94 protein-coding genes and 3 pseudogenes (1 of these 97 cut by a window edge) are annotated in these 114,118 nt (G+C 71.8%); 41 read left to right on the top strand and 56 right to left on the bottom strand.

The features are described 5' to 3' along the window. The 5 genes from ACZ5SK_RS25920 to ACZ5SK_RS25900 form a co-directional block, all read right to left on the bottom strand. Window positions 1-2,079, bottom strand: partial view of a hypothetical protein gene (locus ACZ5SK_RS25920; protein WP_468576626.1) — the 5' portion only. The gene continues 894 nt to the left of window position 1, outside the view; only the first 2,079 of its 2,973 coding nucleotides appear in the window; its start codon is at window positions 2,077-2,079; its stop codon lies beyond the left edge, outside the window. A 12-nt stretch (window positions 2,080-2,091) separates the two neighbouring features. After that, complete coding sequence (locus ACZ5SK_RS25915) at window positions 2,092-2,235, bottom strand: DUF6760 family protein (RefSeq protein WP_099935404.1); 144 nt, start codon at window positions 2,233-2,235, stop codon at window positions 2,092-2,094. Further along, complete coding sequence (locus ACZ5SK_RS25910) at window positions 2,232-2,717, bottom strand: hypothetical protein (RefSeq protein WP_334574936.1); 486 nt, start codon at window positions 2,715-2,717, stop codon at window positions 2,232-2,234. Before ACZ5SK_RS25910 ends, ACZ5SK_RS25915 begins: the two co-directional genes overlap by 4 nt. Further along, window positions 2,717-3,160 carry a phage tail protein gene (locus ACZ5SK_RS25905; protein WP_079658072.1) on the bottom strand — a complete coding sequence of 148 codons (444 nt, stop codon included), beginning with the start codon at window positions 3,158-3,160 and terminating at the stop codon, window positions 2,717-2,719. The genes ACZ5SK_RS25910 and ACZ5SK_RS25905 overlap by 1 nt, the downstream gene beginning before the upstream one ends. Before the next feature lie 107 nt (window positions 3,161-3,267). After that, a complete protein-coding gene (locus tag ACZ5SK_RS25900; protein WP_334574937.1) occupies window positions 3,268-4,842 on the bottom strand; it encodes a phage tail sheath family protein in 1,575 nt (524 codons plus the stop codon). Between the two features lie 179 nt (window positions 4,843-5,021). Between ACZ5SK_RS25900 and ACZ5SK_RS25895 the strand changes: the two genes are divergently transcribed. Both ACZ5SK_RS25895 and ACZ5SK_RS25890 read left to right on the top strand, forming a co-directional pair. Then, on the top strand, window positions 5,022-9,098 hold the full coding sequence (locus ACZ5SK_RS25895; protein ID WP_361703043.1) for a phage tail protein: 4,077 nt from the start codon (window positions 5,022-5,024) through the stop codon (window positions 9,096-9,098). 3 nt (window positions 9,099-9,101) lie between these two features. Then, window positions 9,102-9,770 carry a leucine-rich repeat domain-containing protein gene (locus tag ACZ5SK_RS25890; RefSeq protein ID WP_334574940.1) on the top strand — a complete coding sequence of 223 codons (669 nt, stop codon included), beginning with the start codon at window positions 9,102-9,104 and terminating at the stop codon, window positions 9,768-9,770. 1 nt (window position 9,771) lies between these two features. On the opposite strand, the gene ACZ5SK_RS25885 is transcribed toward ACZ5SK_RS25890, so the two are convergent. From ACZ5SK_RS25885 to ACZ5SK_RS25870, 4 genes are all read right to left on the bottom strand, one after another. Beyond that, window positions 9,772-11,832: an ATP-binding protein gene (locus ACZ5SK_RS25885; RefSeq protein WP_457494133.1), complete on the bottom strand. Its 2,061-nt coding sequence runs from the start codon at window positions 11,830-11,832 to the stop codon at window positions 9,772-9,774. A 312-nt stretch (window positions 11,833-12,144) separates the two neighbouring features. Next, window positions 12,145-12,834, bottom strand: a complete 690-nt coding sequence (locus tag ACZ5SK_RS25880) for a Pvc16 family protein (protein ID WP_361703046.1) — start codon at window positions 12,832-12,834, stop codon at window positions 12,145-12,147. A 19-nt stretch (window positions 12,835-12,853) separates the two neighbouring features. Next, a complete protein-coding gene (locus ACZ5SK_RS25875; protein WP_334574942.1) occupies window positions 12,854-16,045 on the bottom strand; it encodes an HYR domain-containing protein in 3,192 nt (1,063 codons plus the stop codon). Between the two features lie 146 nt (window positions 16,046-16,191). Next, entirely contained in the window at window positions 16,192-16,815 is a 624-nt protein-coding gene (locus ACZ5SK_RS25870; RefSeq protein WP_334574944.1) for a helix-turn-helix transcriptional regulator, read from the bottom strand. Between the two features lie 160 nt (window positions 16,816-16,975). Here ACZ5SK_RS25870 and ACZ5SK_RS25865 point away from each other — a divergent pair, with 160 nt between their 5' ends. Continuing rightward, window positions 16,976-18,385, top strand: coding sequence for a COG1470 family protein (locus tag ACZ5SK_RS25865; RefSeq protein ID WP_334574945.1), 1,410 nt, complete (start codon window positions 16,976-16,978; stop codon window positions 18,383-18,385). A 92-nt stretch (window positions 18,386-18,477) separates the two neighbouring features. Here ACZ5SK_RS25865 and ACZ5SK_RS25860 read toward each other — a convergent pair whose 3' ends face one another. Both ACZ5SK_RS25860 and ACZ5SK_RS25855 read right to left on the bottom strand, forming a co-directional pair. Further along, window positions 18,478-19,284: an eCIS core domain-containing protein gene (locus ACZ5SK_RS25860; RefSeq protein WP_334574946.1), complete on the bottom strand. Its 807-nt coding sequence runs from the start codon at window positions 19,282-19,284 to the stop codon at window positions 18,478-18,480. Between the two features lie 158 nt (window positions 19,285-19,442). After that, the gene (locus ACZ5SK_RS25855; RefSeq protein WP_457494068.1) at window positions 19,443-20,111 is read right to left on the bottom strand and encodes a GntR family transcriptional regulator; all 669 of its coding nucleotides are present in this window, start codon (window positions 20,109-20,111) and stop codon (window positions 19,443-19,445) included. A gap of 94 nt (window positions 20,112-20,205) precedes the next feature. Here ACZ5SK_RS25855 and glyA point away from each other — a divergent pair, with 94 nt between their 5' ends. From glyA to ACZ5SK_RS25830, 5 genes are read left to right on the top strand one after another with little or no spacing between them, the layout of a single operon-like run. Further along, the gene (glyA, locus tag ACZ5SK_RS25850; protein ID WP_334574949.1) at window positions 20,206-21,567 is read left to right on the top strand and encodes a serine hydroxymethyltransferase; all 1,362 of its coding nucleotides are present in this window, start codon (window positions 20,206-20,208) and stop codon (window positions 21,565-21,567) included. Further along, on the top strand, window positions 21,564-22,784 hold the full coding sequence (locus ACZ5SK_RS25845; protein WP_079658083.1) for a sarcosine oxidase subunit beta family protein: 1,221 nt from the start codon (window positions 21,564-21,566) through the stop codon (window positions 22,782-22,784). The genes glyA and ACZ5SK_RS25845 overlap by 4 nt, the downstream gene beginning before the upstream one ends. 23 nt (window positions 22,785-22,807) lie before the next feature. Continuing rightward, window positions 22,808-23,104: a sarcosine oxidase subunit delta gene (locus ACZ5SK_RS25840; protein WP_334574951.1), complete on the top strand. Its 297-nt coding sequence runs from the start codon at window positions 22,808-22,810 to the stop codon at window positions 23,102-23,104. Next, a complete protein-coding gene (locus ACZ5SK_RS25835) occupies window positions 23,101-25,953 on the top strand; it encodes a sarcosine oxidase subunit alpha family protein (RefSeq protein ID WP_468576625.1) in 2,853 nt (950 codons plus the stop codon). Before ACZ5SK_RS25840 ends, ACZ5SK_RS25835 begins: the two co-directional genes overlap by 4 nt. Continuing rightward, window positions 25,946-26,587, top strand: a complete 642-nt coding sequence (locus tag ACZ5SK_RS25830) for a sarcosine oxidase subunit gamma (protein ID WP_334574953.1) — start codon at window positions 25,946-25,948, stop codon at window positions 26,585-26,587. Before ACZ5SK_RS25835 ends, ACZ5SK_RS25830 begins: the two co-directional genes overlap by 8 nt. A 312-nt stretch (window positions 26,588-26,899) precedes the next feature. Here ACZ5SK_RS25830 and ACZ5SK_RS25825 read toward each other — a convergent pair. The 3 pseudogenes from ACZ5SK_RS25825 to ACZ5SK_RS25815 all read right to left on the bottom strand — a co-directional run. After that, window positions 26,900-27,694, bottom strand: a pseudogene (locus ACZ5SK_RS25825) (MMPL family transporter); the annotation flags it as partial. Between the two features lie 159 nt (window positions 27,695-27,853). Further along, window positions 27,854-28,211, bottom strand: a pseudogene (locus ACZ5SK_RS25820) (amidohydrolase family protein); the annotation flags it as partial. 64 nt (window positions 28,212-28,275) lie between these two features. Beyond that, window positions 28,276-28,626 (bottom strand): annotated as a pseudogene (locus ACZ5SK_RS25815) (glycoside hydrolase family 78 protein); the annotation flags it as partial. Here ACZ5SK_RS25815 and ACZ5SK_RS25810 point away from each other — a divergent pair. Continuing rightward, a complete protein-coding gene (locus tag ACZ5SK_RS25810; RefSeq protein WP_457494066.1) occupies window positions 28,518-29,126 on the top strand; it encodes a TetR/AcrR family transcriptional regulator in 609 nt (202 codons plus the stop codon). The pseudogene ACZ5SK_RS25815 and the gene ACZ5SK_RS25810 sit on opposite strands and share 109 nt — an antisense overlap. Window positions 29,127-29,184: 58 nt before the next feature. Here ACZ5SK_RS25810 and ACZ5SK_RS25805 read toward each other — a convergent pair whose 3' ends face one another. From ACZ5SK_RS25805 to ACZ5SK_RS25765, 9 genes are all read right to left on the bottom strand, one after another. Continuing rightward, window positions 29,185-29,805, bottom strand: a complete 621-nt coding sequence (locus ACZ5SK_RS25805) for a sarcosine oxidase subunit gamma (protein ID WP_457494065.1) — start codon at window positions 29,803-29,805, stop codon at window positions 29,185-29,187. After that, a complete protein-coding gene (locus ACZ5SK_RS25800) occupies window positions 29,798-33,049 on the bottom strand; it encodes a sarcosine oxidase subunit delta family protein (RefSeq protein ID WP_457494064.1) in 3,252 nt (1,083 codons plus the stop codon). The genes ACZ5SK_RS25805 and ACZ5SK_RS25800 overlap by 8 nt, the downstream gene beginning before the upstream one ends. Before the next feature lie 23 nt (window positions 33,050-33,072). After that, window positions 33,073-34,305 carry a sarcosine oxidase subunit beta family protein gene (locus ACZ5SK_RS25795; protein ID WP_319671649.1) on the bottom strand — a complete coding sequence of 411 codons (1,233 nt, stop codon included), beginning with the start codon at window positions 34,303-34,305 and terminating at the stop codon, window positions 33,073-33,075. A gap of 31 nt (window positions 34,306-34,336) precedes the next feature. Continuing rightward, window positions 34,337-35,197 (bottom strand): bifunctional methylenetetrahydrofolate dehydrogenase/methenyltetrahydrofolate cyclohydrolase, encoded by an 861-nt coding sequence (locus ACZ5SK_RS25790; protein ID WP_334574959.1) that lies wholly within the window; start codon window positions 35,195-35,197, stop codon window positions 34,337-34,339. 22 nt (window positions 35,198-35,219) lie between these two features. Continuing rightward, the gene (locus ACZ5SK_RS25785) at window positions 35,220-37,658 is read right to left on the bottom strand and encodes a GcvT family protein (protein ID WP_334574961.1); all 2,439 of its coding nucleotides are present in this window, start codon (window positions 37,656-37,658) and stop codon (window positions 35,220-35,222) included. 216 nt (window positions 37,659-37,874) lie between these two features. Continuing rightward, window positions 37,875-38,837, bottom strand: a complete 963-nt coding sequence (locus ACZ5SK_RS25780) for an ABC transporter substrate-binding protein (protein ID WP_334574962.1) — start codon at window positions 38,835-38,837, stop codon at window positions 37,875-37,877. Between the two features lie 15 nt (window positions 38,838-38,852). Continuing rightward, complete coding sequence (locus ACZ5SK_RS25775; protein WP_334574963.1) at window positions 38,853-40,853, bottom strand: ABC transporter permease; 2,001 nt, start codon at window positions 40,851-40,853, stop codon at window positions 38,853-38,855. Further along, window positions 40,853-41,941 carry a quaternary amine ABC transporter ATP-binding protein gene (locus ACZ5SK_RS25770; RefSeq protein WP_334574965.1) on the bottom strand — a complete coding sequence of 363 codons (1,089 nt, stop codon included), beginning with the start codon at window positions 41,939-41,941 and terminating at the stop codon, window positions 40,853-40,855. Before ACZ5SK_RS25770 ends, ACZ5SK_RS25775 begins: the two co-directional genes overlap by 1 nt. Before the next feature lie 20 nt (window positions 41,942-41,961). After that, window positions 41,962-43,431, bottom strand: coding sequence for an aldehyde dehydrogenase family protein (locus ACZ5SK_RS25765; protein ID WP_334574966.1), 1,470 nt, complete (start codon window positions 43,429-43,431; stop codon window positions 41,962-41,964). Between the two features lie 218 nt (window positions 43,432-43,649). On the opposite strand from ACZ5SK_RS25765, the gene purU reads away from it, so the two are divergent. Next, window positions 43,650-44,531 (top strand): formyltetrahydrofolate deformylase, encoded by an 882-nt coding sequence (gene purU / locus ACZ5SK_RS25760; protein ID WP_334574967.1) that lies wholly within the window; start codon window positions 43,650-43,652, stop codon window positions 44,529-44,531. 123 nt (window positions 44,532-44,654) lie between these two features. Here the strand turns inward: purU and ACZ5SK_RS25755 are convergent, their stop codons facing one another. Genes ACZ5SK_RS25755 through betA form a run of 3 tightly spaced genes read right to left on the bottom strand, consistent with a single transcriptional unit; the run spans window position 44,655 to window position 47,626 of the window. Next, the gene (locus ACZ5SK_RS25755; protein WP_457494061.1) at window positions 44,655-45,080 is read right to left on the bottom strand and encodes a hypothetical protein; all 426 of its coding nucleotides are present in this window, start codon (window positions 45,078-45,080) and stop codon (window positions 44,655-44,657) included. 29 nt (window positions 45,081-45,109) lie between these two features. Beyond that, window positions 45,110-45,952 carry a methylenetetrahydrofolate reductase gene (locus ACZ5SK_RS25750; protein WP_334574970.1) on the bottom strand — a complete coding sequence of 281 codons (843 nt, stop codon included), beginning with the start codon at window positions 45,950-45,952 and terminating at the stop codon, window positions 45,110-45,112. A 3-nt stretch (window positions 45,953-45,955) separates the two neighbouring features. Then, entirely contained in the window at window positions 45,956-47,626 is a 1,671-nt protein-coding gene (betA, locus tag ACZ5SK_RS25745; RefSeq protein ID WP_334574971.1) for a choline dehydrogenase, read from the bottom strand. Window positions 47,627-47,828: 202 nt separating this feature from the next. On the opposite strand from betA, the gene ACZ5SK_RS25740 reads away from it, so the two are divergent. Beyond that, window positions 47,829-48,575: an IclR family transcriptional regulator gene (locus ACZ5SK_RS25740; RefSeq protein WP_334581069.1), complete on the top strand. Its 747-nt coding sequence runs from the start codon at window positions 47,829-47,831 to the stop codon at window positions 48,573-48,575. 15 nt (window positions 48,576-48,590) lie between these two features. Here the strand turns inward: ACZ5SK_RS25740 and ACZ5SK_RS25735 are convergent, their stop codons facing one another. The 5 genes from ACZ5SK_RS25735 to ACZ5SK_RS25715 all read right to left on the bottom strand — a co-directional run bounded on the left by ACZ5SK_RS25735 (window position 48,591) and on the right by ACZ5SK_RS25715 (window position 53,326). Further along, on the bottom strand, window positions 48,591-49,721 hold the full coding sequence (locus tag ACZ5SK_RS25735) for an aromatic ring-hydroxylating oxygenase subunit alpha (protein WP_334574972.1): 1,131 nt from the start codon (window positions 49,719-49,721) through the stop codon (window positions 48,591-48,593). A gap of 175 nt (window positions 49,722-49,896) precedes the next feature. Then, window positions 49,897-51,057 (bottom strand): NAD(P)/FAD-dependent oxidoreductase, encoded by a 1,161-nt coding sequence (locus ACZ5SK_RS25730; RefSeq protein ID WP_334574974.1) that lies wholly within the window; start codon window positions 51,055-51,057, stop codon window positions 49,897-49,899. After that, window positions 51,054-51,416 carry a bifunctional 3-phenylpropionate/cinnamic acid dioxygenase ferredoxin subunit gene (locus ACZ5SK_RS25725; RefSeq protein WP_079658103.1) on the bottom strand — a complete coding sequence of 121 codons (363 nt, stop codon included), beginning with the start codon at window positions 51,414-51,416 and terminating at the stop codon, window positions 51,054-51,056. Before ACZ5SK_RS25725 ends, ACZ5SK_RS25730 begins: the two co-directional genes overlap by 4 nt. A gap of 195 nt (window positions 51,417-51,611) precedes the next feature. Continuing rightward, a complete protein-coding gene (locus ACZ5SK_RS25720; RefSeq protein WP_468417361.1) occupies window positions 51,612-52,244 on the bottom strand; it encodes an MBL fold metallo-hydrolase in 633 nt (210 codons plus the stop codon). Further along, window positions 52,241-53,326 (bottom strand): S-(hydroxymethyl)mycothiol dehydrogenase, encoded by a 1,086-nt coding sequence (locus ACZ5SK_RS25715; RefSeq protein WP_334574977.1) that lies wholly within the window; start codon window positions 53,324-53,326, stop codon window positions 52,241-52,243. Before ACZ5SK_RS25715 ends, ACZ5SK_RS25720 begins: the two co-directional genes overlap by 4 nt. 338 nt (window positions 53,327-53,664) lie before the next feature. Here ACZ5SK_RS25715 and ACZ5SK_RS25710 point away from each other — a divergent pair, with 338 nt between their 5' ends. From ACZ5SK_RS25710 to ACZ5SK_RS25685, 6 genes are all read left to right on the top strand, one after another. Continuing rightward, window positions 53,665-55,203 (top strand): glycoside hydrolase family 43 protein, encoded by a 1,539-nt coding sequence (locus ACZ5SK_RS25710; protein WP_468417363.1) that lies wholly within the window; start codon window positions 53,665-53,667, stop codon window positions 55,201-55,203. Between the two features lie 101 nt (window positions 55,204-55,304). Then, window positions 55,305-56,132 (top strand): X2-like carbohydrate binding domain-containing protein, encoded by an 828-nt coding sequence (locus ACZ5SK_RS25705; protein ID WP_334574980.1) that lies wholly within the window; start codon window positions 55,305-55,307, stop codon window positions 56,130-56,132. Between the two features lie 100 nt (window positions 56,133-56,232). Beyond that, window positions 56,233-56,727, top strand: coding sequence for a MarR family winged helix-turn-helix transcriptional regulator (locus ACZ5SK_RS25700; protein WP_334574981.1), 495 nt, complete (start codon window positions 56,233-56,235; stop codon window positions 56,725-56,727). A gap of 149 nt (window positions 56,728-56,876) precedes the next feature. Continuing rightward, window positions 56,877-57,512 carry a DsbA family protein gene (locus ACZ5SK_RS25695; protein WP_334574982.1) on the top strand — a complete coding sequence of 212 codons (636 nt, stop codon included), beginning with the start codon at window positions 56,877-56,879 and terminating at the stop codon, window positions 57,510-57,512. A gap of 31 nt (window positions 57,513-57,543) precedes the next feature. Continuing rightward, entirely contained in the window at window positions 57,544-58,350 is an 807-nt protein-coding gene (locus ACZ5SK_RS25690; protein ID WP_334574984.1) for an MBL fold metallo-hydrolase, read from the top strand. A 5-nt stretch (window positions 58,351-58,355) separates the two neighbouring features. Next, complete coding sequence (locus ACZ5SK_RS25685; protein ID WP_334574985.1) at window positions 58,356-58,778, top strand: nuclear transport factor 2 family protein; 423 nt, start codon at window positions 58,356-58,358, stop codon at window positions 58,776-58,778. A 132-nt stretch (window positions 58,779-58,910) separates the two neighbouring features. Here ACZ5SK_RS25685 and ACZ5SK_RS25680 read toward each other — a convergent pair whose 3' ends face one another. Next, window positions 58,911-59,891, bottom strand: a complete 981-nt coding sequence (locus ACZ5SK_RS25680) for an NADPH:quinone reductase (RefSeq protein ID WP_334574986.1) — start codon at window positions 59,889-59,891, stop codon at window positions 58,911-58,913. Between the two features lie 2 nt (window positions 59,892-59,893). Then, window positions 59,894-60,469: a PadR family transcriptional regulator gene (locus tag ACZ5SK_RS25675; RefSeq protein WP_468417366.1), complete on the bottom strand. Its 576-nt coding sequence runs from the start codon at window positions 60,467-60,469 to the stop codon at window positions 59,894-59,896. A 108-nt stretch (window positions 60,470-60,577) separates the two neighbouring features. On the opposite strand from ACZ5SK_RS25675, the gene ACZ5SK_RS25670 reads away from it, so the two are divergent. Next, complete coding sequence (locus ACZ5SK_RS25670) at window positions 60,578-61,384, top strand: alpha/beta fold hydrolase (RefSeq protein ID WP_468417368.1); 807 nt, start codon at window positions 60,578-60,580, stop codon at window positions 61,382-61,384. A 68-nt stretch (window positions 61,385-61,452) separates the two neighbouring features. Here ACZ5SK_RS25670 and ACZ5SK_RS25665 read toward each other — a convergent pair whose 3' ends face one another. Further along, a complete protein-coding gene (locus tag ACZ5SK_RS25665; RefSeq protein WP_334581070.1) occupies window positions 61,453-63,333 on the bottom strand; it encodes an ABC transporter ATP-binding protein in 1,881 nt (626 codons plus the stop codon). A gap of 156 nt (window positions 63,334-63,489) precedes the next feature. Here ACZ5SK_RS25665 and ACZ5SK_RS25660 point away from each other — a divergent pair, with 156 nt between their 5' ends. Next, window positions 63,490-64,455 carry a lysylphosphatidylglycerol synthase transmembrane domain-containing protein gene (locus ACZ5SK_RS25660; RefSeq protein ID WP_334574990.1) on the top strand — a complete coding sequence of 322 codons (966 nt, stop codon included), beginning with the start codon at window positions 63,490-63,492 and terminating at the stop codon, window positions 64,453-64,455. A 308-nt stretch (window positions 64,456-64,763) separates the two neighbouring features. After that, window positions 64,764-65,861 (top strand): mechanosensitive ion channel family protein, encoded by a 1,098-nt coding sequence (locus ACZ5SK_RS25655; RefSeq protein WP_334574991.1) that lies wholly within the window; start codon window positions 64,764-64,766, stop codon window positions 65,859-65,861. 14 nt (window positions 65,862-65,875) lie between these two features. On the opposite strand, the gene ACZ5SK_RS25650 is transcribed toward ACZ5SK_RS25655, so the two are convergent. Next, entirely contained in the window at window positions 65,876-67,444 is a 1,569-nt protein-coding gene (locus ACZ5SK_RS25650; RefSeq protein ID WP_443041192.1) for a M1 family metallopeptidase, read from the bottom strand. Between the two features lie 229 nt (window positions 67,445-67,673). Here ACZ5SK_RS25650 and ACZ5SK_RS25645 point away from each other — a divergent pair, with 229 nt between their 5' ends. Together ACZ5SK_RS25645 and ACZ5SK_RS25640 are read left to right on the top strand one after the other, a co-directional pair. Next, entirely contained in the window at window positions 67,674-69,896 is a 2,223-nt protein-coding gene (locus tag ACZ5SK_RS25645; protein ID WP_334574994.1) for an NADP-dependent isocitrate dehydrogenase, read from the top strand. Window positions 69,897-69,995: 99 nt separating this feature from the next. Next, complete coding sequence (locus ACZ5SK_RS25640; RefSeq protein ID WP_361703110.1) at window positions 69,996-70,808, top strand: N-formylglutamate amidohydrolase; 813 nt, start codon at window positions 69,996-69,998, stop codon at window positions 70,806-70,808. Between the two features lie 102 nt (window positions 70,809-70,910). On the opposite strand, the gene ACZ5SK_RS25635 is transcribed toward ACZ5SK_RS25640, so the two are convergent. The 3 genes from ACZ5SK_RS25635 to ACZ5SK_RS25625 are packed head-to-tail and all read right to left on the bottom strand — an operon-like array spanning window position 70,911 to window position 73,526. Continuing rightward, complete coding sequence (locus ACZ5SK_RS25635) at window positions 70,911-71,399, bottom strand: hypothetical protein (RefSeq protein WP_334581072.1); 489 nt, start codon at window positions 71,397-71,399, stop codon at window positions 70,911-70,913. A gap of 50 nt (window positions 71,400-71,449) precedes the next feature. Then, window positions 71,450-72,088 carry an RNA polymerase sigma factor gene (locus ACZ5SK_RS25630; RefSeq protein ID WP_173877641.1) on the bottom strand — a complete coding sequence of 213 codons (639 nt, stop codon included), beginning with the start codon at window positions 72,086-72,088 and terminating at the stop codon, window positions 71,450-71,452. 7 nt (window positions 72,089-72,095) lie between these two features. Next, window positions 72,096-73,526 carry a S8/S53 family peptidase gene (locus ACZ5SK_RS25625; RefSeq protein ID WP_334574997.1) on the bottom strand — a complete coding sequence of 477 codons (1,431 nt, stop codon included), beginning with the start codon at window positions 73,524-73,526 and terminating at the stop codon, window positions 72,096-72,098. A 294-nt stretch (window positions 73,527-73,820) separates the two neighbouring features. Here ACZ5SK_RS25625 and ACZ5SK_RS25620 point away from each other — a divergent pair, with 294 nt between their 5' ends. After that, window positions 73,821-76,400: a CHAT domain-containing protein gene (locus ACZ5SK_RS25620; protein ID WP_361703176.1), complete on the top strand. Its 2,580-nt coding sequence runs from the start codon at window positions 73,821-73,823 to the stop codon at window positions 76,398-76,400. Window positions 76,401-76,716: 316 nt separating this feature from the next. Here the strand turns inward: ACZ5SK_RS25620 and ACZ5SK_RS25615 are convergent, their stop codons facing one another. Beyond that, window positions 76,717-78,870: a LuxR C-terminal-related transcriptional regulator gene (locus ACZ5SK_RS25615; protein ID WP_468576624.1), complete on the bottom strand. Its 2,154-nt coding sequence runs from the start codon at window positions 78,868-78,870 to the stop codon at window positions 76,717-76,719. Window positions 78,871-78,948: 78 nt separating this feature from the next. On the opposite strand from ACZ5SK_RS25615, the gene absR1 reads away from it, so the two are divergent. After that, window positions 78,949-80,034: a beta-glucuronidase AbsR1 gene (absR1, locus tag ACZ5SK_RS25610; RefSeq protein WP_334575001.1), complete on the top strand. Its 1,086-nt coding sequence runs from the start codon at window positions 78,949-78,951 to the stop codon at window positions 80,032-80,034. Between the two features lie 109 nt (window positions 80,035-80,143). Here absR1 and ACZ5SK_RS25605 read toward each other — a convergent pair whose 3' ends face one another. The 14 genes from ACZ5SK_RS25605 to ACZ5SK_RS25540 form a co-directional block, all read right to left on the bottom strand. Next, window positions 80,144-81,520, bottom strand: a complete 1,377-nt coding sequence (locus ACZ5SK_RS25605) for an NtaA/DmoA family FMN-dependent monooxygenase (protein ID WP_334575002.1) — start codon at window positions 81,518-81,520, stop codon at window positions 80,144-80,146. A gap of 19 nt (window positions 81,521-81,539) precedes the next feature. After that, the gene (locus tag ACZ5SK_RS25600; protein ID WP_334575003.1) at window positions 81,540-82,763 is read right to left on the bottom strand and encodes an LLM class flavin-dependent oxidoreductase; all 1,224 of its coding nucleotides are present in this window, start codon (window positions 82,761-82,763) and stop codon (window positions 81,540-81,542) included. A gap of 113 nt (window positions 82,764-82,876) precedes the next feature. Further along, window positions 82,877-83,008: a putative leader peptide gene (locus ACZ5SK_RS25595; protein WP_443041193.1), complete on the bottom strand. Its 132-nt coding sequence runs from the start codon at window positions 83,006-83,008 to the stop codon at window positions 82,877-82,879. Between the two features lie 11 nt (window positions 83,009-83,019). Beyond that, window positions 83,020-83,730: a GNAT family N-acetyltransferase gene (locus ACZ5SK_RS25590; protein WP_334575005.1), complete on the bottom strand. Its 711-nt coding sequence runs from the start codon at window positions 83,728-83,730 to the stop codon at window positions 83,020-83,022. Then, window positions 83,730-84,755: an ABC transporter substrate-binding protein gene (locus ACZ5SK_RS25585; protein WP_334575006.1), complete on the bottom strand. Its 1,026-nt coding sequence runs from the start codon at window positions 84,753-84,755 to the stop codon at window positions 83,730-83,732. Before ACZ5SK_RS25585 ends, ACZ5SK_RS25590 begins: the two co-directional genes overlap by 1 nt. 95 nt (window positions 84,756-84,850) lie before the next feature. Then, window positions 84,851-85,663 (bottom strand): amino acid ABC transporter ATP-binding protein, encoded by an 813-nt coding sequence (locus ACZ5SK_RS25580; RefSeq protein ID WP_334575007.1) that lies wholly within the window; start codon window positions 85,661-85,663, stop codon window positions 84,851-84,853. Further along, window positions 85,660-86,640 (bottom strand): amino acid ABC transporter permease, encoded by a 981-nt coding sequence (locus ACZ5SK_RS25575; protein WP_334575009.1) that lies wholly within the window; start codon window positions 86,638-86,640, stop codon window positions 85,660-85,662. Before ACZ5SK_RS25575 ends, ACZ5SK_RS25580 begins: the two co-directional genes overlap by 4 nt. 491 nt (window positions 86,641-87,131) lie before the next feature. Beyond that, window positions 87,132-88,031 carry a glutathione S-transferase C-terminal domain-containing protein gene (locus tag ACZ5SK_RS25570; protein WP_334575010.1) on the bottom strand — a complete coding sequence of 300 codons (900 nt, stop codon included), beginning with the start codon at window positions 88,029-88,031 and terminating at the stop codon, window positions 87,132-87,134. Window positions 88,032-88,180: 149 nt separating this feature from the next. Then, entirely contained in the window at window positions 88,181-88,303 is a 123-nt protein-coding gene (locus ACZ5SK_RS25565; RefSeq protein ID WP_334575011.1) for a putative leader peptide, read from the bottom strand. A gap of 7 nt (window positions 88,304-88,310) precedes the next feature. Next, the gene (locus tag ACZ5SK_RS25560; protein ID WP_468576623.1) at window positions 88,311-88,574 is read right to left on the bottom strand and encodes an NAD(P)-binding domain-containing protein; all 264 of its coding nucleotides are present in this window, start codon (window positions 88,572-88,574) and stop codon (window positions 88,311-88,313) included. 36 nt (window positions 88,575-88,610) lie between these two features. Continuing rightward, window positions 88,611-89,111 (bottom strand): DoxX family protein, encoded by a 501-nt coding sequence (locus tag ACZ5SK_RS25555; protein WP_334575014.1) that lies wholly within the window; start codon window positions 89,109-89,111, stop codon window positions 88,611-88,613. Further along, window positions 89,108-89,539, bottom strand: coding sequence for a hypothetical protein (locus tag ACZ5SK_RS25550; protein WP_334575015.1), 432 nt, complete (start codon window positions 89,537-89,539; stop codon window positions 89,108-89,110). The genes ACZ5SK_RS25555 and ACZ5SK_RS25550 overlap by 4 nt, the downstream gene beginning before the upstream one ends. A 127-nt stretch (window positions 89,540-89,666) precedes the next feature. Then, window positions 89,667-91,214 carry a phenylacetic acid degradation bifunctional protein PaaZ gene (gene paaZ / locus ACZ5SK_RS25545; RefSeq protein ID WP_334575016.1) on the bottom strand — a complete coding sequence of 516 codons (1,548 nt, stop codon included), beginning with the start codon at window positions 91,212-91,214 and terminating at the stop codon, window positions 89,667-89,669. A gap of 139 nt (window positions 91,215-91,353) precedes the next feature. Then, a complete protein-coding gene (locus tag ACZ5SK_RS25540) occupies window positions 91,354-92,250 on the bottom strand; it encodes a VOC family protein (RefSeq protein ID WP_334575018.1) in 897 nt (298 codons plus the stop codon). An 81-nt stretch (window positions 92,251-92,331) separates the two neighbouring features. On the opposite strand from ACZ5SK_RS25540, the gene ACZ5SK_RS25535 reads away from it, so the two are divergent. The 11 genes from ACZ5SK_RS25535 (at window position 92,332) to ACZ5SK_RS25485 (ending at window position 102,636) form a co-directional block, all read left to right on the top strand. After that, complete coding sequence (locus tag ACZ5SK_RS25535; protein ID WP_334575019.1) at window positions 92,332-92,922, top strand: carboxymuconolactone decarboxylase family protein; 591 nt, start codon at window positions 92,332-92,334, stop codon at window positions 92,920-92,922. After that, window positions 92,919-93,767, top strand: a complete 849-nt coding sequence (locus ACZ5SK_RS25530) for a fumarylacetoacetate hydrolase family protein (RefSeq protein WP_334575020.1) — start codon at window positions 92,919-92,921, stop codon at window positions 93,765-93,767. Before ACZ5SK_RS25535 ends, ACZ5SK_RS25530 begins: the two co-directional genes overlap by 4 nt. A gap of 34 nt (window positions 93,768-93,801) precedes the next feature. Continuing rightward, window positions 93,802-94,344 carry a MarR family winged helix-turn-helix transcriptional regulator gene (locus tag ACZ5SK_RS25525; RefSeq protein WP_334575022.1) on the top strand — a complete coding sequence of 181 codons (543 nt, stop codon included), beginning with the start codon at window positions 93,802-93,804 and terminating at the stop codon, window positions 94,342-94,344. A 149-nt stretch (window positions 94,345-94,493) separates the two neighbouring features. After that, window positions 94,494-95,024, top strand: coding sequence for a cupin domain-containing protein (locus tag ACZ5SK_RS25520; protein WP_334575023.1), 531 nt, complete (start codon window positions 94,494-94,496; stop codon window positions 95,022-95,024). Further along, entirely contained in the window at window positions 95,021-96,238 is a 1,218-nt protein-coding gene (locus ACZ5SK_RS25515; RefSeq protein ID WP_334575024.1) for a cytochrome P450, read from the top strand. Before ACZ5SK_RS25520 ends, ACZ5SK_RS25515 begins: the two co-directional genes overlap by 4 nt. 23 nt (window positions 96,239-96,261) lie before the next feature. Then, complete coding sequence (locus tag ACZ5SK_RS25510; RefSeq protein ID WP_334575026.1) at window positions 96,262-96,585, top strand: 2Fe-2S iron-sulfur cluster-binding protein; 324 nt, start codon at window positions 96,262-96,264, stop codon at window positions 96,583-96,585. Further along, entirely contained in the window at window positions 96,582-97,835 is a 1,254-nt protein-coding gene (locus tag ACZ5SK_RS25505) for an NAD(P)/FAD-dependent oxidoreductase (protein WP_334575027.1), read from the top strand. Before ACZ5SK_RS25510 ends, ACZ5SK_RS25505 begins: the two co-directional genes overlap by 4 nt. Continuing rightward, window positions 97,832-99,313 carry a class I adenylate-forming enzyme family protein gene (locus ACZ5SK_RS25500; RefSeq protein WP_334575028.1) on the top strand — a complete coding sequence of 494 codons (1,482 nt, stop codon included), beginning with the start codon at window positions 97,832-97,834 and terminating at the stop codon, window positions 99,311-99,313. The genes ACZ5SK_RS25505 and ACZ5SK_RS25500 overlap by 4 nt, the downstream gene beginning before the upstream one ends. Window positions 99,314-99,421: 108 nt before the next feature. Beyond that, window positions 99,422-100,534 (top strand): alcohol dehydrogenase catalytic domain-containing protein, encoded by a 1,113-nt coding sequence (locus tag ACZ5SK_RS25495; protein WP_334575030.1) that lies wholly within the window; start codon window positions 99,422-99,424, stop codon window positions 100,532-100,534. Window positions 100,535-100,561: 27 nt separating this feature from the next. Further along, window positions 100,562-101,752, top strand: coding sequence for an acyl-CoA dehydrogenase family protein (locus ACZ5SK_RS25490; protein WP_334575031.1), 1,191 nt, complete (start codon window positions 100,562-100,564; stop codon window positions 101,750-101,752). Continuing rightward, window positions 101,749-102,636 carry a 3-hydroxybutyryl-CoA dehydrogenase gene (locus ACZ5SK_RS25485; RefSeq protein ID WP_334575032.1) on the top strand — a complete coding sequence of 296 codons (888 nt, stop codon included), beginning with the start codon at window positions 101,749-101,751 and terminating at the stop codon, window positions 102,634-102,636. Before ACZ5SK_RS25490 ends, ACZ5SK_RS25485 begins: the two co-directional genes overlap by 4 nt. A 45-nt stretch (window positions 102,637-102,681) precedes the next feature. On the opposite strand, the gene ACZ5SK_RS25480 is transcribed toward ACZ5SK_RS25485, so the two are convergent. Further along, window positions 102,682-103,611 carry a carbohydrate kinase family protein gene (locus ACZ5SK_RS25480; RefSeq protein WP_334575033.1) on the bottom strand — a complete coding sequence of 310 codons (930 nt, stop codon included), beginning with the start codon at window positions 103,609-103,611 and terminating at the stop codon, window positions 102,682-102,684. Beyond that, window positions 103,608-104,312, bottom strand: a complete 705-nt coding sequence (locus tag ACZ5SK_RS25475; RefSeq protein ID WP_334575035.1) for a class II aldolase/adducin family protein — start codon at window positions 104,310-104,312, stop codon at window positions 103,608-103,610. The genes ACZ5SK_RS25480 and ACZ5SK_RS25475 overlap by 4 nt, the downstream gene beginning before the upstream one ends. A gap of 58 nt (window positions 104,313-104,370) precedes the next feature. Here ACZ5SK_RS25475 and ACZ5SK_RS25470 point away from each other — a divergent pair, with 58 nt between their 5' ends. The 4 genes from ACZ5SK_RS25470 (at window position 104,371) to ACZ5SK_RS25455 (ending at window position 107,343) form a co-directional block, all read left to right on the top strand. Further along, complete coding sequence (locus ACZ5SK_RS25470; RefSeq protein ID WP_079658151.1) at window positions 104,371-105,027, top strand: TetR/AcrR family transcriptional regulator; 657 nt, start codon at window positions 104,371-104,373, stop codon at window positions 105,025-105,027. A gap of 100 nt (window positions 105,028-105,127) precedes the next feature. Further along, on the top strand, window positions 105,128-105,484 hold the full coding sequence (locus ACZ5SK_RS25465) for a hypothetical protein (RefSeq protein WP_334575036.1): 357 nt from the start codon (window positions 105,128-105,130) through the stop codon (window positions 105,482-105,484). Between the two features lie 132 nt (window positions 105,485-105,616). Then, on the top strand, window positions 105,617-106,840 hold the full coding sequence (locus tag ACZ5SK_RS25460; RefSeq protein WP_334575037.1) for a hypothetical protein: 1,224 nt from the start codon (window positions 105,617-105,619) through the stop codon (window positions 106,838-106,840). Continuing rightward, window positions 106,840-107,343 carry a hypothetical protein gene (locus tag ACZ5SK_RS25455; protein ID WP_361703142.1) on the top strand — a complete coding sequence of 168 codons (504 nt, stop codon included), beginning with the start codon at window positions 106,840-106,842 and terminating at the stop codon, window positions 107,341-107,343. The genes ACZ5SK_RS25460 and ACZ5SK_RS25455 overlap by 1 nt, the downstream gene beginning before the upstream one ends. Before the next feature lie 135 nt (window positions 107,344-107,478). On the opposite strand, the gene ACZ5SK_RS25450 is transcribed toward ACZ5SK_RS25455, so the two are convergent. Continuing rightward, window positions 107,479-109,602: a tetratricopeptide repeat protein gene (locus tag ACZ5SK_RS25450; RefSeq protein WP_468576622.1), complete on the bottom strand. Its 2,124-nt coding sequence runs from the start codon at window positions 109,600-109,602 to the stop codon at window positions 107,479-107,481. 233 nt (window positions 109,603-109,835) lie between these two features. Here ACZ5SK_RS25450 and ACZ5SK_RS25445 point away from each other — a divergent pair, with 233 nt between their 5' ends. Next, the gene (locus tag ACZ5SK_RS25445; protein ID WP_468576621.1) at window positions 109,836-113,030 is read left to right on the top strand and encodes an AfsR/SARP family transcriptional regulator; all 3,195 of its coding nucleotides are present in this window, start codon (window positions 109,836-109,838) and stop codon (window positions 113,028-113,030) included. A 253-nt stretch (window positions 113,031-113,283) separates the two neighbouring features. Beyond that, the gene (locus tag ACZ5SK_RS25440; RefSeq protein ID WP_457494050.1) at window positions 113,284-114,051 is read left to right on the top strand and encodes a tetratricopeptide repeat protein; all 768 of its coding nucleotides are present in this window, start codon (window positions 113,284-113,286) and stop codon (window positions 114,049-114,051) included. Window positions 114,052-114,118 lie beyond the last annotated feature (67 nt).

Here is a 114,118-nt window from a genome sequence, read left to right as displayed (position 1 = left end):
CGCTTCCGGCACGGTGTAGAGAGGCAGTGACCGCTGCGCCACCAGTGGGAAAACGGGGCCGCCGCCTTGGGCCACCGGCCCGGCATCCGACCCCGCCCCCGTCTCGGGCGGCGTACCGGGAAGCGTGGCGGCGTCCGCTGCGTTCACGGCGTCCAGCCGCCGCATCGGCATGGGTGTCGCGGCCGTCACCATCTCCCCCGGTCCGGTCGCCTCGACCGCCACCGTGTCACTCACCGCGAGCGGTGCGGCGTCACCGAGCAGCGGCGCCGGATCGGCCTCCGCGCGCACCGGCGTCACAGCGGTCGCCGGGGGTACGGGGGGTGCGGGGGGCGATCCGCCGGGTACGTCGAGCACGTCGAGTCGCTGCACCGCCACCGGTCCCTGCGGCGCGGCACCGCCGGAAGCGACGGCGGGCCCGGGGGCGGGCGCCGGGCCTGGAACCAGTCCCACCCCCGGCGCGGTCCCCGCGCCAGAGCCGACACCCGACCCCGGGACCGAGCCCAACCCAAAACCGGCACCCGATCCCGAGCCGGAGCCCAACCCGAAGCCGGTACCGGACCCCGGGCCGGAGCCGGTCCCCAACCCGGGACCGGTGTCCATTCCGGGACCGGTGTCCGGAGCGGGCAGCTGACCGAGTTTTACGGGTTCGGCGCCGGCGTCTGTCACCGTCTCGGGCGAGAGCACTGTGCCGAGGTCCACCGGGTCCGTGGTCAAGGGCGGCGTGTCGCCGAGCAGTGGCGCGGTGGCCTCCCCATCGGACGACGGCACCGCGGGCTCGGCCGGACCTGCCCCGACGTCCGGCACCGCCGACTCCACCGGCACCGCCGACTCCTCTGGGGCTGTCGGTATTTCCGGGGCCGCCGGTGTCTCCGGGACCTCCACCGTTCGGGAGACGTACGTGTCGGAGGCGACGGAAGGGGGCGCGGCGGCGGACTCTGCCGGTGTCGCCGTCGAGCCCGGACGGGGCAGGGCGGTGGGCGGCAGCGCGGTGAGGGGCTCGCCGAGACCCCGATGCCGCGGACGCGGCGGGACCGCGACGTCACGCTGCACAACGGACTGCACGGCAGGGCCGGCGCCGTCCACGCCGCCGATGAGCGGGGCGGTGAGGGCGGTGTCCGGTCCCTGGCCGGCGGTCGTGCCGGTGCGTGGCGCGGCGAGCGAGAGCGGGGGCGCGGGCGTGTCCCGTACTGGCGTCGGCCGGGCAGTGGCCGACGCTTCGGTTCGCTGGACGACGCCGCCCCTCACCTCGTCCGGCCCCGCAGGCGTGTCGGGTGCGGCGAGCAGTCCGGCGACGGGCTCGTCCGGGGTGTCCGGTGTCAGGGGGCCGGGGTCCGGGTCCGGCCCGGACGCGGGGACCGGCGTGAGTTCCCGCGCCGGTTCGTCCGGTGGCTCCGCGACGACCAGGGGCCGGGTGGGTGCGGGGCCTGCCGGAACGGCGGGTACCCGCATGACCATCGCCGGAGCGGGCGGTGCCGTGTCCCGCGCCGGCGCGGTCGGCAGCACGGCCGTCCGCTGGAGTGAGGCCAGGGGAAGCGCCACCGGTGCGCCCGCCCGTACGCCCTCGGGCACCGACAGTCCCGGCCCCGGGGACGACACCGTCCCCTGGGCGGTCGGGCCAACCGTGCCATGGGAGTCGTCCGGCCGGTCACCCGACCGGTCTGCCCACCCAGCGTCCTCGCCCCGCACGGGATTCTGCGCCTCCCGCGATCCGCCGAAGGCCTGTGCCTGAGGCCGTACGCTCATCCGCTGCACCGGCATCATGGGTTCCGCCAGGCCGTGGCCCACGCCGGACGGCGCCCGGGCGCTGACGAGATGGCCGAGCGGGCCGGTGACGGTCGGGTCCTGCCAGGTACCCAGCCGCCCACCGAACCCGCGAGGGTCGGTGACCAGCCCCATGGGGGCGCTCAGGGTCCGTTGCACGGGTGGCGTCGACCGCCACCCGCCCGTGACCTGTGCGTCCGGCGTCGCGTCCGGTCCGGGTGGCGTCGTCCCGGCGTCGGCGCGCGCTCGCGTCCCGGGCTCCGTGACGCCGCCCCGCGAGCCTTCACCGTTCCTCGTCAGCCAGGACAGCAGTCCCATCTCGGTGTCCTCTCACCGCCCGTTGAGACGGGCGATCTGCTCGACGTACCGCTGCCGTTCGGGGTGTTCCAGATCGAGCAGCTCTTCGAGTGGCCAGTGGAAGTGATAGGCCAGGTACGCGATCTCCTCGTAAAGGCGCTCGACCGCGTACGTCACGATTCCCCCAGGCGGCCCCCGGCGAGGTCCACCGCGAAGTGTTCCTGGCAGGAAGGGCAGGTGACCGCGGCCCGGGTGTGGCCCTCCGCGTTGATCCGCCGGTAGAAGTCCTGGAGGAAGGCGAGGTCCGAGGCGAACAGGTCTTCCACGAGGCCCGCGTGGACGTCCTCGATGGTGCCGATCCGGGTGATCACCCGGGCGATCAGGACCACCGACAGGTACGCGGAGTTCTCCCGCACCCGGTCGTCCCTCAGCGGGATGAGTTCGTCCCGGGCGGTGGCCAGCCGCATCACACCGTGCCGGTGGACGGTGCCGGAATCGTCGACGTACCCCCGCGGCAGTTCGAAGGCGAACTCGGTGCGGAGCGTGTCACGCCCCGCACCGCTCGCGCTGTCGCCCGGCCCGCCGGTGCGGTCGTGCTCCGGTGTGCCCGGCGACGACTGTGCCGCCGGCCGCGCCGGAGCGGGCGTCCCTCTGCGCATCACTCAACTTCCATGCTCTCGTACGTGATCGAGAGCTTCTCGGTGAGGACCGAGGTGTCGCCCGCCTTGAGGGTGCCGATCTCCAGCGCCTTCGGCCAGGCGTTGATCAACTGATAGCGCTTGATCGCGCTGCCCTCGTAGTCGTAGACGATGATCGCGCCGTTCTTGCGGGCGTCGCCCATCTTCCCGAAGCGGGACGACTTGATCCACGCCTCGAAGCTGTTGTCCTCGGTCAGACCGCGGGTGACGGTGACCTCGCCGGCCTTGGGGCGGCCCGGCAGCTTCTTGACGGCATACTTTCCGTCGGTGGTGTTCTGCTTGAGCTCGATGACGTCCTGTTCCATCTTCAAGCCGCTGACCTCGGTGATCTGTTTGATCACCACGCCGTCGAACTCCAGCCCGAAGGAGTGGCCGACAGAGCTGTCAAGTTCGGGGAGTGCCATCCCAGCCTCCATAGCTCATCTCGTGTGTGGAGCGGCGGTCTTCCACCGCCCCGGGACCGATCCGCGGGCGGCCCACCGTCGTGGGGCCGTGACCCGCATGCGTGCTGTTACTCGTCGACCGATCCCGTGCCGCCCGACAGCTGTGCCAGCCGGAACACCACGAACTCCGCGGGCTTGACCGGAGCGACCCCGACCTCGCAGATGACCTGGCCGGCATCGATGCTCTCGGCGGGGTTGGTCTCCCGGTCGCACTTGACGTAGAAGGCCTCGTCCGGGGTCAGCCCGAACAACGCGCCCTTGCGCCACTCGTTGACCAGGAACGCCGAGATGGTGCGCCTGATACGCGCCCACAGGGCGTCGTCGTTCGGTTCGAAGACGACCCATTGCGTGCCCGTCAGGATCGACTCCTCGAGGTAGTTGAAGAGGCGGCGGACGTTCAGGTAGCGCCAGGCGGGGTCGGAGGACAGGGTGCGCGCGCCCCACACCCGGATCCCGCGGCCCGGGAAGGAGCGGACGCAGTTGACGCCGATCGGGTTCAACAGGTCGTGCTCGCCCTTGGTGATCTGCGTCTGGAGACCGACCGCGCCCCGCAGGACCTCGTTCGCCGGCGCCTTGTGCACACCGCGCGACTCGTCGTTGCGCGCCCATACCCCGGCTATGTGCCCGCTCGGCGGGACGAAGGTGTTACGGCCGACCGACGGGTCGAAAACCTTGATCCATGGGTAGTAGAGCGTCGCGAACTTCGAATCGAAGCCGGCCGTGTCCATCCGCCAGTTCTTGATCTGCTGCGGCGACAGCCCGGGGGGAGCGTCCAGGATGGCGACCCGGTCGCCCATCAACTCGCAGTGGGCGATCAGCGCCTGCTGCACCGCGATGACGGTCTCGTCGTCGACGATGCCGCGCTGGTGGGCGCTCATCAGGTCGGGCACGGCCACCGTGGTGATCTCGTCGATGGCCTCCAGCCCGCCGAAGCCCGTCCGCTCGTCCGCGTCGCCGATGTAGTCGTCGGCCGACAGCGCGACCGTGCCGGAGCCGGCAGGAGCGGGCGCCGTGCCGGACCCGGCCGCGAGGACGACCGTGCCGGTGTCGGGCTTCGTCGACGCGGCGGCCCTGCTCACCTCCTCCAGGGCGATGATCTGCGACTTCTCCTTGACCTTGGTGACGACGTTGTCCTTGCCGCGGCGCGCGGACACCGACGGGTAGCTCTCCTTCTCCTCCCCGTCCACCTTGACGACCAGCTTGAACGCCTCGCTCGGCGGCGCCTCGCCGTCCGCCGCGCCGACCTCGACCGTGATCTCACCGGTGACGGCCGGCAGTGCCCGGACCCGGAATCCGCCGAGCAGCGCCTCGGCTGCGGACTCGCCGCCCGCCGTCCCGCCGGCGGACCCGCTCGGCAGTTCGCCCGCGACGCCGCTCCCGCCGTCGCCGATCCGCACGACGTAACAGTTCCCGCCGCCGTTGGCGAAGTAGCCGTACACGGCGGACGCCAGATAGGAACCCTCGACGAAGTCGCCGAATGCGCCCACGTACTGGCTCCAGTTGGTGACCAGTGTCGGTTCGTTCAGGGGCCCTTGTGGGGCGAAGCCGAGAAACGCGGCGACCGAGGTGCCCACTCCCTCGATCGGTCGTGCCCCGGCCTCCACTTCTTCGACGTAGATGCCTGGGGACAGATACGACGGCATACCCACTCCTCCTTGACCTGCGGCCGAAGCAGATTCTGGCTCCGGCCGCGATCACCCGGAACGCGTCGTCGTCCGCGGCGCGGTGCACAGCCCACTGCCCGATGAGGCAGGCCGCCCTTCCCCCGGCCGTACCCGCCCTTCTCGTGTACGAGTAGCCACGAAAGCGAACACTTGCGGCCATGAAGGCGGCGCCGGACAAAGGACCCAGCGCAAGGACCAGCGCGGCGCCGGCACGCCCGGCAGCCCCCGCCCAGGCACAGGCACAGGCCCGGCCGACGGCTGAGGGAACCACCTCACCCACCACCGCGGCCGGGCCGGAGGCCGCCCCGCCGGCGGAACTCACCCCGCAGCAGTTGCGGCTGCTGCAGACAGGGGCGGGGAACGCGGCGGTGGCGCGGCTCGTCGTGCAGCGTCAGGCCGCGGCTGCGCCCTCGACGGCCGCCCCGGCTCCGCCGGTCAAACAGCCGCCGTCCGCGTCGCCCGCCTTCCAGGGCCTGAAGTCCGAGGTGCGGGCGAAGAAGACCGCGGCCTCCCGGCACGCTCCCGCCGCCGCGGAGTCGGAGGCCGCGCAGAAGGCCGCCGTCGCCCCGCCGGACGACAGGCAGGCCCAGGGCAAGGCCGCGCAGGCCGAGAAGATGAACGCCGCCAAGCCCGGCACCTTCGACAAGGCCGGGTTCATCGCAGCCGTCAACCAGGCCATCGCCGCGCAGGCCCCGAAGAACCTCGACGAGGCCGACCACTTCTCCGGGTCCGGCAAGGCGGAGGCCGTCAAGGGCCGGGTCAGCGGTCAGGTCGGCCAGAGCAAGGCCACCTCCGCCAAGGAGATCGACACCGCCACCAAGGCGGCGCCCGACCTGTCCAAGGCCAAGGACAAGCCCGTCACCCCGCTCACTCCCGACGCTCCCCCGCCCGTCCCCGGCGCCCCGAACCCGGCGGGCGCCGTCCCGGCCCGGCAGCCGGACGCGGTCACCGACTTCTCCGGCGGCCCGCAGCAGATCAACCAGCAGCTGGCCGACGCCGAGGTGACGGAGGACCAGCTCGCCAAGAGCAACGAGCCTCAGTTCACCGACGCCCTCGGCGCCAAGAAGGAGGGTGAGAAGCACTCCGCGACGGCGCCGGGGCAGGCCCGCGGCGCCGAGGCCAGGCAACTGGCCGCCGCCAAGCAGGGCGCGGCGGCCATCGGCGCCCAGGCCATGACCGGTCTCGCCGCCGCCCGCACCTCCACCGGCAAGCAGGTCGACGGCGGCAAGGGCGCCACCAAGTCCGCCGACGAACGCAGACGCGCCGAGGTCACCGCGCGCCTGCAGAAGGTCTTCGACGGCACGAAGACGGACGTGGAGAGGACCCTCTCCGGCCTGGACAAGCTCGTCGACGAGAGGTTCACGGCCGGTGAGAAGGCCGCGCGGGACGCCTTCATGGCGGACCAGAAACGCCGGATGAACGCCTACAAGGACAAGCGGTACTCCGGCTGGACCGGCAAACTCAAGTGGGTCAAGGACAAGTTCGCGGGTCTGCCCGAGGAGGCCAACCAGCTCTTCCAGGAGTCCCGCAAGCTCTACGTCGCCCAGATGCAGAACGTCATCTCCTCCATCGCCGACGTCATCGGCACCGAACTGGGCAAGGCCAAGGACCGCATCGCGCGCGGACGCGCCGAACTCAAGGCAGAGGTCGACAAACTCCCCGCCGACCTGAAGAAGTTCGGCCAGCAGGCCGCCAAGGACTTCACGGAGAAGTTCGACGGTCTGCAAGCGGACGTCGACGCGAAGTCGGACCAGCTCGTCCAGGACCTCGCCCAGAAGTACACCCAGGCGCTGAACGCGGTCGACGACGAGATCAAGAAACTCCAGGAGGAGAACAAGGGCCTGATCGCCAAGGCCAGGGACGCCGTCGTCGGGGTCATCCAGACCATCATCGAACTGAAGAACATGCTGCTGGGCGTCCTGGCGAAGGCCGCCACGGCGGTCATGAACATCATCAAGGACCCGATCGGGTTCCTCGGCAACCTGGTGACCGCGGTCGGCGCCGGGTTGAAAGCGTTCATGGCCAACATCGACACCCACCTGAAGAAGGGCCTGATCGGCTGGCTCCTGGGCACCATGTCGGGCGCGGGCCTGCAGATTCCCGCGAAGTTCGACCTGCGGGGCATCCTCGGCATGATCTCTTCGTTGCTGGGCCTGACCTGGGGGGCGATACGCGCTCGGATCGTCCGGAAGGGCATCCCCGAACAGGCAATGTCCGCGGTCGAATCGGGCGTACCGCTGGTCGCGAAGCTGCAGGGCGAGGGTGTCGCCGGGGTGACGGAGGAGATCAAGGAGCAGGTCGGAGATCTGAAGGGGAACCTGTTCGGCAAGATCTCGCAATACCTGATCCCGACCGTCCTGGTCGCCGGGATCACCTGGATCGTCAGCCTGTTGAACCCGGCCAGCGCGTTCATCAAGGCCTGCAAGATGATCGTCGACATCGTCACGTTCATCGTCGAACGCGGCGCCCAGATCGTCGAGTTCGTCAACGCCGTACTCGATGCGGTGATCGCCATCGCCGGCGGAGGAGCGGGCGGCGTACCGGGGTTGATCGAGACGGCCCTCGCGAAGTCGATCCCCGTACTCATCGGAGCCCTGGCCGCGATCCTCGGCATCAGCGGAATCGCCGACAAGGTCAAGAAATTCTTCACCGCGCTGTCCAAGCCGGTCATGAAGGCCGTCGACTGGATCGTCGGGAAGATCGTCGTTCTCGGCAAGAAGATCTGGAACAAACTCAAGAGCAAAGTCCGTGGGGGCGACGACAGTCCCGAGGGCAAGCGGCAGCGCCTCGCCAAGGGCCTCGCCGCCGCCCGGTCCGCCGCCCAGCGCCTGAACGGCAGCGGCCGGTTCAGCCGGGCCGCCCTGCGCGCGGCCTTCGCGGCGATCCGGGTCCGCTACGGCATGTCCTCACTGGAACCGGTCGTCCGGGGCGGCAGCTGGTCGGCACGTGGCACGGTGAACCCGACCGACGAGATCAGCCTCGGCGTCGAGGCCCGCGGCACCGAGGAGAACCCGCAGGAGACGCAGGACCCGTCGGACGCCCGCTACCTCGAGATGATCCGCCAAGCGCTGCCGGCGCACGCCGCGACCTTCTCCAAGGAGGCGCAGCAGGCGTGGAACACCACGCTGAAGGTGACCGAGGTCGACGAGAAGCCGGTGTGGGACGACCCTCCAGTCCAACTCGCCGGTCTCCCCGCCGAGGCCGCGGGGCTGCTCACCGATCAGGCCGTCCTGAAGCAACTGCTCGGCTACTTCAAGGAGAAGCCCCGCCGGAGAAGCGGCAAGGGAGACGACCCTGGCACCGCCGCTGACACCGCCAACTTCTACAACCACGCCTTCAGGGCCGGCGGGCCACTGCGCGAGAGGATGTTGCATACCCTCGGCAAGGCCGCGCTGCAGGAACTCAAGAAGCCCCGGGACGGCCGCTCGACGGACGCCACGAACCAGGTCAACAGCATGGAGTACGGAGTGACGTCGGGCTCCTACGGCAAGTTCGCCCCGCTGCCCGGCTCCGGATCAGAGGTGAACAAGGATCTCGAAGCCACCGTCAACGCCAAGGGCGGCATCATCGGCTTCCTGCGTTTCGTCGCCACCGAGAGTTCGGAGTGGAACACCAGGGTTCTCGACCTGTGGGCGAAACACAAGCCGTCCAAGGACTACCTGATGGACCTCTTCCGGAGGGCCGACTCCGGCAAACACGAGTGGATTCCAACCGACTACATCCCGGCCGTTCTCATCCGCGCGATGGGCCACCTCTCGCGGGGCGACAAGCTCGAAGCGGCCCGCTGGGTGGCACTGCACCACGCGCTGCGGTCGAAGACCGAGCACGTCATCTGGGCCATCCAGGGCGTGTCACCCAACGGCCATTCCGGCGCCCTCTGGCAGCAGTACGTCGAGCACGGCAAGACCAAGTACAAGTTCACTCTGACCAACGGCCAGGACGCTTTCCACAACAGACTGCGCGAGATCTTCAACCAGCACCAGGGCAGCGCGCTGCAGTACGTGAGTGCCCTGCGAGCCCAGCTGCGGGACCCGAACAACCCCCTGATCTGGAACGGAAACCTCGACAATCATGATCCGCAATTCCTCGGCAAGCCGGTCGCGGCCCTCGTGAAGACGGCCGCGGGTATAGTCCCCATGACCGTCGAGCAGCTCGGTGAAGAGCAGGCAGCCAACTTCGACGCCATCATGGTCAACCTCGACGAAGCCGAAGACGCCGTGGAAGAGGTGAGCTGATCGATGCCGCTCCTCGAGCCTCAGGTGGAAGAGGCTGTGCAGCGCCGGTTGCAGAGAAATCCGCCCTACAGCGACGACGACCTCGCCCAGCTCGACACCCTGGCCGTCCTCTTCCCCCGCGACCTGGGCGACCTCGCCCGTTTCCCCATGCTGAAGACGCTGCGTGTGGTCGGCTACCCGGGACGCGACCTCGCGGCGCTGGCGGGCCATCCGCAGCTGGCGTCGCTTTCCGTACGATTCAGTGCGCTCGCCGACGTGAGCGCGGTGCAGACGCTGCCCATGATCCGACGCCTCAAACTGCCCCTCAACGCCATCGAGGACATCTCCGCCCTGCGATCCGGGCTGCCGAAGCTGCGTGAGGTCGACCTCACCGGCAACCCGCTCTCCGAGGAGAGTTATCGGGAGCTGGTGCCCGAGTTGCGGCAGCGGGTCAGGGAAACCGTGACCGTCTCCGAGGAACGGGAGTGGCAGATCACCCGCAAGCTCTACGCCGCCGGGGTGCCGTTCGACTACTTCCGGCAGGGCAACACCTATCTCCTGTGCCGGCCTGGCCTGGAGTTCACCGACAAGCCGAACGCGAGTCACGCCGAAATCGGCCCCGACGAGCTGGAGGCGGTCCTGCAGCGGGGCCCGGAGGAAGTCCACAAGCTGTTCGCCCGGGAAGCAGGCTAGGTCACCGGGCGAGCAGATCGACGTAAGGGCCGAATTCGCTCGCCAGGGTCAGGCGCCCCAGTTTCTGGTACTCCCGTTGGACCGCGTGGATCAGCTGGCGCATGGTCAGCGGGGAGCCCGCGTCGGCGGTGAGGTAGGCGGCGGTGACGGCGATGGAGCGGATGTTGCCGCCGGCGAGTTCGAAGGAGTCGGCGCAGAAGGGGAGATCGAGGTCACCGGCCCCGGGCAGGAGGGGGGCCAGACAGCGGTGCCAGAGGGCGAGGCGCTGGGTGGGGTCGGGGACGGGGAAGTCGACGACGAGGTCGAGGCGGCGGGTGAAGGCGTCGTCGAGATTGGCGCGGAGGTTGGTGGCGAGGACGGCGAGGCCGTCGAAGGACTCCATGCGCTGGAGGAGGTAGGCGCTCTCGACGTTGGCGTAGCGGTCGTGGGCGTCCTTGACCTCGGAGCGCTTGCCGAAGATCGCGTCGGCCTCGTCGAAGAGGAGGACGCCGTTCACCCCGGCCGCTTCGGAGAAGATGCGCTCCAGGTTCTTCTCGGTCTCGCCGACGTATTTGTCGATGACCGTGGACAGGTCGACGGTGTAGAGGTCCAGGCCCAGATCGGCGGCGATGACCTCGGCGGACATGGTCTTGCCGGTGCCGGAGTCGCCCGCGAACAGGGCGACGACGCCCCGGCCGCGGGCGCCGCCGGGACGCATCCCCCATTCACCGAGGACGCGGTCGCGGTGGCGGGCGCGAGCGGTGAGTTCCCGCAGCTGGGAGAGGGTGTCGGCAGGCAGGACGAGGTCGTCCCAGCCGACGGCGGGTTCGATGCGGCGGGCGAGCACGTCGAGTCCGGCGGAGTTCTGGGCCCGGGCGCCGCGGCGTATGTGCTCGGGGCGCAGCTCGCCACCGTCCAGGAGCGCGTTCTGGGCGGCGCTTCGGGCCGCCCGGGTGATCTGCTCCGGGGTGAGGAGGAAGGGCGCCAGCAGGTTCGGGACGTTGAGGCCGGCGGGCACGGAGGGCCCGTACGCGGCCTGCCACAGCGCGGCTCGCGCGGTCGGCTCGACGCGCGGGGCGCGCAGCAGCAGCGGGGGCCGCGTCGACCAGGCGGCGTCCCACGGGGGGTGACCCACAAGGACGACGGGGACCGGCGTGTCTGTCAACTGCCTCAGCACGGCGGCCCGTTCGCGGTCCCGGTCCAGGGCGTCGACGGGGGCGCAGACCAGACCCGCGCCGGTCAGCCTGGCCTCGCGCACGGCGGTGCGCACGGCGTCCGCGGGGGCCGGGTCGCGGGCGAGGCGCGCCAGGTCCAGGGCAAAGGCGGGACGCCCCGCCCCGGCGAGAGCGGTCGCGGCGAGGGCCGGGCCGGCGCCGCCCTGATCCTCGCGCAGATAGGCCAGGGGTACATCCGCTGCGAGGGCCCGGGCCAGCGGGGCGGCGTCGCCCACCCCGGGCACGGGCGGTGCGGGGGTCAGCAGGTCGGCGACCCGGGGGTCGGGGGTGTCGTCGCCGAGCAGGTGCGCGGCGACCCGGTCCGGGACGCGCAGGGCGCGCCCGAGGAACGGACGGTCCTGGTCCTCGACGATCAGCAGGCCGCCGGAGAGCAGGGGCGCGGTGGCGCCGAGGCGGGCGCGGGCGGCGGCGTCCGCCGGGGACAGTCCGCACAGCGTCAGAGCCAGGCCGATGGAGGGGCGGCGCCGGGTGACGTCGTCGTTGAGATAGCCGTAGAACGATTCGAAGCGGGCGTCCAGATCGGGCAGGAGGGCGATGAGCAGGATCTCGACGTCGAGGTCGGTCAGGCCGAGACCGGCCGTGAGGCGGCGCAGGCTGGTGGGCGGGTCGGCGGTGTCGGCTCGCGTCTCGGCCTCGGCGTGCCGGGCGGCGTCCGTGCGGTCGGGGGCGGCGGGACGGGGTGGCGCGTCGAGGAGGCGGTCGACCGACTCCTCGGTGAGGTAGAGGCCCCGGAAGGCGTCGTCGGGGTTGGGGTCGGTCTGTCTGCGGGCGGTGACGGCGCGGCGTACGCGTTCCTCGACGAGGACCACCCGGTCCAGCAGGTGGCGAAGGCTGGGGTTCTCGGCGATGGGATGCTCCTCGCTCCGCTCGGTGTCGGTGTCGGTGTGTGCGCCGGGTGGGATACCGCGGATCGTGCGTGGCCGGCCGTGCGATCCCGCGCGCCCCTCACGGGGCGCACTGCCACGGCGGGCCGGCCCGACCGCGAGTGCGGCACTCGCGAGTCCGCGCCGGGCCCGGTGCCGGGCCGGCGCCCGGCCGCGGGCGAACACGCCGGCTCGTCCATCGCCTGCCCACGCCGGGCTTCGGCGGGGGCTCTGGCCGCCGGGGCCGTCCGCAGCCCGAGTGCAACCGGGGCAGCCGGGGCAGCCGGCAGGCCTCGCTCATTCGCGGACGCGCCGGGACCGTGCCGGCCGCGGGCGGCGCGCCGCCGGCTCGTCCGCCGCGTCGGCTCCTTGCGCTCCGGTGGCGCCCTGGTCGGTGTGGCCGGTGTGGCCGGTGTTCTCCAGCCCGAGTCGAAGGCCGCCCTCCTCGGTGACCGGCGGCGCGGCCGCGACGGTGCCCGTGCCGACGAGGGGGAGGCTGACCACGAGGTCGAGGGAGGGTTTCAGCTCACCGCCGAGTGCGCTCCACACATCCGCGAACGCCCGGTCCTCGGGGGGCGGCAGCGCGATCGTCATCGGCACCGACAGGGGAAGCTCGGCCAGTGAGCCGGTCATGTGCCGGGTGGGCATGGCGTCGCTGCTGAGCAGGCACAGCAGCAGGGACGACAACAGGCGGTGTTCGTCCTCGGGGCGCCGGGTCCAGGCGGTGATCAGGTAGGACAGCTTGAAGTACCGGGGCGGGCGGTGCCGGGCGATGACGGTGCCCCGGTCGTCGTACTCGTTGGACAGGCCGCGGGAGCGGCGGCGCATGTCCTCCCGGATGTCGTAGAGGTACAGATTGACGGTGGGAGCGTTGACCTTGGCCGCCCACTCGCGGGTGGGCGCGTCGAACATGACGCTGACCTGTGTGCCGCTCAGGGCGTCGTTGCGTACGAGAGCGCGCAGTGCGTCGTCCACCTCGTGGATCACGGTTCCCCCTTCGCCTTGCTCATCCGCGGCCGATGAAGTCGGGTGGCTGGAGGCTGCGGGGCACGACGAGGACCTGCGCGGTGAGCGGGTCGTATCCGGGTCCTGTGGCGCGCAGCAGCCGGGGTCCGGTCCGGTCCTTGCGCAGGACGAGGACCTGGGTGCGGAACGTTCCGTCCACGCCCACCCGCACCGGAACGGTCGCCGCGGTGATGCCCTGACTCCACTTCAGTTGTACGACGGTTCCGGCGGGGAAGTCGCGGCCCTCGGCGAGGACGACGTCGCCGAGCCGGGCGACGGCGGGCCCGGCGGTCAGCACGGGCTGGAGGACCCGGAGCCGGACCGTGTCGGTGTTGTTCGCGGTACGCGGGTCGGTCGGCGTGCCGGCGACCCGCGCCGTCAGGGTGCCGCTGGTGGCCTTGTCGTACGACAGCCGGGTGGTGACCTGGATGCGGCCGCCGGCCGGCAGGGTGCAGGGGTGGGCGGCGGTGCAGCGGTCCTGGGGGCTCAGCACGGTGGCGGAAGCGGGTGTCCCGCTGGTCAGGACGACGTTCGTCGCGTTGTCCGGTCCCGCGTTGGTGAGGGTGAACGTCGCTGTGACGGTGCCGCCGGTGAAGGCGGGCTGCGGTCCGGCGGCGGCGGTCACCGCGAGGTCGGCTGCGGGTGCGACCGGCACGGGCGGGATCAGGATGACGGTCACGACGGCGGTGTCGCTGCCGGTGTTGCCCGCCTTGTCGGTGGCCGTGCAGGTGACGGTCGTCTTCCCGAGCGGGAAGTTCGACCCGGAGGGCGGGGTGCAGGTGGTGGGCAGGGCGCCGTCGACGAGGTCCTGGGCGGTGGCGGTGTAGGTGACGGGTGCGCCGGCCCGGCTGAGGGTCCGTACGGTCCGGTCGTCGACCTGGACGACGGGCTTGCCGTCGTCGACGACGGTGAAGACGGCGGTGTCGGTGCCGGTGTTGCCGGCGGCGTCGGTCGCGGTGCAGGTCACGGTGGTCGTGCCGACCGGGAAGGTGGAACCGGACAGGGGCGTGCAGGTGACGGCCACGGGTCCGTCGACGAGGTCCTGGGCCGTGGCGGTGTACTCGATCACGGCGCCGGCGGGACCGGTGGCCGGCACGGCGCGGTCGTCCACGGTGACGACGGGCGCGGTCGTGTCGACCACCGTGATCACGGCGGTGTCCGTACCGGTGTTCTCGTGCGCGTCCGTCGACGTGCAGGTCACGGTGGTCGTCCCGACCGGGAAGGTGGCGCCGGGGGGCGGTGTGCAGATGACCTTCGTCGGTCCGTCCACGGTGTCGACGGCGGTGGCGCTGTACTCCACGACCGCGCCGTCGGGACCGGTGGCCTCCACCGTCCTGTCGTCGACGGTCACGACGGGCGGGGTGGTGTCGACGACGGTGACGACGGCGGTGTCCTTACCGGTGTTCTCGCGGGAGTCCGTCGCCGTGCAGGTCACCGTCGTCGCCCCGATCGGGAACAGCGAACCCGACGGCGGTTCGCAGGTGACCGGTACCTGCCCGTCGACCGTGTCCTGCGCCGACGCGGGGTACTCCACCACCGCGCCGCCGGGACCGGTCGCCTCCGCGGTGCGGTCCTCGACGGTGACGAGGGGGCCGGTCGAGTCGGTCACCGTGAACTCGGCTGTGTCGGTGCCGGTGTTGCCGGCGGCGTCGGTCGCGGTGCAGGTGACGGTGGTCTTCCCGATCGGGAACGTCGAGCCGGAGGACGGCTCGCACACCACCGCGACGTCGCCGTCGACGAGGTCCGTGGCCGTGGCCGGATAGGTGATCACGGCGCCGTCGGGGCCGGTCGCCTCGACGGTGCGGTCGTCGACGCTCACCGCCGGTGCGGTGGTGTCGACGACGGTGAACACGGCCGTGTCGCGGCCGGTGTTGCCCGCCTTGTCGGTCGCCGTGCAGGTGACCGTCGTCCGCCCGATCGGGAAGCGCGTCCCGGAGGGCGGCTCGCACGACACCGGGACGTCGCCGTCGACGTTGTCGTGCGCGAAGGCCGGGTAGTCGACGACCGCGCCGCCCGGGCCGGTGGCTTCCACCGTACGGTCGTCGACGGTCACCGCCGGCGCGGTGACGTCGTTGACGGTGATGCGGATCTGCTCCCGGTAGGCCGGGTCCGCCGCCGGGCCGAGGGTGAACTGGACCGTGCAGGACAGTGTGGAGCCCTGCGGTGCGTCCGGGGACACCGTGATCTGTTCGCTGAAGGAGGCGGTCTGGCCGCTGGTCAGCTGGACGCTCGGCGGAGAGAGCGAGACGCTGAGCGAGCGGTCGCATTCGACGAGCCGGTGGCCGACCGTGACCGGCAGGTTCGTCAGACCCTGGACGATGGCGTTCGACACGTCGTTCGCGTTGATGCCCCGGAGGTACGTACCGCCCGTGGCCTCGGTGATCTGTGTGGCTTGGCCGTATTCGTCGAGCCCGTCTCCGCCTACGCCGACGGCGAGGACCTTGACGCCGTGGTCCTTGAGCGTCTGTTCGACCTCCGCCAGGTAGTGGTGGTTGCTCGGTTCGTGGGTGGGTGCGTCACCGACGAGGACGACGACGGGTGTGGCCCCGTCCCTGAAGGTGTTGCGGCCGCCCGCCCCCGTCGCCACCTCGAACAGCCCGTTGCCCCAGTCCTCCGGCACGTCGTCGCCGTAATTGGCGTCCAGTTGATCGACGCCGCGCTGGATGGCGGCGCGGTCGTCGGTGAACGGCTGGTGGAGGAGGAAGAGTCGGTCGGCGCCGACCTCCGGGTCGTCCTGGTCGCCGAAGCTGGCGACGGCGAACCGGGAGTCGGGCTGCACGCCGAAGACCTGGTCGACGATCGTGGGCAGGTTGTTCTTCACGTTGGCGATGACGCTGCCCATGCTCCCCGTGTTGTCCACCAGCAGCACCACGTCCGGCTTCGGCGGCACCGCCGGGGTCCGCACCCGCTTGGCGACGGTGATCGAGGCGCCGGGGTTCAACGACTGCTCCACCAGCGACGGCGAGACCGGCGACGCCGGGACCGACGCCTTCACAGAAGACGAAGACGGGGAAGAAGCAGAGGGTGAAGAGGAGAGCGAAGAGGAGAGCGAAGAGGACGGCGGGAGGGGGGACGACAGGGAGGACGAAGCCGTGGTCAGGGCCGCCGGCACCGTCTCTCCGATGCCGGCCCCTACCGCGCCGAGCGCGAGGACCGAGGCCATCAGGCCCGCCCGCAGCCGGAACAACCGCACGACATCCCCTCCCAGATCGGCGTCTGCCCCACCGTCCCCGGCGCCGCTCTTCGACGGAGCGGCGCATGGGACACCCCTGTGGGAAGTGCGGTCTGCCCCTCTGGGCAATCGGTCTCTCCCTCACCCGCCGGGGCGGGCCGGCCTCTTCAGATCAGCCCCTGCCGGAGCGCGTAGGCGACGACGTGAGAGCGGTTGCGCAGGTGCAGGCGGGTGACGAGGTCGTGCAGGATGTTCTTGATGGTGCGATCGGAGTACGCGAGCTTGGTGGCGATGTCCCCGGTGTCGTACCCCTCGGCGACCAGTCGGACGACCTCGATCTCCCGGTCGGTGAGCCCGTGGAAGTTCAGGCCGCGCGGCGCCAGGACCTGGCTCTGCAACTGGCCGACCTGCTCCAGCAGGCGGCCCAGCAGGTCCGCGGGAACACTTCCCTCTCCCCTGGCCACCGCGTTGATCACCTGCACCAGCCGCTCCGGCGTCGCCTCGGACCTGCGCAGGACGCCCGCCACTCCGCACTCGGCGGCGCCGACCAGTTGCTGGTCGTCGATGCGGGTGGCGACCAGCGCCACCCGGGCCGCCGTCGTCCGCCGGATGTGGCGAAGGGTCCGCAGCGACTCCTCGTCTATGGTGTCCACGACGACCACCACCACGGCGGCGGCCGGTTCCTCCCCCTCCTCCTGCAGCCGGATCTCCGGCCGGGGCCGCAGTTGCGTGGCGACCCCCGCTCTGGAGATCGGGTCATCGGCGCGCAGGCACACAACTATCCGGTCCACACCAGTCTCCCCCCTGGTCGAGCGCATCGCGGCGCGTCGAGCAGTATGCGGCAGGCGACTCCACGCAAAGTCAACAAGGCGTCAATGGGCACCTCAGCTTCCCGAAAGTCTTCCTGCGAGGCCCCTGTCGGCCGCCGCCACCGGCTTTACGGTGCCGATCATGACAACTGCGGCGAGCCTGGACACGACCGCTGTGACCGCCGAGCCTGGTGGGCGGATCGAAGTCCCCCTTCAGGTACGCAACTCCGGCAGCACGGTGGAGGAGTATCGCTTCGAGGTCGTGGGTCCGGCAGCGGCCTGGGCGACCGTCGAGCCAACGAGCCTTTCGCTGTATCCGGACAGTACGGGCACCGCGGTTCTCGCGCTGAGTCCGCCCCGAAGCTCGGAGGTGCCGGCCGGGGACGTCCCGTTCGGGGTGCGGGTGGTGCCCACCAGCGCCCCCGACACGGCGGTGGTCCCCGAGGGCGTCGTCACGGTCCTGCCGTTCGCCGAGGTCACCGGGGAGCTGGTGCCCCGCGGGTTCGAGGGGGCTTGGCGCGGCCGTACGGACGTGGCCGTCGACAACCGCGGCAACATCCCGATGACGGTGCGGCTGGCGGCTCAGGGCGACAGCTCCCGGGTGCGGTTGCGCTTCGCCCGGGAGAGCGTCGAACTGCCGCCGGGCGCCGCCGAGTTGTCGCGGCTCACCGCGCGTCCGGCGCGGCGGCTGTGGCGCGGCGCTCCCGTGGTGCATCCCTTCCAGGTGGTGGCGACGCCCACGGGCGGGGCGCCGCACGAGCCGGTCCCCCTGGACGGCACCTACCAGCAGAACGCGATACTGCCGCGCTGGCTGCCGCGCGCCCTGGCGGCGGCGGTGGCCGCCGTGGTGGCCCTGGCCGTCGTGTGGTTCGCCCTGCTGCGTCCGGTGGTGCGGTCGGCGGCGCGGGAGGAGTCCAAGAAGCAGGTGGCCGCCGTGCTGTCGCCCAGCGCCCGCGCGTCCGGCGCCGCGAGCGGCGGCGGCTCCTCGGGCGCGTCGGGGGGCGCCGCCGGAACGGGACAGGATGCGGCGGGTGGCGGCTCACCGGGCTCCGGCGGCGGGGCGGGACCGGCGGCCGGAAGCACCGGCGGGGGCACGGGCGGAACAGGCGGCGGAGGCACGGGGGGAAGCGGGGGCGGGGGCGGGGGCGGCGGTGCGGGGGATCCGCGCAGCGCTCAGGCCGGGGTCAAGGACGCGGTGGGCGGCGACCCGACGTCCGACACGGTGTACAGCGTCCCGGCGGGTCAGGCGTTCGACCTGACGGACCTCGTGGTGCAGAACCCGCAGGGCGACTCCGGCACCGTCGTCATCTCCTCCGAGAGCCGGACCCTGCTGACCCTGGCGCTGCAGAACTTCCGTGACCAGGACTACCACTTCGTCACGCCGATCGTGGTGCCCGCCGAGGGGCGGATCACCATGACGGTGACCTGCAGCCAGGTGGGTAAGCCGGTGGGTGGTCCGACGCCGGGCCAGTGCGACGAGTCGGTGCTGGTCGGCGGGACGCTGCGGGAGGCGGCCGCACCCAGCCCGAGCGCCTCCCCCTCCGCGGCCTGAGCCTGCGCGGCCCGAGCCGCCCGGCACGGCGCAACGGCGAGAAGGCGAGACGGTACGGCCCCCCGGGCACGATCCCGGGGGGCCGTACCTGCTCAGGCGTCGCCCGGCTCCTCCTGCTGCTCCTCCTCGGCCCGTTGCACGAACAGCCCCTGGACGTCGGCGGGTTCCTCGTCGGCTTCCTCGGACTGCCGCTGGATCGCCGCGGACGGCTCGGGAGCGGCCGCCGCCCGCTCCGCGCCCTGGGTGGCCGGGGCCGGGGCGGACAGGACGCGTTCGGCGTTCGCACTGGCCTCCCGCTCGAACCGGTCCGAGGGGTCGCTGACCCGGATCCCGCCGGGTGCCGCGGCCCCGTCGACCGGGCCGCTGCGCTGCTGGATCACATGGGTCAGCTCATGGGCGAGCGTCGTGCGGCCGGCATGGGAGGACGGGTCGTAGGCGTCCCGCTGGAAGACGACGTTGCTGCCGACGGTGTAGGCGTGTGCGCCGACGGACCTCGCCGACTCGTGCGCCGCGTCGCCCGTGTGCACCCGCACGTCGGAGAAGTCCGCGCCGAGCCTTGCCTCCATGTCGGAGCGGACATCGGCGCCGAGGCTCTGCCCGGAGCCGGACCCGATGACGTCGTGCACGGGCGAGCGCCGAGGTGAGGAAGCCGACGGGGCCGAGGCGGTCGACGGGGTCGACGGGGTTTCCTCGTCCTGTTCGCGCTGCAGCATGGCGCCCACCGCACTGTTGCCGACGGCACGCTGCAGCGTGCCCATGCCCGACGGGCCCAGAACATCGGGGCGACCCGCGGCTGCCGCCTTGAACAGCCGCGAGTCGTCGGCCTGGGACCGCCCGTGGCCGGCTTGTTGATGGTCGTGTTCGTGGTCATGGTCGTGGTCGTGTGCGTGGTCAGGCATTCTCGCTCCCTGGGACGTCCAGCGGCAGACCTCTCTGACCCTGACACTGCCTCAGGGTGTGCACCAGGTACAGGCGTGCGACCGCTTACGCGAGTGCAGCCACCGCTGCCCGATGGGGCAGACCCCGGGGGCGGTGCCCCGGGCCTCCCGGCGTCGTGTCAGATGGCTGCGCGAATGGCCTGTTCGAATCCCTCGACGTGACTGCGGGCGAGCTGTGCCGCCTTGTCGGGGTCCCCGGCGACGATCGCCTCGATCAACGGGCCGTGCTCTTCGACATGGCCCGCCATGTCGGTCAGCCGGTCGACGAACAGGCACCAGATGCGGGTGGCCAGGTTGTCGTGGCGGACGAGGGTGTCCTCCAGGTAGGGATTGTGCGTGGCGGCGTAGATGGCGCGGTGCACCTGAAGGTCGAGGTGCATGAGCTCGGCGGCGTCCTGCGGCCGGGAGTCCGGGCTCTGCAACTCCCGGAGGAGGTCGGTCAGCGTCGCCCGGTCCGCGGCCGTGGCGCGGCGCGCCGCCTGGGCGGCGGCCAGGGGCTCCAGTTCCTGGCGCACCTCGGAGATATGGGCCAGGTCGGTGATGTTGACGTCGGTGGCGAAGGTGCCGCGTCGGGGGTAGGTCGCGATGAGGCGTTCGTACTGGAGTCGTTTGAGGGCCTCGCGCACCGGCGTCCGTCCGACGCCGAGGGACTGCGCCAGCTGGTCCTCGTTGATCGGCGCGCCCGGGCGGATCTCCAGCATGACGAGCCGATCGCGGACGACGCGGTAGGCGCGTTCGGCGAGGGACAGCTCCTCGCCCCCTGGCTGCTCGGTCGCCGCCTGTTGCATGAAGCCCCCTTGACCTGTCCGGCGAGCTCCCATACCTTACCTCACAGTCTGATATATCAAGTGCTCTTCAGTTGACTCCCAGGATGGTGTGCAGATGGCAACGGACCCGTCGATCACCACGGCCAGCCCCTCCCTCTCCCTCCCGCTCAGCGAGCTCGACCCGGATGTCGCCACCGCGGTGGCCGCCGAGCTGCACCGCCAGCAGTCCACCCTCGAGATGATCGCCTCGGAGAACTTCGCCCCGGCCGCCGTCATGGAGGCCCAGGGCTCGGTCCTGACCAACAAGTACGCCGAGGGCTACCCGGGCCGCCGCTACTACGGCGGCTGCGAACACGTCGACGTCATCGAGCAGTTGGCCATCGCCCGGGTGAAGGAACTGTTCGGCGCCGAGGCCGCGAACGTGCAGCCGCACTCGGGCGCCCAGGCCAACGCGGCCGCGATGTTCGCGCTGCTCCAGCCCGGCGACACGATCCTCGGCCTCGACCTCGCGCACGGTGGGCACCTGACCCACGGCATGCGCATCAATTTCTCCGGCAAGCTGTACAACGTCGTGCCGTACCACGTGCGCGAGTCCGACATGCGCATCGACATGGACGAGGTCGAGCAGCTCGCTCTCGCCCACCGGCCCAAGCTGATCGTCGCGGGCTGGTCGGCGTACCCCCGGCAGCTTGACTTCGCCGCGTTCCGGCGGATCGCCGACGCGGTGGGCGCGTACCTGATGGTGGACATGGCGCACTTTGCCGGTCTGGTGGCCGCGGGGCTCCACCCGAGCCCGGTGCCGTACGCCGATGTCGTCACGACCACCACGCACAAGACCCTCGGCGGCCCGCGCGGCGGGGTGATCCTCAGCCGCGCCGACCTGGCCAAGAAGATCAACTCCGCGGTCTTCCCGGGCCAGCAGGGCGGCCCGCTGGAGCATGTCGTCGCGGCGAAGGCGGTGGCCTTCAAGGTGGCGGCGAGCGAGGAGTTCAAGGAGCGGCAGCAGCGCACTCTGGACGGCGCCCGTATCCTCGCCGGACGGCTGCTGGCCGACGACGTGGCCGAGGCCGGCATCACCGTGCTGACCGGTGGCACCGAGGTCCACCTGGTCCTCGTCGACCTGCGGAACTCCGCGCTCGACGGACAGCAGGCCGAGGACCGGCTGCACAGCATCGGCATCACCGTCAACCGCAACGCCGTGCCGTTCGACCCGCGCCCGCCGATGGTCTCCTCGGGGCTGCGGATCGGCACCCCCGCGCTGGCCACCCGGGGCTTCGGCGAGGCGGAGTTCCGGGAGGTCGCCGACATCATCGCCCAGGCCCTGAAGGAGGAGCGGCTCGACGGCGAGCGCGCGGGCCTGCTGCGCGACCGGGTCGGGAAGCTCGCCGACGCGTTCCCCCTCTATCCCCACCTGCCTCACCCGACCCACCTGTCCCAGCCGTCCCACCCGTCCCACCTGAACGGAGACGCGGCATGACGACCAAGCCGCTGCCGGAGCATCCGGACTGGCTCTGGCGCAACCCCGAGCCGCGCTCCTCGTACGACGTCGTCATCGTCGGCGCGGGCGGCCACGGCCTGGCCACCGCCTACTACCTCGCCAAGAACCACGGCATCACCAACGTGGCCGTCCTGGAGAAGGGCTGGCTGGCCGGCGGCAACATGGCCCGCAACACCACGATCATCCGCTCCAACTACCTGTGGGACGAGAGCGCGGCGATCTACGAGCACGCGCTCAAGCTGTGGGAGCGGCTCCCCGAGGAGCTGGACTACGACTTCCTGTTCAGTCAGCGCGGTGTCCTCAACCTCGCGCACACCCTGCAGGACGTCCGCGAGGGCATGCGCCGCGTGGGCGCCAACCGCCTCAACGGGGTCGACGCCGAGTGGCTCGAACCGGACGAGGTCGCCAAGGTCTGCCCCATCCTCAACGTCTCCTCCCGCACCCGGTATCCGGTGCTCGGCGGCACCTTCCAGCCGCGGGCCGGCATCGCCAAGCACGACCACGTCGCCTGGGCGCTGGCCCGCCGGGCCGACGAGATGGGCGTGGACCTGATCCAGGGCTGCGAGGTCACCGGCTTCCTCAAGGACGGCGACCGCGTCGTGGGCGTCGAGACCAACCGAGGCCGCATTCACGCCGGCCGGGTCGGCCTGGCGGCCGCCGGACACAGCAGTGTGCTGGCCGCGCGGGCGGGCGTCCGGCTGCCGGTGCAGTCGCACCCGCTCCAGGCGTTGGTTTCCGAGCTGCACGAACCGGTGCATCCGACGGTCGTGATGTCGAACCATGTGCACGTCTACGTCTCCCAGGCCCACAAGGGCGAGCTGGTGATGGGCGCGGGCGTCGACTCGTACAACGGCTACGGTCAGCGCGGCTCGTTCCATGTGATCGAGCAGCAGATGGCGGCCGCCGTCGAGCTGTTCCCCGTCTTCGCCCGCGCGCACGTGCTGCGGACCTGGGGTGGCATCGTCGACGTCACCCCCGACGCCTCCCCCGTCATCGGCACGACCCCTGTAGAGAACCTCTACGTCAACTGCGGCTGGGGCACCGGCGGGTTCAAGGCCACCCCGGCCGCCGGGTGGACCTTCGCCCACACCATCGCCACGGGCGAGCCGCATCCGCTGAACGCCCCCTTCGCCCTGGAACGTTTCGCGACGGGCGCACTGATCGACGAGCACGGCGCCGCAGCCGTGGCCCACTGAAAGCCTGTGGAGAGAAGGACACCGTGCTGCTGATCACCTGCCCATGGTGCGGGCCGCGGAACGAGACCGAGTACCACTACGGCGGACAGGCCCACGTCCCCTACCCCGAGTCCCCCGCCGACCTCACGGACGAGCAGTGGGCCGAGTACGTCTTCTACCGCGACAACCCCAAGGGCCCCTTCGCCGAGCGGTGGATGCACGCCATCGGCTGCCGCCGCTGGTTCAACGTCCTGCGCGACACCGCCACCCACGAGGTGCTGAGCTCCTACCGGCTCGACGAGCCGCGCCCCGCACTGCCCCAGGCCGGAGGGAACCGATGACCGACCAGCCCTTCCGGCTCCCGCGAGGCGGCCGCGTCGATCGCGCCACCGTGCTGCGGTTCACCGTCGACGGACGGGAGCTGACCGGCCATCCCGGCGACACCCTCGCCTCGGCGATGCTGGCGAACGGGGTCGTCGAGGTCGCCCCGTCGCTCTACCGCGGCCGCCCGCGCGGCATCGTCACCGCGGGCGTCGAGGAACCCAACGCCCTGGTGCAGCTCGACGGTTCGTGCTCGGAGGGCATGCTCCCGGCGACGACCGTGGAGCTGTACGACGGGCTGTCCGCCACCACCCTGTCCGGGATGGGCCGGCTCGATCCCACGCCCGACCCCGCCGTCTACGACAAGAAGTACGTCCACACCGACGTCCTGGTCGTGGGCGCCGGACCGGCCGGGCTGGCGGCCGCCGCCGCTGCCGCCGGTTCCGGCGCCCGCGTGATCCTCGTCGACGAACAGCCGGAGCCCGGCGGTTCACTGCACTCCGACACCGAGTGGATCGCACACGTCCGCGCGGCCCTCGACGCCGCCCCCGAGGTCGTCGTACTGCCCCGCACCACGGCTTTCGGGTCGTACGACGACAACTATGTGCTGGCCCTCCAGCGGCGCACCGACCATCTCGGAGCCGCAGCTCCGGAGGGTGTCTCGCGGCAGCGGCTGTGGCACATCCGGGCCCGGCAGGTCGTCCTGGCGACGGGTGCGCACGAGCGCCCGCTGGTCTTCGCCGGCAACGACCGGCCCGGGGTGATGCTCGCCGCGGCCGTGCGCACCTACCTCAACCGGTACGCCGTGGCGCCGGGTTCGCGGGCCGTGGTGAGCACGACCAACGACAGCGCCTACGACACGGTCGCCGACCTGCATGCCGCCGGGATCGACATCGCCGCCGTGGTGGACGCGCGCCCTCAGGTGTCCGACCGGGCCGCCGAGGTCGCCGCGGCGACCGGGGTCGGCGTGCTGACGGGCAGCGCGGTCGTCGACACCGCGGGCGGTCACCGGCTCACCGGCGTCACCGTCCAGGCTCTCGACGACAGTGGTCGACTCACCGGTGAGTCACGGTCGTTCGACTGCGACCTGCTCGCCGTGTCGGGCGGCTGGAGCCCGGTGGTGCATCTGCACAGCCAGCGCCAGGGCCGGCTGCGCTGGGACGAGGACCTGGTCGCCTTCGTCCCCGACGGGACCGTACGCGACCAGCAGGTCGTCGGTGCGGCCCGCGGGACGTACGACCTCGACGGCTGTCTGGCCGAGGGAGCACGGGCCGGTGCGCGCGCCGCGACGGACGCCGGGTTCCCCGCGCCGGTGCCCACGGCCTCGTCCAGGAAGGCACGCCCCGAGATGCGCGCCCTGTGGCTGGTGCCCGCCCCCGACGGCGAACCCGGCGGCTGGGACGCCCACTTCGTCGACCTGCAACGCGACGTCACCGTCGCCGACGTCTGGCGCTCCACCGGCGCGGGCATGCGGGGCGTCGAGCACGTCAAGCGCTACACCTCGCTCGGCACGGCGGGCGACCAGGGCAAGACGTCCGGCGTCAACGCGATCGGGGTGATCGCCGAGGCCCTCGGCGCGGGCGCCTCGCCCGGCGAGATCGGCACGACGGCCTACCGGGCGCCCTACACGCCGGTGGCTTTCGCGGCCCTGGCCGGGCGTGAGCGCGGCGAGCTGTTCGATCCCGAACGCACCACCTCCCTCCACAGCTGGCATGTTGCCCACGGCGCGGAGTTCGAGGACGTCGGGCAGTGGAAGCGCCCCCGGTACTACCCGGGGCCCGGCGAGGACATGGACGCGGCCGTGGCCCGCGAGTGCCGGGCGGCCCGTGAGGGGGTGGCGTTCATGGACGCCTCCACCCTCGGCAAGATCGAGATCCGGGGCACGGACGCGGGCGAGTTCCTCAACCGGGTCTACACCAACGCCTTCAAGAAGCTCAAGCCCGGCACGGCCCGCTACGGCGTCATGTGCAAGCCCGACGGCATGATCTTCGACGACGGTGTGACGCTGCGCCTCGACGACGACCGCTATTTCATGACCACGACGACCGGCGGCGCCGCAAACGTCCTGGACTGGCTGGAGGAGTGGCTGCAGACCGAGTGGCCCGACCTCGACGTGCACTGCACCTCGGTCACCGAGCAGTGGTCGACGATCGCCGTGGTCGGGCCCCGCTCGCGCGAGGTGGTCGCCCACCTCGCGCCCGACGTCGACCTGTCCGCCGAGGCCTTCCCGTTCATGGCCTTCCGCGAGACCACCCTGGCCTCCGGCGTCCCGGCCCGCATCTGCCGGATCTCCTTCTCCGGGGAACTCGCCTACGAGATCAACGTCTGCGCCTGGTACGGCCTGGCGGTCTGGGAGGAGGTGTACGCGATCGGCCGACCCTACGACATCACCCCGTACGGCACCGAGACCATGCACGTCCTGCGGGCCGAGAAGGGCTACATCATCGTCGGCCAGGACACCGACGGCACCGTCACCCCGCAGGACGCGGGCATGTCCTGGGTGGTCTCCAAGCAGAAGGACTTCATCGGCAAGCGGTCCCACGCCCGCGCCGACACCTCCCGTACCGACCGCAAGCAACTGGTCGGCCTGCTGCCGGCCGACCGCACGACCCGGCTGCCCGAGGGCACCCAGCTCGTCGCTCCGGACGTGCCCCTCACTCCCGAGGCCGGGCCGGTGCCGATGCTCGGCCACGTCACCTCCAGCTACCACAGCCCGGCCCTCGGCCGGCCCTTCGCCCTCGCTCTCGTGGCCGACGGACGGGCAAGGATCGGCGAGACCCTGCTCGCCCCCGTGGGCGAGGATCTGGTGCCCGTCGAGGTGGCCGACTTCGTCCTCTACGACCCCGAAGGGACCAGGCGAGATGGCTGAGCCGACGATCGACGCGGGGATGGGCGCGGGCGCGGGCCCGGTGGCCCTGCGCACCAGCCCCGTCGCCCATCTTCAGGAGCGGATGCGGGCCGCCACGGTCACCGGAGCCCGGGGCGTCGCGCTGACCGAGTGGTCGTTCGTCTCCATGGTGAACGTGCGCGTCGACCCCGCGTCCGAGGGGGCCGACCGCATCCAGAAGACCCTCGGGACGCCGCTCCCCCGCCAGTGCGGCCACACCACCGCGTTCGGCCCCCACACGGTGGTCTGGCTCGGTCCCGACGAGTGGCTTGTGCTGTCGCAGGCCGAAGAGGCCTCTGTGGCCGCCGAGTTGCGAGAGGCGCTCGGAGCGGACCCGGGGTCGGTCGTGGACGTCTCGGCGAACCGCACCACACTGGAGCTGAGCGGCCCGGCCGCCCGGCAACTGCTGGAGAAGGGCTGCCCGCTGGACCTCCACCCCCGGGCCTTCGGACCCGGTCGGGCGGTGTCGACCACGGTGGGGCCTGTCGCGGTACTGCTCTGGCAGGTCGACGACACGCCGACGTATCGGCTCCTGCCGCGGTCCTCGTTCGCCGACTACCTGACGCGCTGGCTGATCGACGCGATGAACGAGTACCGCGGTCCCGAGGTGCCCTGATACCGAGGTGCCCTGATACCGACCGGGCGACCCGGCGCGCCGCGCCAGGCGGGCAGGAGCACCGGGTCCGTCGGCGCCGGCGGGGCGTCAGACGATGCGGATCTCGGCGAGTTGCAGACGGTACTTGGCGGCCTCGTCCGAGGCGGGCCGGCCGAGCCGGGTGGCCCTCAGACGCACATGGCGGCCCGCGGCGGAGGTGAGAGTGTAGGTCTGGGCGGCTCCGGCGGGGTTCGGTTCGGCGGTGACGATGCGGGCGTTCGTGTAGAACGACCGCTTCCTGGCCGTTGGCGGCCTCGCCGACCGCCTGCACCTCCTGGGGGCGTGCCCCTTGGCGCGCTCCTCGCGGTAGCGGGAGACCACGAACAGCGCGTAGTCGATGCCGACCGCCAGACCGAGCATCATCGCCAGGGTGCCGGTGCTCGTGGACAGACCGAGGGCGTTCGCCAGGATCGCGATCGTGAACATGCTCACGCCGACGCCGAGTATCGCCGTCAGCAGCGGCAGCCCGGCGGCGGCCAGCGAGCCGAAGGTGATCAGCAGGACGACGGCCGCCACCGAGATGCCGATGATCTCGGCGACGCCACCGGGTCCGCCGCCGCTGTCCAGCGCGGAGCCGCCGGTCTCCACGGTCAGGCCGGCCTCCCGGGCCTGGTCGACGGCCTTTTCGAGCGCCGTCCGGCTGGTATCGCTGACCTCGGAGGACTTCACCTTGTAGGTGACGGTGGCGTACGCGGTCGTGCCGTCCTCGCTGACCGCCTGCGCCGTGAAGGGATTGGTGACGCCGGCCACCTGCAAGCCGTCGTCCAGGGCGCCCACCGTCTCCTCGATCGCCTTCTTCCGGGCGATCGCGGTGACCTTCTGCCCGTCGGGGGCGACGAACACCACCTGGGCGGTGGCACCGTCGGCGGCAGCGCCCGGGAAGCGCTCCTGCATCAGGTCGTACGCCTTCTGGGACTCGATGCCCGGCATCGAGAACTCCTCGTCGGGCGCTCCCGGCGCCTGAAGGGCGCCCAGTCCGACGGCCGTCAGCACGGCCAGCCACATCAGGGCGACATAACCTCGCCGCCGGAAGGCCAGCCGGCCCAGTCGATACAGAAAATCAGCCACGTCAGGGGACTCCACATCTGCTCTCGCTTACCCTGAACAGGCTGTCCTTGAGTGGGCCCTCCCGTCGTCATCCGGCTAAGGGCACTGTCGCCTCCCGTATCGGGGGGAGCGACTACTGAAACCGCAGTACACATCCGGCCGCCCGCTCCCTCGCCGGCACTACGCCCCGCCCTCGCCCAGTCCGAAGAGCTCTGTGGCGTTGTCGTGGCACACCGCCCGCAGCCACTCCTCCCCGAGATCCAGCCGTTCCAGGGCATGGAGCTGGTGCAGGTACGGATAGGGGATGTTGGGGAAGTCTGCGGCGGGGGAACGGCATGAGCCGCTCGGTGAAGTCGGTGAACGCCATCGTCGTGTCCAGCCGCACCTGCGCGTACCGCTCGGCGAGGCCGAGGAACTCCTCGTACTCGCCCATCCCCGGGTGCGCGACGATCAGCCGCCACCGGGGGTGCCTCGCCAGCACCCGCGCGATCGGCTCGGGGCCGGTGTGCTGGCCGGGCGCGGGCCCGGAGCCGCAGTGCCTGCGTCTCGCGGCCGCCGATCCACCGCGCGCCCGACCAGTCCTTCTCGCCCTTCAGCAGGCCGGTCTCCCACAGCGCCGGTTCGCTCCAGGGGCCGGGCGCGACCTGGTCGTCCCAGGTCCGCACCCGCCAGAAGTACGCCCGCTCCGAACGCAGCGCGCCGCCCCCGTAGGCGACCTCGGTGCTGTTCGCACTCGCCACCTTGCCGCTGCGCCGGACGTCGGCCCGGCCGGCCTTCGTGACGCCTCGAATCCCTACCGCTGGTACGTTTTGATGGGGGCTTCGTCGAGGAAAGGGAGCGCACCGTGGGTCGGGCACAGGCACGGGGGCCGTACGCCGGAACACCCGCCCGCAAGGCGGAGATCGTGCGGGCGGCACGCGACAGCTTCGCTGAGAACGGCTACGCCAGAGCATCCCTGCGCGACATCGCCGAACGGGCCGGCATCACCCACGCAGGCCTCCTGCACCACTTCCGCAACAAGGACGAGCTCCTCGCCGAAGTACTCGCCGACCGCGACGCGCAGGAGTGGCAGCAGGGCCTGGAAGAGGTGGACAGCCTGGACCGGCTCGCCCCCTACCTGGGCGACCTCATCCGCCACCACCAGAGGGCGCCGGAGCTGATGCGCCTGTGGATCGAGCTCGCCGCCGCGGCTTCACGGCCCGACCATCCCGCCCACACCTACTTCGCCGAACGCTACGCACGCGGGCGCGCCGAGTTCGCCGGGGGGTTCCACGACGAGGCCTCGCGCGGCCGGTTGCGCGAGGGCGTCAGCCCCGAGAGCGCGGCGGTCCTCTTCCACGCCGTGCTCAACGGGCTCCAGTTGCAGTGGGTGCTCGACCAGGACCTCGACATCGTCGGGCCCGTCACCGACTTCGTGCGCCTGCTGATCGACCAGGGCCGCGATTCCCGGTGATCACCCGGGGGCGGGTGCGGCGCGGTGCGTGAGCATCTGCTCGGCCTGCGCGGGCGGGTCAGCGGGGGCGCTCCGCGGTGAAGGAGGCGGGGCCGTACTCCGTCGCCGCGTCCAGCAGCCAGTCCGCCAGGTAGTCGGCGAAGGACGAGCGGACCAGTACCCAGAAACCGGCCCCGGGTTCGTCACGGGAGACCAGCACGATCTGGGTGCGGCCCAGGGTCGTCTGGGCGCAGCGTCCGGGGCCGAAGGCGCGCGGGTGCAGATCCAAGGCGCAGCCATGGGCCAGGAGGTCGCGGGCGCGGGGGCCCGACACGAGGAGCGTCGTGCGCTGGGCGGAGACGTCGGTGACGGAGACCGGTTCGTCTCCGGCGGCCTCCCGGACACGGCTCTCCAGGTCGTGCTGTGCCCCCGGCGGGCCGACCAGCAGCCACTCGTCGGGTCCCAGCCACAGCGCCGTCGACTCCTCCGTGCGGACCACCGTGTTGGGCTCCAGAGGCAGTTGGACGCCCAGTGCCCGCCCTACGGCGTCCCCCGCGGCCCCCTTGGCGTCCAGACGGACGTTCAGCTGGGCCAGGAAGGGGAGTTCGGCCAGCCGGACCGCGCCGCCGGAGCCGCGGGTGGCGGCCGCGAGGCGGTCGGCGGCGTGCGACAGGGGGCTGCTGAGTGCGGTGTCAGCCATCGCGACGGGCTCCCTCGGGGTCGAAGAGGACGGGGCTTGCGACGGTGACCGGGACCAGCCGGTCGCCGACGGGTGCGTAGAGCCGTTCGCCGATGCGGTCCCGGCCGCCCTTGATCAGGGCCAGGGCGAAGGTGCGGCCGAGGGCGGCGCTGCGGTAGCTGGAGGTGACATGGCCGAGCATCGGGACGGGCGGGGCGGGCAGCACGCTGTCGGCGACCAGGTGGGCGCCCTCGGGGAGGAAGGCGCCGGGGTCCTCCGGGAGGAGGCCGACCAGGTGCTTGCGGTCGCCGCGCGAGGTGTCGGCGCGGGCGTAGGAGCGCTTGCCGATGAAGTCGGGCTTCTTCTTCGACACCACCCAGCTCATGCCGAGGTCCTGCGGGGTGACGGTGCCGTCGGTGTCCTGGCCGATGATCGGATAGCCCTTCTCGGCGCGCAGGACGTGCATGGTCTCGGTGCCGTACGGGGTGATGCCGTACGGGGCGCCGGCCTCGTACAGCGCCTCCCAGAGGGTGCGGGCCTCCCACGGTGACACGTTGATCTCGTAGGCGAGTTCACCGGAGAAGCTGATCCGGCAGACGCGCGCCAAGATGTCGGCGACGGTGGTCTCGCGCCAGGCCATGAACGGGAAGTCGTCGTTGGAGACGGCCAGTCGGGGTGCGAGCGCGCCGAGTACCTCGCGGGAGCGGGGGCCGACCAGGGCGACCGTGGCCCACTGTTCGGTGACCGAGGTGCAGTGGACCTTCAGGTCCGGCCACTCGGTCTGGTGCCACTCCTCCATCCAGTCCAGTACGGCCGCCGCGTTGCCGGTCGTGGTGGTGACCAGGAAGCGGTCCTGGGCGAGGCGGATGACCGTGCCGTCGTCAAAGACCATGCCGTCCGGGCGGCACATCACGCCGTAGCGGATCATGCCGACCTTCAGGGTGCTCATCATGTTGGTGTACAGCAGGTCGAGGAAGGCACCCGCGTCCGGGCCCTGTACGTCGATCTTGCCGAGGGTGGAGGCGTCCATGAAGGCGACGCCGTCGCGGGCGGCGGCGCACTCGCGCAGGACGGCCGTCTCCATGTCCTCGCCGTCCTGCGGGTAGTACCAGGGGCGCTTCCACTGGCCGACGTTCTCGAACCGGGCGCCCCGCTCGACATGCCAGGCGTGCAGCGGCGTCACCCGGACCGGGTCGTGCAGCGCGCCACGGTGGCGGCCGGCGAGCGCGGCGAAGGAGACGGGGGTGTAGGGGGGACGGAACGTGGTCGTGCCGAGCGCGGAGATGTCCACGCCGAGGAGTTCCCCCACCACGCCGCTGGTCAGGACGCCGGACGTCTTGCCCTGGTCAAGGGCGGTGCCCGCCGTGGTGTAGCGCTTGGTGTGCTCGACGGAGAGCATGCCGGCGCCGGTGGCCCGGGACAGGTCGTCGACGGTGACGTCGCGTTGGAGGTCGACGAAGCGGGGAGCGCCTTCGCGGCCCGGGACGGTGAACACCTGCATCGGCGGCGTGAGCCGGGGCTGCGCGGGCACCTGCGGCAGGCGCGGCGCCTCGCAGGAGTAGCCCTCGGCCTCGATCGCGCGGGCGCCGGCCGCCGCGCCCTGCGCGAGGGCACCGGCCAGGTCGAACACCCCGCTCGCGCTGCCCGCGACCTCGACGGCCTGACGGCCGACGTCGGGCACGAAGGTGCCGAGCGTCTCGTCGTAGCGGAGCTTTCCGCCGGACTGGCTGAACAGATGCGCCACCGGGTTCCAGCCGCCGGCGACCAGGAGCAGGTCGGCCGCGAACTCCCGCTGTCCCGTGGTCTCGCCGTACGGGGCGACGGTCGCCGCCGTCAGGCGTGCCTCGCCCTGCGTCCCGATGACGGCATGGCCGGGCAGCACCTCGATGCCGGCCGCGCGGGCGCGGTCCGCCCAGGCGCCGGGCGCGGGGCGGGTGTCGACGATCGCCGAGATCCCCACCCCGGAGGCCGCCAGGTCCAACGCCGCCGCGTACGCGCTGTCGTTGGTGGTGAACACGACCGCGTGACGGCCGGGGAGGACGCCGTGGCGGTGCAGGTAGGTGCGGGCGGAGGCGGCCAGCATCACGCCGGGGCGGTCGTTGTCCGCGAAGGCGAGGGAGCGCTCGTGGGCGCCGGTGGCCAGGACGACCCGGCGGGCGCGGATGCGGTGGACGCGTTCGCGGGAGACGTGGGCCGGGGCTTCGGCGCCGAAGTGGTTGGTGCGGCGCTCGACGGCCAGGAGGTGGTTGTCGTCGTAGTAGCCGAAGACGGTGGTGCGGCGCAGTATGCGCACCTCGGGGGCGGATTCGAGCTGGGCGCTCAACTCGGCTGTCCAGTCGGCGAGTTCGCCGGTGCCGAGGAGGCTGCCGCCGAGGTCGGGCTCGGCGTCGGCGAGGATGACGCGGGCGCCGCTCCTCGCCGCCGCCGCTGCCGCCGCGAGGCCGGCCGGGCCCGCGCCGACGATCAGCAGATCGCAGTGGGCGTGTACGGCGTCGTAGCGGGCCGGGTCGGGTTGCGTGGCGAGGCGGCCCTGGCCGGGGAGGCTGGTGGCGACCAGCCCGTCGTAGAGCTCGACCGTGGTCGCGGGGAGCATGGGCTCGGGGAAGGGTTCCTCGATCTGGACGACGGCGTTGGGTTCTTCCGCGCCGGCGGAGAAGATGCCTCGGGGGCGGCCGAGTTTGATGCTGGTCGCTGCCGCGATGATGCCGTTGGCCAGCAGGGCCGAAGCAAGGGTGTCGCCGCGGAAGCCCTGGTACTGGGTGCCGTCGAAGGTGAAGGTGAGGGGTGCGGTGCGGTCGACTCGGCCACCGGTGGGGAGTCGGAACGGCTGGTCCTCCCCCGCCCCGCCCCTTCCCGGAGCCAAGGGCCCGCCCCTGGTCCCCGCCGGCGGCTCTGCCCGCAGACCCCCGGTCGGCCCTGAAGGGGCCTCGTCCTCGAACTCCCGCAGAGGGGGGACCCCCGGGCGGGCTGAAAGATGTGGCCTCGGCTCGATGCCGGTCGGGCGTTCCTCTCCCGTCCGGTACACCGCCAGGATCTCGTTCGTCGCTGTGTCGCGTACCGCGTTGAACCAACGTCGGCAGCCCGCCGAGTGGCTCCAGCGTTCGGCGAAGGGGCCCTTGGTGTTCTCGCGGAAGAACAGGTACTTGGCCCACTCCTGGTCGGTCAGGGCCGACGGGTCCGCCGGGTAGGCGACATGGGCCTGGCCGCCGTAGTGGAACTCGGCCTCGTCTCGGGGCCCGCACCACGGGCAGGGGATGAGCAGCATGGTTCTGGCTCCCTTGAGGGTCCCTAGTGGGCCACCGCGGCCGCGCCGTGCTCGTCGACGAGCGCGCCGGTGGTGAAACGGTCGAGCGAGAAGGGGGCGTTGAGGGCGTGCGGGGTGTCGTGGGCGATGGTGTGGGCGTAGACCCAGCCGACGCCCGGGGTGGCCTTGAAGCCGCCGGTTCCCCAGCCGCAGTTGAGGTAGAGGTTGTCGACCGGGGTGAGGCCGATGATCGGCGAGGCGTCGGGGCTGACGTCCACGATGCCGCCCCAGGTGCGCAGTACATGGGCGCGGGCGAAGACCGGGAAGAGTTCCAGGGCCGCCGACATCTGCTCCTCGATGATGTGGAACGCGCCGCGCTGCGTGTACGAGTTGTACGCGTCGATGCCCGCGCCCATCACCAGCTCGCCCTTGTGCGCCTGGCTGACGTACACATGGACCGCGTTGGACATGACGACGGTGGGGTGCACCGGCTCCAGCAGTTCCGAGACCAGCGCCTGCAACGGGTGGCTCTGCAGCGGGAGTTCGATGCCTGCCATGGCGGCGAGGACGGAGGTGTGGCCCGCCGAGCACAGGGCGACCTTGCCCGCGGCGATCGGGCCCAGCGTGGTCTGGACGCCGACCACCCGGCCGCCGACCACGTCCAGCCCGGTGACCTCGCAGTTCTGGATGATGTCGATGCCGGCGGCGTCGGCGGAGCGGGCCAGGCCCCAGGCGACGTGGTCGTGCTTGGCGATGCCGGCCCGTGGCTGGTAGGTGGCGCCCAGGACCGGATAGCGCACGTCCGGCGAGATGTTGACGATCGGGCAGACCTCTTTGACGCGCTCCGCGTCGAGCCATTCCGCGTCCACCCCGTTGAGGCGGTTGGCCTCCACGCGGCGCACGCTGTCGCGGACGTCCTGGAGGCTGTGGGCCAGGTTCAGCACACCACGCTGGGAGAAGAGGATCGGGTAGTCGAGTTCCTCCGCCAGTCCCTCCCACAGCTTGAGCGCGTGCTCGTAGATGCCGGCGCTCTCGTCCCACAGGTAGTTGGAGCGGATGATCGTGGTGTTGCGGGCCATGTTGCCGCCGGCCAGCCAGCCCTTCTCCAGCACGGCCACGTTGGTGATGCCGTGGTTCTTCGCCAGGTAGTGGGCGGTGGCGAGGCCGTGTCCGCCGCCGCCGACGATCACCACGTCGTACGACCGCTTGGGCTCCGGCGTGCGCCACAACCAGTCGGGGTGCTCCGGGAGTTCGGCTCCGGGGGTGCGGGGGCTCATCGGACGGCTCCGTCCTCTGGGAGGGACAGGTTCATACGGCGTTCGCGTTCCTCTCGGCGGCCTCGACGACGTTGGCGAGCAGCATCGCCCTCGTCATGGGGCCCACGCCTCCGGGCATCGGCGCGAGCCACCCGGCGACCTGCATCGCGCTGGGGTGTATGTCGCCGACGAGCCCGCTGTCGGTGCGGGTGATGCCGACGTCCAGGACGGCCGCGCCCGGGCGGAGCATGTCGCCGGTGATCAGTCCGGGTGAGCCGGCGGCCGCGACGACGATGTCCGCCTCGCGCACATGCCAGGCCAGGCCCTTGGTGCCGGTGTGACACAGGGTGACGGTGGCGTTCTCCGAGCGGCGGGTCAGCAGCAGGCCGATGGGACGGCCGACCGTGATGCCCCGGCCGACCACGCACACCCGCGCGCCGGCGATCGGCACGTCGTAGCGGCGCAGGAGTTCGACGATGCCCCGCGGGGTGCAGGGCAGCGGGGCCTCCTCGCCGAGGACGAGGCGGCCGAGGTTGACGGGGTGCAGGCCGTCGGCGTCCTTGGCCGGGTCCATGCGTTCCAGTACGGCGTTCGCGTCCAGGTGGCGCGGCAGCGGGAGTTGCACGATGTAGCCGGTGCAGGCGGGGTCGGCGTTGAGTTCGTCGATGACGTCCTCGACCTGCTGCTGCGTGGCGTCGACGGGCAGGTCGCGGCGCAGCGAGGCGATGCCGACCTGCGCACAGTCGCGGTGCTTGCCGCCGACGTAGGCGTGGCTGCCGGGGTCGTCTCCGACCAGGACGGTGCCGAGCCCCGGCGGCCGGCCGCCGGTGGCGGTCAGCTTGGCGACCCGCTCGGCGAGTTCGCGACGGATGTCGGCGGCGGTCGCCTTGCCGTCGAGGAGTTGCGCGGTCACCGGCGGTACCTCTCCCTCGCGGTCAGCCACGGAGGCGGGACATGGACGGGTCGAACAGGGGCTCCTCGGCGACGACCGCCTCGACGCGCCGGTCGAAGTAGCCGATGTGCAGGGTGCTGCCGGGGGTGGCGAGTTCCGCCGGGAGCCACGCGTACGCGATGCCCTTGCCGATCGTGTAGCCGTAGGCGGCGCTGGTGACGTACCCGACCGCGCGGTCGCCGTCGTAGACGGGCTCCTTGCCCATGACCACCGACTGCGGGTCCTCGATGGTGAGGCAGGTGAGCCTGCGCCGTACCTCGGCCTTGCGGCGCTCCAGCGCCGGCTTGCCGATGAAGTCGCCCTTGTCGAGTTTGACGGCGAAGCCGACGCCGGCCTCGTAGGGGTCGTGCTCGTAGGTCATGTCGGTGCCGAAGGAGCGGTAGCCCTTCTCCAGGCGGAGGCTGTTGAAGGCGCCGCGGCCCGCGATGACGCCGCCCAGCGGCTGGGCCGCCTGCCACAGGGTGTCCCACAGTTTCCGGCCGAGGTCGGAGGTGGTGTACAGCTCCCAGCCGAGTTCGCCGACGTAGGACAGGCGCATCGCCGTCACCGGGACACTGCCGATGTGGGCGCGCTTGGCGCGGAAGTACTTCAGGCCGTCGCCCGAGAAGTCCTCGTCCGTGAGGGGCTGCAGGACCTTGCGGGCGAGCGGGCCCCACAGGCCGATGCAGCAGGTGCCGGGCGTGATGTCGCGGACCTGGACGGTGCCGTCGGCGGGGAGGTGGCGGGTGAACCAGTCGAGGTCCAGGTTGCCGTTGGCGCCGACCTGGAAGAGGTCCGGGGCGAGGCGGGCGACGGTGACGTCGCTGCGGATGCCGCCGTCGTGGTCGAGGAGCAGGGTGTACGTCACCGAGCCGACGGACTTGGCGACCTTGCTGGTGGTGAGGCCCTCCAGGAAGGCGGCGGCGCCGGGGCCGGCCACCTCCAGCCGCTTGAGGGCCGTCATGTCGTACATCGCGACGGTCTCGCGGGTGGCCTGCGCTTCGGCGCCGACGATGGGCGACCAGTACTGCGCGGCCCAGTCGTTGGGCGTGGGGATGTTGCGGCCCTCGACGAGGGACGCGTTGGCCTCGTACCACTGCGGGCGCTCCCAGCCGTTCGCCTCCAGGAAGAACGCGCCGTGCTCCTGCTGGCGGTCGTGGAAGGGGCTGGTGCGGATCGGGCGCGGCTTCCCGGACGGCTGGAGCGGGTGGAGGATGTCGTAGACCTCGACGAAGTTCTGGCAGTCGCGGGCCAGCACGTACTCCGGGGAGAGCTGGTGCTGCTCGAAGCGGTTGACGTCGCACTCGTGCAGGTCGAAGGACGAGCAGTGGCCGTCGACCAGCCATTCGGCCATGGCCCGGCCGACGCCCGCGGAGTGGGTGACCCACACGGCCTCGGCGACCCAGAAGCCCTTCACGTCCCCCGACTCGCCGAGCAGCGGGAAGTTGTCGGTGGTGAAGGAGAACAGGCCGTTGATGCCTTCCTCGACCTTCGCCTCCTGCGTGGCGGGCAGGAGGGACTGCGTCTCGGTCCAGGCGGGTTCGAAGTCCTCCTCGGTGAACTTCAGGACCGACGGCATGTCGGCGGCCTCGTCGACGGAGAGGATCTCGTCGGCGGTGATGGGCATGGGGCGGTGGCCGTAGTAGCCGATGCCGATGCCGTCGAAGCGGTCGCGGTAGTAGAGGTCGGCGTCCTGGTGGCGCAGGATCGGGCGCACCGCCTCCTCGGTCTGGCCCGCGAGGGCCGGTACCGGGCCGGTCCAGGCGAGCTGGTGGGCGAGCGGCGTGAGCGGCAGGTTCATGCCGACCATGCGGGCGATCTTCGGTCCCCAGATGCCGGCGCAGCACACGACGATGTCGGCCGTGAGCTCGCCCTGGTCGGTGAGGACGCCGGTGACGCGGCCGTCGGCCTGCTGGACGTCGAGGACCTCGTGGCGGGCCAGGAACGTCACGCCGCGCTCGGTGGCCCGGCGGATCTGCGCCTCGACGGCGAGGACGGCCTTGGCGAGGCCGTCGGTGGGGATCAGGAGGCCGCCGAGGACCTTGTCGCGGTTGACCAGCGGGTGCTGCTCGACGCATTCGTCGGCGCTCAGGAGGCGGGCCTCGATGCCCCAGGCGGTGATCCAGCCGTGGCGGCGGTGCAGTTCCTTGAGCCGTTCGGGGGTGGTCGCCACTTCGAGGCCGCCGACCTGCAGGAAGCAGGGCTTGCCGTCGACGTCGAGGGAGCAGAACTTCTCGACGGTGTAGCGGGCCAGCTCGGTCATGGTCTTGGAGGAGTTCGTCTGGAAGACCAGGCCCGGGGCGTGTGACGACGAGCCCCCGGTGGCGGGCAGCGGGCCCTGGTCGACCACGGTCACTTCGGTCCAGCCGCGTGCGGAGATCTCGTCCGCGAGCGCCGCTCCCACGACACCCGCTCCGATGATCACCACTCGGGGTCCCGCCATCGCCGCACCTCCGGAATCAAACCGATCGAGTTGCTTTCTGCGCAACATGGTTCAGGCTGCGCAACTCAATGTGCCTGCCCCGAGGAGGGGGTGTCAAGAGGTCCGTGATGTCGGGCGACAGCCCGGAAGAGGGGCCGGAACACGGCAATGCCCGGTGGGCGGGGCGCATGGCGCGCACCGCCCACCGGGCGTGTTCGACCGGTGATCGACTCCGGGCTACTTGATCCAGGCGTCGACCTTGTCCTGGTGGGCCTCGACCCACTTCTTGGCCGCCGCGTCGTCCGTCATCTTGTCCTGGGCGATGTACTTGGCGACCTCGTTCTGGTCGTCGTTCGTCCAGGTGAAGTTCTTCACCAGGTTGTAGGCGGGGCTGCCCGACTTGGCGAACTTCGCGCTGACGATCTTGTTGAGGTCGTAGACGGGATAGTCGCAGGCGACCTTCGCCGCATCCGCGTCACAGCCGGTCTTGTACGGGGGCAGGCCGACCTTCTTCAGCGGGACCTCGGACATGAACCACTGCGGCTCGTAGAAGTAGCCGATCACCCACTGCTTGTTCTTCTCCGCGGTGCGGAAGGCCTGGATCAGCGCCGTCTCACTGCCCGCGTACACCACCTTGAAGTCCAGCTTCAGGTTCTTCACCAGCGCCTCGTCGTTGGTGACGTACGACGGGTCGCCGTCGAGGAGCTGGCCCTTGCCGCCCGACTCGGAGGTCTTGAACTTCGAGGCGTACTTGTTGAGGTTCTTCCAGTCGAGGATGTCGGGGTGCGCCTTGGCCAGCCACGGCGGCACGTACCAGCCGATGACGCCTTTGTTGCCCGTCGGGCCGGCGTCCACGGCCGTCTTCTGCTGGTCGATGTACTTCTTCGTCAGATCTGCGTGGCCCCAGTTCTCCAGGACCGCGTCGACCTCGCCCGTGCCGAAGCCCTGCCAGGCGATCTCCTCTTTGAGGTTCTTCTTGTTGACCGTGCAGCCGAGATTGTGCTGGGCGACGTACGCGACGACCGCCGCGTCCGCCTCGTAGCCCACCCACGGGTTGACGGCCAGGTTGAAGGTGCCGCACTTGCCCGAGCTTCCCGAGCCCGCGGAGGAGCTGTCGCCGACCTTCGCCCCACCGCACGCGGTGAGGGTGAGGCCGAGGACGGCCAGGCCGGCCGCGCCGGCTCGCCAGTGTCTTGCCATGGTGTCCTGCTCCTTCTAAGCGCTCGCGCGTCGCGCCGCTGCCTGAGTGATCCGGTCGAACATGACTCCGAGAAGGACGATGGCCAGACCCGCGGCAAGCCCCTTCCCGTACAGCTGCCCCTGTGAGAAACCGGCCACGACGTCGTAGCCGAGAGCGCCTGCTCCTACCAGGCCGCCCACGACAACCATCGACAGCACGTAGATCAGGCCCTGGTTGGTGGCGAGCGTCAGGGCACTGCGTGACATCGGCAGTTGAACCTTGGTGATGATCTGCCAGGTGTTGCACCCGGCGGAGGTGGCCGCCTCGACGGTGGTCTCGGGCACGGCCCGGATCCCGTCCGCGATGATCTTCATGGCGACGGGCGCCCCGTAGACGATCGCGGCGACGATGGCCGTGAAGCGCGTGGGGCCGAACAGCGCGAGGAACGGCACGAGGTAGACGAAGGGCGGCATGACCTGGGCCGCGTCCAGGGTGGGCCGGATCAGCCGGTCCACGAGCGGGCTGCGCCCCATCCACACGCCGAAGACGATGCCGAGCACCATCACCAGCACCGTCGCGACGAGCGTCGAGGCCAGCGTGGTCATGGCGTCCGACCACAGACCGGTGCCGATCAGCAGGCCCACGCACACGGCCGTGGTGAGCCCGGAGCGCCAGCCGCCGAGCACCACGCCCAGCGCGACCAGGACCGCGCCGACGAGCCACCACGGGGAGTCGGTGACCAGCGTCTGGAACGGATTGAGCAAGCCGTTGGTGATGACGTCACGGATGCCGTTGGTCACGCCCGACAGACTGTCCTGAGCCCAGTTGGTCGCGCTGTCCGCCGCGCTGGCGATACGGCTGCCGACGGTGCCGTCGCCGGGGAAGTCGGCCGCCCACAGGTAGGTGTGCGACAGGTAGACCAGGACCGCGGTGACTACGGCGCCGGCGCCGAGCAGCGGCCGCCGCCACTTCTCGAAGCGGTTCTTGGAACGCCGCGCGGCTTCCTCCCGTGCGGCGGCCGCGGTGGTGACCCGGTCCAGGACGATCGCCATGACCACGATGGCGAGACCCGCGTTGAAGGCCGTGCCGACGTCGAGCGACTGCAGCGCCTGCAGGACGATCACGCCGAGGCCCGGGGCGTTGATCAGGGCCGCGATGGTCACCATGGCCAGGGCGGCCATGATGGTCTGGTTGACGCCCATCACCACGGTCCGCTTGGACATCGGCAGCAGGACCTTCAGCAGCGACTGGCGGCGGGTGGCGCCCAGGGAGTCGGCCGCCTCGACCGTCGTCTTCGGCACGTTCCGGATGGCGTGCGCGGTGATCCGGATCGCCGGCGGAGCGGCGTAGATGACGGTGGCGATGGTGGCGGAGGCGCCGCCGATGAGGAAGAACAGGGTGAGCGGGGCCAGGTAGACGAAGGTCGGCATCGTCTGCATGAAGTCCAGGAACGGCGTCATGATCCGGTTGAACCGGTCGGACAGCCCCGCCCACACACCCAGCGGGATCGCGAACAGCAGCGCCACGAAGACCGCGGAGAGGGTGAGCGCCAGGGTGTCCATGCTCGGCTGCCACAGGCCCTGTAGCCCCATGAAGGTGAACCCGGCGACGGCCAGCAGCGCGACCCGCCAGTTGCCCACGGCCCAGGAGACGTAGCCGGCGATGCCCACGACGCCCAGCCAGCCGATCTGCGGCAGGGGGCGGGCGCCGGACGGCTGGGAGATCAGGTGCTGGATGAAGGTCACCAGGTTGTCGATGACCAGCCGGATCTCGTTGAAGAAGTACAGGAAGAGCGGGTTGGAGTTGCGGTTGGCGCCGATGGAGTCGTTGAGGTCGTTGATCCACCGGTGCAGATCGGTGAGGTCGGCCGCCGCCAGCGACAGGGTCTGCCTGCCCTTCAGCAGGGCGAACAACACCAGCCAGACGACCAGAATGGCACCGACCACCATGGGCCTGCTGAGCTTGCGCGCCCGTTTGACGCGGACGGCCGGCTCGGCTGTCTCCGTCTGCTGGGGTTTCTCGACGGCGACGGTCATCACACGCCGCCTTCCTGTCCGGCGACCACCGCGAGGATCTCCTCGTCGCCGACGATGCCGAGCAGCTTGCCGTTCTCGACGACCTTGACCGGCTTGTCGGCCGCCAGTACCGCCCGGGTGGCCTCCTTCACCACGACGTCCGGGCCCAGCTCGGGACCGTCCAGGGCGTCGCCTTCCTCCGGCGCGCGCATGATCCACCGCAGGGTGAGCACGTCGCCGCGCGGCACGTCCTTGACGAATTCGCGTACGTAGTCGTCGGCGGGGGCGCCGACCAGTTCGTCGCCGGTGCCGCACTGGACCATCTTGCCGTCCCGCATGATCAGGATGCGGTCGCCCAGCTTGAGGGCCTCGGAGAGGTCGTGGGTGATGAACACCATCGTCTTGCCGACCTCGTGGTGCAGCCGGATGACCTCGTGCTGCATGTCACGGCGGATCAGCGGGTCGAGGGCGGAGAACGGCTCGTCGAAGAAGAGGACGTCGGGGTCGCCGGCCAGCGCCCGGGCGAGTCCGACGCGCTGCTGCATACCGCCGGAGAGCTGGTCGGGGTAGGAGTTCTCGTAACCGGAGAGGCCGACCAGTTCGACGACCTCCAGGGCGCGCTTGGCGCGTTCGGCCCTGCTCATGCCGCGGATCTCCAGCCCGAAGGACACGTTGTCGACGACCCGGCGGTGCGGCAGCAGCCCGAAGTGCTGGAAGACCATGGAGAACTTGTGGCGCCTGAGGTCGCGCAGGCGTTTGGCGTCCGCGTCGCGGATGTCCTCTCCCTCGAAGACGATCTCGCCGGCGGTGGGTTCGATCAGCCGGGTCAGACATCGCACCAGCGTGGACTTGCCGGAGCCGGACAGACCCATGACGACGAAGACCTCGCCCTTGCGGACGTCGAAGTTCACGTCGCGTACGGCGGCGGTGCATCCGGTGCGGTCCATGAGCTCGCGGCGGGTGAGGCCGCACAGCTCCTCGGAGTCCGGGACCTGGTCGGCCTTCGGCCCGAACACCTTCCACAGCCGGCGCACGGATATCACCGGAGTACCGTCCGAATCCTGAGGAATGCCGCTGCGCGGCGACACCTCGGTCTGCGTGGGGGTCACGATCGACCTCTTTTCGGCGTTCAGCCGCGGAACCAGTGTTGCGGCCGGGGTTGGATGTTCTGCCAGATGTGCTTGGGCTCTCGGTACTCGTCCAGGCCGGTCGGTCCCAACTCCCGGCCCACGCCCGAGTGCCCGAAGCCACCCCATTCCGCTTGCGGCACATAGGGGTGGTAGTCGTTGATCCACACCGTGCCGTGACGCAGCCGCCGGGCGACCCGCTGGGCCCTGCCCGCGTCCTGGGTCCAGACGGCGCCGGCGAGACCGTACTCGGTGTCGTTCGCGATGCGGACGGCGTCGTCCTCGTCGGTGAAGCGCTCCACGGTGAGCACGGGGCCGAAGGACTCCTCGTGCACCACGCGCATGTCCTGCCGGCACTCGTCGAGGACGGTCGGCGGGTAGTAGTGGCCGTCCGCGAGGGCCGGGTCGTCGGGTCGTGCGCCGCCGCAGCGCAGTACGGCGCCCTCGGCGAGGCCGGCCGCGACGTATGCCTCGACCTTCGCCAGGTGCTGCGCGGAGATCAGCGCTCCGGTCTCCGCCTCGGGGTCGAAGGGGCCGCCGAGGCGGATCTGCCGGGCGCGGCGGACGACCTCGTCGACGAGGCGGTCGTGCAGCGAGTCCTCGACGATCAGCCGCGCCCCGGCCGAGCAGACCTGGCCGGAATGCAGGAAGACGGCCGTGAGGGCGAAGTCCACGGCCGTCTCGAAGTCGGCGTCGGCGAAGATCACGTTGGGGTTCTTGCCGCCGAGCTCCAGCGCGACCTTCTTCACGGTCGCGGCGGCCGTGGCCATGATCCGTTTGCCGGTCTCCAGGCCGCCCGTGAAGGAGACCATGTCGACGGCCGGGTGCTCGGAGAGCGGGGCGCCCACCTCGGGTCCTGCGCCCAGGACGAGGTTGGCGGCGCCGGCCGGGAGCCCGGCCTCCGCCAGCGCCCGCATCAGCAGGATCGAGGTGGAGGGGGTGAGCTCACTGGGCTTGAGAACGATCGTGTTGCCCGCCAGGAGCGCCGGAGCGACCTTCCAACTGGCTTGCAGCAGTGGGTAGTTCCACGGCGTGATCAGCGCGCACACGCCGATCGGCTCGTACACGACGCGGCTGACGGCGTCGTCCCGGCCGGTGTCGATCACGCGGCCGGCGTCGGTGCCGCCGAGCCCGCCGTAGTATCGGAAGCAGGAGACGACGTCGGCGATGTCGTACTCGCTCTCCACCAGCCGTTTGCCGGTGTCCAGCGACTCGGCGCGGGCGAACTCCTTGGCGTCGCGCTCGATGATGTCGGCGGTCCGCAGCAGCAGCGTGCCGCGCTCCCGCTCGGGGGTGCGCGGCCACGATCCCTCGTCGAAGGCGCGGCGGGCCGCGGCGATCGCCGCCTCGGTGTCGGAACGGGTCCCTTCGGAGACGGTCGCGGTGAGCGTGCCGTCGGCGGGACAGCGGATGTCACGGCGCCCTCCGGCGACCGCGTCCCGCCACTGCCCACCCACATACAGGTCTGCCACGCGCCAAGCCCTTCAGCTGAAATGCGTTGCGCATCATGCATTCAATTGCTTGTGGTGGAACACCATGACGAATGCCGTAGAGCTACGTCAAGAGGTTGGCGGATGACGTTTCAGTCAGGCCGGCACTTGCGCCACCACCCTTGACCGCGGACGGCCCCGAGCCGACCATGTTGCGTATCGCTCACCATGTTGTGCATTACGCATCAACGGAGGCCGCTGTGTCCACTACGCCCCCTCGCCCGCACCCCGGCCGCGAGTTCGTCCTCACCCTTTCGTGCCCCGACAGCGCAGGACTGGTCCATGCGGTGAGCGGCTTCATCGTCAGGAACTCCGGCAACATCCTGGAGAGCCAGCAGTTCGATGATCGACTCGAGGGCCGTTTCTTCATGAGGGTCCACTTCGACGTCTCCGATCCGGACGCCGACATGAAAACTCTGCGTTACCGATTCGGTCCGGTGGCCGAGGCGTACCGCATCGCCTGGACCCTCAGCGAGGCGTCGACCCCCACCCGGACGCTGATCATGGTGTCCAAATTCGGCCACTGCCTGAACGATCTGCTCTTCCGCCGGCGCACCGGCGCCCTGAACATCGACATCCCGGCGATCGTCTCCAACCACCGGGACTTCGAGGGACTCGCGGAGACCTACGGCGTGCCCTTCCACCACATCCCGGTCACGAAGGACACCAAGGCCGAGGCCGAGGCGCGCCTGATGGAGCTGGTCGGCGAGCTGAACATCGACCTGGTGGTGCTGGCCCGCTACATGCAGATCCTCTCCGACGACCTGTGCAAGCAGCTCGAGGGCCGCGCCATCAACATCCACCACTCCTTCCTCCCCAGCTTCAAGGGCGCGCGCCCCTACGAGCAGGCCTACGCCCGCGGTGTGAAGCTCGTCGGCGCGACGGCGCACTACGTGACGCCCGACCTGGACGAGGGGCAGATCATCGAGCAGGACGTGGTCAGGGTGGACCACTCGCTCGACTCCGGCGACCTGGTCACGGTCGGCCGGGACGTGGAGGCCCAGGTGCTCGCCCACGCGGTGAAGTGGCACAGCGAGAGCCGGGTGATGGTGGACGGCAACCGCACGGTGGTCTTCCGCTGAGCACAGCACATACCGAGGAGCGGACCGACCTCCGGTCCGCTCCTCTTCGTATACGGCTTTGTATACGGCTTCGGATGGGGCTTTGTATACGGCTTCGTGCGCGGCCCTCGCGCGCGGCCCGGCTCAGCGTCGCCCGTGCCCGGAGCGCCGAGCCCAGCGCCGCAGCCGTGCCACGCACGGCGCCTTCGCCTCACTCAGCGAAGCGAACTCGTCGGAGCCGCTCATGAAGGCCGTGACCGGCGTCCAGCGGCCGCGCCCCGCCGCCGTTTCCCAGCGGACCGCGGGAAAGTCCGTGACCGCCCGAATCCGTTGCCGCGGTATCGCCCGCGTCCACAGCGGCCCTCGCACCACCAGCCGGTCGGCCTCGCACCTGACGCCGATCCGGTAGCCGCGCACGGTGAGCGTCGCGCTGAGAGCGAGGACGACCGCGGCGGCACCCCATGACAGCGCGCCCGGGCTCTCGGCGCCGTACGCCACGGCCCCCACCGCCGACACGACCCAGGGCGCCGCGTACGCCACTCGTACCGGCCTCGGCGGCAGTATCTCCACGGCCTTCTCCTTCGGCAGCGCCGTGGGCGTCAGGCTGCGAGGCGGTCCATGAGCGTGCGACGCCAGCGTTCCGTCTCGGCGATCTGGTTGAAGGTGAACAGGTGCAGGCCGGGCACGTCTGCTGCGGGAGCGGTGAGGGCCGGCTCGGCGCGTTCCAGCAGCCTCTCCGGGGAGTAGCCGCCGGGCGTCGCGAACCGCAGGAACCATGAGGCGTGCTTCGTCAGGAAGCGCGTCGACTCGCCCACGCCGATCTTCGTCGCCATCGCGAGCAGCTTGGCCCGCTGCACGGGCCCGGCGACGCCCACGTACACGGGCAGAGTGACGCCCCGCCGCCGTATCCGCGCGACCCACTCGCCCAGCACGCGCGGGTCGAAGCAGAGATTGCTCACGATGTACGTGGCGTGCTCGCGTTTGTCCCACATGGCCTGGACGGTGACGTCGTCGTGGATGAGCGGATGGCTCTCCGGGTAGCCGGTGACGCCGACGCGGGGGAAGGGGCTGCCCAGCTCGCTCAGCCTGCGCAGCACCGGGAGCGCGCCGTCGTAGGCGCCGGCCGGCGGGTCCGCGTCGCCCGCGGGGACGAAGACGTCGTCCACGCCCGCCTCGCGGAGCCGGTCGACGACCTCCTTCAGGTGCCGGTCGTCCCGCAGCAGCCGGGCGGGCACGTGCGGGACGACCCGGTAGCCGTGCGCGGCGAGCCGCCCGGCGAGGTCGAGGGTCGGCTCCAGGCCCTTGACCGGCGACGCCGTCACGGTGACGACGACGTCGCGCGGGACATGGGCGAGGACCTTGTCCTCGGTCGCCTTCGCGGGCAGGACCTCGTAGCGGACGTTGTCGTTGTGCAGCAGCCTGCTCAGCCCGTCGCCGCCCAAGGTCTACCTGGCCTGCTGCTGGGCGTCACGGTGGCGGTAGTACGCGGCCGCGGAGGCGGGCAGCGGCTCCTTGCCGAGGATCAGGTCGGCGGCCTTCTCGGCGATCATCATCACCGGCGCGTAGATGTTGCCGTTGGTGACGTACGGCATCACCGACGCGTCCACCACGCGCAGCCCCTCCACGCCGTGCACCCGCATGCTGGCCGGGTCGACGACGGCCATCTCGTCGGTGCCCATCCTGCACGTGCAGGACGGGTGCAGAGCGGTCTCGCCCTCCTTGGCGACCCAGGCGAGGATCTCCTCGTCCGTCTCCACCTTCGGGCCGGGCGAGATCTCTCCGTCGTTGTACGGGGCCAGCGCCGGCTGGTTGAGGAGCTTGCGGGCCACCCGGATCGCCTCGACCCATTCGCGGCGGTCCTGCTCGGTGGAGAGGTAGTTGAAGCGCAGGGCCGGGTGCTCGCGCGGGTCCTTGCTCTTGATCTTCACCGAGCCGATGGCGTCGGAGTACATGGGGCCCACGTGCACCTGGTAGCCGTGGCCGCCGGCCGGCGAGGAGCCGTCGTAGCGGACGGCGATCGGCAGGAAGTGGAACATGAGGTTGGGGTAGTCCACGTCGTCGTTGCTGCGGGCGAAGCCGCCCGCCTCGAAGTGGTTGGTCGCGGCGGGGCCCTTGCGGAAGAGCCACTGCAGCCCGATGAAGGGGGCGCGCCACTTCGCCATGTACGGCTGCATGGAGACGGGCTGCTTGCAGGCGTACTGGATGTAGACCTCGAGGTGGTCTTGCATGTTCTCGCCGACGCCCGGCAGGTCGTGGACGACGTCGATGCCGAGGGCGCGCAGTTCCTCGGCGTTGCCGACGCCGGAGAGCTGGAGGAGCTGCGGGGAGTTGATGGCGCCGCCGCAGAGGATGACCTCCTTGGCGCGGACCTGCGTCGGGGCGCCCTTGCCGCGCCGGTACTCGACGCCGACGGCCCTCTTGCCCTCGAACAGGACGCGGGTGACGAGGGCGCGGGTCGTGACGGTGAGGTTCGGCCGCTTCTTCGCGGGCTTGAGGTACGCCTTCGAGGCCGACAGCCGGCGTCCGCGGTGGACGTTGCGGTCGAACTTGGCGAAGCCCTCCTGCCGGTAGCCGTTGACGTCGTCGGTGGGCGCGTAGCCCGCCTCCTGGGTGGCCTTGAGGAAGGCGCCGAAGAGCGGGTTGGTGGCCGGGCCGCGTTCGAGGACGAGGGGGCCGTCATGGCCGCGGAACTCGTCGTCGGGGTCGGCCGCGAGACAGTTCTCCATGCGTCGGAAGTAGGGCAGACAGTGTGCGTAGTCCCAGCTCTGCATGCCGGGGTCGGCGGCCCAGCGCTCGTAGTCCATGGGGTTGCCGCGCTGGAAGATCATGCCGTTGATGCTGCTGGAGCCGCCGAGCACCTTGCCGCGCGCGTGGTAGACGCGCCGGCCGCCCATGTGGGGCTCGGGCTCGGACTCGTACTTCCAGTCGTAGAAGCGGCTGCCGATCGGATAGGTCAGCGCCGCGGGCATGTGGATGAAGACGTCCCACGGGTAGTCGGACCGGCCGGCCTCCAGGACCAGGACCCGGTTGGCCGGATCCGCGGAGAGTCTGTTCGCCAGTGCACTGCCGGCCGAACCGCCGCCGACGATGACGAAGTCGTAGTGCAGGGGAGCCATGGTGCCTCGTCTCGCTCGCGCCGTAGATACGCGAGGCATGGTAGTACCGGTATCGCCATACGCACTAGGTTGCGAACGACGCAACTTGCAAGGTCTTGGTTTCGGTGCCGTTACTTGCAGTGGCGTTGTTTACTACGCGTATAGTTTTGCTGTGAGCAACCAAAGCCAAGACACCGAAACGTCCAATTCCCAGGCCGGCGGAGTGCAGTCGGTCGACCGCGCCATCAGCGTCCTGGAGATCCTGGCCCAACGCGGCGAGGCGGGCGTCAGCGAGGTGGCCGCCGAGATCGATGTTCACAAGTCCACCGCGTTCCGGCTGCTCGGAGCCCTGGAGTCGCGCGGGCTGGTGGAGCAGGCGGGCGAGCGCGGCAAGTACCGCCTGGGCTTCGGCATCGTACGCCTGGCCGGCGCGGTCACGGGGCGCATCGACATCACCCAGCAGGGCCGCCCGGTCTGCGAGCGGCTCGCCGAGGAGATCGGCGAGACGGTCAACATCGCCGTCATGCAGGAGCAGTACGCGATCAACCTCTACCAGGTGCGCGGCCCCGGCGCCGTCACCGCGCACAACTGGGTCGGCCAGCTGACCCCGCTGCACGCCACCTCCAGCGGCAAGATCCTGCTGGCCCACCTGCCCGCGAAGGAGCGCGCCGCGCTGCTGGCCGAGGCCGGGCTGAAGAAGGTCACCCCGCACACCATCACCGCGAGGACGAAGCTCGAGAGGAACCTCGCCGAGGCCCGCGAGCGCGGCTACGCGTGGACCCTGGAGGAGTTGGAGATCGGCCTGCACGCCATGGCCGCCCCGATTCGCAACCGCGACGGAGAGGTCATCGCGGCACTCAGCGCCTCCGGGCCCGCCTACCGCTTCACCGAGGAGCGTCTGCACGAGCTCTCCCCGGTGCTGCTCAAGGGCGCCGAGGAGATCAGCCACCGGATGGGCTACCTGGGCTGAGCAGGCCAGGACCGGCTACTGCGGGCGGCTGCCCAGGCGCTCGCTCACCCAGTCGTGGAAGGCGCCGATGTGGTGCTCGCTGGGCACCAGCACCCCGCCCTTGGCGTACATGCGGGAGCTCATGCCGGGCTGCGTGCGCTCGCACGCGTCGAAGTCCTGGCGGTTGACCCGGTCGAAGAGTTCCACCGACCGGCTGACGTCCTTCCCGCTCTCGACGACATGCGGAAGGTACAGCCAGTCGCATTCGACGATCGTGCGGTCGACGGCCACCGGGTACATCCGGTGGAAGATCACATGGTCGGGGACGAGGTTGATGAACACCTGCGGCTTGACGGTGATCGCGTAGTAGCGGCGGTCCTGGTCCTCCGCCACCCCGGGGATGCGGTCCAGCCCCTCGGAGCCGTCGACGGTGAAGCCCTGCACCTCCTCGCCGAACTCGGCGCCGTGGCCGACGTAGTACTGGGCGGCGTAGCCGTCGGCGAACTCGGGGAGCACCTCGGTGAGTTCGGGGTGGATGGTGGCGCAGTGGTAGCACTCCATGAAGTTCTCGATGATGAGCTTCCAGTTCGCCTTGACGTCGTAGACGATCCGCCTGCCGACCGACAGGTTGTCGATGTCGTAGCGCTCGATCGACTCCACATCGCCCAGCCGTGCGACGACCTCGCCGATGACGTCCTCCTCGAAGGAGGGCGGGTTCTCCGCGAGACACACCCAGACGTAGCCGAGCCATTCCCGCACGGCGACGCTCACCAGGCCGTACTCGGTACGGCCGACGTCGGGCATCTTGGTGAGGTTGGGCGCCGCGACGAGCTTGCCGTTCAGGTCGTACGTCCAGGCGTGGTACGGGCATTGGAAGGCCCGCTTGACCTCGCCGGTCTCCTCCGTGCACAGCTTGGCGCCGCGGTGCCGGCACACATTGAAGTACGCGCGGATGCTGTTGTCCCGTGCGCGGGTGACGAGGATGCTCTCGCGGCCCACGTCGACGGTGCGGAAGGCGCCGGGCTTCGCCAGTTCGGAGGCGCGCGCGACGCAGAACCACATGGATTCGAATATGCGCTCCTGCTCCTGGGCGAAGATCGCCGGATCCGTGTAGGAGGAGCCGGGGAGGGTGGCGATCAGGCTGTCCGGCAGGCCGGTCGAGGTCACGATGCACTCCTCGGAGGACGTCGGGGAGGGGATTGGGGAGCGCCCTGAAGGGGCGCGGGACTGTATCGATACGCGGCTCCGCCGCGATGGGGGTCCCCCCGCTCGAGCGAAGTCGAGAGTGGGGGAGCGACCAGCCACAACGGCGCCGCGGAGGGAGAACAACCCGTCTCGGCGCTCACAGCGGAGCGGCAAGCTGCTTGCGCCAGCGGGTGAACAGCCGGGGCTGGTTCATCCCGAGCACGGCGACCGGATGTCCGGCGCGCCGGTAGACCGCCAGGACGTTGCGGTCGTCCGCGGCGCCCTCCTCGACCGTCACGCTGTCCGCGCCGGCCGCGTGGCCGGCGAACTGGATCTTGACGCCGTACTGGTCGGACCAGAAGTACGGCGGCCGGGGCACGCCGGGTTCCACCGCGCCGCCCGCGAGCAGTACGGCGACGGCGGCGTCGGGGCGCTCGCGCGCTCCGGTCCAGTGCTCGACGCGGCGGTGGGCGCCCGCACGAGGGTCGTACCAGTTGGCGCAGTCGCCGACCGCGACCACGCCGGCGAGGCTGGTGCGGCCGTCGGCGCCGCACTTCACGCCGTTGTCCAGGGTGACGCCGGAGCCTTCCAGCCACTCGACGCACGGGCGTGCACCCACGCCGACGACGACGATGTCGGCGGGGACGCCGCGGCCGTCCTCCAGCAGGACGGCGTCCACCTGCCGCTCCCCGCTGAGGCCCTTGACGCCCACGCCGCACAACAGCCGTACGCCGTGGTCGGCATGGAGGCCGGAAACCACGGCGCCCATGGTCTCGCCGAGCGGGCCCGCAAGCGGCGTCGGGGCCGCCTCGATCACCGTCACGTCGAGCCCGAGAGCGTAGGCGGTGGAGGCGACCTCGGCGCCGATGAAACCGCCGCCGATCACCACCAGCCGTCCACCGCGGGCCAGTTCGTCCCGCAGGGCGCGGGCGTCGTCCAGGGTGCGCAGGGTGTGCACTCCGGCCAGGCCCTCGGCGCCCGGCAGGGTGCGCGCGGCGGCGCCGGTGGCGATCACGATGCCGTCGGCGCGGAGCTCACTGCCGTCGGCGAGCCGGAGGGCGCGCTGGGTCCGGTCGAGTCCGGTGGCACGGGCGCCGAGCAGCCACTCGACCCGCAGATCCTCGTCGTCCGTCTCCAGCACGAGGTCCGCTTCGCCGATCGTGCCGGCCAGGAACTCCTTGGACAGCGGGGGCCTGTCGTACGGACGGTGCGTCTCGTCGCCGATGACGACCAGCCGCCCGTCGTAGCCCTGCTTGCGCAGTGAGCGTGCCGCCGACAGTCCGGCCAGCGAGGCGCCCACCACGGCCACGGTTCTCACGCGGGACCTCCGGCGAGCCGGGAGGCGATGCAGGGCGGCAGGTTCGGGGCGTCCGTGGACACCCGGACATGGATCATGCCGTCCTCGACGACCACCTCGTGCGTCCGGACCGGGAGCTTGGCCGGCGGGGCGTCGACGGCACCGGTTCGCAGGTCGAACTTCGAGGCATGCAGCGGGCATTCCACCTCGCAGCCCTCCAGCCAGCCGTCGGCGAGCGAGGCGTCCTGGTGGGTGCAGGTGTCGTCGATGGCGAAGAGCTCGCCGTCGTCGGTGTGGAACACCGAGACCGGCGGGTCGATGTCGAGCCGGAAGGCCTCACCTCGCGGGAGATCCGCGAGACGGCACGCGGGAATCATCATGACACCTCGGTGCGTATAGCGAAACGGATTGCGGTTAGCGCAACGCCAGTCTGCGGGCCGCTCCGAACCGTTGTCAAGGCGTCCAAAGGCCTCGTTCCAAGGGCTCGGGCGACCGGCCTCCGGGCAGCTCGAAGCGCCCGAACCACCTGCGCAAACAGGCGGAACGGGCGCCGCACGAGGAACACCGGCAGGCGGTCAGAATCCGCGGTCGATCCACTCCTGAAGGTGCGGAGCCTCGGCTCCGACGGTGGTCGTCTCCCCGTGCCCGGTGTATACGACGGTGTCGCCCGGCAGCGTGAGCAGCCGGCCCCGGATCGAGTCGACGATGGTGGGGAAGTCGCTGTACGAGCGCCCGGGGGCGCCGGGCCCGCCCGCGAACAGCGTGTCGCCGCTGAACAGCGCCGACAGGGCGGGCGCGTACAGACAGACGGCGCCCGGGGCGTGCCCCGGGGTGTGCAGCACGGTCAGCTCGACGCCGGCCACCGCGAGCAGCCCGCCGTCGGCGAGTTCGCCGTCGGGCATCCGGTCCGGGTGGGTCTGCTTCCACAGCGGGAGATCGTCCGGGTGGAGGAGGATCGGCGCTCCGGTGCGCGACGCCAGTTCGGGTGCGGCGTCGATGTGGTCGTTGTGGGCGTGGGTGCACACGACGGCGCGCAGCGTGCGCCCGCCGACGGCTTCGGCGATGGCCCCGGCGTCGTGGGCGGCGTCGACGACGATCACCTCGTGGTCGTCGCCGATGATCCACACGTTGTTGTCGACGTCCCAGGTGCCGCCGTCCAGCGAGAACGTCCCCGAGGTCACCACGTGCTCGATGCGGGCGGCCGTCACAGGACCACGACCGAGCGCAGGACGTCGCCGCCGTGCATCCGCTCGAAGGCCTTCTCCACCTCGTCCAGCTGGATGGTCTCCGTGACGAAGGCGTCCAGGTCGAGCCGGCCCTGGAGATAGAGGTCGATGAGCATCGGGAAGTCCCGGGAGGGCAGGCAGTCGCCGTACCAGGAGGACTTCAGCGCGCCGCCCCGCCCGAACACGTCGAGCAGGGGCAGCTCGAGCTTCATCTCGGGGGTGGGCACGCCGACCAGGACGACCGTGCCGGCGAGGTCGCGGGCGTAGAAGGCCTGCTGGTAGGTCTCCGGGCGGCCGACCGCCTCGATGACGACATCGGCGCCGAAGCCGCCGGTCAGCTCGCGGATCGCCTCGACCGCGTCGTTCTCCTTGGAGTTGACGGTGTGGGTCGCGCCGAGCTTCTTGGCCGTGGCCAGTTTCCGGTCGTCGATGTCCACCGCGATGATCTTCGCCGCGCCGGCCAGGTGCGCACCGACGACCGCCGCGTCCCCCACTCCGCCGCAGCCGATGACGGCCACACTGTCGCCGCGTCCGACGTTGCCGGTGTTGATGGCGGCGCCGAGGCCGGCCATCACCCCGCATCCCAGCAGTCCGGCGGCCGCCGACGACGCCGCCGGGTCGACCTTCGTGCACTGACCGGCGGCCACCAGCGTCTTCTCCGCGAACGCGCCGATGCCCAGCGCCGGGGACAGCTCGGTGCCGTCGAGCAGGGTCATCTTCTGCTTGGCGTTGTGCGTGTTGAAGCAGTACCAGGGGCGGCCGCGCAGACAGGCCCGGCACTGGCCGCACACCGCACGCCAGTTGAGGATGACGAAGTCGCCGGGGGCGACATCGGTGACCCCCTCCCCCACCGACTCCACGACGCCTGCGGCCTCATGCCCCAGCAGGAAGGGGAAGTCGTCGTTGATGCCGCCCTGCCGGTAGTGCAGATCGGTGTGGCAGACCCCGCAGGTCTCGATCTTCACCAGCGCCTCACCCGGGCCGGGATCGGGCACGATGATCGTTTCCAGGCTGACGGGGGCGCCCTTCCCGCGCGCGACGACAGCACGGACCTGATGCGTCATGGCCACTCCTCGGCTGGTACGAGACCTGAGTCGATGTTGCTCATTGCGGCACGTTTTTCATGTGCCGCAACAAAGCATCGTGGAGCGCCGACCGGGGGTCAAGACACGTCCCGGCGCGAGCGTCCTCGACGAGATGCGTCGAAGCGCTTCGACAACTGCACCGGTCGGAGGACGCTCTCCAGCACAGTTTCGGCGATAGGCAACGTTGCCCACGCACCCGTTGACAGGGCACAACCGCACGTGCGACTTTCGAAGCGCTTCAACATATCGACTCTCACGGCGAGCCTTCCTCGACCGCACACCCGCACACCCGCACACCCGCACCCCTCTGGACGGACATGGCGTTCTTCGACAATCCCGTGATCCCCGGCTTCAGCCCGGACCCGAGCGTCTGCCGGGCCGGCGACGACTACTACGTGGCGACGTCCAGCTTCGAGTACGTACCGGGTGTGCCGCTCTGGCACAGCCGTGACCTGGTGCACTGGCGGCTGATCGGGCACGCGCTGGACCGGCCCTCGCAGCTGGAGCTGCCCGACACGGCCCCCTCCTCCACGGGGGTGTACGCGCCCACGCTGCGCTACCACGACGGCCGGTTCTGGCTGATCACCACCGTGGTCGCCGGGGCGGGCAACGTCCTGGTGACCGCCGAGGACCCCGCCGGACCCTGGTCGGATCCGGTGCCGATCGGCGTGCCGGGCATCGACCCCGACCTGGCCTGGGAGGAGGACGGCACCTGCTGGTGCGTGTTCTCCGCGGGCGGGATCCGCGGGGTCCGCATCGATCCGAAGTCCGGAGAGCTGCTGGGCGAGCCGACGGCGATGTGGTCGGGCAGCGGGCTGCAGTATCCCGAGGGCCCGCACCTGTACCGGATCGGCGACTGGTGGTACCTGCTGCTGTCGGAGGGCGGCACCGAGCGCGGGCACGCCCTCTCGGTGGCCAGGGCCCGCACCCTGCCCGGCCCGTTCGAACCGCACCCGGCCAACCCCGTGCTGTCCCACCGCAGTACCGGCCATCCGGTGCAGAACACCGGCCACGGCGACCTGGTGCAGGCGCATGACGGCACGTGGTGGATGGTGCTGCTGGGCACCAGGCCCCGCGGCGACACCCCGATGTACCACGGCATGGGCCGGGAGACGTTTCTGGCACCGGTGCGGTGGGAGGACGAGTGGCCGCTGCCCGGCCCCCTGGAGCTGCGGGCGCAGGCCCCGGCGCTGCCCCCGCACCCCTGGCCGCAGGAGCCGGACCGGGACGACTTCGACTCCCCCGCGCTCGCCCCGTGCTGGGTGTCGCTGCGACGGCACGACCCGCAGGCCGCCCGACTCGACGAGCGGCCGGGCCACTTGGTGCTGCACGCCCGCGCGGACAGCCTGGACACGCCCGGCGCGCTCTTCGTCGGACGACGTCAGCGCCACCCCGACTGCACCGCGCGCACGCTGGTCGACGTCCAGGAAGGCGGTCGCGGCGGGCTCGCGGTCCGGCTGGACGAGGCACACCACTACGAAGTGGAGGCGGGCGGCGGAGTGATCCGCGCGATCGCCAGGATCGGCCCGCTGCGCCACGCCGTCGCCGAACGAGCCGTACCGTCCGGCCCGGTGACCCTGCGGATCGACGTCACGACCTCCGACATCCTGCCGCCCACGGTCACCACCCGGGACACGGGGCCCGACGCGGCGCCCCCGCCCGGCCTCAGGGTCGGCGGCCCCGACACCCTCCGCCTGGGCTATGAGACGGACGGCGGGGCGTTCGAGGTCCTCGCCGAACTCGACGGCCGCTACCTCACCACCGAGGTCGCCGGCGGCTTCACCGGCCGGGTCTTCGGCATGTACGCCACGCAGGGCAGCGCGGCCTTCGACTGGTTCGAGTTGCGAGCCGACTGACCGACGGCCGGACAACGACCGCCTCCTTGTCGGATGCTCCGGCGTCAACTCGGTATCTCCCGCGAGCCCTTCGCCGTCCCCCACCGTGAAAGGCGCGCGTGATGACGAGACTCGCAAGACTCCTGGCCCGGCGGCGCGGAACCGCGCGGCCCCTACGGCAGCTGGCGGCCCTCGCTCTGGCGATCGTCCTGCTCCCCCTGGCGCCGGTCGCCGCCCACGCCGGTACGCCGTCGTCGGCGGCCGCGTCCACGTCCACGTCCGCGTCGGCCGGTTCTCCCGCGGCGCGCAGCGCGGTGGCCGCCATGCAGCCCGGCTGGAACATGGGCAACACCTACGACGCCTCCAGCGACCAGGTGTTCCTGCCGAAGTCGAGCGCCATCACCGACCGGACCCTCACCCTCGACTCCAACGGAACCGACTTCCAGGGACTTCGGCACGCGGGCCGCGAACTGGTCCGAGGCGCCGACTACACGGTCACCGGCGACCGGCTCACCCTGACGGCCGCCGCCCTCACCCGGCTGGCGGGCGACCGGGCGTACGGGGTCGACGCCACGCTGGAGGCCCTGTTCTCCCGGGGCGTCCCCTGGCGGATCGACGTGATCACGTACGACACCCCGGTCCTGTCGGACACCGCCGGAACCACCAGCGCCTTCAGCGTTCCCACCCAGTTCCGCGGGGACTCCCTGGCGACGATGGAAGCCGGGTACGACCACGGAAGCAACGCGGGCCCGGCCGACTGGACCCCCTTCCAGCAGTACGACACCTCTTTCTCGGCGTACACCGCAGACGCGATCAAGCTGACCCCCGAGTTCTTCAACGCCGTCAGGGACGGCTCGCGGATCACGCTCACGTTCCACTTCTGGAGCGGCGCCACGGTGACGTACCACGTCACCAGGGCCGGAACCGCGGTGACCGGCACGAACGCCTGACCGCCCGGTGCGGGGGCCGCCCGGTCCGGCGGGCGGCCCTGCCTCCCTCGCGCATGATCGGTACGGTGATACCCGGGACGGCGAGAGGGGCGGCGAGGTCGTGAGCGAGCAGGCGGGGATCAGGACGGCGAAGGAGGCCGCGGACCACGAGCTGATCCTGGCGTTCGGGCGGCTGCAGGGGGCGGCCAACCGCCTGGAGTACATCCTGGGGCGGGCGCTCGAGGAGGAGTGCGGGGTCAGTCACCTGATGTTCGAGGTGTTGCTGATCCTCGGGCGGGCGGGGGCGCCGGGTCTGTCGATGCGGGCCATCGCCCAGGAACAGGTGCTGACCACAGGCGGCGCGACCCGGCTGGTGGACCGCATGGAGGCGGCCGGGCTCGTGGCGCGCGCGGACTCCCCCGACGACCGGCGCGCGAAGCTGGTGCGGCTCACGCCGCTGGGCGAGGAGACGGCCGTACGCGCGTCCCAGGTGCACCTGGAGAACATCGAGCGGTACTTCGTCGCTCCCCTCCCCGCCGAGGACCTCGACCGGTTCACCCAGGATCTGCGCATCCTCAGCCACTCCGCCCGGGACGTCCTGCCCCGCCTTCCCTGACCTGCGCCGAGGCGCCGGCGCTGTTCTACTGACATCAGCCGTGTGTGGCGCAGCCCACAGGCCTATGGAAATACCTGACGAGTCAGCTACTGTTCTGTCAGGTGAATCGTCCGCACCGGGTGGGCGTCACTTCCTTGTCGAGGTCCTCGATGAAGCTGGTCTACGTTTTCGACGCCTACTGCGGCTGGTCGCACGGCTTCTCCGGCACGTTGCGCGAGGTCGTCTCCCGCCACCCCGGGCTCCCGGTGGACGTGGTCTCCGGCGGGCTCTTCACCGGTGAACGCCGGGTGCCGATGCGCAGGTTCGGCCACATCGAGAAGGCCAACGACGAAATCGCCCGACTGACCGGCGCCCGGTTCGGAGAGGCCTACCGGCGGCTCGCGGCCGAGGGCTCGTTCGTGATGGACTCCGAGGCCGCCGCCCGCGGCGTCGCCGCCCTGCGTCAGGCCGCCCCCGACCGCGCGGTGGAGCTGGCCGTGGCGCTGCAGAACGCCTTCTACATCGACGGCCACAGCCTGTCCGATCCCGCCGCCTACCGGCGGATCGCCGAGACCGCGGGACTGGACGCCGGCGCCGTCGACGCCGTCCTCGCCGCGCTCGACTCGCCCGAGGCGCAGGGCGCGGCCGAGGCCGACTTCCGCCGCAGCGCCGCGCTGGGCGTCACCGGCTTCCCCACGCTGCTCGCCGCCGACGGCTCGCACACCGTTCCCCTGGCCCGTGGCCACGCGACCGCCGACGAGGTGGACCGCCGCCTCGCTCCGCTCGGCATCGCCCCCACGTCCTGATCCCCCGTCACCCCGCACCGAAGGAACTTCCATGAGCACGCTCTCCTTCAAGGTCCTCGACCTCGACTTCCCCGTCGGCGTCAAGAACAAGACCGCCACCCTCGTCACCGGTGAGACCGAGGCCCTGCTCGTCGACGCCGGCTTCACCCGGGCCGACGGCCACCGGCTGGCCGCCGAGGTGCTCGACTCCGGCAAGAAGCTCACCACCGTCTTCATCAGCCACGGCGACCCCGACTTCTACTTCGGCGCCGAGGTGATCGCCGACGCCTTCCCCGACACCAGGTTCGTCGCCACCGACCACGTCATCGAGCACATCCAGCACTCCTACGAGGGCAAGCTCAAGGCCTGGGAGGCGCTCGGCGCGAACCTGCCCACCCGCCTGGTCGCCATCGAGCCGCTGACCGACGACCTCACCCTCGAAGGCCACCGCTTCGCGCTCAAGGGCGGCGGCGCGGAGCTGCCCGACCGCCACTACCTGTGGCAGGCCGAGCACCGCGCCCTCCTCGGCGGCGTCCTGCTGTTCCAGCAGGAGCACGTCTGGGTCGCCGACACCGCCAGGCCCGAGCAGCGCGCGGCCTGGATCGACCTGTTGGACGAGATGGCCGCGCTCGACCCGCAGCTGGTCGTCCCCGGTCACCGGCTGCCCGACACCGCGGCCGACGCCTCCGCCATCACGGCCACGCGTGACTACCTGACCGCCTTCGAGGAGGAGCTCGGCAAGGCCTCCGACGGCGCCGCGCTCACCGACGCCCTCGTGCGGCGCTACCCCGACAACGGCATGCTGATCGCCGCACAGATCGGGGCGAAGGTCGCCAAGGGCGAGATGACCTGGGGTTGACGGACATGACCGCACCGAGCACCGGCTTCGTGACCTCCGACGCTCCCGCCGACGTCGTCCGCCGGCAGTACCTCGCCTCGGCGGCGGGCGACCTGGAGGCCCTGCGCGCCACCCTCGCCCCCGACGTCGAGTGGACCGAGATGGCGGGCTTCCCCCTGGCGGGCACCTACCGCACCCCCGAGGGCGTCACCTCCCATGTGATGGCGAAACTCGCCCAGGACTGGGACGGCTGGACCGCCCACGACGACAGCTACGTCGTCGACGGCGAGAACGTCGTCGTCCTCGCCCGCTACACCGCCGTCAACAAGGCGACCGGGAAACGACTCGCCGTCCGCGTCGCCCACCACTTCGTCGTCCGCGGCGGCAGGATCGTCCGCTTCGAACAGTTCGTGGACACCGCACTCGTACGCGATGCCATGGAGGGCTGACGGGGCCCCGCGCCCACCGCCTGACCCGGATGCGTGCCGGGCTCAGCGAAACGCGGCCCGCGCCGACTTCCACCCCGCCCGCCGCACCCTCATGCTCAACTGTGGGGATGAGGAGCTCCCGCCAGAGTTTCTCTACTGGGGGATGTCGATCAGGATGCGCCCTCGGCCGCCGGCGTCGATGCGGTCGTGGGCCTCGGCGATGCCGGCGAGCGGGAAACGGTCGCCGACGTCGACGGTGAGGGCGCCGACGGCGGCCGCGGCGGTGAGGTCGCGGGCGGCCTGGCGTCTGGCCTGGTCGGGGAAGTCGTCGCTGCCGAGCAGGCGCAGGGTGACGTTGTTGAACAGCAACGTCCAGAACGGGATCTCGGTGCGGTCGTCGCGGGTGGCGTACGCGGCGATGACGGCGCCGTTGGCGGCGACGGCGTCATCCAGGTCGGCGTTGTCGGACAGGGCGACCTCGATGATCCGGTCCACGCCGTCGGGTGCGTGGGCGCGGATCGCGGCCGCCGGGTCTCCCGAGTCGAGGGCGACGGCGTGGGAGACGACCGCGGGATCGATCCGGTCCAGGTCGGCGCCGCGTCGGACGGTGCCGATGACCGTGGCCCCGCCCCAGCGGGCGAGCTGGGCGGCCAGTGAGCCGACCCCGCCGAGGACGCCGTTGACCAGCACGAGTCTGCCGTCGACGGGGCCGTCGGCGAAGACGGTGCGGTGCGCGGTGATGCCGGGGATGCCCAGGCTCGCGCCGAGGTCGTCGGGCAGGTGGTCGGGCAGCGGGACGGCGAGGTCGCCGGGGACGACGGTGTACTGGGCGGCGGTGCCGAAGGGACGGTAGGACTGGGCGCCGTACACCCACACGCGCTGCCCGACGCGGCGCGCGTCGACGCCGTCGCCCACGGAGTCGACGATGCCGGCGGCGTCGCTGTGCGGGATCACCCGCGGACAGGGCATGGCCGAGCCGGTCCAGCCGCGCCGCTTCTTGGTGTCGCCGGGGTTGGCGCCGGAGACGGTGACACGGACACGGACCTCACCGGGGCCGGGGACGGGGTCGGGCAGCTCACCGAGCTGGAGCACCTCGGCGGCCGGGCCCTGCCGGTCGTACCAGGACGCAAGCATGTTCAGTCCTTCCGATCACGGGTGTGGGGCTGGGGGCCGGGCTGCTTGTCCGCCCCTCGGATGTCGTCGCCGTCCAGGACCTCGTGGAGCCAGGCGCGCTCGGCGCGGCTGATGGCGCGGGCGGTGAGCAGCATGCCGCGCCGGTAGGGATCACTGACCTGCTCGGCGCGCAGCGGCGTGTCGCCGTCGTAGAAGAAGCTGGCGGGGGCCTCCAGGAAATCCAGGCGGCGGCGCAGCACGGCGTGCTGCTCGGCGCTGTCGGGCAGCAGCGAGAGGAACGCCAGGAGCGTGAACCAGCGGGAGAAGTCGGTGATCTCGTGCTCGGCCGGTTCCCGCAGCCGCCGCAGCATGTCCTCGCGTCCTGCCGCGGTCAGGTTCAGCACGTACCGGCCGCCGCCCGCCTCGCGTGCAGGGCGCCGTTCGATCAGCCCGGCCTTCGTCAGCCGGTTGATCGCCGGGTAGAGGGTGCCGTCGCTGACCGGGCGGCTGTAGCCGGTCAGGTGCGTGATGCGGCGGCGCAGCTCGTGACCGGGCACGGGGCCTTCGGCGAGGAAACCAAGGATCGCGAGTTCCAGCATGACCCCAGGATCTCACATCGAAACGATGTGCACATCGATTCGATGTCACGGTGGATGGGCGCCCGCGCCGCACCCCTCTCCGAGAGCACGACCCAAGGAAGAAGAACCATGACGGCCCATGCTCCCCGCCAGGCCCACGTCACCTCCACCGACGGCACAAAGATCGCCGTCACGATCACCGGCCAGGGTCGCCCCCTGGTCGTCTCCCCGGGCGCCCTCAACGCCGCCCAGGACTGGCAGGTGCTCGCCGATCTGCTGGCCTCGCGCTTCGCCACCTACGCGATCGACCGCCGCGGCCGGGGCGCCAGCGGCGACACCGGCGAGCACACCATCCAGCGGGAGGCCGACGACATCGCCGCCGTCCTCGACCTCGCCGGGCCCGACGCGATCCTGCTCGGCCACTCCTACGGCGGACTGGTCACCCTCGCCCACGCCCTGCACCGGCCCCCGGCGGCGTTCATCCTCTACGAGCCCCCGATCCCGCTGGCCGGCCCCGTCGGCGGCGACGCCCTCGCCCCCTTCGAGGAGGCCGTCCAGGCCGGCGACCTCGATCAGGCCCTCACCCTCGGGCTGCGGAACTTCCTGAAGTTTCCCGAGGAAGCCATCGAGGAGTTCCGCCGGACCCCCTTCTGGGCCATCCGCGCGTCCATGACCCCGACCTGGGCCCGCGAGATGCGCGCGATGGACAGCTTCGGCGACGACCTCGCCCGCTTCGCGGCCCTCGACATCCCGACGCTCCTCGTGATCGGCGAACTCAGCCCCCGCTGGCTGACCGACGTCTCCCGCCGCCTGCACCAGGCCCTGCCCGACGCCCGACTCGTCGAGATCCCCGGTGAAGCCCACGACGCCTTCCTCGCCGGCCCCCACGCCCTCGCCGACGCCATCACCGCCTTCGCCCACGGCCTGCCTGCTTAGGGCCTGCCCGGCTCTCACAAACGGTCCTTTGCAGAGCAAGATCAAGAACTGTCAGGGCGTGGTGGTCTTCACAGCGCGGCGGCCTCCGTGATCCCCGGCTCCTGGAACTGCGTGCGGTACAGCTCCGCGTACCGTCCGCCCGCCGTCAGCAGTTCCTCGTGCGTGCCGCGTTCCACGATCCGGCCGGACTCGACGACGAGGATCAGGTCGGCGGCGCGCACCGTGGACAGGCGGTGGGCGATGACGACCGCGGTGCGGTCCGCGAGCGCCTCGGCGAGGGCCTCCTGGACGGCCGCCTCGGAGGTGTTGTCGAGGTGGGCGGTGGCCTCGTCGAGGATGACGACGCGCTGACGGGCCAACAGCAGCCGGGCGATGGTCATGCGCTGGCGTTCGCCGCCGGAGAGTCGGTAGCCGCGTTCGCCGACGACGGTGTCGAGGCCGTCGGGCAGGGAGCGGACGAGGTCGTCGAGGCGGGAGCGGCGCAGGGCGTCCCAGAGGTCGTCCTCGGTGGCCGTGGGACGGGCGAGCAGGAGGTTCGCGCGGACGGTGTCGTGGAAGAGGTGGCCGTCCTGGGTGACCATGCCGAGGGTGGCCCGCAGGGAGCCCGCGCTCACGTCGCGGACGTCGATCCCGCCGATGCGGACGGCGCCGGCGTCGACGTCGTAGAGGCGCGGCAGGAGCTGCGCGATGGTGGACTTGCCGGCGCCGGAGGAGCCGACGAGGGCGACGGTCTGCCCGGGGTCGGCGCGGAAGGAGACGCCGTGCAGGACCTCGGCGCCGTCGCGGGTGTCGAGGGCGGCGACCTCCTCCAGGGAGGCGAGGGAGACCTTGTCGGCGGACGGGTAGCCGAAGCGGACGTCGTCGAACTCCACGGAGACGGGGCCATCGGGGACCTCGCGGGCGTCTGGTTTGTCCTCGATGAGCGGCTTCAGGTCGAGCACCTCGAAGACCCGCTCGAAGCTGACCAGCGCGCTCATCACCTCCACGCGGGCTCCGGCGAGGGAGGTGAGCGGGGCGTAGAGGCGGGTCAGGAGCAGGGCGAGGGCGACGACGTCACCCGGTTCGAGGGTGCCCTTCAGGGCGAGGTGGCCGCCGAGTCCGTAGACGAGGGCGAGGGCCAGGGCCGAGACGAGGGTCAGGGCGGTGATGAAGACCGACTGCGCGGTGGCCGTGCGGACGCCGATGTCCCGGACCCGGGCGGCCCGCGCCGCGAACTCCGCCGACTCCTGCTCCGGGCGGCCGAACAGCTTGATCAGGGTGGCGCCGGGCGCCGAGAAGCGCTCGGTCATCCGGGTGCCCATCGCCGCGTTGAGCGCGGCCGCCTCCCGCTGCATGCCGGCCATCCGGCTGCCCATGCGGCGCGCCGGGATCACGAACACCGGCAGCAGGGCGAGCGCGAGCAGTGTGACCTGCCAGGACAGGGTGAGCATGACGGCGAGGGTGAGGACCAGGGTGACCAGGTTGGAGACCACTCCGGAGAGCGTGTTGCTGAAGGCCCGCTGGGCGCCGATCACGTCGTTGTTGAGTCGGGAGACGAGCGCTCCCGTACGGGTACGTGTGAAGAACGCGACCGGCATCCGCTGCACATGATCGAACACGGCCGTGCGCAGATCGAGGATGAGCCCCTCCCCGAGCGTCGACGAGAGCCTCCTGCCCAGGATGCCGAGCGCCGCCTCCAGCACCGCGATGCCCGCGATGAGCAGGGCAAGCCGGACGACCCTGTCGGCGTCGCCGTGCGACACGATCGCGTCGACGACCCACCCGGCGAGGACGGGGGTGGCCACGGCGAGCAGTGCGGTCATCACCCCCAGCACGACGAACAGCGCGATGCGGCGGCGGTGCGGGCGGGCGAACTCGCCGATGCGGCGCAGCGCCGCACGGTCGAAGGGGCGGCGCTCCTGCTGGGCGTTCATGACGCTGTGCAGCTGCATCCACGCCGTGGTTTCCATGCTCATAGGACTGACCGTAGAACCTCAAGCAACCTTGAGGTCAACGTTCTCCCCATATGGACAAAGGATCAGAGGACGGACCCGATGACCGTACGCAATGTTCCGTCCCCGCTTCCGCAACCCGCCGTTGGCGCCGTGCGGAGAACCTCTCCCAGTGTGACAGCGGTTCCCGTTCCCCCAGGCAGGCCGGCCCGGCGTGTGCCGGTGCGCCAGGTCCTGTGTCTGTTTCCGCTCCTGCTGGTCACCGTGGTCGCGGTGCGGCACCGGTCCGTCCTCGCCGAGGGTTTCGCGCAGTTGCGCAGAGCCGAGTGGCCCTGGCTGCTGGCCGCGGTCGGGGCGACGTGTCTGACGTGGGTCGCGGCGGCCTTCACCCGGCAGGGCGCGGTCGTGGAGCGGCTGCCCGGGCGGCGGCTGCTGGCCACGCAGTTCGCGGCGGGCGCGGCCAACCACCTGCTGCCGACGGGCCTCGGCGCGGGCGCGGTCAACCTGCGGTTCATGACGGTGTGCGGGGTGCCGCTGGCCCGCTCCTCGGCGGCCCTCGCGCTGTATCTGCTGGCGGAGGGCGTGGCGAGGGTGGGTCTGCTGACCGTCCTGTTGCTCGTCTTCCCCGACGCGCTGCGGCTCGGTTCCCTGCTGCCCGACGGGGCGCTCGGCCCGTTGCTGGGCGCGCTCGCGGTGGTGGCGCTCGTGACGGCGGCCGTACTCGCCTTTGTACGGCGGCTGCGGTCGGCGGTGTGCTCGTTCCTGCGCACCGCGCTCGGCGAGGCGCGCTCGGTGCACTCCCGGCCGGCCCGGGCGCTGGCCCTGTGGGGCGGCTCCCTGGCGTTCCCGGTGCTCCAGGCGGCCGGCCTCGCCGCGGTGGGTCAGGCGTTGGGGCTGCCGGTGCCGGTGGCGCACATGGCGGTCGCGTATCTGGCGGCGACGGTGGCGGTCGCGCTGGTGCCGACGCCGGGCGGGATCGGCTCGGTGGAGGCGGCGCTGGTCGTGGCCCTGGTGGCGGCGGGCGGCCCGGTGGCTCTCGCCACGGCCGTGGTCCTCGGCTACCGGATCATCACGGTGTGGCTGCCGCTGCTGCCGGGGGCGTTGACGCTCGGTGCGCTGGTGCGGATGAAGGTGATCTGACCCGACGCGGAAGCTCACGCCCGCGTACGCCGTCCCGGGTGCTCTCGCGTCCGTACGCGGGGACCGTTTTCGGCCGGGTTCGCGGAAACTGGACCGGTGGGGCCCCCTGAGCTGCGGGATCCCTCCGCCGCGGCCGGTTCCTCGGGTACGAACTCCCGTGTCGGATACGGCAGGATGAGCGGTTGCGTCTTCTCTGCGGAGGGGCGCGACCGCACTTCCCGGAACCGAGCAGGTGACATCGTGACGAGACTTCGCATCCGGCCGTCGGCGGCCCCGTGTGCCGCGGATCGACTTCCCGGAGGTGACCGGTGAACCGCACAGTGACTCTGGACGACGGCGTCATCGCCGGAATCGCCCTGGCCACGGGTCTGTTGGCGGCCTTCCTGTCGCGCACGCTGCTGCGCTGGCTGGCGAAGCACGCCAAGCGCACCAAGTGGAGCGGCGACGACGTCGTCGTGGACGCGCTGCGCACCGTGGTGCCGTGGGCGGCGATCGCCGGCGGTGCGGCGGCCGCGGGCGCGGTGCTGCCGCTGACGAAGGCCGTCCAGCACACCGTCAACCAGTGTCTGACGGTGCTGCTGATCTTCGTGGTGACGGTGTCGGCGGCGCGGGTCGTCGCCGGGCTGGTGCAGTCGGTGACGTCCTCGCGTTCCGGTGTCGCCGGGTCGGCCACGATCTTCGTGAACATCACCCGGATCCTGGTCCTCGCGATCGGCTTCCTGGTGGTGCTGCAGACGCTGGGCATCTCGATCGCGCCGCTGCTGACCGCCCTGGGCGTCGGCGGTCTCGCCGTCGCGCTCGCCCTCCAGGACACCCTCGCGAACCTCTTCGCGGGCATCCACATCCTCGCCTCCAAGACCGTGCAGCCCGGCGACTACATCAAGCTGAGCAGCGGCGAGGAGGGCTACGTCGAGGACATCAACTGGCGGCAGACGACCGTGCGCGCGCTCTCCAACAACCTCGTCGTCATCCCCAACGGGCAGCTCGCCAAGACGAACATGACCAACTACATGCGTCCCGAGCAGGAGTTGACGATCCTGGTGCAGGTCGGCGTGGCCTACGACAGCGATCTGGAGCATGTGGAACGCGTGACCACGGAGGTCATCGAGCAGGTCATGACGGGGGTGGAGGGCGCTCTTCCGCACCACGAACCCGCCATCCGCTTCCACACCTTCGGCGACTCGCGGATCGGCTTCACGGTGATCCTGGGCGTCGGCGAGTTCAGCGACCAGTACCGGATCAAGCACGAGTTCATCAAGCGGCTGCACCGCCGCTACCGCGAGGAGGGCATCCGGATCCCGGCGCCGGCCCGGACGGTGGCGTTGCAGCAGGGCGCGGTGGTCATCCCGCAGCAGCGCACGCCCGACGACCTCGTGCAGGGCGAGGTGTCCGCCCTGCACGACTGACGGCGGCCGTCGCCTCAGAGGGTCGCGGAGTTCTCGTGCCAGTGCCCGCCCCTGCGACTGTGCGGGGCGGCCAGGGAGGTTTTCGCGGGCGTCACGGTCCAGTCCGGGTGGCCGGGCATGCGTGGCGTCCTCGTGCCGTACAGCCAGTCCCGCAGGAACCCGGACAGGTCCTGTCCGTACACCTTCGAGGCGACGGCGATGTAGTCCTCCGTCGTCGCCGAGGAGTTGCGGTACCGGTCCAGGAAGCAGCGCTCGATCGCGTGGAAGACGTCCTCGCCGACGACCTGACGCAGCGCGTACAGCACCAGGACGCCGCCCGTGTAGCGCTGGCTGTCGAAGAGGTTGACGGCGTTGGGGGCGGCGACCGGGCCCGAGTCGTGCCGCCACTGGTCGCCGAGGCCGTATGTGTACTTCATCCGGTCCTCGAACGTGCTGTAGCCGAGTGAGTCGGTCCAGCCGCGCTCGTAGCGGTAGAGCAGTCCGTAGAAGTCGGCGTGGCCCTCGTTGAGCCACAGGTCGGCCCAGGTGGCGGGGCTGACGCTGTTGCCGAACCAGGAGTGGACCAGCTCGTGCATCATGTGCGAGCCGATCTTCGGCTCCGCCTGGAGCAGGAAGTTCGGCTTGTACAGGGTGAGGGTCTGGGTCTCCAGACCGGTGAAGTCGAAGGCGTTCGGGTCGTCGGAGTTGCAGGGCAACAGGCCGTACGTCTCGAAGGGGTAGGCGCCGAGCCGCGCCTCGATCCACTCGACCAGGCCCGGGGTGAGGGCGAGCGCGGGCTCCAGCGCCTCGGCCCGCGCGGTCGGGACGACGTCCCGCAGGGGAAGTCCGTGCGGTCCCCGGCGCTCCTTGACGACGTAGTCGCCGACCGTGATCTGCACCAGTTCGGTGGCGATCGGCGAGCGCGAGCGGTAGGTGTACGCGGTGCGGTCGCCGGCCAGGCGCTCGGTGCACACGAGCGTGCCGCTCGCGACGGCGCGCAGCGCGGCCGGGACGGTGATCCGGCAGGTGAGGTCCGCCTTGTCCGACGGATGGTCGTTGCAGGGGAAGACGGTGTGCGCCGAGTCCGGCTGCGGGCAGACGGCGAACCCGTCCGGGGTGGGAACCCACGCGGTGTGCGGGAGCGTACGGCGCGGGTCCACCGTGTACGTCACGCACACGCTGACCCGGGCCCGGGCGTGCAGGGGCCGGGCGGGAGTGATCCGCAGCTTCTCGTCCACCTGCTCGAAGGCGGCCGTGCGGCCGTCGACGCGGACCGTGTGTATGTCCAGGCCGAGGGAGTCGAGCGAGAAGCGGCTGAGGGCCTGGGCGGTGCGCAGCTCCAGGGTCGCCGTGGCGTCGACGAGGGTGGTCGTGGGGTCGTAGGAGAAGTCGAGGTGGTAGGCGGTGACGCGGTAGCCGTCGTTGCCGAGGGCCGGGAAGACGGGGTCGCCGAGGGTCTCGGGCGCCGGGCCGGCCCCGGTCTTCGCGCCCGTGTCCTGCGCGCCCGCGTCCTGCGCGCCCGCGTCCTGCGCGCCCGCGTACGCCGTGTTTCCCCCGGTCAGCGCGGCTGTCGTGCCGATCAGGACGGCCGCCGGAGCCGTCACTCTGCTGCGATATCTCATGGTCCGCTTTCGGTCGGGCGGCCGGGTGGTCCGTCCGGCCGCCGGGTGAGGTTCGACGCTCTCTCCTTGCCATGACCTCGAAAACAGACGATTCGGTTGCACCGGGACGACACCCGGACATCCAGGCCGTGGGGAGACCCCTGTCGAGCCGGACCCCGGCACGAGATATCTTGATGTCGAGCAATGTTGCAGACGTGGAGCGGAGCACCCGGTGACTGACTCGACCATCATCTATACGCACACTGACGAGGCCCCGGCCCTGGCGACGTATTCCTTCCTGCCGGTGGTCCAGGCGTACGCCTCGCAGGCCGGTGTCTCCGTGGAGACGCGGGACATCTCGCTGGCCGGGCGCATCATCGCCGTGTTCCCGGAGTACCTGACCGAGGACCAGCGCATCCCGGACGCCCTGCACGAGCTGGGCGAGCTGGCCAAGACGCCCGAGGCCAACATCATCAAGCTGCCGAACGTGTCGGCGTCGATCCCGCAGCTCAAGGCGGCGGTCGCCGAGCTGCAGGCGCAGGGCTACGCGCTGCCGAACTACCCGGACGACCCGAAGACCGACGAGGAGCGGGACATCCAGGCCCGCTACGACAAGATCAAGGGCTCCGCCGTGAACCCGGTCCTGCGCGAGGGCAACTCCGACCGCCGCGCCCCCGCGTCGGTCAAGAACTACGCCAAGACCCACCCGCACCGCATGGGCGCCTGGTCGTCGGAGTCGAAGACCGACGTCGCCACCATGGGCGAGCACGACTTCCGCTCCACCGAGAAGTCCGCGGTGATCTCCGAGGCCGGCTCGCTCAGGATCGAGCTGGTCGCCGCGGACGGTTCCACGACCGTCCTGCGCGAGTCCGTACCCGTCCTGAAGGACGAGGTCGTCGACGCCTCCGTGCTGCACGTGGCCGAGCTGCGTGAGTTCCTCACCGCGCAGATCGCCCGCGCCAAGGCCGAGGACGTCCTGTTCTCGGTGCACCTCAAGGCCACCATGATGAAGGTCTCCGACCCGATCATCTTCGGTCACGTGGTCCGCGCGTTCTTCCCGAAGACGTTCGCGAAGTACGGCGAGGTCCTCGCCGGCGCCGGTCTGTCGCCGAACGACGGTCTGGGCGGCATCTTCAAGGGCCTTCAGAGCCTTCCCCACCTCGGTGAGGAGATCAAGGCCTCCTTCGACGCCGAGCTCGCCGAGGGCCCGGCCCTGGCGATGGTCGACTCCGACAAGGGCATCACCAACCTGCATGTGCCGTCCGACGTCATCGTCGACGCCTCGATGCCGGCCATGATCCGCACCTCCGGCCACATGTGGGGTCCGGACGGCCAGGAGGCCGACACCCTCGCGGTCCTGCCCGACTCCTCCTACTCCGGCGTCTACCAGGCCGTGATCGAGGACTGCCGCGCCCACGGCGCCTACGACCCGTCCACCATGGGCTCGGTCCCGAACGTCGGTCTGATGGCGCAGAAGGCCGAGGAGTACGGCTCCCACGACAAGACCTTCGAGATCAAGGCGGCCGGCACGGTCCGCCTGGTCGACCAGGCCGGCAACGTGGTCATCGAGCAGGCGGTCGCCGAGGGCGACATCTTCCGCGCCTGCCAGACCAAGGACGCGCCGATCCGCGACTGGGTCAAGCTCGCCGTCACCCGCGCCCGCGCCACCGGCGACCCGGCCGTGTTCTGGCTGGACGAGACCCGCGCGCACGACGCCAACCTGATCGCCAAGGTCAACGCCTACCTGCCGGAGCACGACACCGAGGGCCTGGACATCCGTGTCCTCGCCCCGGTCGAGGCGACCAAGCTGTCGGTGGAGCGCATCCGCCGCGGCGAGAACACCATCTCCGTCACGGGCAACGTCCTGCGTGACTACCTGACCGACCTGTTCCCGATCCTGGAGCTGGGCACCAGCGCCAAGATGCTGTCGGTCGTCCCGCTGATGGCGGGCGGCGGCCTGTTCGAGACGGGCGCCGGCGGCTCCGCGCCGAAGCACGTCCAGCAGCTGGTCAAGGAGAACTACCTGCGCTGGGACTCCCTCGGCGAGTTCTTCGCCCTGGTCCCCTCCCTGGAGCAGTACGCGACGTTCACCGGCAACGCCCGCGCCCAGGTCCTCGCCGACACCCTCGACCGCGCCACGGCGACCTTCCTCAACGAGGACAAGTCCCCGACCCGTCGCGTCGGCGGCATCGACAACCGCGGCAGCCACTTCTACCTGTCGCTGTACTGGGCGCAGGAGCTGGCGACGCAGACCGACGACGCGGACCTGGCGAAGGCCTTCGCCCCGCTCGCCGAGACCCTCGCGGCGAACGAGCAGAAGATCGTCGACGAACTGCTCGCCGTCCAGGGCAAGCCGGTCGACATCGGCGGCTACTACCAGCCCGACCCGGCCAAGGCGGCGAAGGTCATGCGCCCGTCGCCCACCTGGACCGAGGCCCTGGCGACCCTGAACTGACCGGTCACCCCGCACCACACCTCCGCCCCGCCCGGCACCACCCGGCCGGGGCGGAGGCGCGTTCCCGGCCTTTCGGCCCACAGCCCCCGGAGCAGCCTCATGCCCCCCGCCGCCCCCTCCTTCGTGTTCCTGCCCGGCGCCGCCGCCTCCCCGGTGATCCTGCATGTGCCGCACTCGGCGCGAGAGATACCGGCCGAGGTACGCGCGGGCATCGTGCTGGACGACGCGGCACTGGAGCAGGAGCTGAACCACATCACCGACTCGCACACCGCTGAGCTCGCCCAGGAGGCGGCCCGGCTGGCGGCCGTCACGCCCTGGCGGTTCGTCAACTGCCTGTCGCGACTGGTCGTCGACCCGGAGCGGTTCCCGGACGAACGGGAGGAGATGCGGGCCGTCGGCATGGGCGCCGTGTACACGCGGACCACGCACCGCGAGGTGCTGCGGCCCACGGACACCGACGCCGACGCCGACGCCGAGCGGCTGATCGCCCGCTACTTCCGGCCGTACGCACAGGCGATGACCGATGCCGTCGCCGAGCGGCTGGCGGCCGTCGGGCGGGCCGTCGTCGTCGATGTGCACTCCTACCCCGGCGAGCCGCTGCCCTACGAGCTGCACGGCGAGGGACCGCGGCCGCCGGTGTGTCTGGGCACCGACGCCTTCCACACCCCGGCCGACCTGCTCGCCGCCGCCCAGGAGGCGTTCGGGGCGGCGGTCGGGGAGACCGGGCTGGACAGCCCGTTCTCCGGGGCGTACGTACCCCTGGAGTACTACGGGAAGGACCCCCGGGTGAGCGCGCTGATGGTGGAGATCCGCCGGGACACGTACATGACCGAGCCGGGCGGTCCGGCCAATCCGGGACTCACCCGGCTCGCCTCGGCGCTGGCGTCCCTCGTGACCGCCGTCACCGGCTGACGTCCGTCACGGACCGGCCTCCGTCACCGGCTGACGTCCGGCTGGAGCACTTGCGCGCGACAGGCGGCCGGAATCCGCGCCGCGGGGGCGCGGTGTCGGGCCTCAGGCGCGCAGCCACTCCGTGACGACCACCTCCCCGCCGGTCCGCAGCCGCAGGGCGAACGGCCCGGTGGGCGGTGCGGCGCAGGCGAAGCGGCCCATGTCGTCGGCGGTGAGGGCGGCGCCCGCCCGGGGACCGTGCAGGACCTCGATCGAGGCGGGCTGGGGCGGCATCAGCTGGCCCATGAGCCCCTCGCCGCTCACTTCGACGTCGACCGTCAGCCCACCCGTGTGGAAGGTCAGCATCCGCGGCACGTCCTCCGCTCCCCGCACCGGGATGGCGTCGACCAGCGAGTCGAACGTCAGCTCGGCGATCCGCGCGTCCAGATCGTGCAGCGCGTAGGCCTCGATGGCGGCCCGGCGCAGTTCGGCCGGGACCGGGTCCAGGACTGCGGCGGCCCGGCGGAGTTCCTCCTCCAGGCGGTCGTGGTCGAACTCCTCGTCGACGAAGGGGACTTCGCCGAAGATGTCGTCCCGCTCGTCGTCGTTCATGCCGTTCATGTCGCCCATGCCGTTCATGTCGCCCATGCCGTTCATGTCGCTCACCGTGCTCCCCGTGCGTCGAGTCGGGCGCGCAGCCGGCGCAGACATCGCTGGCGCATCGGTCCGATGCTGCCGACGGCGATGCCGAGCGCGGCCGACACCTCCTGATAGCTGGGCGGCGGTGAGGCGATCAGCACCCCCAGCAGTTGCCTGCAGCGCTCGCCGAGCGCCTCGAACTCCTGCCACAGGAAGCGGACGCGCTCGCTCTGCGCGGCCGCCTCCTCCGAGTCCAGGACCGACTGCTCCGGTGTGAGGTCCTCGCTGGCCCGGTCGAGCAGCTGAGGATCGTCGGTCGGCGTCAGCCGCCTCAGGCCCTTGATCACCTTCAGGCACTCGTTGCGCGCGGTGCTGGCGAGCCAGGAACCCGCCTTGTGCGGCTCGCGGATCCGGCCGAGATGCTGGGCGAAGCGGAACCAGACGGTCTGGTACACCTCGTGGCCGTCGGCGTCGGAGAGCCGGTGTGCGCGCACGACCGACCAGACCAACGGGCTCAACCCGTCCACCAGCGCTTTCCAGGCCGCCGTGTCACCGTCGACGGCGGACTGGACGAGCGCGCCGACATCAGTACGGTCCACGGTCCCACCCCTCGTGTACGGCCTGTCATCGTACGCCGTGGCGGGGCTTGTCCCGGACGTCATGGGGCCCTCACGCCGGGCCCACCGGGACCGGGCGCCAGGTGGCCGGCAGGAGGGCCGGGACGTGCGCCCCGCGCACCTCGGCGAACTCGGTGGTCGCGGCGAGCAGTCGGCGGGCGGCGGCACGGGGATCGCTCTCCTGGTGTTCGGTCATGAAGGCGGCGACGAGCCCTGCCACCACGGGAGTCGCGAAGGACGTCCCGCTCCAGGCGGCCAGCCCCTCGAACATCACCTGGTCCGGCTTGCCGGGGGTGAGCTGCTGCGCCTCGCTCAGCACACCGGTGTGGCGCGGGGAGCAGCAGGTGCAGGAGTAGGTGAAGCCGTAGCGGCAGGCCTCGTAGGTGGAGTGCTGGTAGACGTACGGGACGGGGGTGTCGAAGCCGGTGAGGGCGCTGGTGAGGCGCTCGCCGGGGGCGTATGCCATGACCCACGGACCGTGGTTGCTGAAGCAGGCGCCGAACTCGCCGTCGCCGCGCAGCGCGCCCACCGACAGCACCGCGTCGGCGTAGTCGGGCAGGTCGGCGTAGGCGGCCGGCCAGAAGGGTGCGGCGCTGGCGTTGTTGCCGGCGGCGGCGACCAACAGGGTGTTGTGCGCGCGGAGTTCCTCCATGAACGCGGCCACGCCGAGCAGGCCGTCCACGCGGCCGTTGGAGGTGCCGGCGGAGAGGCTGATGATGTCGGGCCAGCCGTCCTCGACGGCGTCGAAGAGCCTCTCGCCGAACTCCGACTCCAGGATCGCGCCGGCGTCGTTGAGGGTGTTCCGCACGGTGACGTCGGTGTCGGGGGCGACGGCCGCGATCAGTCCGGCGATGAACGTGCCGTGGCCCACGTACTGCTGGAGGATTCCGTCGTCGTCGGTCTCCCTGATCTGGGCGTCGCCCTCGGTGCGGGCCAGCAGCGGGTAGGAGCGGTAGTCGTGCGTCAGGCCGGTGTCGACGACGAGCACGCCGACGGCGTCGGCCGGGCCGTCCGCCCCGTGCGCCGACCGGGCCGCGGACGGGTTGGGCGGCTCGGTGCGCGGGACGGGCACCGGCTCGTCGCCGGGACAGGCGTTGACCGCGATGGACACCACGTGGTTGCGGCTGACCAGGCGTCGGCCCGTGCGTCCCTCCGCCTCCCGCAGCGCGCGCAGGGCCCCCGCCACGGTGTGGTCGGCGCCGCGGCCCCCCTGCCCGGGGTCGCCGACCCGGATGCGGGTGATTCCGGATCGGTTGGACCGCGGGCCCGCCCTGCGCACCTGCTCCGGGACCAGGCCCTCGGTCGCGGTGAAGTGCGAGCGGACGGCGTCCTCGACGATCTGGGCCTCCTCGCCGTCGCGGGCGAGGACGACTCCCTTCTCGTAGATGAACTCGGCGGAGTCGTCCGGGCCCATCGCCAACGGGACGTCGGGCAGGGCGCGTTGGATCTGGTCGAACTGCTCGTGGAATCGCCGTGGTGCCATGGCATGTCCTCCCCTACAGCCGGTGGTCGTCAGCAAGACCCGCGAGGCGGTCGTCTGATACAGGTGATGCGACGACCGGTTCGGGTGGTGCGGTTGCGCGGTCAGGTGGTGTGGTCGCGTTCGCGCGCCCCCTCGTTGCGCCCCCTGACCATGCCTCCACTCGCGCCGAGTCCGTTGACACGACGTCCAATTGTTACTGGTGGATACGCCGCCGAACGGGTGTGGCGTGCAGGCCGGAGCACTACCATCCGTGGAGTGACAGCGGGAAACGACTCGGTTCTCGAACTGCTGCCGATGGTGTTCGCTGCCCCGGGCGAAGCGTTGTCGCGGGCGGAAGGACTGCTCGACACCGATCCGACGCCGTTGCACGCCTCGGTCGCCCACCAGGTGATCGGCATCTGGCAGCGGGACTGGGGCGACATGCGGCTCGCCCTGGACCATCTGCGGCGCGCCCGGGATCTCGCGGCGCGCGCGGACTCCGCCGAGCGGGAGGCGGACGTCCTCGGCACGCTCGGCGTGGCCCTGGTGCACGCGGGCCGCACCCGGCAGGGGCTGACGGCGTTCGAGCAGGGGGTCGAGCGCGGCACGGGCCACACCCGCGCGCGCGTGCTCTACCGGCGGGCCTACTCCCTGTGGGTGCTCGGCCTGCATCGCGAGGCCCTGGAGGACGTCCGCCGGGCGATACCCGTACTGCGCGGGGCGGACGACGTCATCTGGACGGCGCGCGCCCTCACCCTGCGCGCCACCGTGCACCTCGCTCTCGGAGCGGTGGACCGGGCCGAGGCCGACTTCACGGCGGCGGAGGCGCTGTGGGAGACCACCGGCCAGGAGCACGACAAGGCGGACGCGGTGGAGAGCCGTGGCCTGGCCGCGTTCCGCTCGGGGGACGTCCCGGCGGCGCTGAGGCTCCTCGACGAGGCGGAGGAGCGCTACGCCAAGCTCGGCACACCGACGTTCATGCTCAACATCCGGCGCTGCGAGGTCCTGATGGCGGCCGGACTCGCACCGGAGGCGCTCGCCGAGGCCGACGCGGCCATAGGGGTGCTGGACGGCATCGGCGGACAGTCCACCCGCAAGGCGGAGCTGCTGCTGGCGGCGGCGAAGGCGGCGCGGCTGGCGGGTGATCCGGGGACGGCGATCGCGCGCGCGGCGGTGGCCGAGCGGCTCTTCGCGGGGCAGCGGCGCACCTGGTGGGAGGCGCACGCGCGGCTGGTGCTGATCGAGGCGCGGGTCGCCACCGGGCGCGCCTCGGGCCGACTGGTCGCGGACGCCGCCAGGCTCGCCGAGCGGCTCGCCGCGTTCCAGGCGCCGGCCGCACCGGAGGCCTGGCTGCTGGCGGGCCGGATCGCGCTGGACCTGAACTGGCAGACGGATGCCGAGCGGTATCTGCGGATCGCCGCCCGCAGCCGGCGCAGCGGCCCGCCGTTGGCGCGGATGACGGGCTGGGCGGCGCAGGCCCTGTGGGCGCGGGCGACCGGTTCGGGCCGGGGCGTGCTGGAGGCCTGCCGGCGTGGGCTCGACGTCCTGGACGACCATCGCACGACGCTGGGCGCCTCGGAGCTGCGGGCCCGGGCCACCGCGCAGGGCGCCGAACTCGCCGCGCTGGCCCAGGAGGTGAGTCTGGAGCGCGGCGGCCCGCGGCGGTTGCTGGTGTGGAGCGAACGCTGGCGGGCGACGGCGCTGTCGACGCCGCCCACCCGGCCGCCGGCCGACCCGGCGCTGCTGAGCGGGCTGACCGCGTTCCGGGTGATCGCCGCCCGAGCGCACGCCGCCCGGATGGAGGGCAGGCCCGTGCCGACGCTGGAGCGTGAACAGCGGCGTCTGGAGCGGGAGATCCGCTCCCGGACCCTGCACATCCGTGGGGTCGCTCCCTGGGGCGGCGACCGGTTCGGCGGCGACCGGTTCGACGCGGGCCGGCTGCTGGAGCGACTCGGCGCAGGGCGGCTGGTCGAACTCGCCGTACTGAACGGGCGGGTTCAGGTGCTGCTGTGCGGGGGCGGGCGGGTGCGCCGGTTCGCGGGCGGGCTGCTGGCCGAGGCGGAGCGGGAGGCCGAGCACGTCCAGGCCGGACTGCGACGACTGGCACACCCCGGGGCGGAGGGCCGGCTGCCGGTGGTGGAGGCGGCGGGACGCCGGCTTGAGGAGCTGCTGCTGGGCGAGGCGGCGAAGCACCTGGGCCCGGGTCCGCTCGTGGTGGTGCCGCCGGCCCGGCTGCACCGGGTGCCGTGGGCGGTGCTGCCGTCGCTGCGGGAGCGCGTGGTGAGTGTGTCGCCGTCGGCGAGCGGCTGGCTGCGGGCGCGGGAGACCGAGCCGCCGCCGGGCGGCCGGCAGGTCCTGGTGCGCGGGCCGGGGCTTGCGACCGGCGGCGCGGAGGTGCCGGAGGTGGCCGGGCGGTACGGCGCGCCGGTCGTGCTGGAGCAGGACGACGCCCAAGTGCCGCGGGTGCTGAAGGAGTTGGACGGGGCGACGCTGGCGCACATCGCCGCGCACGGCACGTTCCGCGCCGACAGCCCGATGTTCTCGTCGCTGCGCATGGCGGACGGTCCGCTGATCGTCCACGACTTCGAGCGGCTCGCCCGCAGCCCGTACCGGATCATCCTCTCCAGCTGTGACACCGCCCGGCTCGCCTCGGTCGGCGCGGACGAACTCCTCGGCCTGGTCACGGCGTTGCTGCCGCTGGGCACGGCGGGCGTGGTGGCGAGCAGCGCGCCCGTCAACGACGCGGCCGTGGTCCCGCTGATGCTGGCCCTGCACAAGGGCCTCAGCGCGGGCCTGTCCCTGGCGGAGGCCCTGCGGGACGCGCGGGCCGCGCTGCCGGAGGACGCGCTGCACCAGGCGACGGGCTGGGCGTTCACGGCGTTCGGCGCGGCCTGAGTCCCTAGGGCCTGTCCGGCGGATCAAGTCGCAGGAAAGCAGCGGCGCCTGATCAACGCAGGTGAGCGGGGAATGGTGCGTCCAACTGCAAGGCGGAGGAGGGCGTCGACGCGGAGCGTCGGCAACCGACGACAACGCGGCAGGTGGGCGTGCCATTCCCCGCGTCTGCGGCATGATCCGCCGGACAGGCCCTAGGCCGTGTCCGCAACGTTCCGCCTGGCTCGCGATCGCATGCACCGGACGCCGCGAGCCTTGCCCTCCGAGCAGCCGGCGCTACTTTGCGGACATGACCCGGGCCCGGCCGGTGCAGGGCGTCTCAGGCGGGCTGTTCCACCAGCCACGGCAGGGCCCCGCGGTCGCCGGCGCCGAGGCGGGTGTAGGCGCCGTAGAGGTGGTTGCCGACGGTACGGACGGACAGGGTGAGCAGTTCGGCGATCTGCCGGTTGCTGAGACCGGCCGCGGCGAGGGTGACGATCTGCCGCTGACGGGCGGTGAGTTCGCCCAGGACCAGGCCCGACAGCGCCGGGGTGCGGGCGCCCTGGCAGCGCCGGGCCAGGGCGACGGCACGCGTACGGGCGGTGCGGGCCGCACTGGGGTCGCGATGGGCCCGCACGGCCTGCGCGTGCGCCTCGGCCGCGAAGAGGAGGAAACCGCGCTCCTCCAGCTCTGCGGCCACCAGGTCCAGGGCGGCACCGTCAGCCCGCGCGAGCGCACGCGCGTGCCGGCCGAGAACACCGTCGGCCGGAAGCAGGCGTACGGCCCACTCGGGCACGCCGAGCCGGACGGCGTCGTACGCGGAATAGGGGTCGTCGGCGGAGTGGGGGCCGTAGGCGGAGTGGGGGCCGTGGCCGGAGTGGGGGCCGTGGCCCGCGTAGCCGTCGTGGCCCGAGTAGGCGTCATGGCCCGAGTAGGCGTCATGGCCCGCGTAGCCGTCATGGCCCGAGTAGGCGTCATGGCCCGCGTAGCCGTCGTAGCCCGAGTAGGCGTCGTGGCCCGAGTAGGGGTCGTGGGGGGTTCGGGGGGCGTGCGGCGCGGGCGGGTTCTGGGGTGCGTCGGTGTCGTGTCCTGGGGACCGGCCAGGGACGGTGGGGTCGATGCGGGCCGCGGCGCCCTGGCCCGCGCAGGTCGCGATGGTTTCGAGGGCCTTGAGGGCCGTGTCGAGGTCGCCGCGGGCGGCGGGTGGCCAGGCGGCTGTGCCGGGGTGTTCGGCGAGGGGGTCGACGAGTGCGCCCGTCTCCCCCGACTGGGCGGCGGACAGGGCCAGTTCGGTGCGGCAGGCCTGGTCGTGAGGGGCCTCGGCCAGGCCCTCCCTCGCCCAGGCCGCCGCCTCGCGCAGTTCTCCCCGCAGCCGTGAGAACCGCGCGCGGACGGCGGCGTACCACGGCGGTACCGGTTCCCCCTCCGCGACGAGCCACTCCCCCACGGGCGTGGGCGTCGTGCGGACGTCGGCCCGCTCGATGCGGCGGGTCAGCCCGGCCGCCTCGGCGGCGAGGGCGGGTGCGACGGGCCGCCGGCGGCCGGTGAGCCGCCGTGCGCGCAGCCGGCCGGCCGAGGCGCGCAGGAGCGGGCCGTGCAGGGGGTGGGCCAGGCGGACGGTCGTGTCGTCGGCGGCGACGTCGAGGAGGCCGTCCGTCTCCAGGCGTTCGAGAATCCGCAGGTCAAGGGTGTCCGCCGGCAGCGGCAGGGGTTCGGCGAAGGCGAGGCGGTCGAGGGCCTCGCGTTCGTCGGGGCAGGTGCGGGCGAGGACGGCGGCGGCGCGTTCCCGCAGGGCCGGGGTCACCGGGAGCCGGCCGCGCCACGTCCATGCGTCGCTGTCCGCGCCCCGCGTGAGCACGCCCTGCTCGCGCAGCGCGTCCAGCAGGTCGCGCAGGAGGCGCAGGTCGCCCCGGCACAGCCGCAGTAGACGGTTGACGGTGAGGGGCTCCAGCGGTCCGCCCGCGCCGGCCGTGAGGAGCTGGACGGTCTCCTCGTGGGGCAGGGCTTGAAGGGCCAGACGGGGCAGCAGTTCGCCGGTCCACAGGCGGGAGACGGCGGCGGGCGCGGGGGCGCCGTCCGTGACGAGGACGAGCAGACGGGTGCGGCCCTGGACGGCCAGCTGGTGGACCAGGGCGGCGGAGGCGTCGTCCAGCAGATGCGCGTCGTCCACCAGCAACAGGCGTACTCCGGACAGGAGTTGGACGGCACGGTGCAGGGTGACGCCCTCGGGGAGAAGAGAGGCGAAGGCGGCGAAGGGCAGGGCACGCAGCTCGGGGGCGCCGGCCGCTCGGGCGCAGTCGGCGCCGCGGACGGCCTCCATGGCGAGGCGGGTGCGGCCGCAGCCCGCCGGTCCCGTGATCACGATGCCCGACCGGGCCCCCGCCAAAGCGCGGCGGACGAGCTCCAGTTCCTCGTCCCGGCCGGCGAACGGCCACGGCCTTCGCAGGGGCTCGGCGTGCGGTTCGAACGTCGTCACATCTACTGGAGTCGGCATACTCACGCCTGATACAGGGCGACTTGAGTAGCCCTCGACTCAGGCCCCGGACGGGTCCCGCACGGCACTGTGGAGCCCATGACCGCCCGCTACTGCTCGCTCGCCCGGGAGTCGGCCCCCGCCTTCGCGCCGGGGCTGGCCGCCGAGCGGCTCGGCGCGCTGATGAGCGGGCGGCGGATGTGGGTCAACGGCACCGTGCTGCACTACTGCTTCTTCGACGGCGAGGGCGACGGGTCGGTCATCGCCGTGCCGGGCCCCGGGGGGACCCGGTGGGTGTCGTGGGTGGGCGGCGAGGACCAGCGGGAGGTCGTGCGCGACTGCTTCCGCGAGTGGCGGGAGCTGGGCATCGGGGTGTCGTTCGCCGAGGTCGCCGACCGCTCGGAGGCGGAGCTGCGCATCGGCTTCCAGCCGGGTGACGGCTCCTGGTCGGCGGTGGGCCGGGACGCGCTGACGGCCGGTCGGGGCGAGCGCACCATGAACTTCGGCTGGGACCTGACCGCCCCTGGGGAACGCGCGACGGCCCTGCACGAGATCGGGCACGCGCTCGGCATGCAGCACGAGCACCAGAGCCCGTTCGCCGGCCTCCACTGGGACGACGAGGCGGTGTACGCCGATCTGGCGGGCCCGCCCAACCACTGGAGCCGGGAACGGACCTGGTTCAACATCCTGCGCAAGCTGGACCCGACCGAGGTGAACGGGTCGGTGTGGGATCCGCAGTCCGTGATGGAGTATCCCTTCGCGGCGGGGCTGATCCTCGAGCCGGAGCAGTTCCGCGGCGGTGTGCATCCGCCCGGCGCGCTGTCGCCGCTGGACAAGGAGTTCGCGCTCGGCTGGTATCCGCCGCTCGACGCGCCGCGCCCGCCCGCGCTGGCGCCGTTCCGTTCGGTGGCGCTGACGCTGGGGCCGGGCGAGCAGGCCGACTTCACCGTCGAGCCGCGTGAGACCCGCGAGTACACCTTCGGCGCTTTCGGGGAGAGCGACTCGGTGGTCGTGGTCTTCGAGGAGCGGGACGGCGAGCCCCGCTTCCTGGCGGGACACGACGACGGAGGCACCCCGCGCAATGCCACGATCAGGGCCCGGCTCGTCCGGGGCCGCCGCTACTTCGTCCGCGTCCGCCTGTACTCCGGCTGGGGTTCGGGCGAGACGGCCGTCATGTGCTGGTGAGCCGCACGGCCACGTAGAGACCGCAGTCCGGCGCCGGGGGAAGCGCCAGGGCCGTCGCCTTCGGGGGAGGGTGACGGCCCTGGCCACACCGGACGGGGTCGCGGTGCTCCTATGAGGCCGCCCGCCGGGCCGCTCCCGCCGTGTCGGGGTGGGCGAGGCCGAGGTGGTCCCGGAGCGTGGTGCCCTCGTACTCGGTGCGGAAGACGCCCTGTTCCTGGAGGAGGGGGACGACCTTGTCGGCGAACGCGTCGAGGCCGCTCGGGGTGATGTGCGGGACGAGGATGAAGCCGTCGGCGGCGTCGGCCTGGACGTAGTCGTTGATGGTCCGGGCGACGGTCGCCGGGGAGCCGACGAAGTTCTGGCGGTTGCCGGTCTCGATGACCAGATCACGGATCGACCAGTTGTTCGCTTCCGCGAGTTCCCGCCACTCGCGGGCGGTGGCGAGCGGGTCGCGGTACATACGGACCTGGGCGCGCCCTCGGGCGATGTGGCTCTCGCCGAGGTCGGGATCGATGTCGGGCAGGGGGCCCTCCGGGTCGTAGCCGGACAGGTCCCTGTTCCAGACGAACTCCAGGTGCTTGAGGGCGGTCGCGCCGCTGACCTGCTGGCGGCGCACCTGCTTGGCGAGTTCCTCGGCCTCGGCGTCGGTGTCCGCGAGGACGAAGCTCGCGGCGGGCAGGATCAGCAACTGGTCGGCACGGCGGCCGTACTTGGCGAGGCGGGACTTGACGTCGGTGTAGAAGGCCTGGCCGGCGTCGAGGGTGGCGTACCGGCTGAAGATGGCGTCGGCGCTGGAGGCGGCGAACTCGCGGCCCTCGTCGGAGTCCCCGGCCTGGAAGATCACCGGGCGGCCCTGGGGGCTGCGCGGCACGTTGAACCGGCCGTGGATGTCGAACTGCCGGCCCTCGTGGACGAAGGCCCCGGCCTTGGCGTCGCTCAGGAACGTTCCCGTGCTCCGGTCGGCGACGATCTCGTCGCCCTGCCAGGAGTCGAAGAGCTCGTGGGCGGTGGCGAGGAACTCCTCGGCCCGGGCGTAGCGCTCCTCCTGCGGGAGGAAGCCGCCGCGGCGGAAGTTCTCGCCGGTGAAGGCGTCCCAGGAGGTCACGACGTTCCATGCGGAGCGGCCGTCGGAGAGGTGGTCGAGGCTGGCGAACTGGCGGGCCACCTCGTAGGGCTCGTTGAAGGTGGAGTTGATGGTGCCGGTCAGGCCGAGGCGGTCGGTGACGGCGGCGAGGGCGGCGAGGATCGTGAAGGTGTCGGGGCGGCCGACCACGTCCAAGTCGTATATCTGACCGCCCTGTTCGCGCAGGCGCAGGCCCTCGGCGAGGAAGAGGAAGTCGAACTTGGCGCGTTCGGCGGTTCGCGCGAAGTGGGCGAAGGAGCTGAACTCGATGTGGCTGCCGGCCCGTGGGTCGCTCCACACGGTGGTGTTGTTGACGCCCGGGAAGTGCGCGGCCAGGTGGATCTGCTTCTGCGGCTTGCTCATGGTGGGTTCTCCCTCCCGCTCAGGCGGTGGCGCTGGCGGTCGCGGCGGCGTAGCGGTTGGCGGGGCGGGTCAGGCCGAGCAGCCCGCGCAGGGTGTCGGCCTCGTAGGTGCGGCGGAAGGCGTCGCGGCGCTGGAGTTCGGGGACGAGGCCCCGGGTGATGGCGGGGAGGTCATGTCCTGCGACGGCGGGACGCAGCCGGAACCCGCTCAGGCCGGTCGCTTGCAACTCCTGGAGCAGGTCGGCGAGTTGAGCGGGCGTGCCGGCGAATATGCGGGCGTCGCCGGTGTACTCCTCGCCGGCGAGGGCGTCGAGGCGGTCGCGGCGGGCGGCGGCCTCGGCCGGGTCGTCGTCGAGGAAGACGACCAGGTCCCCGAAGATGTGCAGCGGCTCGGCGGCCCGCCCCGCCGCTTCCTGTTCGGCGCGGATCTCCGCGACGATCGCCCGGGCGTGGGCGGTGTCCTGCGGGGTGACGTAGCCGACGTCGGCGGCGCGGGCCACCAGGCGGTAGGGGATCGTGTCGTGGGCGAGGGCGGTGACCAGGGGCTGGCCCTGCGGCGGACGCGGCGTGACGGAGGGGCCCTTGACGCTGAAATGGCGGCCCTCGAAGTCGATGTAGTGGAGCTTGTCGCGGTCGATGAAGCGGCCCGTGGCCACGTCCCGGATCTCCGCGTCGTCCTCCCAGCTGTCCCAGAGGCGGCGGACGACCTCGACGTAGTCGGCGGCCTCGTCGAACAGGTCGGTCACCAACTCCTGGGTGTCGGGGGCGTCGTAGGCCTCGATGCGGGGGATCGTGCGGCGGCCGAAGTGGGCGGCGTCGGTGGGGCGGGCGGTGATCTGGACGCGCAGGCCCGCGCGGCCGGTGCTGACGTAGTCGAGGGTGGCGATCGCCTTGGACAGGTGGAAGGGCTCCGTGTGGGTGGCCACCACGGTCGGGACCAGGCCGATGTGATGGGTGAGCGGGGCGATGCGCGAGGCGATGAGGACCGCGTCGAGGCGGCCGCGGACCTGGTCGGTGCGGTCGTCCGGGTCCAGGAAGTGCGAGGACTGCGGGCCGAGGCCGTCCTCCATGGTCACGAAGTCGAGCAGGCCGCGCTCGGCCTCGGCGACCAGGTCGGCCCAGTATCCGGCGGTGAACAGCTCACGGGGGCGGGCGACGGGCTCACGCCAGGAGGCGGGGTGCCAGCCGGTGCCGTCCAGCGCGACGGCGAGGTGCAGAGGGGAGGAGGAGGGGGTCGAGGACACGAGGGTGCCTTCCTGGAGGTCCGTACGAGAGCGCCGGCCCACGCCGGAAGAGGGACGCAGCGGTGGGGAGCGCAGCGAGCCGAGGGTCCCCCGGCCGACGGCCGGGGGAGGTTTCAGGAGCTACAGAGCGCGCCGGCCACGCGCTGGAGGTCGATGTGGGGCCGGGAGTGGAGGTGCACGGCGTGGCGTATGTGGATCACGGCCCGCCCCCTCCTTCGCCGGGCGCCGGACGGCGCCTCACCCATCTCGTCAACAGTCACAACGCCCCGACCTCACCGGATGTTCCCGGTGTGCGCACCGCCGCGATGGTCGAACGGCGGCGCAGGGTGAAGCCGAGGGCCTCGTAGAGGCGGATCGCCGGGGTGTTGCCGGCGGCGGCGTGCAGGAACGGGGTGTCGCCGCGGCCGCGGATGCCGTCGGCGACCGCGCGGATGAGCCGGGTGCCGAGGCCCCGTCCACGGTGGGCGGGGTCGGTGCAGACCGCGCTGATCTCGGTCCAGCCGGGCAGCCGGAGCCTTTCGCCGGCCATGGCGACGAGGCGACCTTCGTGCCGGATGCCGAGGTAGGCGCCGAGGGCGACGGTCCGTTTCAGGAACGGGCCGGGCCGGGTGCGGGCGATCAGGTCCAGGATCTCCGGCACGTCGACGGGTCCGAGCGGTACCGCCTCGGGGGCGGGTTCGGTCCACAGCGCGGGGGTCGGGACGAGTTGGACGCCCTCTCCCCCGCCGACGACGTCCCAGCCGTCGGGAACCCGGCCGACGGGCTTGATCCGTACGGTGGTTCCGGGTCCGGCGAGGGTGTGCAGGTCGGCCCAGGCGGCCGGGTCCGCTGGGTCTGCGAGTGCGGCGAAGGCGTAGACGTCGGCCGGATAGCGGGCGGCCAGGCCAACGCGTTCGGCGAGGTGGGCGTGGGGTCCGGTGAGGGCCGCCCAGACGGCGTTGTCGAGGGGGTGCGGGTGACTCGTCATCAGGAGTCGGTCAGGGGCAGGCCGGGCGGGTTGACCGCGGACTTGGCGACGGCCTCGGTGGAGAGGTTCCAGGTGGCGAGCCACTTGGCGTACTGACCGTTGTCGATCAGGTAGTTGATGGCGTCGGCGAGAGGCTTGGCGAGGCCGCTGTCCTTCTTGGCGGTCGCCGCGATCAGGCCCTGCAGGCTCGCGCCCGCACCGGAGTAGGTGCCCGCGTTGGCCGTGGGGTTGGGCGTGTTGGCGGTCTGGGTCACGTGGTAGGCGACGGCCGGGTTGGGGCTGAGGTAGGAGTCGATCTTGCCACTGCTCAGGGCGAGGTAGGTGCTGTTGTTGTCCTGGAAGTACTTGACGGTGAGCTTCTTGCCCTCGCTCGCCAGCTTCTTCTTCCACTCCAGCAGGATGCGCTCCTGGTTGGTGCCCGCGCCGACCGCCACGGTCTTGCCGGCGAGGTTCTCGTAGTTGCCGTCGAACTTCCAGTTGCTGGACTTCAGCGTCTCGAAGCCGAGGTTGTCCTGCCGGTAGGAGGCGAACTCGTACTTCTTCTTGCGCTCCTCGGTGTCGGTGACGTTCGAGAAGGCGACGTCGACCTTTCCGCTGTCGATGCCGACGAAGAGGTTCTCCCAGGTGAACCTCTTCGTCTCCGGCTTCAGGCCGAGAACCGCGGCGACCAGTCGGGCGAGGTCGGGCTCGGCGCCGGTGAAGGTCTTCTGGTCGCTGCCCACGAACCCGAGCGGCGCGGAACCGGACGGCAGGCTGCCGCTGCCGATGACCAGCTTGCCGCTCTTGCGGATCGCCTCGGGGAGTTCGGCGCTGATCGACTTCACTTCCGCCACCTTCAGGGTGGTCTCCTTGGCGGCGCCGTTGGAGGCCTGGCCGATGGTCACGGTGCCGGAGGCGGCGCTGTCGGTCGTGGTGGCGGCGTCGCTCTCACCACCGCAGGCGGCGAGCCCGGTGGCGAGGGTGGCGACGGCGGTCGCCGCGGTGATGCCGCGCATCAGGCTGCGTCGGGTGAAGTGGGCAGGCATGGTCGTTCCTTTGTCCGGTGATGCGATGAGAGGAAAAGGGGAGAAAGAAAAGGGGAGAAAGAAAAGGGAGCGCGAGAGGGCCGGTTGGGACCGGGTCAGAGCACCTTGCTGAGGAAGTCGCGGGTCCGTTCGTGGCGCGGGTTGTCCAGGACCTCGCCGGGCGGGCCCTGTTCGACGATCTTTCCGCCGTCGATGAAGACGACCCGGTCGGCGACCTCGCGGGCGAAGCCGATCTCGTGGGTGACGATGACGAGGGTCGTGCCGCTGTTCGCCAGGTTCTTGATGACGGCAAGGACCTCGCCGACGAGTTCGGGGTCGAGGGCTGAGGTGGGCTCGTCGAAGAGGATGACGCCCGGGCGCAGGGCGAGGGCCCGGGCGATGGCGACACGCTGCTGCTGGCCGCCGGAGAGCTGCCGTGGGTAGGCGCCGGCCTTGTCGGCCAGGCCGACCCGGTCGAGGAGTTCGGCGGCCAGCCCCCGGCCCTCGGGCCTGGACAGCTTCCCGGTGGCCACCGGGGCGGCGGCGACGTTGTCGAGCACGGTCAGGTGCGGGAAGAGGTTGAAGTTCTGGAAGACGAAGCCGATGCGGCTGCGCTGGGCCAGGATGGCCCGTTCGCTCAGCTCGCGCAGCCGGTCGCCGTGCCGGCGGACGCCGATCGGCTCGCCGTTGACGCTGACGTAGCCGATCTCCGGCTTCTCCAGGTGGTTGATGACCCGCAGCAGGGTGGACTTGCCCGAGCCGGACGGGCCGAGGATCACGGTGACCTCGCCGGGCCGCACGGTCAGGTCGACGCCGTCCAGCACCCGGTGGGCGCCGTACCACTTGTGCACGTCGTGCACCTCGACGGCGGCGGGCGCGGCCTCGGCGACGGTGAGTGTCTCGGCGGCGGTGAATGTCTCGGCGGTCATACGGCGGCCTCCCTGCGCGCACGCTCACGAAGGTCTCGCAGGCCGGTGCGCAGCTTCTGCAGCGGGGTCGGCGGCAGGGAGCGCGTGGCGCCCCGGGCGTAGTGCCGCTCGACGTAGAACTGGACGACGGACACGACGCTCGTCAGGATCAGGTACCAGACGGTGACGACGAGCAGCAGCGGCACGATGTCGCCGGGGTAGGTGGAGCCCATGCTCTGCGCGGAGCCGAACAGGTCGAGCAGTGACACGTAGAAGACCAGCGAGGTGCTCTTGATCAGGCCGATCAGCTGGTTGACGTAGTTCGGGGTGATGGACCGCAGGGCCTGCGGGAAGACGATCCTGCGGAACTGGTAGCCCTTGGGCAGTCCGAGCGCAGCGGCGGCCTCGTGCTGGCCCTGGTCGACGGAGAGGATGCCGCCGCGGACCACTTCGGCCGCGTAGGCGGCCTCGTTGAGGCTGAGGCCGACGATCGCGACCACCATGTCGGTGGCGAGCCGGGACTCGTCGAAGGTGAAGAAGGCGGGCCCGAAGGGGACTCCCACGCTCAACGTCTTGTACAGGGCGCTGAAGTTGTAGAGGAACAGGAGGACCACGATCAGCGGGACGGACCGCAGCGCCCAGACGTACGTCCAGCTCGCGGCGCGCAGCACCGGGCTCTTCGAGAGCCTGGCGAGGGCGAGGAGGATGCCGCCGAGGAGGCCCGCCACGGCGCTCCAGGCGGTCACTTCGAGGGTGATGAGCAGTCCGTCGAGGATCGTCGGCCTCAGGAACCAGTAGCCGAAGCGGTCCCACTGGTAGAAGGGGTTGGAGACCAGTCCGTGGACGAACTGGGCGATCAGGACCAGGGTGACGGCGGTGGCGATCCAGCGGCCCGGCCTGCGCAGTGGTTGCACGCGCTGGGCGCTGAGCTTCGTTTCGGGCGGGGTGTCGGCGGCAGGTGCCTCGGCGAGGGTCACGGCGCCTGGGGGTTCACTCATGGGGAGCTCCGGCGGGAGTGGGACACCCCGGGGGCACGGCGGTCGTGGACGGCCGAGGCGCGTCGCAGGCAGGGCTGTGGGGAGGCGCTCTGCGTCGGGACGCGGGCAGGCACGGCGCACGGATGCGTACGGCGGAACCGGGGTGGGGCGGACAACGGCACACCGCTCGGGCGGTGTTCGTCAGGAACGCGGCAGCGGGGCGAAGGCTGGTGGGAGGGAGGTCAGCCCTGACAGCCCCGACAGCGGGCACGGCCCGGTGCGGTACACAGTGCGCTGTTCACGCGGAGGAGGTCGACGGCGCGGTTGGCGACGAGGATGTCGAGATACGGCCGTACGCAGCCACGGGGGCGGCGGGGCGCCGTCCGAGGAGCTGCGTACATGTCCGTCACCGTCACTGTTCCGGCCCGTGGGGCCCTCGCGCTTGTCGAAGGGTCATTACTTAAGACAGTTGCCCGAGCGGATGTCAACGCCCGTCCAATGGGTGGACCGGCTCACGGGCGGTTGACCTGCGGTCGGGACTCGGCGCCGTTGGCCGCGTGGGTCTCCCAGTCCAGGATCTGGACGGCCGCGCCGGCGGCCTCCAGGCCCTGACAACGGGCGTGGTGACGGCGGGTGATGGCGTCCAGGTCGAGGTGGGCGCCGAAGGCCGGGTGGGCGGCGAGCCCGCGGGCGTACGCCCACAGGGCCGGATGTCCGGCGATGCGCTGCACGGCGGCCGCGTCGAGGTGATTGCGGTGCACGGTGTCGAGTTGGACCAGCGTGACCCACAACTCGACGTCGGCCGCAGTGATCTGATCACTGATCAGATACCGGTGGCTGCCGAGGCCCTGCTCCAGCACGCCTAGCGTGGTGAGCAGCGTGTCGAGGGCGGCGGTGTGCTCCGTCTCGTGTGCGTCGGCCGTTCCGGCGCGCTGCGCGGCCGCCTCGATGCCCTGCGCGCACATCCGCTCGACGGCCTCGATCTGCGACTCGGCGCCGCAGGGGTACAGCGTGGGACGGCCGGCGCCGAAACGCCGGGCGAGGTCGCGGGCGATGTCGGGGCCGTGGCTGCTGACGATGCGCCCGGACCAGTCGTCGCTGAGCACGGGCGCGAGGGCGGGTCCGGTGTACCGGTGCGCGCTGGCGTCGTACAGCGGGCGCAGCGCGCTGTGACCGCCGTCGGGACAGTCCGGTTCGGCCGGCAGGAAGGTGACCGGGCAGGCCTCGTCCAGGCCGAGGAGGCTGTGGGTGACGGCGATGCGCAGACAGTCGGGGTCGGCCGCTGCCAGGTGCAGGCGGTAGCGGCGGGGCACGGCGTAGTGGCCGCTGCGCGCGTCCCGGCCGATCCGGCCCCGGAAGGCGGGGGCGGGCCGGGCGGACGGGTGGGCGGCGGCCAGTGGTGTGACGGACATGACTCTCCCCGGGGGCGGGCGCGCTGAGGACGTGCGCGCGGTGGTTGCGACGTCGGGCGGGAGGGCGTGGCACTCGTCCCCGCGCGCCGGACGAAGCGGTGCGGGTTTGGCGCCGCCGGGGCGGTTCGGCGCGGGGACGGGCCGGGCTCTCAACCCACCAGGGGGATCGCGCTGCAGACCCGCTGCAGGTCGATGTGACGGCGGGAGGTGAGAAGGGGCGACGACCACGCGGTGCAGCTCGCTCGGCTGGTGACCGGCTCTACGCGCCCCATTGTTTCCCTACCTGTTCACTAGGATTCCCGAATCGAGTGTCGATCCGCCTGGAGCAGCCGTCAAGGGGGCGTCCACCTGGTGAGTACCGGGTCGCAAGGTGAGTACCGGACGTACCGGGCCTGCCGATGAGCGCGCCGGGGGCCTTCGAGACGGCCGGCGGTTTGCCCACAGGGTGATCTCGAAGCCCGCCTCGGCGATCCGGCGGGCCATGGGCGCGCCCTGACCGCCCAGTCCGATGAAGCCGACGCGCAGGGGACTCCCTTTCCTCAACTCGCCCTCCGGGGCCTCAACCTGGTCCCCGCGGCCTCACGTTGTCCGCTGCGGGCGCCAGAACACGGCCAGGAGGCCGGCCGTCGCGGCGACGCCCACTCCGAGCACCACCCCGGCGCCCGCCCATCCGGTCACGGCGATGTCCGCGGCCTCGTCGATCGCGTACTCCCCCGGCCCCCACGCCCCCAGCGCCACCGCGAGGACGCCCAGGACGAGGACGTACTCGTAGCCCTCCTTGAACACGAAGAACCCGTTGCGCCGGTGCGCGAGCAGCCCGGCCACCAGCATCACGGACAGCACGGCCGCGCAGGCCAACGGTGTGAGGAAGCCGGCCAACAGCAGGGCTCCGGCGCCGAGTTCGGTCAGCACGCTCAGCCAGGCCTGCAGTCGCGGGCGGGTGAGGCCGAGGCCGCCGAACCAGCCCGCCGTGCCGGTGATGCCCCCTCCGCCGCGCCAGTGGTTCCAGCCGTGGGCCACCATCACCACGCCGAGAACGACCCGTACGAGCAGCAGAGCGGTGTTCGAAGCCTCACTCATCCCCACGTCCCCTTCTCCGTCGGCAGCGCCTGCACACCCAGCGCGCACTCCTCGACGAAGGCGAGGACATTCAGGTGGTAGGCCGCAGCGGTACGGCCGACGCTCGTGTTGTGCCCGGCGCCCGCCTGTTCGTGGCCTACCACCCGGGGGGCTCCGGTGAACATGGAGGCGAGGTCGGCCAGGCCCTCGGGTCCGTTCGCCCACACCTGCTCGTACTCGGCGAGGGTGAGGTGCACGGGCGCCTGGACCTTGGCCGCGAGCTGCGTGAACTCCTCCTGCCGGCCCTCGCGGTGGCCCTCGTGGAAGCCGCGCAGCACCACCTCGCTCATCATGCGGAAGACGGCGGGCACGCGCAGGACGGCGGCGAAGAGAACGGCCGCCAAGAGCACGGCCGCGAAGTCGGCCACGACGAGAACGCCACGCAGCAAGGCCTGACCGCACACGGTTCGTCGTCAAGGTCCCCGTAGGTCTCCCCTGGCCTCCCGTGGTCTCCCATGGCCTCCCCCTACGGGGACCCTCTGCTGCGGGGGCCCTCCGCGGAGGCGGCTCGGCACCCTACGCCCCCAGCGAGCCCAGTACCCGTCGTGACCCCTGGACCGCGGTCCGCTGCATCAGGTCCAGCACACCCCGGATCCCTGCCATCTCCGATCCGCCGCCGGCCCGTCCGGGCCCTCCGTGCCGCAGTGCGGGCAGGGGGGATCCGTGTCCCGTGGTCTGGCCCATCGTCGCGGAGTCCAGCAGGTGCAGCCGTCCGTGCCAGGCGGCGGCCTCCGCCACAAAGCCGACCGTCCAGGCCACGTCGTCGCTCACTGCCGACGCGGCGAGGCTGCCGCGCCCGCGCGCGAGCAGATCCGCCGCATGTCCGGTGTCCCGGTAGGCCAGCACGGTCGCAGCCGGGCCGAAGGGTTCGACCTCGTGGGGCGCGGCGGCGTCCGGGTCGGCGCGGACGAGGAGGGTGTCGAGAAAGGCGCCCCGCTCGGGGTCGGCGTCGACGACACGCACCTTCTGCGGGTCGCCGTGCACGAAGCCGCCGGACTCGGCGATCCTGCGCACGGCCCGGCGTACGTCGTCGCGCTGCGCGAGGCTGACGACCGGGCCCATGGTCACGCCCTCCGCGGCGGGGTTGCCGACGGTCACCCCGGCCAGCCCGGCGGAGATCGCGTCGAGGGCCGCGGACTCGTGGGTGGCGGGGACGAGGACGCGGCGGATCGCGGTGCACTTCTGGCCCGCCTTGACGGTCATCTCGGTCACCACCTCGCGCACGAACGCGTCGAAGAGCGGTGAGCCGGGGGCGACGTCCGGGGCGAGCACGATCGCGTTGACCGAGTCCGCCTCCGCGTTGAAGCGCACCGAGCGGGCCACGACGTTGGGATGCGTGCGCAGGGTCTCGGCGGTGGCGGCCGAACCGGTGAAGGAGAGGACGTCCTGCTCGCCGAGCAGATCCAGCGCCGGCCGCACCGAGCCGACGACGAGCTGGAGCGCCCCCGGCGGCAGCACACCGGCGTCCGTCACGATCCGAACCAGGCGCTCGGTGAGGTACGAGGTCGGCGTGGCCGCTTTCACCACGCTCGGCATGCCCGCCAGCACGGCCTGGGCCAGCTTCTCCAGGGGCGCCCATACGGGGAAGTTGAAGGCGTTCACCTGGAGCATCATCCCCGGGGACGGCGTGACCAGATGGACGCCCAGGAAGTCCTCGCCGCGGGCGAGGCGTTCGGCGGGGCCCTCCACGAGGTGCGGCGCGTCCGGGAGTTCGGCCCGCGCGCGGGCGGCGTAGTCGCGCAGGACGCGGATGCCTCCGTCGACGTCGTACCGAGCGTCGTTCAGGGTGGCTCCGGCGCGGGCGGAGAGGGCGTACAGCTCCTCGCGGCGGGCGCGGACGGCCGCGGCGACGGCGTCCAGGAGGTCGGCGCGCCGGTGGAAGGTCAGGGCCCGCAGCGCCGGGCCGCCGACGCGGCGCGCGTGGTCGAACGCGCCGGCGAGGTCGAGGCCCTCGGAGGAGACCCGGCAGACCAGCTCTCCGGTGACGGCGTCGTGTACGTCGGCCGCCATGCCGCCGTCGGCCGTGGGGGTGACCCAGGTGTCCTGCAGATGACTCTGGAGCATGGGGATGCGGCCCGCTTTCTTCGAGGAGGCTTTCGAGGAGGCTTCGGGGGCCTCGGGAAGGGACGGCTCGGGAAGGGACGGCTCGGGAAGGGACGGCTCGGGAAGGGACGGCTCGGGAAGGGACGGCTCGGGCGGCGGGTCAGTCGACCGGGTGGTGGCCCCAGATGTCGGCGGTGTAGACCCGGCTGACCCAGGTGCTCTCGTCGACCTGCACTCCGCCCGCGCCGATCTCGATGCCGAAACCGGCCGGCGAGGTCATGTAGAACGAGAACATCCCGTCGTTGGCGTGCTTGCCGAGCGTGGCCATGAGTTTCACGTCGTGCTCGCGCGTACGGTCGAGGGCGCGCCCGACCTCCTCCGGGCTGGTCACCTCGCACAGGATGTGGTGGGTGCCCTCGTTCCTGTACGACCGGATGAAGGCGATGCTGTGGTGCCGCGGGTTGCAGCCGAGGAAGTGGAAGGTGCCCCAGGGGTAGTCGGCGGTGTCGGTGAGCCGGAAGCCGAGGACGTCACAGTAGAAGTCCACCGCCTCCTGCACGTGCGGGGTCTTCATCACCACGTGCCCGAGCCCCTGATCCCCGGTCACGAAGTCGACGCCCAGCGGTGAGACGAACTGGCTGGGCGCCAGCCGCCGGCCGCAGAACAGCTCGGTGCGGATGCCGAGCGGGCCGGTGAAGTGCACCATCCGGGCCACCTGGCGGTCCCGGCACTCCTCGTCCGTGCCGACGGACACGTCGACGCCGGCCTCCTTGAGGCGGACCGTCATCTCGTCGATCGCCGCCGGGTCGCGCACCTCCCAGCCGATGACCGTCACGCCCCCCGTCGGCGCCTTCGTCAGCCACATCCGGAACGGGTGCTGGTCCATCCGCAGCCGGTAGCGCACCGGCCCCTCCGGACCCTCCGCCTCACCCGCCTCACGCGGCTCACCCGGCTCACCCGGCTCGACGGCGAGGCCCATCACGTTGCGGGCGTACTGCGCCCATGCTGTCGGGTCGGGCGCACCGATGCCCACATACCCAAGGCTCTGGATCGTCATGACAAGGACGATATTTGTTAGACCCTTGACGGTCAAGACTCATACGAATACGTTGACGCCATCGAGCCGAGGAGGTCTCCGATGTCGGGAGAAGTGCCCGAGAAGGCCCGTGTGCGACCCCGCGACGAGGGCGAGCTGCACGAGAAGACCCTGGCGTCGCTGGCGCCGTACCGCGATCAGGACGGCCGGATCTACACGATCTGGGCGACCCTCGCGCACCACGAGGACGCGCTGCGCCGCTTCATCGTCTTCGGCAACCACGTACTGGGGAAGAACACCCTGCCGCTGCCGTCCCGGGAGCTGATGATCCTCAGGATCGCCGCCCGTGCGCAGGCCGCGTACGAGTGGGACCAGCACGTGCGCATCGCCCGCCGTGCCGGGCTCGCCGACGACACGATCCTGGCCGCCGCGACCGGCGAGTGGGACGCCCTGGACGAGGTGGACCGGGTGCTGCTCGCCGCCACCGACTCCCTCGTGGACCGCCAGGGCGTGGACGACGAGCTGTGGGGCCGGCTGACCGGGCGCCTGAGCGTCGAGCAGGTCATCGACGTCCTCTACACCGTCGGCCAGTACCTCACCATCGCCACCGTCATCAACACCCTCGGCGTCCAGGTGGAGGGCGAGCTCGCCCTGCCCCTGCCTGTTCTCCAGCAGAAGGAAGAAGCCGCATGAAGCTCGCCAACCTCGCCGGGCGCCCCGTCGTCGTCCGTGACGACCGTGCCCTCGACATCGCGGACGCCAGCAAGGGAGCGATCGAGCCGCGCCTGGAGGTGCTCTGCGACCTCGCCCTCCACGACGAGCTGCGCGCGCTCGCCGAGCGCGCCGACGACGCCGACTTCAAGCCCTTCGACCGGCACGACCTGGGCCGTGTGGCCAAGCCGTACAAGGCCGTCGGAGTCGCACTGAACTACCGCGCGCACGCCGAGGAGTCCAACCTTGCGGTGCCGGACGAGCCGTCGGTGTTCGCCAAGTTCGCCTCGTCGGTCGTCGGCCCCTACGACGCGATCGTGGTGGAGGCGCAGTACGACAAGGTCGACTTCGAGGCGGAGCTCGTGGTCGTCCTGGGCAGGGCGGGCAAGAACATCTCCGAGGCCGACGCCTGGTCCCATGTGGCCGGGGTCACCGCGGGTCAGGACATCAGCGACCGCAAGGAACAGTGGCGCAAGCCGATCAACCAGTTCACACTGCCGAAGTCGTACGACACCTTCAGTCCGATCGGCCCGTACCTGGTGACGCTCGACGAGTTCGCGGACCCCGACGACATCGAGGTGGCCGGCTGGGTCGACGACCTGGAGGTCCAGCGGGGCCGTACCTCCGACCTGATCTTCAGCGTGCCCGAGCTGATCGCCTGGCTGTCGAAGCGGGTGACGTTCGAGCCCGGCGACCTGATCTTCACCGGCACCCCGGCCGGCTGCGGGGTCCGGCGCACGCCGCGGCTGTACCTCACCGAGGGCAAGGTCCTGCGGACCGAGGTCACCGGCGTGGGCACTATGGTCAATCCGGTCGTCGGCGGCTGACACCGGCGAGTCCTCAAGAGAAGGGCGGGAGACCGTGACGGACACCGTGCGCGAACCGGAGACCCCGGGGACGAGCCGGACCCGGGAGTTCTCGGAGCTGCTGCGTCACCGGCATCGCGAGCTGGGCACGACCGACCCCCGGGACCTCGACGCGATCGAGATGGTCACCGACCTCACCCGCCTCGAGGCCCGGCTGACCAAGGACTTCGAGAAGCACGTCCACCGGCCGCTGGGTCTGACCTGGGCGGGCTTCCGGATCCTGAACGCCCTGTGGGTCTACGGCCCGCTCGGCCAGCAGGACATCGGCCGGGTCTCCGGATCCACCCGGGCCAGCATCTCCAGCGCGCTCGCGACCCTGGAGAGCCGCGGCCTCGTCACCCGCGAGCGGGTCGAGAGCGACCGCCGTCAGCTCTTCGTCGAGCTCACCCCGGAGGGCCGCGAGACACTGCGGCAGGCCATCGAGGCCCAGACGAAGCGCGAGCGGGCCTGGACCGGCGTGCTGCGTGACGACCAGCTCGGTGAACTGGTGCATCTGCTGCGTACGCTGGTGAACCAGGAGACCCCGCCCGCGGAGTGAACCGGGCCCGGGAAACCGGCCCCCACATACAGGACCTGTGCTCGGAGCTGCCGTAGCACAGCCGCCGCCGAAAACAGTTAGAACTCTTACCGTCAAGCATCTGACAGTTGGTTGGTTTCTCAGCAATTGGTTTCTCAAGGGAGAGAATCATGGTCCGTCGTGTCGTCACCGGTGTCGATCCCAGTGGCAAGCCCGTGATCGTCAGCGACGGCGAGCCGCCCGTCACCCGCCAGTACACCCACACCCCCGGCTTCGCCCGCTCCCTGGTGTGGAACACGACGGCTCCCGCCGCCCCGTCGGCCGACCCGACGGAGTCCCTGAAGTCCTACGTGCCCGCTCCCGGCGAGACGGTCGCCCTGACCGTCACCTTCGCGCCGGCCAGTGTCTACGCCGAGCCGGGCTTCGACCCCGCGGCCGCCGGCGCCGAGCAGCTGGAGGCCACCCCGGGTCTGGCCGAGCTGTTCGAGCTCGACAACCCGGGCATGCACACCACGCCGACCGTGGACTACGGCGTCGTCCTGTCCGGCGAGCTGGTCCTCGACCTCGACGGCGGCGAGACGGCCGTACTGAAGCCCGGCGACCTGATCGTGCAGAACGGCACACGGCACGCCTGGCGCAACCTCGGCACGGAGCCCGCGACGGCGTTCTTCGTCCTGATCGGCGCAGGCGGCACCTCATGAGCCCGCTGACGACGGCGGCGCCCGGCGCCCCGGTCGTCGACCTCGACCTCGCCGAGCTGCGCCGCGACCCCTATCCCGCCTACGCCGAGCTGCGCCGCTCCGCCCCACTCGCCTGGGTCCCGTCGGTGGGCCGGCATCTGCTCACCCGGTACGAGGACATCGTCCACGCGGAGAAGCTCCCCGAGGTGTTCAGCTCGCGCGAGGAGGGCTCGCTGCTGCTGCGCACGGTCGGCCCGAACATGCTCCGCGAGGACGACCCGAACCACCGGCGGCTGCGCTCCGCCGCCGAGCCGCCGACCCGCCCGCGCCAGGTCCGCGACCTGTGGGCAGGCGCCTTCGAGCGCACCGCGCACGAGTTGCTCGACGGGATCGCCGGCCGGGGCGAGGCCGACCTGATCGCCGACTTCGCCGAGCCGCTGGTCGCCGCCAACCTGGCCCTGGTGCTCGGGCTGAGCGACGTGAGCGACGCGAGCGCCGAGACCGCCCGGAACATCGCCGACTGGTCGCGGGCCATGATGGCCGGCAACAGCAACTACGCCGACGACCCCGACATCTGGCTGCGCGCGGAACAGGCCACCCGGGCCATCGAGGACGCGGTGGCCCGGGCCGCCGAGGCCGCCCGGCACGAGCCCGACGGCTCGGTGATCTCCTCCATGGTCCACGCGGCCGAGCCGGTGGAGCTCGCCGAGATCCAGAACAACGTCAAGGTCGTCATCGGCGGAGGCGTCAACGAGCCGCGTGACGTCTTCGGCGTGGGCGCCTGGGCTCTGCTGAACCGCCCCGAGACGCTGGACCGGGTTTTGGCGGATCCGGCGAGCTGGAAGCGGGTCTTCGAGGAGAGCGCCCGCTGGGTCTCGCCGATCGGCATGTACCCGCGCCAGCTCACCCAGGACTACGAGATCGCCGGGCTGACCCTGCCCGCCGGCAGCCGGGTGGCCCTCGTCATCGCCTCGGGCAACCGGGACGAGTCGGTGTTCGAGCGGGCCGACGAGTTCGACCCCGACCGGCCGCACCGTCCGCACCTCGCCTTCGGCGGCGGACCGCACTTCTGCATGGGCGCGTGGGTCGCGCGCCACGAGGTCAGCGCGATCGCCTGGCCCCTGATCTTCAGCCGCCTGGGCGGGCTCCGCCTCGCCGAAGGCACGCAGAGCCGCATGGACGGCTGGGTGTTCCGCGGGCCGACCTCGCTGAACGTCACCTGGCAAGCAGCCTGAGCCGTCCCCATCGGGAGGACTTCATGCCCACCGTCATCTTCCAGTTGCCCGACGGGACCGAACGCAAGGTCACCGCCGCGTCGGGGACCGTGCTCATGCAGGCGGCCGTCTCGAACGGCGTCCAGGGCATCGTCGCCGAGTGCGGCGGGAACGCCTCCTGCGCCACCTGCCACGTCTACGTCGACGCCGCCCGGTCCGAGCTGGTGGGAGGGCCGAACGACGTCGAGGACGAGATGCTGGACTTCACCGCCGCCGAACGCCGGCCCACCAGCCGGCTCAGCTGCCAGGTCGAGCTCTCCGACGCCCTCGACGGACTGGTGGTCCACGTGCCCGAGGAGCAGGTATGAGCACAGGTACGACAGACGCCGCGGGCGTGGTCGTCGTCGGCGGCGGGCAGGCCGGGTTCAGCGTCGCCTCGACGCTGCGGGCCCGCGGCTACGCCGGTCCGGTCACCGTGTTCGCCGCCGAGCCCCATCTGCCGTACCAGCGGCCGCCGTTGTCGAAGAAAGCCCACACCGAGCCGGACGAGCTGCGGGTCACGCTGGTCCCGGGGTCCTTCTACGGCGAGCGGGACATCGAGCTGCGGCTCGGGGACGACGTGGTCGCCCTGGACACCGCCGCCCGCACGGTCCGCACCCGCACCGGTCTGAGCGTGCCCTACGCCCATCTGGTGCTGGCGACCGGCGCCCGCAACCGGCCCCTGCCGGTGGCCGGCGCCGACCTGGCCGGGGTGCACGCCCTGCGCTCGCTGGACGACGCGCTGGCCGTGGGCCGGGCGCTGGCGACGGCCCGGGACGTGGTCGTCGTGGGCGGCGGCTTCATCGGGCTGGAACTCGCCCAGGTGGCCCGGGCCCGCGGCGCGCGGGTGACCGTCGTCGAACTCGCCGACCGGCTGCTGAGCCGGGCGCTCTCCGCGCAGCTCCAGGAGCATCTGCGGCGGCGGCACGAGGAGTCCGGGGTCCGCGTGCTCACCGGGACGGCCGTGCAGCGGATCGAGGGCACGGACCGGGTCCGGCAGGTCGTGACGTCGACCGGGAGCCTCCCCGCCGACCTCGTCGTGTACGGCATCGGCGCGGTTCCCCGGGACGAGCTGGCGCGGGACGCCGGTCTGGCCGTGGACGACGGCGTCCTCGTCGACGAGCAGCTCCGCTCGGTCACCGACCCGCGGGTCTCGGCCGTCGGCGACTGCGCCCGCCACCCCCACCCCCGCGCGGTGGGACCGGTCCGGCTGGAGTCCGTGCAGAACGCCGTCGACCAGGGCGCGACGGTCGGCCGGCGCCTCGCCGGCCAGCCCGCCCGGTACGAGAGCCTGCCGTGGTTCTGGAGCGACCAGGGCGCCCTCAAGCTGCAGATCGCCGGGCTGCGCGCGCCCTCCGACGACGTCCGGCTGGTGCCGGGCGACACTCCGGGACGACTGGCCGCGTACGCCTTCCGCGACGGCCGGCTGGTGGCCGTGGAGACGCTGGACTGGCCCGCCGAGCACCTGGCGGCCCGCCGGCTGCTGGAGCGGCCGACGCCGGTCCTGGCGGACGAGCTGACGGGCACGACGCTGGGCGGGCTCGCCCGCGCGAGACGGGCCACGGAGGTGCGGACATGACCTCGGCCTCCTGGTTCGGCGCGCACCTCGTGACCAGTGCGGCCGAGGCGGGCTCCCGGCCCGCCCTCGTCTTCGAGGACCGCTCCTGGACCTACACCGAGCTGGACCGGGCGGTCCGGCGCACGGCCGCCCGGCTCGACACGTACGGGGTGCGCCGGGGCGACCGGGTGGTGATGCAGGGCGCGGCCCGGCCCGAGGCGCTGATCACGCTGTTCGCGGTGACGCGCGTGGGCGCCGTCCTCGTCCCGCTGCACCCGCAGGTGACGGCCGGTGAGCTCGCACTCGTGTGCGCGGAGACCGCCCCGACGGCGCTGGTCGCCGACGCGGGGTTCCCGGCGGGCACGGGCCTGCGGCTGACGTGGGAGGACCTGCATCCCAACCTGCATCCCAACCTGCATCCCGGGGACGAGGGTCCCGAGGCGCCGGTCTGCGATCCCCCGGCCGGCTCGGACGTCGCGGTGATCGCGTTCACGTCCGGGACCTCCGGCCGCCCCAAGGGCGTCGCGCTGACCCACGACAACCTGTACCGGAGCATGGCGGGCGGCCTGGCGCTGCTGCCCTTCGGTGAGCAGGACACGGCGCTGGTCTCCACGCCGCTGGCGCATGTCGCCGTCCTGGGCGGGCTTCCGCAGTGCACGTGGGCGCGGCGCGGGACGGTCGTGCTGGCGCCGCGCTTCGACCCGGACCTGTTCGCCGACCTGGTCCGCGACCACCGGGTCACCTGCGCGTTCGCCGTCCCCGCGATGTCCGCCCTGCTGGCCCGCCACCCCCGCTTCGCCGGCGGCGATCTGGACACCCTGCGGTGGATCCTGTCCGGCGGCTCACCGGCCCAGACCGCCACCCGCGAGCAGTTCCGGGCCCGCGGGATCGGCGTGGTCAACTCCTACGGTCTGACGGAGACCGGCGCGGGCGTCACCTACTCGGCGCCCGACGAGCCGGCGACCTCCACGGGTGTTGCCGTCCCGGAGACGGAGGTGACGGTCGTGGACGCGACCGGTTCCCCCGCGCCGGTCGACACGCCCGGCGAGATCTGGGTGCGCGGGCCGTCGGTGGCGTCCGTGTACTGGACCGCCGCGGGGCCGGTGCCGGTGACCGACGCGGCGGGCTGGTTCCACAGCGGTGACCGGGGACGGTTCGACGCGGAGGGCCGCCTCACGGTCGTCGGCCGGCTCAAGGAGACCATCATCACCGGCGGCGAGAACGTCGACCCCGCCGAGGTCGAGAACGCGCTCGCCGACTTCCCCGGCGTCGTCGAGGTCGCGGTGTCGGGGGCGTCCGACCCGGTCTGGGGCGAGGTCGTGACCGCCTTCCTCGTCACCGACGCCGGCGCCCCGACCCTGGACGACGTCCGCGGTCACCTCGACGGCCGGCTCGCCCGGCACAAGTGGCCCCGACGGCTGTGCGTCGTACCCGCGCTGCCGCGCGGGGCCACCGGAAAACTGCAGCGCGCCCGACTGACGACGCTGCTGGACGACTGACTCCCCGTCAGCACAACCGCACAGCCCTCTCATCGCTCCACAACTCCCGCAGACCGCACCGCCGTCGGTGCCGTCTCTCCCGCCCCTACCCTCACCCGAGGAGACGCCATGAGTGCGACCATGCGAGCCGCGCGGATGCACCACGTCGGCGAGCCGATGAAGATCGAGGAACTGCCCGTTCCCGAGCCCGGCCCCGGTGACGTCCGCGTGGCCGTCCACGCCGTCAACATCGTGCCCAACCTGGCCAACATCCTGAACATGTGGACGACCTGGTTCCCGCACAGCCCCCTGCCGACCCTCCCGGCAATCTTCGGCCTGGACCCGGCAGGCGTGGTCGACGCCGTCGGCGAGGGCGTCCAGGCGTTCAGGCCGGGCGACCGTGTGTACGTCAACCCGGGCCGCTCCTGCGGCTCCTGTCGCTCGTGCCGCGGCGGCGACTCGATCAACTGCGCCGACTACGCCTTCGCCGGCTACTTCGGTTTCTCCCCGAGCGCCGTCGGCCTGCTCGACCGCTACCAGGGCGGACTCGCCGAGTACATGGTGGCCCCGGCGTACAGCCTGGTGAAGCTGCCGGACTCGCTCTCCTTCGAGGCCGCCGCCCGCTTCGGCTACATCGGCACCATGTACTCGGCGCTGCGCAAGGCCGAGGCCGGTCCGGGCAAGCGGATCCTCGTCAACGGCATCAGCGGCACCCTGGGGATCGCCGCCGCGCTCCTCGCGCCCGCCATGGGTCTCACCCACGTGTACGGCACGGGCCGGGACAAGGCCCTGCTCGACAAGGTCGCGAAGCTGGCGGGCGGCCGGCTGCGGCTGCACTCCCTGGACGACGGGCCGCTCGACGACTGGATCCGCGAGGAGACCGACGGCTACGGCGTCGACATCTACATCGACGCCCTCGGTCCGGGCGCCCCGCACGAGACCTTCCGGGCCGGCATGCGGGCGATGGGGCGCGGCGGCATCGCGGTCAACATCGGGGCCGTCGCCGGTGATCTGCCGATCGACGTCCACCGGATGATGGACCAGCAGCTGCGGCTGATCGGCTCGGCGTGGTTCACCTCCGCCGAGGGCCAGACCATGGCCGACATGGCGGAGGCCGGCCTGCTGGACCTGAGCCCGCTGGAGCACCACGTGTACCCCCTGGAGCAGGTCAACGAGGCCATCGGCGGGATCGCCGTGCGCAACGGCGGCTTCAGCAACTTCATCATCAGCCCGACGGCCTGACGCCGGCGCGGACTTAGGAGACTGACGATGCACGCACCGCACGCCGGGCGCCCGGCCGACCCCGACGACCTCCTGGAACTCGACAGCCTGCTCACCCCGGACGAGCGCGCCGTGCGCGACGCCGTGCGCACCTTCTGCGACCGGCGCGTCGACCCTTTCATCGCCGACTGGTTCGAGCGAGGCGAGATCGCGGACATCCGCGGACTCACCAAGGAACTCGGTGAACTCGGCCTGCTGGGCATGCACTTGGAGGGCTACGGCTGCGCGGGGATGAGCGCGGTCGACTACGGCCTGGCCTGCCTGGAACTGGAGGCGACCGACTCCGGACTGCGTTCCCTGGTCTCGGTGCAGGGCTCGCTCGCCATGTACGCGATCCACGCCTTCGGCTCCGAGGAGCAGAAGGAGGAGTGGCTGCCGCGGATGGCGGCGGGCACGGCGATCGGCTGCTTCGGCCTCACCGAGCCCGACTCCGGCTCCGACCCGGGCAGCATGCGCACCGCCGCCCGCCGGGACGGCGAGGACTGGATCCTCGACGGCCGCAAGATGTGGATCACCAACGGTTCGGTGGCCGACGTCGCCGTGGTCTGGGCCCGCACCGAGGACGGCATCCGCGGCTTCGTCGTCCCCACCGACACCCCCGGCTTCTCGGCGCCGGCCATCAAGCACAAGATGTCGCTGCGGGCGTCGGTCACCAGCGAGCTCGTCCTGGACTCCGTACGGCTGCCGGCGACGGCCGTCCTGCCCGAGGTCCGGGGACTGCGCGGTCCGCTGTCCTGCCTCAACGAGGCCCGGTACGGCATCGCCTGGGGCGCGATGGGCGCCGCGCGGTCCGCCTTCCGGGCGGCGCTGGACTACGCCGGCGACCGCGTCCAGTTCGGCCGCCCGATCAGCGGATTCCAGCTGACCCAGGCCAAGTTGACCGACATGTCCCTCGAACTGTCCAAGGGCACGCTGCTGGCCCTGCACCTCGGCCGGATCAAGGACGACCGCGGGCTGCGGCCCGAACAGGTCAGCTACGGCAAGCTCAACAACACCCGGGCGGCGCTGGAGATCTGCCGCAGCGCGCGCACGGTGCTCGGCGCCAACGGCATCTCGCTGGAGTACCCGGTCATCCGGCACGCCAACAACCTGGAGTCGATCCTCACCTACGAGGGCACCGTCGAGATGCACACCCTGATGATCGGCCAGGCTCTGACGGGCCAGGCGGCGTTCCGGTGAGCGCCGGGCCGGACGCGGACATCCGCGGGGTCGGGGTCGTCGGCTGCGGTCTGATGGGCGCGGGCATCGCCGAGGTCTGCGCCCGGGCCGGCCTCGACGTCGTCGTCCACGAACCGAACCCGGGTGCGGCCGACGCCGGCCGGGCCCGGATCACCGCCTCGCTCGACCGCGGAGTACGACGCGGCAAGCTCTCCGGGGCGGACCGGGACGCGGCGCTCGCCCGGGTGCGGGTCTCGACCGACCTGGCGGACCTGGCCGACCGGGACCTGGTGGTGGAGGCGGCCACGGAGGACGAGAAGGTCAAGACCGAGCTGTTCGCCGAGCTGGACCGGATCGTCGTCCGGGAGGACGCGCTGCTCGCGACGAACACCTCCTCCCTGCCCATCATGAGACTGGGCATGGCCACCGCCCGCCCGCACCAGGTGATCGGCGTGCACTTCTTCAACCCGGTGCCGGTGCTGGAGCTCGTGGAGATCGTGCCCTCTTTGCTGACGGCTCCTCAGACTCAGTCACGTGCCGAGGAGTTCGTCACCCGGGTCCTGGGCAAGAAGACGATCCGGGCCCAGGACCGGGCCGGCTTCGTGGTCAACGCCCTGCTCGTACCCTATCTGCTCTCCGCGATCCGGATGCTGGAGTCCGGCCACGCCCGCGCCGAGGACATCGACACCGGCATGGTCCTCGGCTGCGTCCACCCCATGGGGCCGCTGAGCCTGGCCGACCTGATCGGCCTGGACACCCTGGCTGCCATCGCCGAGGCGATGTACGCGGACTTCAAGGACCCGCTGCACGCCCCGCCACCCCTGCTCCTACGGATGGTCGAGGCGGGCCTGCTGGGCCGGAAGTCGGGCCGGGGATTCCATGAATACGCCCGGGACAGCCCTTAGGGGCGCGGGCAACTGCGCGACCGGCCCCCACGGCGCCGCACCCGCTCACGCATGGGACTTGGCAGACGAGGCGAACGCGTCGGCCCCCGCCAGATCGAAGTCGCCGTGATCACTGCCGAGCCCCTGCGCGACCAGCGCGGCAGCCGCACTCCCCAGCACCGCCGCGTCACTGGGCGTACGTCCCAGAGCGACCCCCCGCAGATACCCGGCCGAGAAGGCGTCTCCGCACCCGGTGGTGTCGACGACGTCGACGACGAAGGCGGGGACCGGTTCCGCTCCGTCAGCCGTCACCACGAGCGCGCCCTCGGCGCCGCGGGTGACGGCGACGACGCCCGCTCCGGCGTCGAGAAGCCTGCGCGCACCCGACAGCAGATCGCTCTCGCCGGTGAAACCGAGAACCTGGTCCTCGTTGGGCAGCAGATGGTCGATGTACGGCAGGGCCGCCTCGATCTGCTCGAAGCTCCCGAGGACGCCGGGGGCGAGCAGGTCCACGGAGGTGACGACGCCGTGTTCCCTGGCGTACGACAGGATGCGCGTCGCGACGTCGACGCCGATCAACTCCGGTCCGCCGAGGTGCAGATGGGTCGCCTCGGCGAGGGCCGCCCAGGGGACGTCGTCCAGGCCGTAGGTGATGTTCGCGCCGAGGAGGTGCAGCGAGGGGCGGTCGCCGTTGGGCCGGATCGGCAGGACGCTCGCGGAGGTGGCGGTGTCGCTGCGACGGACGAGGAACTCGGTGTCGACGCCCGCCCGGCCGAGCAGCTGCACCAGCATGTCGCCGGTCGGGTCGGAGCCGACGGCGCCGGCGCTGCGCACCTCTGCGCCCAGCTTGGCGAGGGTGAGGGCGGTGCCGCCGGCCGTTCCGGCGGCGGTCATCCGGATGTCCTCGACCAGGGTCGCGCCCTGCCCCTCGGGTATCTCCTCCACGGGCCGTACCAGCACGTCCAGCACGTGCACGCCCATCGTGAAGACCTTCATCTGCCTTCCCCCTTCGTCGGCTCTTCGTCCTGTGCGGGTGGTACGGGGTGGGTGGTGCCGTAGTCGCGGGCGATCGCCGCCTCGATCACGGCGAGTTGCTGCTGTTCGTCGAGGGCTCGGGGACGGCCCATGGCTGCCGCGCGCTGGTAGACGCCGCAGGCCCATTCGAGGAGCAGGGCGTTCTCCACGGCCTTGTCGAGGGTCGTGGCGTGGGTGAGCGCGCCGTGGTTCGCCATCAGGGCGGCGCTGCGGCCGTCGAGCGCGGCGATCACCGACTCGGCGAGTTCGGGGGTGCCGAAGGTGGCGTACGGCGCGACCCGCACGGTGCCGCCGAGGGCGAGCAACTGGTAGTGGATACACGGCAGTTCGTCGAGGACGCAGGAGACGGCGGTGGCCATCGGAGCGTGGGTGTGGACGACCGCGCCGGTGCCGTAGCGGCGGTAGACGCCGAGGTGCAGCTCCAGTTCGGAGGTCGGCTGGAGGGTCCCGGCCACGAGGTTCGCGTCGAGGTCGACCACGGTCACCTGATCCGGGGTGAGCCGGGCGAGGACCGCTCCGGTCGCGGTGATCGCGACCCGGTCCTCGACGCGCACGCTCACGTTCCCTGCCGTGCCGATGAGGAGGCCTTCGGCCCCCAGGCGCCGGCAGGCGTCCGCCACGGCGGCCCGCTCATCGGTCAGCGCCGAGCTTGAGGCGGTCATGGGCGCGAAGGTAGCGTAAACCTGAAACAAAGTCACGTTCAGGTATGGAGGCAGCTCCTTGGTCCAGGCGAGCGCGAGTCCCGACGGTGGCGCTCCCCTGCGCCGCACTCCCCGGCAGGCGCGCAGCAGGGCCCGTCTGGCCCTGGTGCTGGAGGCCGCCGAGCGCATCCTGATCGGCGAGGGCGTCGAGGCGCTCACCACGACGCGGGTCGCGGCCGAGGCGAAGGTGTCGGTCGGCTCGCTGTACCAGTACCTCCCCGACCGTGGCGCGATCATCGACGCCCTGGCGGCGGGCTACTTCGCGCGCCTGGAAGGCGTCATGGACGACCTGGTGGGGACCGCGTCGAGGGAGCGGTGGGACGATCCGGTGGGCGTCCTGATCGACACGTACGCCGGGGTGTACCGCACCGAACACGGCTTCCGCGCCCTGTGGTTCGGCAGCGGACTGACCGAGCGGACGCGGGCGGCGGACCGCGAGCACAAGCGCCGGATGGCCGACGGGATCCGCCGGGTCCTGCTCGCGCTGGGTGTGGCCCCCGACGACGAGGCGCTCGCGCGGGCCTGCCATGCCGCGATCCTCGCCGCCGACGCCCTCGCCCAGGAGGCCTTCCGGCGTGCCCCGCAGGGTGACACCGACCTGCTCGACGAGGCGAAGGCGATGCTGCGCGGCTACCTCACCGAGGTCGTCGCACGCCAGGGACGGCGGCAGCCGTGACGTGCGCGGAAAGTCGATGGCCGCCGTACCGGGCGGGTCGCTACCGTCGGAGCCCGTTACCGGCCGCACCGGCGGCCGCCGCACCCGGAGAGCGATTCCCGTGACCAGGCAGCACCGAGCCACCACCACCCTGTGGCGCCCCACCGGCCCCAAGGAGCTGGAGTTGGTGCGCGACCTCGACTGGCGCGCCTGGCCGCCCCGCCTCCCCGAGCAGCCGATCTTCTACCCGGTCCTCAACGAGGAGTACGCCGTCAGGATCGCCCGGGACTGGAACGTCAAGCACGACGGCGCGGGCTACGTCACCCGGTTCGAGGTCGACTCGGAGTTCCTGCGCAGGTATCCGGTCCGGCAGGCGGGCGGCCGGACGATCCTCGAACTATGGGTGCCGGCCGAGGAGTTGGCCGAGTTCAACGCTCATGTGGTGGGCAGGATCGAGGTCGTTCACGAGTTCCTGTGACGTCCGGCGGCCGGTGCCGGCGGCCGCTGCAAGGTTTCCGCAAGGTCCCGGCAGGTCTTCCGTCCATCGCGAGGGGCAGACGACCGGCTGAACGGGCCGGATCGGGCCCGCACGGGACGACGGGGGGACTTCATGTCGGCGTTGCGGAAGAGTACGGAGCCGTCGGTCGAGGAACGCGAGTGGCGGACGCTTCTCGAGCACAAGCTGGTGCTGGTCGTCGTGCACACCCTCACCTACGGCAAGCGGCTGGTGGACGTCCTGTCCCTGCTGGAGGCCGACTTCAGGGTGCAGGTGGTGTTCACGGCGCCGCCGCACGTCTTCGGCGACGAGGTGCCGGGCTTCCTCAAGCGGCTGGGGGGCGCGGTGCTGCCGTGGGAGGAGGCGGTGCGGATGACGTTCGACCTGGCTCTCGCGGCCGGGCCGCGAGGCGTGGAGAAGATCTCCGCGCCGTTGATCACGCTGCCCCACGGGGCCGGCTATCTCAAGCGTCTGGTGTCGGTGCGGCACACGGGCGTGGCCGGACTGCGCCGCCAGGACCTCGCCCCCGGCGGACGGCTGCCCGCCGCCGTGGCGATGCCCCACCACGCCGAGCTCGCCGACCTCGAACGGCACTGCCCGGAGGCGCTCCCGCTCGCCCACGTGGTCGGCGATCCCGCGCACGACCGGATCGTGGCGAGCCTTCCGCTGCGCGCCCGGTACCGCAGCGCCCTGGGGCTCTCGAACGGCGAGAAGCTCGTGGTCGTCGCCTCGACCTGGGGTGCGCGCTCGTCCTTCGGCCGGTTCGAGACGCTGCTGCCCCGGCTCATCACCGAGCTGCCCGCCGGGCGGTTCCGGTCCGTGGTCCTCGTCCACCCCAATGTGTGGTCGGGGCACGGTTCCTGGCAGGTGCGGGCCTGGCTGGCGCGCTGCGCCGAGCGGGGCATCGCGCTCGTCCCCCCGGAGGCGGACTGGCGGGCGGTGCTGATCGCCGCGGACTGGATCATCGGCGACCACGGGTCGGTGACGCTGTACGGCACGCTCACCGACGCCCCGATCCTGCTGGCCGGCTCACCGGAGCGGGAGATCAACCCGGCCTCGCCCGCCGCCGCCCTCGCCGTGACCGCGCCCGCGCTGTCGCCCACCCATCCGCTGGTCGGCCAGCTCCAGTACGCCGCCGCCGAGTACCGCCGGGAGGAGTACGCGGCGATCGCCTCGCGACTCACCTCGGAGCCCGGCCGCTTCAACCGCAACATGCGGCGGCTCATGTACCGCCTGCTGGGCCTCGGCCAGCCCGCCCACGAACCGCAGACGGTACCGCTGCCGGAGCCGCCGCCGCTGGACACCTGGGCGCGGGGCCGCCGGGGGGTGCCGGCGTGATGCGCTTCGTGTCCGTCCGCGTGTGCGCGCCGCCGCCCTGTCCGCGGGGGCCGCGCCAGGGCACGGCGCCGGATCTGGCGCTGCGCGTACGGTCGGCCGGGAGGAGTTACGACGTGCTGGCCCGGGTCGGCCGCACGGAGCCCGGCCCCGGCCGGCCCCTGGCCGGCGTGGACGAGCACGTCGCCGCGGCCGTCGGTCCGGGTCCCGAGGCCCGGTGGCCGGCGTGTGCCGATGTGCTGCACGAACGGCGCCCGCGCCCGTTCGCCGAGGCGGCACGCCGGCTGGGCGCGATCACGGCCGCCCATCCGGGCTGCCGGCTGGCCGCCGCGCCGCTGACCGGGGGCGGCTGGGCCGTCACCGAGGCCACGGGCCGGACGGTCGTCCGGCTGGCGCGCCAAGTGCCTCCGGACCGCCCCCTGTTGGCGTCCTGTCTGCATGCCTGGCTGGTGGCGGGCCACACACTGGCGCACATCCAGGACATCCGCCTGCTGTACGACGCCTGAGAACGAGTGCGCCGACCTGCGCGCCGAGGGCGCGATGCAGAAAGCGGCGTCGTTCGCCGGGGGGCGGGGCTCGCGGCATCTGCTGCGGTGCACCGCAGGACGGCGCGAGCCGGACCGGTCTTTCCGGAACACGCCCTACGGCCGCCCCAGTCGGCGGGCGTCGGCCGGGCTGGTGGTCTCGTACAGGGCGAGGGCGCGGGCGCGGAACTCGTCCGCGGCCGCCTCCTCGCCCTGTTCGCGTGCGGTGTCGCCGAGCATCTCCAGGGTGCGGGCCTGCCAGTGGACGGCGCCGGAGGCGGTGAACACGGCGAGCGCCCCCTCCATCTGCGCGGTGCCCGTGGCGTGGTGGCCGATGAGGGCGCGGGCCCGGCCGAGGAAGACGAGGGCCCGGGCCGCGTCGTGCGGGTCGGCCACGGCCAGCAGCCCGGTGCGGGCCTCGGTGAAGCAGGTGACGGCCCGGTCGGGGTCGTGCTCGGCGAGCGCGACCTCCCCGAGCACGATCCGGGCGAGGGCCACCCCGCGCGGATAACCGCACTCCTGCCACAGCTGTGCCGCCCGGTTCAGGTGCGACACCGCCTCGGTGAACCGTCCCGCCTCGAAGTGGCAGCCGCCGAGGCCGAGCAGCGCCTGTCCCTCGTCGCGTGCGTCCCCGGCGTCGCGGGCCGCGTACAGGGACTGCGTGTACCACTCGGTGGCGTCGTCGATCCGGTGGGCCGCACTCAGGCCGATGGCCCCGGAGTTGAGCATCTGCCGTTCCGCCTCCCGGTGTCCGTCGCTGCGGGCGGCCGCGAGGCCGATGCGGTGGGCCTCGATCCACAGGTCGTAATGGCGCCGCCGAAGGAACAACGGCCACATCGCGTCGACCAGTTGCCAGGCGGTGGCGTGCCAGCCGCGCTCGGCGGCCAGGCGGAGGATCGCCATGAGGTGGCCGCGCCGGTCGTGCAGCCAGGCGAGGGCGCCGGGTTCGCCGGTGAAGGGTGTGGGCAGCTCGGACGGGTGGGCGTAGGTCCGGGGCAGGGTGAACTGGATGGGCGTGACGGCGCGTTGGGCCTCGGTTGCGGTGAGCAGGTACCAGTCGGCGACCTGCCGCAGGACGCGTTCGCGGTGGGCCTCGGTGTCGGTGGTCGTCGCACGGTGGTGGGCGTGGACCCGGACGAGGTCGTGGAAACGGAAGGTGTCCGGTCCGATGTCCTCCAGCACGCCGGCCTCGACGAGTTCGTCCAGTCGGCGTTCCGCCCACTGCAGTGACTGCCCGCAGGCCGCGGCGGCCGTCCGGGAGTCGAAGTCGGGCAGCGGCAGCAGACCGAGGGCCCGGTACATCCGGGCGGCCTCGGGGCCCAGTACCGCGTACGACGCGTCCAGGGCCTTGCGCACGGTGGCCTCCCCTTCGACTTCCAGCGCGGCCAGGCGGCCGACGTCCGGTCTGAGAGCGTCCGCGAGTGCGGCGACGGGCTGTCCGGGGCGGGCGGCGAGCCGGGCGGAGGCGAGGCACACCGCGAGGGGCAGGCCCGCGCACAGGTTCACGACCTGGCGGACCGCGGGCAGTTCACCGTGGACCCGGCCCTCGCCGACGCCGCGGATGAACAGTTCCACCCCCGCGGCGGGACCGAGGGCCTGCAACCGGTGGAAGTCGGCCCCGTCCAGGCGCAGTCCGGTCAGCCGGTGCCGGCTGGTCACGACGACCAGACCGCCGGGACCGCCCGGTAACAACGGCCGGATCTGGGCCGCGGTGAAGGCGTTGTCCAGCATGACGGCGATCCGCAGGTCCGCGGTGACGGACCGCCACAGGGAGGCCTGCTCCGCCAGATCGACCGGCACCGCCCAGGCGCCGAGCGCCCGCAGGAACCGGCCGAGGATCTCGCCGGGGGCCGCCGGTCCGTCCGCCGCGTGGCCGCGCAGGTCGGCGTACAACTGGCCGTCGGGGAAGGCGGATTCATGCCCGCGCAGCCATCGGGAGACCAGGGTGGTCTTGCCGATCCCGGCCGGGCCGTTGACCACGATCAGCGGCTGCCGGGAAGCGGTGTCCGCACGCCGTGTGAGCAGCCGGTCCAGGGCGGCCAGTTCGTCCCGACGGTCGGTGAAGTGCGCGGACACCGGCAGGAGTTGACGGGGCGTCGGAGGTGGTTGCGGCGGCGGGGTCTGCACCTGGATGCCGCCGTGGACGTCGCGGGCCTGGACGGTGGGTCCGTAGAACCGGGCCGATCCGCCGATGGTGTTGCTGCTCCCTCTCTCCGGGCCGTCCTCGCGCGCCGCGCTCATACCGCTCGTCCCCCTCCGACCGGTTGCCCGCTCCATCGATCAAGGTGGTCCTACCCGCGCGGCGTCCCCGACGATGCGGGCGGGGAAGGCCGGGCGCATGACAAGGAAACGAATCGGCCAGCCCGCGGCGGCACCTTGGAACCCCCTCCGCTCCCTGTCATGCTCATCGCTCCATGGCATGCACATTCCCCACTGCCAGTTCGTCGAAATGGCCGGACCAGCGGGAGGCGCTGGTGGAATTCCAGGTACTGGGCCCGGTGGGCATCCGGGTGAACGGTCGGCGCGTGGAACTCGGTTCGGACAAGGAAAGGACCTTGTTGGGCCTGCTGGCACTGGACGTGGGCCGGCCGGTCGCGCTGGACATGCTTCTGGACCGGCTCTGGGACGGCGAACCGCCGCCGCACGCCCGCGCGAACGCCCACAGCTATGTGTCACGGCTGCGCGGACGGCTGCGGCTGGTGGACCCCTCGTCCGCGAGCGCGCCCCGGATCGTCAGCCGCGCTCACACCTACACGCTGGAGGCCGCCCGCGAATCCGTCGACTGGCACCGGTTCCAGCAACTCGTGGCGCGGGCGGGGGCCGGCGCGGCGGACGGTGACGACGAGCAGGCCGCCGCCCTCCTCGACCGGGCCGAAGCCCTCTGGCGTGGCGAGGCCCTGGCAGGGCTGCCCGGCCTGTGGGCCGAGACCATGCGCCGGACCCTGGCGGAACGACGGCTGAGCGCCGCCGTCTCCCGGTTCGCCGCCGTCCTCCGGCTGGGCCGGTTCGCGCAGGTGAGCGCCGACCTGTCCGGCCTCGTCGACCGGTATCCGGGCGACGAGACGCTGGCGGGTCAGCTGATGCTCGCCTACTACGGCAGCGACCGGTACACCGACGCGCTACGGGTGCACCAGGAGACCCGTCAGCTGCTGATGACGCAGTACGGCTCCCGGCCGGGCGTCGAGTTGAACCGTATCCACCGCGGGATCCTCGATCGTGTTCCCGTCGCCGACCTCGTCCGGGGCCGGCCGGCCGCGCCCCGCCCGGCCGCGCCTGCGCCGCCGTCCCGGCCCCGGCCGCCGAGGAACCTGCCGCATCAGCCGCCCCTGGTCGGCCGGCACGCCGAACTGCGGGCCCTGAGCGCCGCGGTCGACGCCGCGGCGGAGGGCAGCTGGGTGATCAGCCTGGAGTCCGTGAGCACCGTCAGCGGCATGGCGGGGGTCGGCAAGACCGCCGTGGCGGTGCACGGCGCGCACCGGCTCGCCGAGCGGTTCCCCGACGCCCAGTTGTATCTGGACCTGCGGGGGCACTCCCCGGTCGGCGAACCGCTCGGTCCCGGAGCGGCCCTGGCCACGCTGCTGCGCCTGCTCGGGACACCCGCGGAGACCATCCCCGTCGAGGTGGAGGACCGTACGGCGCTGTGGCAGAGCATGCTGGTCGAGCGGCGGGCCGTGATCGTCCTGGACGACGCGGTGAGCGCCGAGCAGATCCGCCCGCTGCTGCCGGGCGGCTCGGCCTCCCTGACGATCGTCACGAGCCGACGCCATCTGACCGGCCTGCCGGGCGCCCGGCACATCCCGCTCGACGTGCTGCCGACCGACGACGCCATCGCCCTGTTCCGCGCGTTCGCCGGGGAGGAACGCGCCCTGGACATCCAGGAGACCGCACGGATTGTTCGATTATGCGGGCATCTCCCGCTCGCGATCGAGCTGGTCGCGAGCCGTTTCCGCGCCCACCCGGCCTGGACCCTGACCACACTCGCCGATCGGCTGACCCGCGCCGAGGGCAGACTGGGCGAGATCCGGGACGCCGATCAGGACATGGCCCGCGCCCTCGACCTGACATACCGGACCCTCACCCCTGAGCAGCGCACCGCGTTCCGCCGTCTCGGCCTGCATCCCGGCCCGGACCTCACGGTCGATGCGGCAGCCGCCGCACTCGGACTGCGTCCGGCCGTCGCGGAACGGATGTTGGAGGCGCTGTTGGCCCGGCATCTGCTGCGCGAGCCGACCCCGGACCGCTACCGGTTCCACGACCTGCTGCGCGAGTACGGCCACTCCAGGTCCCTCACCGACGACACCGACCAGGAACGGGCCGACGTCGTCCGGCGCCTCATGGACTTCTACGCCGGCGCGGCCGACCGCGCCGACCGCCTCGCGTACCCCCGCCGCACCAGGCCCGCCCCGCCGCCCGCCCAAGCCCCCGCCGCTCCGCCCCGCCGGGCGGTCGGCGAGGCCGACGCCGAGACCGACGCCGAGGCCGGCGCTGAGGCCGGCGCTGAGGCCGCCCGCTCGTGGCTGGCTGCCGAGCGTGCGAACCTGCTGGCCACGGAGCGCCACGCCCGCGATCGCGGACAGCCCGGGGCCGCCGCCCGACTCGCCTACGCCATGGCCGGTTTCCTCAACGAGGAGTGCCACTGGCACGACGCCCGCACCGTCCTCGAACCCGCCGTCGCCCACTGGACCCGCACCGGCGAGCAGGCCGCGCTGTGCCGTGCCCTGCTCCATCTCAGCGCCGCCCACGCCCACACCGCCCGCTACCCGGAGGCCGCCGAGAGCGGCGAGCGGGCCCTGAGCATCGCCCGTGCGATCGGCGACCAGGAGGCGGAGGCCGAGGTGCTGCGCGCGCTCGGCACCCTGAACTGGCATCTCGGCGACCACCGGGCAGCGCTCGTCCTCTTCCAGAAGGCCTTCGCCCTCATCGCACGATCCGAAGACTCCCTGGACCGCGCGCGTCTGCACAACAACATGGCGGTCACTCTGCTGTTTCTCGGGGAACACGACCGCGCGCTCGAACATTTCGAGAAATCGCTGAGCGGATTCACCGAGGCGCGCGATCACGCGGCCCTGGGCAAGACGCTCAACAACATCGGCGACCTGTACATGCGTCGCGGAGACCTGGAATCGGCCCGCCGATCCTTCGAGGAATCGCTGACCTTCCTCGAACGCGCCGGAAACCGCCATGACCGCGCCACGGTACGCGGCAGCCTGGCCGACGCCCTCACGGAATCGGGTGACACCGCCGCGGCCCTGCCTCTGTACGAGGAGACACTCGCGGAATTCCGTGCCCTCGGCGACCGGAAGAGTCAGGCCGACACTCTGATCGGCCTGGGCGAGGCGCACCGAAAGGCAGCTGACGCCGAGAAGGCCCTGCGGAATTTTCTCGAAGCCCTCGACATCGCGCGCGTGATCGGCGCGGCCCATCAGGAGATACAGGCGCTGCGTCGCATCGGACAGGTCCATGTGGACGCCGGCCGGCTCGACGCGGCGCGGGAACAACTGGAGTTCGCTGTTTCTCTGGCCGAGCGCACGCATGACGCCGACGAGAAATCCCGGGCGGAAAGCGCTTTGACGGAGGTGCGGCTGGCGGTAGGCGGCACTCCTCCGGGGCATGCCTTACTGCAGCGAACAGTCGACTTACCCGGCGGTAATTCAATGCGCAACCAGTGACTATTGTTCGATTAGATCAATAAGCTGACGATCATGTACGGTCAACCTCCGAAAGCATCCGCGCAAGGGAGGGACCGTTTACGTGAGCACAATGCGTCGACTGACCGTGGGAGCCGGCCTGGCCGTCACCCTCGGCATTCTTGGCGTGAATACGTCAAGCGCCTCCGCGGCCGAAATCTCCTCGACCGCGACGGTCAGCACGAACAGGTGCATCATGATGTCGACCCTCTGAGGGTCGGTCGGCGCACCGGGGGTGGCAGCACACGCCGCCACCCCACCCGCGGATCCCTCGTGCGCCCTCGCTGCCGCCCTGCATGGCGAACTCGCCGACCACGCCTACACGGTGCGGGACTACGAGTCGTCCCGCCACCATGCCGAGACGGCCGCCGCGCTGGCCCGTGGTCACTGCGACCGGGTCGGCGAGTCCCACGCCCTGGCACAGGCGGCCCTCGCGTCGCTGTTCCTCGGCGACCAGCAAAGAGCATGCCGACAGGCCACGGCCGCCGCCGATCTCGTGGACGCGGCCGGCGATTCCCTGCTGTCCACGAACCTGGACGCGCTGCTGCAACTGGGCATGACCGAGGGGATGCTGGAACGGCTCGATGACGCCGAACGCCATCTGCAGCGCGCAGTGGCGCTGTGCGGGCGTACCGGTCAGGTCTACATCGAGCCCGACATCCTCACGGTACTGTCCAACACCCAGTTGCGTTCGGGGCGGCTGCGTGCCGCACTGGCCACACTCGACCGCGCCGACGCGATCACGCCGGGCGACGGTGCACCGGTGAGGGAGGCGATCATCGCGATGGTCCGTGCCGAGGCGCTCTTCTGGCAGGGCGGAGCGCGGGACCAGAAATCCTGGCAGGCGTCGGCCGCCCGGGCACTGGAGATCGTGGACGGTTCGCAGGCCGCCTGGGCCATCTCCGTTCGCTGCTTCCACGCCGAACTCACCCTGCACGCGGACCAATCGAATGCGGCGCAGGCCCGCTGGCTGCTGTGTGTGATATCCCGTGAGTTCTTCTGAGCCGCGCTGAGTCTCTGGCCACGTGGCCAGGGGGTTCTTCCTCCCTCGGGTGCTCTGTGGCCTTGTG

Source organism: Streptomyces sp. NPDC031474 (assembly GCF_055581185.1).
Note: the sequence above shows the minus strand (reverse complement) of the source record. Positions and strands in the feature narration are given on the sequence as shown.

What these genes read in the sequence shown, in the direction of transcription:
- ACZ5SK_RS25910 (WP_334574936.1), bottom strand. Translation starts at nt 2,717, where the DNA reads ATGCGCAGAGGGACGCCCGCTCCGGCGCGGCCGGCGGCACAGTCGTCG.
- ACZ5SK_RS25905 (WP_079658072.1), bottom strand. Translation starts at nt 3,160, where the DNA reads ATGGCACTCCCCGAACTTGACAGCTCTGTCGGCCACTCCTTCGGGCTG.
- ACZ5SK_RS25900 (WP_334574937.1), bottom strand. Translation starts at nt 4,842, where the DNA reads ATGCCGTCGTATCTGTCCCCAGGCATCTACGTCGAAGAAGTGGAGGCC.
- ACZ5SK_RS25895 (WP_361703043.1), top strand. Translation starts at nt 5,022, where the DNA reads ATGAAGGCGGCGCCGGACAAAGGACCCAGCGCAAGGACCAGCGCGGCG.
- ACZ5SK_RS25890 (WP_334574940.1), top strand. Translation starts at nt 9,102, where the DNA reads ATGCCGCTCCTCGAGCCTCAGGTGGAAGAGGCTGTGCAGCGCCGGTTG.
- ACZ5SK_RS25865 (WP_334574945.1), top strand. Translation starts at nt 16,976, where the DNA reads ATGACAACTGCGGCGAGCCTGGACACGACCGCTGTGACCGCCGAGCCT.
- ACZ5SK_RS25860 (WP_334574946.1), bottom strand. Translation starts at nt 19,284, where the DNA reads ATGCCTGACCACGCACACGACCACGACCATGACCACGAACACGACCAT.
- ACZ5SK_RS25855 (WP_457494068.1), bottom strand. Translation starts at nt 20,111, where the DNA reads ATGCAACAGGCGGCGACCGAGCAGCCAGGGGGCGAGGAGCTGTCCCTC.
- glyA (WP_334574949.1), top strand. Translation starts at nt 20,206, where the DNA reads ATGGCAACGGACCCGTCGATCACCACGGCCAGCCCCTCCCTCTCCCTC.
- ACZ5SK_RS25845 (WP_079658083.1), top strand. Translation starts at nt 21,564, where the DNA reads ATGACGACCAAGCCGCTGCCGGAGCATCCGGACTGGCTCTGGCGCAAC.
- ACZ5SK_RS25835 (WP_468576625.1), top strand. Translation starts at nt 23,101, where the DNA reads ATGACCGACCAGCCCTTCCGGCTCCCGCGAGGCGGCCGCGTCGATCGC.
- ACZ5SK_RS25830 (WP_334574953.1), top strand. Translation starts at nt 25,946, where the DNA reads ATGGCTGAGCCGACGATCGACGCGGGGATGGGCGCGGGCGCGGGCCCG.
- ACZ5SK_RS25805 (WP_457494065.1), bottom strand. Translation starts at nt 29,805, where the DNA reads ATGGCTGACACCGCACTCAGCAGCCCCCTGTCGCACGCCGCCGACCGC.
- ACZ5SK_RS25800 (WP_457494064.1), bottom strand. Translation starts at nt 33,049, where the DNA reads ATGCTGCTCATCCCCTGCCCGTGGTGCGGGCCCCGAGACGAGGCCGAG.
- ACZ5SK_RS25795 (WP_319671649.1), bottom strand. Translation starts at nt 34,305, where the DNA reads ATGAGCCCCCGCACCCCCGGAGCCGAACTCCCGGAGCACCCCGACTGG.
- ACZ5SK_RS25785 (WP_334574961.1), bottom strand. Translation starts at nt 37,658, where the DNA reads ATGGCGGGACCCCGAGTGGTGATCATCGGAGCGGGTGTCGTGGGAGCG.
- ACZ5SK_RS25780 (WP_334574962.1), bottom strand. Translation starts at nt 38,837, where the DNA reads ATGGCAAGACACTGGCGAGCCGGCGCGGCCGGCCTGGCCGTCCTCGGC.
- ACZ5SK_RS25775 (WP_334574963.1), bottom strand. Translation starts at nt 40,853, where the DNA reads ATGACCGTCGCCGTCGAGAAACCCCAGCAGACGGAGACAGCCGAGCCG.
- betA (WP_334574971.1), bottom strand. Translation starts at nt 47,626, where the DNA reads ATGGCTCCCCTGCACTACGACTTCGTCATCGTCGGCGGCGGTTCGGCC.
- ACZ5SK_RS25725 (WP_079658103.1), bottom strand. Translation starts at nt 51,416, where the DNA reads ATGATGATTCCCGCGTGCCGTCTCGCGGATCTCCCGCGAGGTGAGGCC.
- ACZ5SK_RS25715 (WP_334574977.1), bottom strand. Translation starts at nt 53,326, where the DNA reads ATGACGCATCAGGTCCGTGCTGTCGTCGCGCGCGGGAAGGGCGCCCCC.
- ACZ5SK_RS25710 (WP_468417363.1), top strand. Translation starts at nt 53,665, where the DNA reads ATGGCGTTCTTCGACAATCCCGTGATCCCCGGCTTCAGCCCGGACCCG.
- ACZ5SK_RS25705 (WP_334574980.1), top strand. Translation starts at nt 55,305, where the DNA reads ATGACGAGACTCGCAAGACTCCTGGCCCGGCGGCGCGGAACCGCGCGG.
- ACZ5SK_RS25695 (WP_334574982.1), top strand. Translation starts at nt 56,877, where the DNA reads ATGAAGCTGGTCTACGTTTTCGACGCCTACTGCGGCTGGTCGCACGGC.
- ACZ5SK_RS25690 (WP_334574984.1), top strand. Translation starts at nt 57,544, where the DNA reads ATGAGCACGCTCTCCTTCAAGGTCCTCGACCTCGACTTCCCCGTCGGC.
- ACZ5SK_RS25685 (WP_334574985.1), top strand. Translation starts at nt 58,356, where the DNA reads ATGACCGCACCGAGCACCGGCTTCGTGACCTCCGACGCTCCCGCCGAC.
- ACZ5SK_RS25680 (WP_334574986.1), bottom strand. Translation starts at nt 59,891, where the DNA reads ATGCTTGCGTCCTGGTACGACCGGCAGGGCCCGGCCGCCGAGGTGCTC.
- ACZ5SK_RS25675 (WP_468417366.1), bottom strand. Translation starts at nt 60,469, where the DNA reads ATGCTGGAACTCGCGATCCTTGGTTTCCTCGCCGAAGGCCCCGTGCCC.
- ACZ5SK_RS25670 (WP_468417368.1), top strand. Translation starts at nt 60,578, where the DNA reads ATGACGGCCCATGCTCCCCGCCAGGCCCACGTCACCTCCACCGACGGC.
- ACZ5SK_RS25665 (WP_334581070.1), bottom strand. Translation starts at nt 63,333, where the DNA reads ATGGAAACCACGGCGTGGATGCAGCTGCACAGCGTCATGAACGCCCAG.
- ACZ5SK_RS25640 (WP_361703110.1), top strand. Translation starts at nt 69,996, where the DNA reads ATGCCCCCCGCCGCCCCCTCCTTCGTGTTCCTGCCCGGCGCCGCCGCC.
- ACZ5SK_RS25635 (WP_334581072.1), bottom strand. Translation starts at nt 71,399, where the DNA reads ATGAACGACGACGAGCGGGACGACATCTTCGGCGAAGTCCCCTTCGTC.
- ACZ5SK_RS25630 (WP_173877641.1), bottom strand. Translation starts at nt 72,088, where the DNA reads ATGACGTCCGGGACAAGCCCCGCCACGGCGTACGATGACAGGCCGTAC.
- ACZ5SK_RS25625 (WP_334574997.1), bottom strand. Translation starts at nt 73,526, where the DNA reads ATGGCACCACGGCGATTCCACGAGCAGTTCGACCAGATCCAACGCGCC.
- ACZ5SK_RS25620 (WP_361703176.1), top strand. Translation starts at nt 73,821, where the DNA reads ATGGTGTTCGCTGCCCCGGGCGAAGCGTTGTCGCGGGCGGAAGGACTG.
- ACZ5SK_RS25615 (WP_468576624.1), bottom strand. Translation starts at nt 78,870, where the DNA reads ATGCCGACTCCAGTAGATGTGACGACGTTCGAACCGCACGCCGAGCCC.
- absR1 (WP_334575001.1), top strand. Translation starts at nt 78,949, where the DNA reads ATGACCGCCCGCTACTGCTCGCTCGCCCGGGAGTCGGCCCCCGCCTTC.
- ACZ5SK_RS25605 (WP_334575002.1), bottom strand. Translation starts at nt 81,520, where the DNA reads ATGAGCAAGCCGCAGAAGCAGATCCACCTGGCCGCGCACTTCCCGGGC.
- ACZ5SK_RS25595 (WP_443041193.1), bottom strand. Translation starts at nt 83,008, where the DNA reads ATGGGTGAGGCGCCGTCCGGCGCCCGGCGAAGGAGGGGGCGGGCCGTG.
- ACZ5SK_RS25590 (WP_334575005.1), bottom strand. Translation starts at nt 83,730, where the DNA reads ATGACGAGTCACCCGCACCCCCTCGACAACGCCGTCTGGGCGGCCCTC.
- ACZ5SK_RS25585 (WP_334575006.1), bottom strand. Translation starts at nt 84,755, where the DNA reads ATGCCTGCCCACTTCACCCGACGCAGCCTGATGCGCGGCATCACCGCG.
- ACZ5SK_RS25580 (WP_334575007.1), bottom strand. Translation starts at nt 85,663, where the DNA reads ATGACCGCCGAGACATTCACCGCCGCCGAGACACTCACCGTCGCCGAG.
- ACZ5SK_RS25575 (WP_334575009.1), bottom strand. Translation starts at nt 86,640, where the DNA reads ATGAGTGAACCCCCAGGCGCCGTGACCCTCGCCGAGGCACCTGCCGCC.
- ACZ5SK_RS25570 (WP_334575010.1), bottom strand. Translation starts at nt 88,031, where the DNA reads ATGTCCGTCACACCACTGGCCGCCGCCCACCCGTCCGCCCGGCCCGCC.
- ACZ5SK_RS25565 (WP_334575011.1), bottom strand. Translation starts at nt 88,303, where the DNA reads ATGGGGCGCGTAGAGCCGGTCACCAGCCGAGCGAGCTGCACCGCGTGG.
- ACZ5SK_RS25555 (WP_334575014.1), bottom strand. Translation starts at nt 89,111, where the DNA reads ATGAGTGAGGCTTCGAACACCGCTCTGCTGCTCGTACGGGTCGTTCTC.
- paaZ (WP_334575016.1), bottom strand. Translation starts at nt 91,214, where the DNA reads ATGCTCCAGAGTCATCTGCAGGACACCTGGGTCACCCCCACGGCCGAC.
- ACZ5SK_RS25540 (WP_334575018.1), bottom strand. Translation starts at nt 92,250, where the DNA reads ATGACGATCCAGAGCCTTGGGTATGTGGGCATCGGTGCGCCCGACCCG.
- ACZ5SK_RS25535 (WP_334575019.1), top strand. Translation starts at nt 92,332, where the DNA reads ATGTCGGGAGAAGTGCCCGAGAAGGCCCGTGTGCGACCCCGCGACGAG.
- ACZ5SK_RS25530 (WP_334575020.1), top strand. Translation starts at nt 92,919, where the DNA reads ATGAAGCTCGCCAACCTCGCCGGGCGCCCCGTCGTCGTCCGTGACGAC.
- ACZ5SK_RS25520 (WP_334575023.1), top strand. Translation starts at nt 94,494, where the DNA reads ATGGTCCGTCGTGTCGTCACCGGTGTCGATCCCAGTGGCAAGCCCGTG.
- ACZ5SK_RS25515 (WP_334575024.1), top strand. Translation starts at nt 95,021, where the DNA reads ATGAGCCCGCTGACGACGGCGGCGCCCGGCGCCCCGGTCGTCGACCTC.
- ACZ5SK_RS25510 (WP_334575026.1), top strand. Translation starts at nt 96,262, where the DNA reads ATGCCCACCGTCATCTTCCAGTTGCCCGACGGGACCGAACGCAAGGTC.
- ACZ5SK_RS25505 (WP_334575027.1), top strand. Translation starts at nt 96,582, where the DNA reads ATGAGCACAGGTACGACAGACGCCGCGGGCGTGGTCGTCGTCGGCGGC.
- ACZ5SK_RS25500 (WP_334575028.1), top strand. Translation starts at nt 97,832, where the DNA reads ATGACCTCGGCCTCCTGGTTCGGCGCGCACCTCGTGACCAGTGCGGCC.
- ACZ5SK_RS25495 (WP_334575030.1), top strand. Translation starts at nt 99,422, where the DNA reads ATGAGTGCGACCATGCGAGCCGCGCGGATGCACCACGTCGGCGAGCCG.
- ACZ5SK_RS25490 (WP_334575031.1), top strand. Translation starts at nt 100,562, where the DNA reads ATGCACGCACCGCACGCCGGGCGCCCGGCCGACCCCGACGACCTCCTG.
- ACZ5SK_RS25480 (WP_334575033.1), bottom strand. Translation starts at nt 103,611, where the DNA reads ATGAAGGTCTTCACGATGGGCGTGCACGTGCTGGACGTGCTGGTACGG.
- ACZ5SK_RS25475 (WP_334575035.1), bottom strand. Translation starts at nt 104,312, where the DNA reads ATGACCGCCTCAAGCTCGGCGCTGACCGATGAGCGGGCCGCCGTGGCG.
- ACZ5SK_RS25460 (WP_334575037.1), top strand. Translation starts at nt 105,617, where the DNA reads ATGTCGGCGTTGCGGAAGAGTACGGAGCCGTCGGTCGAGGAACGCGAG.
- ACZ5SK_RS25455 (WP_361703142.1), top strand. Translation starts at nt 106,840, where the DNA reads ATGCGCTTCGTGTCCGTCCGCGTGTGCGCGCCGCCGCCCTGTCCGCGG.
- ACZ5SK_RS25450 (WP_468576622.1), bottom strand. Translation starts at nt 109,602, where the DNA reads ATGAGCGCGGCGCGCGAGGACGGCCCGGAGAGAGGGAGCAGCAACACC.